We start from the raw sequence: 115,343 nt of genomic DNA, 5'->3' as shown, positions 1-115,343 counted from the left end.
TAGGCATGGAATAGAAGCCAGTTACTATTCGTTCAATATCGTTCATGACTTGATCATAAACTTCTGGATCACTAACTTCCTTCATCATTGTGACGTCTCCGCCTGCACAGAAGCCACCGCCCGCACCCGATAAAACGACGATCTGTGTATCTTCATCATTTTTCACGTTCTCAACGATATCAGCAAATTCCCGCAGCATCTCTACATGTAAAGCATTGTATTTTTCTCCGCGGTCCAGTTTTAAAAAAGTAATGGATTTTTTCTTCTTTACCTTAAAATAATTCATGAGTATCCCCCTCGACAGTAGTGTCCCTATATTAATAGTTCGCCACGACGCTCCAAATCCCTTGCTTTTTTTACAAAAATTTCATAAAAAAAAGCCACCCATTACAGGTGGCTCTTTAAAGGTTGTTTCTTATTGTTGTGGTTCTTCAGGATTACCATAAAGCTCTTCAAGAGGCTTTGTGATAATTTTACTTACGTCATTGATTACAGTGTTGAGACGCTGCTCTTCTTCCATAAGTTTAGAAATTTGAGGGTGCTGCTGAACAAGTTCGACAACTTGACGTGCCTGCTCAACTTCTTCCTCTGAAATCTCTTCACCTTGCATTTGTTTTTGCTGAAGAGTGATTTGGGTCTGACGGAAATCTTCGAACATTTTCTTCGCAGCTTCGTCATTCATTACCGCTTCATAAGCGTCTTTTAAACCGTTGAATTCCTCGCTATTGCGAATTGCTTTTTCTAGTTCATATGCGTGATCATAAATATTAGACATAAATGATTTGAACCTCCTACGTTAATAAGTTTCGAATTCCTTCCTCACTATAACAAACATGTTAAGCCATGTATAGGAATAGGGGGTTATCCGAATAAAAGCACTAGAATTCCTTGAAAAATCCCTATCATCCCACCTAATAATGCCCCTAGATATGTGATCATTTTAAATTCTCTTTTAGAAATTCCAAGCACCATTTCTTCCAGACGGCCAACATTGAATGAATCGACTTCTTCTTGGACAATTTCAGACAAGTGCATCGATTCCATCATCTTTTCGATTCTGGAAGAGATAAGTACAGTGGCTTTAGGAACGAGAAGAGGCACCACGTCAAATATAATCCGAGATTGAAACGATTTTGACCACTCCGCTATTGATGTATTCAGCCACTTTTCAATAGGTAGAGTTCTTGTAACGGCTTGTCCAAGTCCTTTTGTAATCGTATGTTTACCTACCTGGTTCTCAAAATAGCTTAACCGCTGATTTAACGCGGAATATAATTCACTGCGAAGCATAGTTTGCAGCCAGTCCGTCGTTTCTCCTGCTGTAACATATCGAATAATGACAGGATGCACTCGGTCGATGACTCGCTCTGATCCCATAAAAGATTGAATCATATTACCCAGGAATCCTTGTTTATTCAAATAATCATCAATTAAGTCACCTACTTTTTCTTTACCTTCCGGGCTCGCTAAGAAAAGGTGCACTTTCTCTTGAATATAAACAGCGAGTTGGTCAGCTCCGGCCTCTGCCTTGTCCGACCACTTATCAGTAATAAGATCCTTAAGCCTTTGATCACGATATTTTTCCATCAATCCCTCATAGCGATCTTCTATCCAAGTCGAAATGGATTCTTCAACGTGCTGCGTATCTATATTCATTTCTAAATTCTCAAATAAATCCTGGAGGGTCGCCTCATGATTCAATGCTTTTTCAACTTCTCGTTGAGCGAAATTCGTCAGTTGATTCTGAAATTCCTGTCCTTCTATTTTCCGTTTTAATCCTTCTGCCGTCAAAAGGTGCTCGACAACCATTCTCCCTAGCTGCTTCGCTAATTCCGGCTGCCTTTTTGGAATTAATCCAGGCGTAAAAGGAAGCCTATACTTACCTATATATATGGCCTTATAAGGACGAAAGAGCATTTTTATGGCTAACGAATTCGTAACACCGCCAATGGCCGCTCCTATGACCATCATTAAAATAATTAGTACGATTGCATTCATAAATTATTTACCTCTTTTCAAACAATGAACTTCAGTCCAATTATAGAGCAATAATGCTTCACTGGCCAACTAGAGATGACGACCAAAATTCTGAGATTATCTAATTATTTTAAAATAGCGTAAATTAAAACTCAGTATCGATTTTCAAATTCTCTCTCGCATCTAAAAGAGCTGTTCTTTTTGCTGGTGTCCGTGAAAACTGCAACGATCCGCCAGGCCTCCACCCAGTCGTCTTGTTAAAATATAATTAAGATAAGTACCCTATCATTTTATTAAGCACACGTTGTTGTTAATATTCATAAGAGTTATTCAACAATATGTCAGGATAGTGGAAGACTTGGATTCGTGACATTGGGTGATTGGATCAGGGCGGCGGGGAATAGCGATCCGTTTTCTAAAGCCACCTCCTTCTCATTTAAAAGCCTCCAAACTGAGTTTTCAACATAAGAGAGCTTATATGAATATCAACACGGAAATTTAACAGATCCTAAAAATAAAAAGAGTGCGAACCACTTAAAGGTTCCACTCCTGATTATGTTTATTTATAATCTCACTAAGATCTTCTCAAGACGATTTGCACGCTCCATTTCGTCTGTCATTGCGATGAAAAATGGCTGATAGGCATCTGGACTGGGAATCATGTAAAGCATTTCCCTATACATTTCAACTGCTTCAAATGTATTGCGTCTGGCCTTGTCCGCACCTTGTTCAAAAGTAATATATTCAACGAATTTAGGATCAAAAGAGTGATAACAATCTGTAAGTTGGTAATAAAGATGTTGAAACATGTAATAATGTTTTGCTTCATCTTCTTCTGCAAGTTCAATGTCATTCATGCACGATTCGTCTGGTGCATCTTTTTTTAATCTTTGATAAAACTCATTGGCAGCCCACTCATTTTCAATGGCGCGTTCTAGCACCCTCAAAAAGTTCTTTTCCCTCATAGTTATGCCTCCCTTGCTTTTATATTTATGATAGAGGGCAGGTAATATGTTTCTTTACTATTCGGATACGTGAGGATTAAGAGGGAGACAATATAGACACGGAGGTGATGAGTTGGATAAAAGAAGAAGTGAATCCGCTGAAGGAAAAGATCGATTCGAGCTCGATGTCGATCGCATGATCAATGAAGGAATGGCCGGGGGACGGCCTCGATCTTCCTATGGGCATGAGCAAATTGGAGAAGTTCACCCTATTCCTGAAGAAGATGCAAAATAAAGAAAGATGCTGCTCACTTGAGCAGCATCTTCTAATTTTAATGGTTATCGGCTTTTAACAATCATATTAACGGCTTCATTGATCAATTCCTCCGCAGATTCGCCTTCCTCTTCTGCTACCTTGATGCAAGTTTCTAAATTTTTCGCTACAATATAGCCTATAGCACGGTCCATTGCTGACCTGGCAGCCGATAACTGAGTGATGACATCTTTACATTCTTTATCTTCTTCCATCATTTTCAAAACTCCGCGCACTTGGCCCTCGATTCTTTTTAAACGGTTCTTCGTTTCTTGCGGATACTCGTATTTATTTCTTATATCTGTCATATTAATTGCCCCCTACTTAACTTAATTAGAACCAAAATATCGTGTATACTGGCGATAACCGATTATTTTTATCTATATTATCATATTAATAAATTTCATTGTAAAAAGGAAGTTTTCTATGTCACTGACTGATCAATTAAAAGAAGATTATCCATCCTTGATTGAAGTAAAGGATCACACACACATCCCTTCTCATCCTTACAAATTTTTTCGCACCAGCGAAGATAAAATTATAGGTATTGCACAAGAGGAAATGAGCGAACGAGAGGCCAGACTTCTATCGGCATTCATGACCCCTTTTGAATTTCCTGACTTTAAACTCTCTCATCAAGAACGCGTGTGGAAAGAGTATCTTGAAGGTGATACAGAGGAGCTCATTTTACCTAGTAATCCTTATAAAATTCGTTATGTATTCTTTTCTCTAGCTGATCAAAGTTTAGACACTGACGATTTCCAAGAGGCCCTTCAAGCTCTTTTTCCCGAAGAAATGCCCCTAATATGGCAAAACAGTCAGGAAGGCTTCATTATCGAAGAATTCTTTAAAAAAGACCAGGAACCGATTTCTTTTGAAATGGTGATCGACATCTTAATGAGTGATTTTTATACAAAGCTTCAATTTTACATCAGCGATGAGATCTACGATATAAATCAATATCGCAGGGCATTTGAGTGGGCTAACCGTTGTTCTGTGCTTTCAAAAAAATATCAGCCGGCGGAAGTAGTTCACTTCCATGATGTCATCCCCTACTTGTTTATTGACGCAATCCCAGCAGAGGACCTTGCATCTCTTCAGCATTCTATTTTATCTGAAGCGGAAGAGGACATTGAACTGCTTCGGACCATTAGAGTATTTCTCGAGTCTGGTTCCAATACCTCGCTCGCTGCCAAGCTTTTGTTTATGCACCGTAACTCACTGCAATATCGTGTAGATAAATTCATTGATAAAACTGGTGTTGATATCAAGCAATTTGAAAAGGCGGCCATCGTCTACTTATTGCTAATCTACTTGAACCCGTAATCAGAGTGCACAAAAGCCATTTTGGTTCTTTGTGCACTTTGTCCATTTACCAGCCTTCGTAACTTCGCTACACTATAAACATACAAAAGAAAGCGATTTCACATGAGGAGGATTTTAAAATGGCAGAGCTAAAGTTAAATAATATTGAAAAAGTATATGATAAAAAGGTGAAGGCGGTTGATGATTTTAATTTACATATCGGAGACAAAGAATTTGTCGTCTTTGTAGGTCCCTCTGGTTGCGGAAAGTCCACTACCCTTAGAATGATTGCTGGATTGGAAGAAATCTCGGGCGGAGATTTTATGATTGATGAAAAAAGAATGAACGATGTAGCTCCTAAAGACCGTGATATAGCGATGGTTTTCCAGAACTACGCACTATATCCACATATGAATGTCTACGATAATATGGCATTTGGACTAAAGCTGCGCAAAATGGATAAAAAAGAAATTGAACAGCGTGTAAACAATGCAGCGAATATTCTTGGTTTGGAAGCTTTATTAGACCGTAAACCGAAAGCGCTGTCAGGTGGTCAGCGTCAGCGTGTTGCTCTGGGCCGCGCTATCGTTCGTGATGCGAAAGTATTCTTGATGGATGAGCCTCTTTCCAACCTGGATGCCAAACTACGTGTGCAAATGCGTGCTGAAATTCAAAAGCTTCACCAGCGCCTGCAGACAACAACTATTTATGTAACACACGACCAAACTGAAGCGATGACCATGGCGACTCGTCTTGTTGTCATGAAAGATGGACTCATTCAACAAGTTGGCGCTCCAAAAGAGGTTTACGATAAACCCGAGAACGTATTTGTCGGCGGATTCATTGGTTCTCCCGCTATGAACTTCTTTAACGGAACATTAAGTGAAGGACATGTTAACTTAGGTGGAGACGTCAATATCGCTATTCCTGAAGGTAAACTGAAAACACTTCGTGACCAAAATTATATCGGGAAAGAAGTAATTCTTGGAGTGCGCCCAGAAGATATGCATGATGAGCAGTTATTTATTGATGCTAACCCTGACAAGAAAATTAAGGCGGATATAGAAGTTGCTGAATTGATGGGTGCCGAATCCTACCTTTACTCCCGCATCCATGATCAAGAATTTATCGCTCGTGTTGATTCCCGTTCTGATGTGAACGGCGGAGATAAAATTGAGCTTGCCATTGATATGAACAAAGTTCATTTCTTTGATGCAGACAGTGAACTGCGTATCCGATAACATAGTAAATACAAAAGCAGCCTCAAAATGAGGCTGCTTTTTTTATGCACCGACATTATGCACAAATTAACACTAAAGGGTTTGTGCATAACTTACATTTACCTTCCTTACCTTCTAAGCTAAACTTCTAATATACAGAAAATACTGAATATTATCTGGAGGTGGGTTCTTATGGCTCAATTAGTCCTGGATCGAGTGGAAAAGATTTATGACAAAAAATTTAAAGCTGTAAAAGATTTCAATTTACATATTGGAGATGAAGAATTTATAGTGTTTGTCGGTCCTTCTGGATGCGGAAAATCTACAACATTACGCATGATTGCAGGCCTTGAAGTCATTTCAGGAGGGAACTTCTTAATTGACGACATCCGTATGAATGACATTCCACCTAAGGATCGCGACATCGCGATGGTTTTTCAAAATTATGCCCTCTATCCTCATATCAACGTATATAAAAATTTAGCATTCAGTTTAAAAGTAAGGAAAATGGATAAAAAAGAAATTGACCGACGAATCCAGGAAGCTGCTAAAATCCTTGGATTAGAGGCCTTGCTTGACCGTAAACCAAAAGCACTATCCGGTGGTCAAAGACAGCGTGTAGCGTTAGGTAGAGCCATCGTACGTGATGCTAAAGTATTTTTAATGGATGAACCTTTGTCTAACCTTGACGCAAAATTAAGAGCTCAGATGAGAACAGAAATCCAGAAGCTGCACCAACGTCTTAAAACTACTACTATCTATGTAACACATGACCAAACTGAAGCGATGACAATGGCTACCCGGCTAGTCGTAATGAAAGACGGGTTCATTCAGCAAGTCGGAACACCTAAAGAAGTATATGATACACCTGAGAACGTATTCGTCGGCGGCTTTATAGGATCTCCTGCTATGAATTTTTTTAATGGAAAAATTGAAAAAGGTTATTTTAAAATGGAAAAAATCAAACTATCTATTTCGAAAGATAAGCTCCAAGCATTGGAAAAACAAAACTTAATCGGAAAAAATATTATCCTGGGTATTAGACCTGAAGATTTCCAGGATGCAGTTCTAAATAATCATTCGTACAACAAAATAAGCGTGAACGTAGAAGTAGCGGAATTGATGGGATCCGAAACATATGTATATGCAAGTATGGGCGGCCAGGAATTCGTAGCTCGCGTAAAGTCTAGAGATGATATTCATGCAGGAGGCCGGCTTTCCTTAGGTTTAGATTTGGGGAAGGCACACTTTTTTGATGCCATAACCGAACAAAGAATCAAGTTAGAATAAAATTCACTTATAACTTCGAGAAATATAAAAAGAGAAAGGGCGCACCCTTTCTCTTCTTTCAATTTATTTATTTTTGTTGTCCACCGAACTGTTGTTCAGCCATTTGTACAAGACGTTTAGTGATTTCTCCACCTACAGAACCGTTAGCACGGGAAGTAGAATCAGCACCAAGCTGTACTCCGAATTCTTGAGCGATTTCGTATTTCATTTGATCTAAAGCTTGTTGTACTCCAGGTACAACTAGATTGTTTGAGCTGTTGTTAGCCATGTTGTCTCACCTCCTGTGTGTGATAGTAGTATGAGCACTGCCTTTAATTTTTATCACAAATTTTAATTGGTAATAAACGGTATATTAAAAGCTTGAGAACATGGCTAAATAAAATCAATCAAGAATTCGGTTTTGTCATAGCTTTAGGGTCTACGTACTGCTCAAATTGTTCTTCTGACAATAAGTCTAATTCAACAGCCGTCTCTTTAAGTGTTTGATTTTTTTCAAAAGCAGCCTTAGCGATTTTTGCGGCATTTTCATAACCGATGTGTGGATTCAACGCCGTCACAAGCATTAAAGAATCGCGTAAATATTTTTCAATTTGTTCATGATCAGGTTCCAAACCAGTTACACATCTTTCATCGAATGAAACAATACTGTCAGCAAGAAGCTGGGAGGACTGAAGGAAATTGTAAGCGATGACCGGTTTGAAAACGTTCAATTCGAAATTCCCTTGACTAGCGGCAAATCCAATGGTGGCATCATTCCCCATAACTTGGGCAGCTACCATAGTGATAGCTTCGCTTTGTGTTGGATTTACTTTACCCGGCATGATGGAACTGCCTGGTTCGTTTGCCGGAATAGTGATTTCTCCAATTCCGCATCTAGGGCCACTAGCCAACCAGCGCACATCATTGGCAATTTTCATAACATCAGCAGCTAAAGCTTTGACCGCTCCATGTGTGTGAACAAGTTCATCATGGGACGTTAAGGCGTGAAACTTGTTAGGTGCTGAAACAAACGTATTGGACGTTTCTTTATTGATATGTTCGACCACTTTGTTAGAAAAATCGACATGAGCGTTTAAGCCTGTGCCTACTGCTGTACCGCCAATAGCCAATTCTTTTACATATTTTGTACTTTCAATGAGCATATTTTCTGTTTTCTCAAGCATACGGTGCCATCCGCTGATTTCCTGCCCTAATGTCAACGGAGTCGCGTCCTGAAGGTGGGTCCTTCCGATTTTCACAATGTCTTGAAACGCTTCCATTTTTTCTTTTAATGTTTGTTTGAATTGAGTAACTGCTGGAAGTAATACTTCTTCCACTTTACGCACTGCAGCAACATGCATAGCTGTAGGGTACGTATCATTCGAGCTTTGGGATTTATTGACGTCATCATTGGGATGCAGCTTCAAATCGCTGTTCTCCTCAGCCAGCCACTTATTACCTACATAAGCGATGACTTCGTTAACATTCATATTTGACTGGGTGCCGCTGCCCGTCTGCCAGACCACTAATGGAAAATGTTCTTCTAGGTCCCCGCTTATGATAAGGTCAGCTGCATATCCAATAGCCTGCGCTTTTTTCTCTTCTAATAATCCTAATTCAAAATTAGCTTTAGCCGCACTTTTTTTCAAAATCGCAAAGCCTTCAATAACTTCTGTCGGCATTTTCTCTTGGCCAATTGGGAAATTCTCTTTACTGCGCTGTGTTTGAGCTGCCCAATATTTATCGTTTGGGACTTTAATTTCACCTAATGTGTCTTTTTCAATTCGATAATCCATGAAGATCCTCCCTTATTGAACTAAGATTCCACCTATAATTGTATCAATTTTCTAATAAACAATCATTAACAACCCTTTCGATTATGTCGAAATTTAAATAATCAGAGTATTTACATTATTCTAACTTTGTTGTATTATAAATTTAACAAGAAGAAAGGAGGCAGAAACAGAAAGTCCTACATATTTTCCACTAAGGAGGGTTGGAGAGCTTAAGCTGTTTTTGCTTGATCTTTTCAAATGGGTAATGGTTTAGAAAAAGAGCCTGGGTAGGCTCTTTTTTATGTAGTAAACTATAAATGGAGGTGAAATCATGCCAAATATTTGGACACACATTTTATTTGCGGAAGATCTCTGTATGAAATTAGAAAGAGAGGATCTTTTGGCTACTTCAGAACGTTCGCTTTATTTAGGAGCCCAAGGTCCAGATCCATTCTTCTATTATAATTTTTGGCCGAAAGCAAGCGATCATGGTGTCCCTGAAGCAGGCATGCAATTACATACAATGAATTGCGGTGATTTTTTAATCGAAATGATTGAGCGCGGGAAGTCGCGAAAACATAATTCTCAAGCTTATATCCTTGGTTTCGTCAGTCATCATATGTTAGATCGGATCACTCACCCTTATATCCATTATAAATCAGGGTATGAAGGGAATAAGCATCAAGCATTGGAGGTGGCTATTGATACAATTATGATGGAAAAGCACCGCCGGGTCATCACTTGGCTGACACCGGTTCACCCTTATATTAACCTGTCGGATCAAACAGTTGAGGAAATAGAATCATGGCTGAAAGCATGTATCGAGAACCATTATGATCTTGATGTGCCTTCTTCTTTCATCAAAAAATCCTTCAAAGATATAGTGCGGGCCCAACGAGTTTTATTCGATCCATATGGCTATAAAAATAAACTGCTTGGTTCTGCTGTTTCTTCTTTCTCTCATCGTCCTATAGTTGATGACAAGGATTATTTGAATATGGAGCAGCTTATGTGGAGACATTCCGCAACCAACGAAGTGAGAAGAGCTTCATTTGAGCAGCTCTATGCCCAGGCTTTAGAAGAAGCTTGCGCCCTTTATAAAGAAATCCTTCTTTATTGGAGTGAAGATTCAGACGCTCGTATAGAAACAATTAAGAGCATGGTTCAAAATATATCCTACGATACAGGTTTGCCTATATCTTTAAAAGCAGTTAATAAATATGCTTCTCCGATAGTGTAACAAGCAGGCCTTCCTGCTTGTTTTATGTTTTTATGACAGGTTCGAATTCCGGGTTCGTTTGCGCCTCCGCTTCTTCTTTTCCTTTATCTATGTCTACAAATCTCAATAAAACGATGCCTGCAATGAAAAATACGATAAGAGATAATATTCCTAAGCGGCTAGAGCCAGTCAACTGGCCGACTAGTGCAAAAGCGAATGGGCCGAAAATAGCTGAAAACTTAGCAGAAATGCCGTAAAACCCAAAAAATTCACCATGCCGGTCCCCAGGCACCATTTTTCCAAAAATCGAACGGCTTAAGGATTGTGCCCCTCCCTGTACAAGACCGACACAAATCGCAAGTATATAAAAATGAAGAGCTGACGTCATAAAGTACCCTAGGCCTACGATTACTAAATATATATATAGGGAGAGAGTAAGAGCCTTTTTGGCTGAAATTTTGCCAGCCAAAAATCCAAAAAAGAAAGTACAGGGTATACCTACAAATTGAGTAATCAAAAGGGCAATGATGAGGGAGTTACTGTCTATCCCTATATCCCTGCCATAAATGGTAGCCATTTTTATTATGGTGGAAATGCCGTCATTATAGAGCCAGAATGCGATTAAGAATAACAACAGCTGCTTAAATTTCTTTATTTCTTTAAAAGTGTGCGTTACACGTTTGAACCCTATGCTGATAAAGGATTTAGTTCTTTTAGAAGTATGTTTTTTCTCTTCCACGATATTTCTAAATAACGGAATGGAAAAAATAAACCACCATACCCCTACAGAAATAAAAGCCAGCCTTGTGCCAGCAAGCGTGTCAGGAAGTCCGAACCATTCGTATTTCATGATCATAAGCAAGTTAATTGCTAATAGAACTCCTCCACCCATGTAACCGAACGCAAACCCCCAAGAAGAAACCTTATCCATATTGTTTTCTTCAGACACTTCAGGCAAAAAAGCATCGTAGAAAGCATTGCCTCCAGAAAAACCTATAGTTCCGACAATCAATAAAATGGAAGCTAAAAGGTACCCGCCTTCTCCCACAAACGCTAGCATCACACTCGCGATCATCCCCATAAAAGCGAAGAACATCAGGAATTTCTTTTTAGCTGCTGAATAATCACTGATCGCTCCAAGAATTGGTGCTAGAAGAGCGACGATTAAAACGGCTATAGATTGGGAATATCCCCAGTAGCTCGTCGCTAAAGATTCATCTAATCCTTTGGCTGCTACATCATAATAAAATATAGGCAGAACTGCCGCCATGATGGTCGTTGCAAAAGCTGAATTTCCGACATCATACAAGACCCAGCTCAACACAGGTTTCTTTTTCATAAGGCTCTCCCCATCTCCTAATTGTCTTATAATCAGCTTAGCAAAAGATACGTGAAAATAGAGAAAATATTTATATTATAAGGAGTTTTTTTATGAAGATTGCAGTATTCGGTGCAACCGGCCGTGTCGGTTCTAACGTAGTGCAGCTTGCTTTACAGGCAGGCTGGGAAATAAAGGCACTCGTCAGAGATATACCAAAAGCTGAGTCCTTGATTCCAGGTGCTCATTTAATTGAGGGTGACGCAACTATCAGCGAAGATGTAGAAAAAACAATTCAAGGGTGTGACCTCGTCTTCAGTGCGTTGAGTACGGACAAAACGGATACATTATCGAAGACCTTCCCCCTTATTATAGATCATATGATCAGCCATAGAATCGACAGAATCATTACCGTGGGGACCGCAGGTATTTTGAACAGCAGGCTTGAAAAAGGGAAATATAGATATCAGTCCAAGGAGTCTAAACGACGATCTACTTTCGCTGCTGAAGAACATCAGAAGGTTTATCAAAGTCTGGCTAAAAGCAACCTGGACTGGGTCATCCTTTGCCCTACCTACTTACCAGATGGTGAGAACGAAGGAGAGGTGCGCTACGAGGAAAATTTCCTGCCTGAAGGGGGAACCCGTATAACGGTGAAAGATACCGCCCTTTTTGCTTTTAAAGAAATTAAGGAAAATGAATTCCATTATACAAGAGTAGGTTTAAGTTATTGACCAACCAAAAACACAGCATTAGTAGTTTCGTTCCTGAAAACAACGAAACCCATCTCCAAGTGAAATAAGCGAATGTCATCACTACTATTTACAAGGCTTTGTTAAAGTTCCGTGTTGATATTCATATAAGCTCCCTTTAGTGGAAGACTGACTTTCGAGCCATAATGACAATTTAGGGGCCGAGGGAAACGGACCGCTTTCCCTCCGCCCCTCTGCCTAATAAGTATCGAGAAACCGCTTCAAGAAAAAGCAAATATTTCTGTTAGTACGCTGATTCTAGTACCAAGTTTCTAATGTTGCAAAACCTTGCTATAAAACTTTATAATCCGAAAGAACGGAGGGATGAAAGACGCTTCGCTTGAGTGAAAGTAGTTCTTTTTCTCAATTACTTCTAATTGGGGATTGGGGAACTGCGCCGCACCTTTTTTTAAGAGCAAAAGCGCTTCGTTCTTAGCTGCCGGAGATAAAGGGAACACGAAGAACGGAGGGATTCGATGTTTCCTTATCGTACAGAAGTGAAGAGAGTCTCGTTAACCCGCTAAGCGTCGAAGCTCGAATACACGGGTAAGATGAGATCGTGGCATTCGCTTTATATTGAAAGTGGGGTTGGGAAAGGTTGGTGCAAGAGAGTTTTTTGCTTCTCATGTCTTAGTTCCGTCAGTAATATACGTTAGGTGGTTTTAGGAATGGGCGAGACTCCTGTGGGAAGAGAGTGATTGATGAGATCCCGGAAGGCGGCAGCCTGAGGAAGCTCACTGCACTCCCACGGAAAGCGAGTCCATTCCTAAAACCACCTTCCACTATCCTGCCCTATTGTTGAATAACTCACTTATAAACATCAACAACCACCCTTAACATAGCCATTTACAAAAGACTAGGATAGAAAAAAGGCCGGCTATAAAAGTCTACTTCTTAGACTTTTATAGCCGGCCACATATATTATTCGGGATAGAAACCAAAAAATTCTTCTAAAGTTCCCCCACTCTCGTGTATTTCTGCTGATAAATCTTTACCAATGTATCTTAAATGCCATGGTTCATATTCATAACCTGTTATATCAGAAGTGCCTTCCAGGTATCGAATAACAAAACCATGTTCGTGGGCGTGGTCTGCCAGCCATTCTCCTTCTTCAGTGTCAATAAAACTCTGGTCCAATTTAAATTCCATCTCAGGGGACGTTACATCCATCGCAAGACCCGTCTGATGTTCACTCGTACCAGGTCTGGCAGAAAACTTGTCAGCTTCCTCTTGACCTCTCTCCGCCACATTGTTTTCATAAATCGTTTTTTGTCTATCATAAGAACGGTATCCAGAGGTTGCGTATAAATCTAACCCTTGCTCATCAGCCGCATTAAAAAGCTGTTCCAGGGCATCAGCAGCCTCTGGCTGCATATACTTTTTCGGATGATCATCATCAAATGGAAAACGAACGTCTGGCACAACTAATTCATCCGGTTCATAGCCTTCTGGAAGTTTGCGGTTTTTATTTACTACTACCTCTTTAATATCCGGTTCCTGAATAACAGTAAGTCCATCTTCATCTTCTCGTTCATCCAGATTCTCTGCGAAAGCATTCGCATATTCACTTTCATTCTGCAATTCTTCTTCCTCATTTGACGACGCTTCAGCCTCCCCATTTTCTTCTGCCTCGTCATTTGTTTCAGGAGTTTGATCTTCCTGTGGGGCTTCAGGTTCACTTGTGGTGTCTATTACTGAACAAGCAGTCAATAAAAAGCTAAAAGATATTAAAATAACCGTTAATTTTCTTCGCATGATTAAGTACCTTCCTAATTGTAAAATAGTCCTCATAACTATAACATTATTTAAATCTTTCTGTACAAAATAAACAGCTATGTTAAACGTGGGAATGACATGCTTTTCCATCTACACACTCGCTTCTAAGAATAGAAAGCAAAATCATTCTTCCATACTACGCATCTTATGCGAAACGATAAATCAAGTAGGAGTTTTAACAGGTTCATAAAAAAATGCCGCTCACAATGAGCGGCATTCTGTACATCTATTTCAAAGTGTAATATTTATAATTTTGACTTAATCTTTCAAACTCTTCACGATCGTTGTTATCAATTGCTAAATTTATCTTTTCGTCCAATCTTTCTTTATTGAACTGAAAACATAGTTGGTCTAGAAGCAGTTTCGAGGCTAGCTTAATTCCAAAGGACAATTCTCTTTTGGCAGTGATTTCACGATTTCTGAATCCAGGATCACGACGTAGCACATATATTAGCTTTTGCTTTCTCATGAGAATACCCCCTATTGCTTTTTTTCATTATGAAGCATTTCGAAGCATAACGCAATAATATTCTGAATATTTAGTTATATAATTCCCAGGAAAGTTCGAATATAAACCTCTGTAGAGCCATTTACACTCATTTATTTTTTTTAGAACATATTGTATTTGCATACCCCGCTCGATTTTGTTTGCAATCTATGTAAAGTTAACGTTTTTCTCACCCACCTTACCTCCTGACAATCACCGAAACCGTTCTTTCATCTAAGGAACTTATATTAAAAATCCTTAATGATTGAGAAGAGACAAAAAAAGATCCCTTGATACGGGATCTTTGATTTGCATATTAACCGTTTACGATTTTTTTGGCTACTTCCAATGTTCTGTTCACCTGATGACGTACAGCTCCTTCAACATCCTCTTTCATGTTACCTTCCCCATCCACCGTCACACTAGTGCCGTATGGGTTCCCTCCTGCAGAAAAAATAGAATTATCTGAGTATCCAGGAGAAGCGACAATTGCACCCCAGTGGAACATTGTCGTGTACAAATTCAGAAGTGTTGCTTCTTGGCCTCCATGCGGGTTTTGTGCTGAAGTCATGCCGCTGACAACCTTATTCACTAGTTTGCCTTGCGCCCAAAGACCGCCTGCTTGATCAAGAAATTGTTTAGTTTGAGCCGGAAGCGTTCCAAACCTGGTAGGCGAACTGAAAATAAAAGCATCAGCCCAGTCGAGGTCTTCCACTGTAGCTAAAGCCACTTTATCTTTCGTTGCCAAGTAGTGTTCTTTCCATGCCGGATTCTGTTCAATCGCTTCCATTGGCGCCAATTCAGGTACGCGTACTAATTTAACTTCAGCACCTGCGTTCTTTGCAGCATCTTCTGCCCATTGAGCCATCTTGTAGTTCGTTCCGGTTGAACTGTAATAAATGATCGCTAATTTTACATCAGCCATGAACAAATCTCTCCTTTAGTTGGGTTTATGAATCGTTCTCCGGCTTATTGTAACCTCGTCTTTATTCGTAATACACGATACATATACCCAATCTTTTTTTATTCAAAACTAAGAATCTCGAAATTGAGATTATATTGTGCTAATGTCAAGTGGAGGACTTATTGTTAATAAGGCAACACGAGGAAATAGTTTATTATTGTGAACTTTCTCCTGAGGGATATTCTTATGAATAATCCATTTCCCTTATATTTAATCTTACGAAGGGTAACTATATAATTATGAAGCCCTTCCCTGTAATACGTAAGGAGTTGAGCCAGCGCAAATAACCTTACCATCTCCAAGGGATGTGAATCAGGGTAGTTTTTTTTCTCTAGACCCAAATACATCGGGTTTGGTAAGCTTAACCATGCTTTAAAGTTAGAGAGTGGAGGAAAGAAGTATGGGCGAATATGAAAATTTAAAAAGGGGAGAGCGCGGAGCATGGGTTAGTATTATCGCATACCTGATTCTTGCGGTGACAAAATTGTTCGTTGCTTCAATCGGTAACTCTGAAGCCTTACGTGCGGACGGTTTAAATAATACGACAGATATTGTCGCCTCTGTGGCTGTTCTCATCGGCTTGAAAATTTCCAGAAAGCCTCCAGATGAAGATCATCATTACGGGCACTTCAAGGCTGAGACGATCGCCTCATTAATCGCAGCTTTTATTATGGTCACCATAGGATTAGAAGTAATCTTCGGTACGTTCCAGGACATTATTAATCAAGAAGTTTCTGAGCCTTCACTTTTAACAGCATGGACCGCCCTGACTGGAGCTGCAATTATGTTCGGGGTTTATAAATATAATATTAACCTCTCCAGTAAAGTAAATAGCAACGCCCTCTATGCAGCCGCTCAAGATAATAAATCTGACGCGCTCGTAAGTGTCGGTGCGGCGATAGGGATTTTCGGAGCTCAGCTCGGTATTTACTGGCTAGATCCTTTAGCCGGTTTGATCGTGGGAATTATAATATGTAAAACGGCATGGGATATTTTTTATGACGCGAGTCACAGATTAACTGATGGGTTCGATGAACAAGAAATTGAATCGATCCGTAAATTAATTGAAGCCCATCCAGACGTATGGGCTGTAAAAGATGTAAAAGGCAGACTGCAAGGAAACCAGACCCTTGTAGATGCGACAATACACATAAACCCAAGTCTTACTATCGAACAAGGCCATGTGATTACTGATGAAGTAGAAAAAATACTAGAAGAAGAGCTGCACATTTATCATGCTCATATCCATATAGAACCTTATGATTATAAAAATGAATAAAATTTCTGCTTTCTAAAAAAGCTGTCAATCAGAAAAGGTTGACAGCTTTTTTTACAATGAAGGGATCATAATCTGTCTAACAAATCATTAATATCATTCCACCCATATGCCGTTTCTTCATAAGTACCCGATCCGATTGTAACTTCCTCTGCTTCTACCGGTTTGGCTCCTAAAACTTTATAAAAATTAGCAGACGGGTTCCTAGTCAACACCCATACAAGCAAAGACTGATAACCGGCGGCTTTCATGGCCTGTGCAAATGAATTGAGAAGCCAGCTTCCATATCCGATTCTCTGGTACTCATCCAATAAATAAATGGCATAAATTTCCCCATCATAGGTATAATTCTTCGTCCGTTCCTTCCCACCGGAAACAAATCCCACTACTTCCCCTTTATTATTCTCGATCACAAAGGCAACTTGCCCGTTAATAGGCGATTTTAACACCGTTTCCCACAAAGCCATTCTATTCTCTAACGTGATATTACTCATATCTTGCTCGTCTATTAAATCTTTATATGTAGATTTCCAGCTTTTAATGTGGATATTTGCAATTTGTTCAGCATCCTCCAGCTGAGCCACTCTCACGTGTGCCATTATTATCTTCCCCTTTTTCCCCTAGGTCATGATTATATTTTATCAGAAAAAAGGGTATCGCGCTTGTGATACCCTCTGATAAAAGCACTTTAATAAGGTTAACAACTGAAGCTGGCAATACGATTAGAATCGATTCCAAAGTAATCCCAGCGACGGCGATTAGGTCGCCATCGATAGCCTGCGACTGAAGTCCTGCCTATGAAAACAGGGAAGAACCAAAAGCGTTGACCATTGTTTAAACGAATCCACGTATATCGGTACAGGCAGCCATAAAGAGATCCAGGGTCTACTGCGAAAAGTTCCGCTCCCTGAGCTGATGCAGGTGGAGAACTAGGTGGTGGAGGCAGCTGATCCGCTGAAAAAGGCGGGGCTTGAGGTGATCCACCGCCAGGCTGACCTGGGAAGCCGCCTGGACCCCCTTGACCCTGACCATATCCTGGAAAGCCGCCCGGGCCACCTTGACCTGGGCCGTACCCTGGAAAGCCGCCTGGGCCACCTTGACCTGGGCCGTACCCTGGAAAGCCGCCTGGGCCACCTTGGCCGCCGCCCGGGCCAGGTCCAAATCCGGGCAAACCGCCCGGTCCGCCTGGGCCGTACCCTGGAAAGCCATTTTGTCTGTGCATAACAATTCATCCCCTTCGTGAAGTCTCAATATACGTTATGCCAGGACTGGGCGGGCGTGCTAAAAAGTCATTAAAAAGACGGAGGCTATAGCCCCGATGATGACTATTATGATGTTCAAGTTCAGCCATGCAAGTAAAATGCCGACCATACCTGCAATGACACCAATTTGTGGAGCCTCAGGCTTTACGCTCAAGATCCCCGGAAAGATCAATGCCCCGAGTGCTGCATAAGGAATAGCATTCAACCAACGATCCACCCATTTAGGGAAATGAACATAGTCCACTATGAAAGCCGGGAGTATTCTTGGTACTGCAGTCACAACCGCCATACCGATAATTGCCCAAATAATCATATATCTTCCCCCTCATCGTCTAAAATCCAAACACCACTGAGGCCGCCTAAAAGGGTACCGGCTACTATTGACCACCCTTCGCTCATTCCCCACGCTTGTAAGATAAAATTGACTGTCATAGCAATAAGGGCAATAAAGACAATTCGATGATGCTTTTTTACAGAAGGGATAAGAAGTCCAATAAACATAGCATAAAGTGCAACGCCCATGCTTTCGCTCAGTCTGGAAGGGATAACGTCCCCTAATGCCCCTCCAACGAACGAACCTCCGACCCACGAAAGATAAGCAGTTAGTATTAAAGAAGCGTAGAAATAGGCGCCGTACTTTTCCTTTGCTTCTTTTTTGTGTAAAGAAGACATCGTGAATGTTTCGTCTGTTAACCCTAATGACATAGGCAGCTTTGCACGAAATGTGATCTCCTTTAAACGATTCATGAATGACAAGCTCATGACAAAGTGTCTGAAATTCAATACAAATGCAGCAATTATGATTTCAATGGCTCCAGCCCCTGCTGAGATCATACTGACAGCTAAAAATTGAGCAGCACCCGCAAACACTAAAACACTCATTAAAGTAAGTTCTGAAATCGACATCCCTGATTGGCCGGCTAAGACACCATATGTCAGAGCTACGGGCAAATATCCAAGCACAATCGGGAAACCAGCAGCGGCTCCACGCCTGGCCATGTGTAAGCGGCTTTCAGATTTTGGGATATGTATGGATTGAGTATTGTTCAATGTACGTTACTCCTCTCTTTCAATCATAGATTACCTTCGTCTGTAAAGGTGATCTATGTTAAACGATTTATAGATTTATTTAATGATATGACAGGGTTCGCACACGGAAGAAGGTCCGGGAAATTGCGAGACTCCTTTTGTAAAAGCGGAAGCGCTTCGTTCAGCGGCGTATGGACTGGACTGAGCTGGCGGAGATATAGAAAACACGAAGAACGGAGTGATTCGATGTTGACTTATCGGACAGAAGTAAAGGAAGTCTCAGTAGCCGCTAAGCGCTGGAGCTGGATCGTCCCCCATAAGATTTATGAACTGGTTTACGGCTCTAGACTAATTTACGTGTAAGAGATGAGAGAACAGTACAGGGTGAGATCCCGGAGGGCGTTAGCCCGAGGAAGTTCACCGTACGCCCATGGAAAGTGAGCGATTTCCCGGACCTTCAATCTCTATCTTCACTTACGAAAACTTACTAATACTTCGAAACTGAGTATTCAAGATCAGGGATTTAAATACTAACATTTAACATTCAATTAAGGTTGAAAATAAATTGACATTCATCATACCGTGTTTTAATATTACACCTGTCTCTTCACCACATAAAAGCGTTTAAGTGGAAAAATGGAATTCCTGCTAATCGGAAATTTCATGTTTGTAAATTATAACATGTGCCACATCAAGGCACACCGTTTTGCTTCGGCTATGGTTTTACCATTGGCGAAATTCAATATATGTAAAAGGGGTATTAATATGTTTCATCTTAAACCAAAGCAGCTGCCAGGGTTTCTTGAATCCACTGCTATCATATTACTAATCATGACGATCATCGGCTATTTCATCATAGGTTTGGAAAGTGTACCTCATATTCCTCTCCTGCTCAGTATATTTATTATGATCACCTATGGCTTGTTCAAAAAAATGTCATTTCCTAATTTGCAGAATGGAATGGTTCAGGGAGCTCAAACCGGATTAGGGGCTGTACTGCTATTCTTTTTGATTGGTATTTTAATATCGAGCTGGATGGCCAGTGGAACGATCCCCGTTCTTATGAATACTGCTTTCGCACTAACAGGCGGTCCCTGGTTTTATGCCATTGCCTTCGGAATAACAGCTATTATAGGTGTGGCTCTCGGCAGTTCGTTTACTACTGCGGCAACCGTAGGTGTGGCTATAATTGGAGCGGCACAATCTACTGACTTTTCGCTTGCAATAACCGCAGGAGCTGTTGTTTCAGGTGCATTCTTTGGAGATAAGATGTCTCCATTATCGGACACAACCAATTTAGCCTCAACAGTTGTACACGTTGATTTATTCGATCACATTAAAAACATGGCATGGACCACAGTCCCCGCTTTTATCATTAGTTTCATATTATTCGCTATTCTTTCACCTGCAGCACAGATGGGCAGTGGTGAATTGTCCTCCGTGCAAGAAGGCCTGCAAACTACCGGCCTTTTGCATTGGAGTTCATGGATTCCTTTTGCACTACTAGTATTGTTGACGATAAGTAAACAATCTGCTTTCCTCTCATTAGCGGTTACCAGTGTTACAGCTACTCTAATTGCAGGAGTAAGAGGGACGATGTCGTGGAGTGAGTTATGGAATACTTGGTTTGGGGGTTACATTCACGAAACGGGTAATGAAGTCGTAAACGAGTTACTGACGCAAGGCGGAATGAACAATATGTTATTTACGATCGCTCTCGTTCTCTTAGCATTATCTTTAGGCGGGCTATTTTTTGTAACAGGAGTCATTCCTTCCATCTTAGAAAAAGTTCAGCATTCCCTGAATTCAGCGAAGTCCGTTACACTTTCGACAGCTTTGACTGCGATTGGAATTAATATTGCAATTGGGGAGCAGTACCTCTCTATTTTGTTAACAGGAGAAGCTTATCAGGAGCTTTATGAAAAAGTGAAATTAGCGAGGAAAAACCTGTCCCGAACATTAGAAGATGCTGGTACAGTAATCAACCCGCTTGTTCCATGGAGTGTATGCGGTGTTTTTCTATCAGACGTCTTGAGTGTCCCTGTATTAGTCTATCTTCCGTTCGCCTTTTTCTGTCTACTTTCTCCATTGCTGACCATTTTATATGGAATCACTGGAAAAACACTGACTCCATCTTCTAAATAAATGGCTCTGATAAATTTCCAAGTTGATATTCATATAAGCACCCTATAGTGGAAGACTCAGTTTCGAGATGATTGGACTGTTTCCGTTATGTTTAACAGAGGTAAGAGCTCCGGGAAATCACTCGCTTTCCGTGGGAGCGCAGTGAGCCTCCTCGAGCTAACGCTCTCCGGGGTCTCACCAAGCACTCTCTTCCCACAGGAGTCTCGCAATTTCCCGGAGCTCTTTGCGATGATTAGATGGTACGGAAACACCGATTTCAGGATGTCAGATGCTTCGCTGCAGTTATGATAAAAACTTGATATTGAGCTGTTTATCCCTATAAACAAACGCTCACCAAAAAACGAACATGGATAAAGAAGACGCACCTTCTTGCAAAAGGGTTCATTTCTAGCTTACTTTCACGGAAATGAAAAGCCTATTGGATAGTTAGTTTTTCTAAAACAACCGGTTGAATTATTCTGCAAACGTGGGTACAAGAGAGTTTCTGCTTCTCATTTCATAGTTCCGTCCCGTAATATAAGTTAGGGGTTTTAGGAATGTGCGAGGCTCCTACCTTTGAAAGCGAAAGCACTTCGTTCAGCGGCGTATGGACTGGACTGAGCTGGAGGAGATAAAGGAAACAAGAAGAACGAAGAGGTTCGATGATTCCGCACAGAAGTGAAAGAAGTCTCCTCATTCCTGTGTGTTGAGTTGAGAAAGGATTGGAATGTTTCCATTTTCTCATCCACCTTGCATTGGACGGCACGTAAACTAACTTAAAATTGTGGAGTTCAAAACATTTTAACCGTTGCACTGGAGTGTTATTCTCCCTCTTTAATTCAAAGTTTTCTTGTTAAGTGGATTTTGAGAAGCGCAAATATCGTGAGGGGCGGCGGGGAATGGGGAGACTCCTGTGGGAAGAGAGTGCTTGGTGAGATCCCGCAGGACGGGACGTCCGAGGAAGCTCACCGCGCTCCCACGGAAAGCGAGTCATTCCCCGCCGCCCTGATCCACTCATCAAATGTCTCGAAATCAAGTCTTCACCATCCTGCCATATTGTTGAATAACTCACTTATATCAAAATCGACAACCACCTTAAACATAGGTCTTCAAATGTAGTATTCAATAATTCTATTATGAAAAAGAACACATCAATGAAGGCAGGAGGCTATTATGCCCCCTGCACTATAATAAATTCTTTCTCAAAACAGATAAATTTGAGAACATGTAAACGACCATAGGGAGCCTTTCACCCTCTAACGTAATTTCCTCCCTATCATATAACCTGCCTTCCAGCTTTTCATAAAACCTGCCGTATTCATTTTTCTCAAGAACCCATACAATCATATGTTTATAACCCCTGTCGGTCATATTCGATACCAACTCATAGAGTAAGGATTTCCCTATACCTTGCCCTTGTGCATTTTCTAAAATGTAAATGGCATACAGTTCATAAGTCTCGTGCAAGTTTTCCTTTCTTACGGGACCTCCATCACAAAAACCTACTACCTCTCCATTCTCTTTTTGTCCCACATAAGTTTGCGAATCTTGTATTAAAATTCGCTTTTTCCATTTTTCTTATCTTTTTTCATTTGACATATTTTCCAAGTAGGTCGTTGGTACAATACCTTTATACGTCGTTTTCCAGCAATCTACACTTACCTTTGCTATGGCTTCGGCATCCCCTACTACTGCTTCTCCAACCTTCATTTCAACCACTCTTTTCCGGAATTTATTTTGACGATCACGAATAGAACACTCATCCTGCACTCACACTATTTATATATTTATCACCACATAAAGGAGTGTGCGGATCGATGAACCAAGAACCATTTGAAGAGCCAAAAGATGAAATTATCGATATGGAACACGCGGTAGCTGAAGAAATTTTAGCTGATGTAGCTTATTACCGAACTTTGATGGTGAACGTGGCCTTCATAGGTGATCCAGGAACAGAAGACTGGGTGCTTGTGGATTGTGGGATAGGTCATTACGCAAAAAGAATTATTGAAGCGGCAGAAAAAAGGTTTGGAAACATAGCCCCGAAAGCTATCTTACTTACACATGGCCACTTCGATCATGTCGGGTCAGCTAAAAAACTTGCTCAGCATTACGATGCGCGTATATATGCCCATCCCTTTGAAGTGGATTACCTCACAGGTAAAAGGTCATATCCTGTTGGTGATTCAACAGTAGGCGGCGGATTGATGTCCATTCTTTCTCCTTTTTACCCAACAAATCCTGTAGATCTGTCTAAGTGGATACATCCTCTGCCTGACGATGGAACCGTTCCCCACTTAAAACACTGGAGGGCGATTCATACCCCGGGACACACTCCAGGACATGTTTCTTTTTTTCGCCATAAGGATAGGACCCTATTATCAGGAGATGCTTTTATTACCGTAAAGCAAGAATCGAGTATGGCTGTATTTATTCAACACCAGCATGTTCACGGTCCTCCCGCTTATTTCACACCTAATTGGATTGAGGCAGAGAAATCTGTTAAGAAACTAGCCGCTCTTAACCCCAGGACGGCTTTAACCGGACACGGACTTCCTATGGAAGGGGAAATATTTCAAGAACAACTCTTAGAACTCGCAATGAATTTTAAAGAGCTAGCTATACCTAAACATCAAAGTAAATTACACTAAAGGCCGATGCACGGTCTTTTTTTATTGGAGCTCATCAAGAATTTCAGTTAGTTTGCTTAAGCCTTCTAACAAGCGAGGACTTGGACGGCAATATAAAGACTCTTCTAATACGTGAATATGTTCATTCTTAACAGCAGTCATATCGCTCCAACCCGGACGTTTTTTTATGAGTTCAGGATTCATCTTCTCTTCCTTCACTCCTACCCAAACCATACAAATATGTTCAGGGTTCCTCTTCTTAACTTCATCCCAATCTGTTTTTACATTTGCTTCTTTTTCTGTTTGAAAAATGTTGTATGCACCAGCCAGCTCACTTATTTCTGAAAGCCAGTTTGCCCGCCCCGGAGTAAATATAGGCTTCGGCCACCATTCCCAGTAAAGGGAAGGTCTTTCTTCTTTATCTAAAGCTTTCTCACGATACATTTCAATTGCACACCTGAATTCTTCAGATTTTTCTATCCCCAGTTTCTTTTCTCCTATGGCTTCCCCTACTCTGGCTATATCTTCGGCAATTTCTTCAAGTGAATTAGGGTTGAGTATGATGTAGGGAAGGTTATGAGCATCTAAACCTTCTATATTCTTTTCCATCCCTGGGACACTCAGTGACGCCAGCACAAGATCAGGCTGTAACGAAACAATCCTCTCTATATCAATGGATAAATCGGGTCCCAGCTTAGGCAGCTTTTTCACCTCTTCAGGAAAATCAGAATAATTGTCGACACCAATCAACAACTCTGTTTGTTCCAAATACGCTACAATTTCAGTATTGCTTGGGCAAATCGACACAATTCGAATAGGAACACCTCATTTTTCAGAATCCTCTGATGTTTCATTTTCAACCATTATAGCTTATATTTAGAATAAGGAAAAAGATAGAAAGGGTGAACAGTGTGACAGCAACTTTGTACGATACTTCTAAAGGTTTGGTGGAGTATTCTTACGCAGGAATAGGACCTGCTATCCTTTTATTAAAAGGTGGACATTCCAGCAGGGATACAGATTTGTCACACAACAGTTTGATCTATGAAGGATACTCACTGCTAACGATTTCACGCCCTGGATACGATCTTACGGACACTTCCACAGGTCGGACACCAAGGGCTTTTGCTGAGACTATTATTGAAATCTTAGATCACCTTCAAATAGATCGAGTGACGGTCATAGCCATTTCAGCAGCCGGACCGACAGGCATTGCATTAGCCGTAAACCACCCTCATCGCGTTGAGAAGCTCATAATGGAAGCCGCACTTACGACTCCTTGGAATGCGAAGACAAAAAAACAGGCAAGACTATTGTTCGGGAAAGGCGAAAAAGCTGTATGGAAAGGTGTACGCACCCTTTTAAAAGTCTCCCCTAACCTGGCGATGAAGCAGATTATGAGTTCACTTACTACTGATCCTGTAGATGAATACTTGAATAAACTATCACCTAATGACCGTCGTTTTATTTATGATATGCTGCAAACTTCACGTTCCGGTAAAGGATTCGTTATGGATATCGATCACACTGTTTCCGACCTAAGTAAAATTACTGTTCCGGTACTTGGCATGTATACGCAAAAGGATAAAAGCGTGGATTACTCGAACGCAATCCTGCTTCAATCCACTGTACCTACATGTGAAATTTATGAGGTGAAATCAGACAGCCATCTCATATGGATAGGTGAAAACGCTGCACAAGTTTGGAATAAAAGACTAGAATTCATTAGTCAATGAATGAAGGAGGATAAAAGTGGACGCCATCAAGATAACCCATTATAAAGACGAGTTCCTATCTTTTTATCACGATGCTTCCCAGCACTCTTTTAATGAAAATGATCGCTTCTCAGCCTGGAAAAAGTACTATGGTTTCAACCCTTACATGAAAGAAGACCCGAAAGAACAATTAGCCAGAGAAATGCTGGAACAGGCATTCCCTAAGTATGAGCGCGCCTTGCCAACAATTGAAAGTTTCCAGGTGGATGAGGAAGAAATCTTTCAATACATTTCTTTGATACGTGAAAGTCTAAATGCTTTTGAACCTATGCAGCTTTCTATAGTCTTCTTCATTGGAGATTTTGAAACAGATCCTTTCATAGAAAAAGAACCCAACGATGCTTACACATTATATTTTCCTATAGAAATCGAGTGGAAGCCTATCCTTTTAGTCAACGAATTGGCTAAAACCGTATACTTGAATCAATCTAAGCTTAATCCTCGATCACTGAATGATGTCGCTCACGTTGTTTACTTAGAAGGATTAGCTCTTCACACTGCAGATTGGGTTACGCCGAAAGACTATCTCAGCTTGAATATTTACCCATGGTTAAGTAAATGCAGCCGCGAACCTACAAGGATCATGATGAACCTTCTGCCCCACCTGCGACGGTCGGACTATAAAGCTATTTATTCATTTACTAAAGGAACGGGAGCTTCAGGGTACACAAATGAAGCCAGCTTTGTAGGGTGGAGAACCATCAAGCATATGTTGGAAAAAGGAAACAGCTTAGCTAGTCTTCTAAACATTCCGGAGGAGCAGATCCTAAAAATAGTTGAACAAACTCTTTATCAGGTGATGGAGGAAGCGAAATATATTCGATCGAACGAATAAATTTTCTATAGGCATTTGCAATTCTAATATTATCTGCTATAATTAAATTAATTATTGTTGTTCGATAAGATTCATAACAGAGAAGATAGCGTAATAGTGATTCCGTCTTGATTGAATATGATGAGCAAGAATAGTAATACAATGTGGATTCAGATCCACGCAGGAGGTATTGTACATGATTGAAGGTACAGTTAAATGGTTTAATGCAGAAAAAGGTTTCGGTTTCATCGAGGTAGAAGGTCAAGACGACGTATTCGTTCACTTCTCTGCTATCCAAGAAGAAGGTTTCAAATCTCTTGAAGAAGGACAAGTTGTTAACTTCGAAATTCAAGAAGGTCAACGTGGACCACAAGCTGCTAACGTTACAAAAGCGTAAGTAAGCTTCATAAGACTCCCTCTACGGGAGTCTTTTTGATTTTAAGTATTGAATATACTTGAATATTTATAAGAATTTTTCGCTAAACGGTTTCATTTGTTTTGGGAATTTGTTATACTAAACTTAGTTATTGTTGTTCGGATACGAATCAAAGAAAGAAGTTGCTTCAAAGTAATTTTCGTCTTGATTGTGAAGAGCAAGAATAGTAATACAATGTGGATTTAGATCCACGCAGGAGGTATTCTACATGGTAGAAGGTACAGTTAAATGGTTTAACGCAGAAAAAGGTTTCGGATTCATCGAAGTTGAAGGTCAAGACGACGTATTCGTTCACTTCTCTGCAATTCAAGAAGAAGGTTTCAAATCTCTTGAAGAAGGACAAGTTGTTAACTTCGAAATCCAAGAAGGTCAACGCGGACCTCAAGCTGCTAACGTTCAAAAAGCATAATATAAAAAAAGCTCCCTTAATGGGAGCTTTTTTCTTTGGTTTATTCTGTATCCTGCTCTGTTAATATCAATGGTCCGTCTTTAGTTATAGCGACCGTATGCTCATATTGAGCAGATAAGGTACCGTCAAGTGTCCTTGCTGTCCAGTTGTTTTCATCCATTTTATTGGCATACGTACCGATATTGATCATAGGTTCTATAGTTATAACCATACCTTCTTTTAAACGAGCTCCTTTGCCAGCCGCTCCAAAATGCGGAATATATGGATCTTCGTGAATGCTTTCTCCTATGCCATGTCCTGTAAAGTCACGAACTACAGAATAGCCTTTACCCTCTGCATAGGACTGGATTGCATGCCCAAGATCTCCGATACGATTCCCGACCTTTGCTTGTTCAATCGCCTTATAAAGGGACGTTTTAGTTACCTCTAATAATTGTTCCGCTTCCTCGCTTATCTCACCAACAGGGTGAGTCCACGCTGAATCAGCAAGCGCCCCGTTTAAATTGACAACCATGTCGATCGTGACGATATCCCCTTGCTTCAACTTTTCATCTCTAGGAAAACCATGACAAATCTCATCATTTATTGAAGCACATGTAGTGAATTCGTAGCCTTGATAACCTTTTTGTTCTCCAGTCGCCCCATGTTTAGCTAAATAGTTTTCAACAAACCTTTCAACTTCCATAGTGGTTACCCCTGGTTTTATCATTTTTCTTAATTCTTTATGAACATTAGCCAGCAGCTTACCTGCTTCATGCATGAGCTCAATTTCCCTTTTACTTTTTCTTTTGATCATAATGCCGAACCCCCTTGTTCCTTACAAATAAGTTTAAGCCACCTAGTATCATATCGAAAAAACACGCTTACGACCACCCTGCCACCTTATATTTCTTTAATTATTTTAGCTGGGTTCCCTCCAACAAATACATCAGGCGGAACATCTCTTGTCACAACGGCTCCTGCACCAATCACCGCACCCTCTCCAATAGAGACACCGGGGTTTATGACCGCACTTCCTCCCACCCACACATCGTCACCTATTGTAACCGGCCTGCCCGCTTCTAAACCAATTGCACGTTCATTTTTATTCAAAGGATGTGTAGCGGTATAGACTTGTACATTAGGACCGAACAGCACACGATCACCTATTGATATGGGACAAACATCCAATAAAACACAATTGTAATTAGCAAAAAAGCCATCGCCCACTTTGATATTATATCCATAATCACATTGAAAAGAAGGCTCAATGTAAGCTCCCTCTCCTGAATATCCCAGCAGTTCTTGCAAAAGTTGTGCGCGGTAATGTTCTTCGGTAACTTTGGATTGGTTAAAATTGTACAAAATCTGGCTCGCCCTCATCCGCTCATGCACTAATTCTTCATCCCACGCTTTATACAGTTGGCCTGCTAACATTTTTCCTTTTTCAGTCATATGAATGTCACCTATTTTCTCTGAATTTGCCATCTTCCTTTACTTTATCATACTGATTCGCTAACCTTAGTACAATCAGAGGAGGAATTGTGATGGAGATTATACAATTAACAGGAGAGTACGCAAAAGCTTACCGTGAGCTTAGGTTAGAGGCTCTGCTTACTAATCCGGAGGCCTATATTACAACATATGAACAGGAAAAGCAGCGCCCAGACCCGCTGAATTCCACAGCTGAACGACTCGACTCAAGTGAATCAGCGACTTTTGGAGCGTTTGATGGAGATCAACTAATAGGAATCGTTACACTTGTTCAGCAAAGCCATCCGAAGTTTTTACATAAAGGATCCATTGTAGGAATGTATGTTACTTCTTCACATAGAAGAGAAGGGATAGCTAAACTGCTCATCCAAACAATTATCGAGCACGCCCGGACTTCCTCTATCGAAGTGCTTCAGCTTGCCGTAGTAACTGAAAATAAACCCGCCATTAGATTGTATGAGAGTTTGGATTTCACGGTGTATGGCACTGAACATCGCGCAATCAAGGTTCAGAATGGCTACCTAGATGAACATTGGATGACATTATTCCTATCCTCATGAAACTAAACGTCCAATTCAACCGTAAATAATACGCGCAAGTAGAAAGGAGGCCTTCATTTGATAGACATTCAACAAGTTACAAAAGAATTCTCTGGTAAAATAGCAGTTGAAAATCTATCTCTAACAGTTGATGATGGAAAAATCTTTGGGTTTCTAGGTCCAAATGGAGCTGGAAAATCGACAACCATTAAATTGATTACCGGCATTTTACCTATCGAGCAAGGAAAGATCACGATCAACGGATTCGATATCACTGAGCACCCGCTTGAAGCAAAGAAACGCATAGGATATGTTCCTGATCGGTCTGATGTCTTTTTAAGGTTAAAAGGAATAGAATACTTGAACTTCATTGCTGATGTGTATGACGTACCGACAGACATCAGAAAAAAAAGAATTGAATATTACGCGAAAAGCTTCGGTATATACGAGTCCTTGAACGATCATATATTAACTTACTCTCATGGTATGAGACAAAAAATAGTAATCTCAGGAGTTTTGCTGCACGAGCCTGAAGTGTGGATTTTAGACGAGCCACTAACCGGTTTGGATCCTAAATCATCCTATACGTTAAAAGAAATGATGAGAGAACACGCGAACAAAGGAAATATAGTTTTTTTCTCGACCCACGTCTTGGAAGTGGTCGAACAGCTCTGTGATGAGGTAGCCATTATCAATAATGGCCACATTGAATTTCTTGGGAACATGAGTGAAATGAAACAACAGTTTCAGGATGAAGATAATCTGGAAAAGGTATTTCTGGAGCTGACCCAAAATGAATAAAACTTGGAAGCTGATTCGTACGATCGTCAAAATGCAGTTCTCTTTAGCAGGTAAAAGTACAAGTGAACAAATAGGCTATGCTTTTTTATTCATATTTGCCATACCTTTCTCTATTTTTATCTTTTATGCGATTAATGGAATTGTGGGTGGACTTTATACCATACTGGAGCCTGCAGGTAATGAAAGCTTTATTCTGGGACTTCTGTTTATATCAATGTTTGTTGTACTTATTCTCGTAAGTGTAGGATCCATATTAAGTTCATTCTATTTTGCGGAGGATATCGAATCATTTCTTTCCCTTCCCTATCACCCTTTTCAAATAATGCTTGGTAAATCGGCCGTACCATTCATTACCCTTTATGTGACGAATGCGGCAATTCTCGCTCCAGGGTTAATCGTCTTCGGGCTGCATAGCGGATCGGGGGTTCTCTATTATATATACGCACTTATCTTATGGACTGTCACGCCTGTCCTCCCTTTTGTCCTGACTGCTATCATCGTTATGTATGGGATGCGTTTTCTCAACCTCTCGAAAAATAAAGATCGGATGAAAATTTTTGCTGGACTATTCACTTTCATATTTATAATCGGTATCAACATAGTGCTGAGAACGAACAATTCCTCTGCGGATACGGGAGAAGACCTCGCTCGCTTGATCCAAGAGCAAAATGGTTTATTAAACACCATCACTACGTTTTTTCCAACTGCATATTTACATTCAATCAGTTTGACAGATCCTGCGTCAGCACGGGGCTTTCTATTTTTAGTACTGAGTTTACTGATTATAGCTTGTGCTTTTGCCCTCTATTTAACCGCTGGCCAGAAAATCTATTTCAAAGGAGTTTTAGGGCTCTCCGGAGGTTCCAAAAAGAAATTCGATGAAGAAAAAATCACTAAAAGAATAAAACAAAGCAATGTTCTTTTTATTAGTTGGGTCAGGGAGATGCGTACCATCTTTCGCACACCGACTTTCTTCACTCAAATTATTGTGCAGTCTTTAGTTTTTCCTGTTTTATTCATCGTTGTTATCCTGTTTGATTCAAGCGGGGGTGATTTCTCTATAAGTAGTTTGGGGGCTATGGTCGAAGAAATAGAACCAAAGCGCTTTATACTTGCGATGACTGGATTTACCGTCTTTGCTTTAGGCATTAACCCAGCCTCGATCTCTTCTGTTTCTCGTGACGGGAAAAGCTGGTTCAACCATTTATACATGCCGATTAAAGCCGAGACCGTTATCATGAGCAAAGTATGGGCAGCTTTTTGCATCAATTTACTCACATTACTTGTCATTGGTGCCGTAGCTTTTATTTTCGTAAATATCCCGATCGGCATTGGAGTTATTTGGTTCGGGCTGTCTCTTATAATAAACTGGATCACTTCGGTTGCCGGAACGACACTTGATCTTTACACCCCGAATTTACAATGGACCGATGAACGGGAAGTATTCAAAGGAAGACTGATCGGCATACTGGCTCTAATAATTGAGGTCGTCGTATTCGGAAGCATAATTCTATTTTTATGGAATGTTGACTGGCTCGAAGGTTTGTGGATGACTTCTTCTATTCTCACAGCTGCTTTTATCCTTCTTTCTTTTGTCTGCCATTTGATACTAAGAAAAGTTATTCGCACCCAATATTATTCTATACACCAATAATATTTACCATAAAAAATGAACCCTCTCTCCTTTTTCGGAGAGAAGGTTCATTTAATTTGAATTTTTTTATATTCAGCGATCCATTCTTCCGGAGAGCTTTTCACTCTATAGGTATAAACGCCGCGCACTGTGTGTAAATAAAAAAAACTCAATTTACCAGGTAAAGGACGGTAGGAAACATCATGGATTTCTTTTATGGTAAACCGTTCGAAAGGGGTTACGACCTCATCTTTATATAAATCCACCGAAGCCTCTTTCTCAATGTAATGCTGTTGGTTATGCTTAATTTTACGCGTTGTCCAGACGATGGGCTGGGAATATATCAAAACATCCCTCCTCTTTGTTTAAAAGCTTAACGGCGCAAAGCTTATTCGTCAATCTATCCGCTTTATCCTTTTCATCTAAAACGATTTGTATTAGGATAGTAAAGGTGTTTTTGTAAAAGCTATAGATTGATGGAGGACACGAGAATGAGTAATCGAAACAAAGGCATCATTTTACTGCTTATTTCAGCTTTTGGATTTTCAATGATGGCCGCTTTAGTTAAATTATCCGGCGACGTACCGACAGTGCAGAAAACATTATTCCGTAATCTTGTTTCTGCTATTATTGCCTTCGTACTCGTCATTTATCATAAAGAACGCATATTTGGAAAAAAAGAAAACCAAAAATTGTTATTATCACGTTCGGCTCTAGGAACAATAGGTATGGTCTTATTTTTTTATGCCATTGATAACCTCGTTCTTTCTGATGCCGATATGCTGAATAAATTAAGTCCGTTTTTATTGATTATTTTTTCAGCCATATTCCTTAAAGAAAAAGCACAGCCATACCAGGTCATTTCAATAATTATCGCTTTTTTAGGGACTCTTTTTATTATCAAACCTCAATTTTCAGTAGAACTCGTTCCATACTTGGCCGGTTTCTTTTCTGCTGTTTTCGCTGCAGGAGCTTATACGCTTTTACGCGTGTTAGGAGATAAAGAGAAATTTTATACAATCGTTTTCTATTTCTCTTTTTTTACGACAGTTTCTCTAACTCCATTTACGATCGCTTTTTATGAACCTATGACAGTTAAGCAATGGATATATTTGCTTTCCGCCGGTGGATTCGCAACAATCGGCCAGTTCGGGCTAACGATCGCATATAAGTTTGCTCCAGCAAGAGAAATTTCTATTTTCTTTTATTCTACCGTAGTTTATTCGGCTTTGATCAGTATCCTTTTATTCGGACAAGTGCCAGACTGGCTGAGTATTTTAGGGTACATCATTATCTTCAGTGCTTCGTTCTATATGTTCTTGAGGAACAACAAAGAGGCGGCTGCCACATAAGCGATTGTCCTTTTATGGATAATCGCTTATCCTATTTTCACACAATATTACCTACAGCCTGCTCATTTATTAAATCCATGTCTCCTTAAGTACGCGAAGCCAGTTTCCGTGAGTGATTTTATTCAAATCCGATGAAGAAAAGCCGTTCTCCTTAAGGAGCTGCACTAGCTCAGGCATTCCAGTTACACCTTTCATTGCATCGGGTATAGTAGTACCGTCAAAATCCGAGCCTAATGCCACATGATCCACACCAACCAGGTCCGCAATGTATTTAATATGATCGATGATTTTCTGTAAAGAAGTATCCGTGGACATCTTTCCGTCCGAACGCAGCATATTTACACTATACGTAACACCGACTACACCCTTTGACTTTGCGATAGCTGTGATTTGATCATCAGTCAAATTCCTTGATATAGGGGATAGAGCATGTGCATTGGAATGGGTAGCTATAATAGGTGCATTCGATTCATTAACTACGTCCCAAAACCCTTTTTCGTTCAGATGGGATGTATCTATCATGATGCCTAATTCATTGCATTTTCTCACGAGGTCTCTCCCTGCTTCTGTCAAACCCTCTCCAATATCAGGGGTAGAAGGGAAACGATAAGGCACACCAGTTGCAAATGCATTAGGTCGGCTCCACACAAGACCTAAGGACCTCAAACCTTGTTGATAAAATGTTTCGAGGTTTTTTAAATCTCGATCTATAGCCTCTGCCCCTTCAAAGTGTAAAACAGCAGCTATTTGCCCTTGCAGCAGAGACTCTTCTAAGGATGAGGCATCCTTTACTACATTAAACTGCCCATTTGATTCCTTTTCCCAATCATATAAAAGGTCTATCATATCTTGCGTCACTTTGCGGCAGGCTTCAGGATCAGCTTCTGAAGGAAGAGGCACATCATACCCATCCTCTGTCAAGTGATCCTCTGGATCGGGCACCATTAATTCCGCCGTCGGTGGTGGAAAGATGGCAAAGAAACCTCCACTGAACAACGATCTTCTAGCTCTTGGAAAATCCACGTGGCCGTAAATAGACTCCTCAAAAAAAGACCGTTCTTTGCCAAGTTGTTGTTGATAAATGTTCAATAACGTATCATTATGACCGTCAAATACTTTGTAATTCAACTATTACACTCCTCTCATGTGTACATGATTATAAAAGGCTTTGTTAAACTTCCGTGTTGATATTCATATAAGCTCCCTTTAGTGGAAGACTCAGTTTCGAGACATTCTGCCTGTTTCCGTCACAAAAATAGAGCTTGAAGGGCCGGGAAATCACTCGCTTTCCATGGGCGTACGGTGAGCTTCCTCGGGCTAACGCCCTCCGGGATCTCACCATGTACTGTCATCCCATAGGAGTCTCGCAATTTCCCGGCCCTTCTTGCTTTTGTGAGGAGAGCGGAAACAACTGATGCGGCTTTTCACATAAAAAATAACTGCTCTTGAGTGATAACCCGCGAGACTGTGGTATGCAAGAAAATGTTTGGAACTACCTTAAAGTACAGGTGTTATAACTAAAATGCTATAGCCATACCAATGGAGTTTAATGCTCTCCCTATTACTTAGAAGATTCTTTTTTAAACGATTTCGAGAAGCATAACTATAGAGAGGGGCGGCGGGGAATGGGGAGACTCCTGTGGGAAGAGAGTGCTTGGTGAGATCCCGCAGGACGGGACGTCCGAGGAAGCTCACTGCGCTCCCACGGAAAGCGAGTCATTCCCCGCCGCCCTGATCCACTCACCAAATGTCTCGAAATCAAGTCTTCCACAATCCTGCCATATTGTTGAATAACTTACTTCTCAATTTCACCAAACACCTTTAACATAGCCTTATAAAAACCCCCATTTGAGGAGGGGGTTTTTCAGAAAAGGCCGGAAAAGATTCTGCCTTTTTACTCTTCAATTAAATCATATAATTTATAGACTTTCCCATTTTCTATCTCCTGTTGTTCAAGTAATTGCATTAATACTTGGGCTACAGTTTCAGGTGACCGAAGCTGTCCCTTTTCCTTCAATTGTTTGAACTTATCGACATCTGCAAAAGCAGACGAGTCAGCAGACCGAATCTCACCTTGCATATCTGTATCAACTACACCTGGACTGAATGCTATCACAAGGTGCTCCTTACCAGCTTCCTTCTGCTCCAAAGCGGTGGTTTCTGTAAAACGATTGATTGCTGCTTTACCAGTACTGTAAACACTCCAACCGTGTACAGATTTTTCGGCCGCTCCCGATGTAATGTTGATAATCCTGCCTGTCACTCCTTGTTCATCCGCTTCCTTCAAAAACCTGTTCATCATCAATATCGGAGTATTAACGTTTATCTGCATATGTTTATATAGTGTATCTGCCTCAAGGTTTCCTACCGTCTCAATTGGGTCGATGACTCCAGCATTGTTGACCAAATAAACCATTTCAGAGTCTTTTTGAAAAGCTAAGTACATGACCTTATCAATACCTTGTGCCAGATCATCAGTATCGCTAAAATCGCATCGAATATGGGAGTAGTCAGCCTCTTTCTCTTTTGCCAATTGTTCAAGAGAATGGTTATAAGTCCGCGATACCCCAATCACATGGATTCCTTTTTCAATAAACTCTGTCGCGATAGCTTGACCTAAACCTTTTGAATCACCTGTAACGATTGCATATTGCATACTTCTTCCTCCTTTTAACTTTTATTAAAATTCCCCATCCCTTTGCATATAAAACATCAGTGGAGGACTATACCTTTACAATAGAGATTTCAACATATATGATAATGAAAGATTCTTCAAAGATGAAGGAGTCACCTATGAAATATTTATATTTGTTCATTATTTACACAGTGGGATTGGTAGTATCAAGTCTCGGTCTTGCTTTGATTATACGCTCCGGTTTAGGAGTTGGTCCAGGCGACAGTGTCGCTGTCGGTATCTCCATGCACACTCCAATTACAGTGGGAACTGTAATGATCATCGCATTCGTTATTTTATTACTGATCAATGCAAAGCTAGAGCATAAGAGGCCTCAATATGAATCCTTACTTCCGATCATAATTCGCGGGCGGACCCTTGATTTTTTTCTATACGGAATGCTGAATGACGCGAGTTACTCAGCTTGGTATTCTCAGTGGGGGATTTTCACATTAGGTTTGCTTGCTACTGCAGCAGGAATAGCTATTTATCTGCGCACTCCGTTCCCTCGTATACCTCTTGACCATTTTATGATGGTGATGAATCAAAGAACAAAAAAATCAAAAAGTACTATAAGGATTTTTACCGAATCCGGTATGGCTCTTATCGGCTTTTTACTGGGAGCTCCTGTCGGAATAGGTACATTAATTGTCGCGCTCGTACTTGGCCCCTTCATCCAATGGTCTTATCAGTTATCCAGGCCTGTAGGGGAGATGTGGAGCGAGTCCACTATCAGAAGTTAAAAAGGTCTCTTAATCAGAAAACTGCAAAAAAACAATTTAAAAGAAACCGAGTATGATGCCACAAAGGTGTCGTACTCGGTTTCTTTATATATAAGGGTTTAGTTTACGGTGGAATTGCAGCAGCATACCAATCAGCGGACTCCTAATGACCAATATCGGTTAAAGTTATCATTCAAGTTGGTGTTAAAATATAATTTTACTGCTTTGTTAACTAACAATTATCCGGAAGGCTCAATTTCGTTATATTATTTAGTTTCCAATACCCCATTTCTCCAAACAAACATAACAAAAAATCAACGTTCCAGATAAAGGAGCTTATTTTGAATAACTTTTACAAAATAAGTTCAGAGCCATATACCGGCCCCGAACTTATTTTGATGTTACTATTATTTAATTTGTAATATTTTACCTTCTCTACACTAACTGAACTATTCTCCTAAAAAATCAGCAGCTTCGTCTAATAAGGAATTTTCTTTATGATTGTTGAGAAGTCTTAGCAGGTTTCGCTTTGTAAACGGGCACACCGATCATATCTTTTTTTACTAAGAATTGCAGACCAAGCAGGACGACAAATATTGAAAGCCCGATTACATCACTCATTGTACTCGGATAAATGAGTGACAATCCTCCTATAACTGCTGGGACTCTTTCATACCATTCAACTTTACGGAACCAGTAACCTACAAGTCCGGCTCCTATAGCAATCATTCCGGAAATGGCTGTGAACAGGATCCAAATCAATTCAACAGCACTATCAACACCTATCAACAGCAGCTGATTCTCAAGCACAAACATGTACGGAATGATGAATGCAGCTATTGCGAGCTTGGCGGCGTTCAGGCCTGTCCGTATGGGTTCAGATGATGCTACACCAGAGGCAGCAAAAGCAGCAAGTGCTACAGGTGGTGTAATGTCGGCGATAATTCCAAAATAGAACACGAACAAGTGGGCAGCCAAATCAGGTACTCCTAATAAAATCACAGCTGGGGCGGCTATGGTAGAGGTTATTACATAGTTTGCGGTTGTTGGTGACCCCATCCCCAATATTATTGCAGCAATCATAGTAAAGAACAGCGTAAGCAGAACCTGTCCATTAGCTAATGTCACTAGACTATTGGCTAATTTTAGGCCAAGTCCTGTAGTTGTAACTACACCTACGATAATACCTGCTGCTGCAGTGGCAGCCACCACACCAAGAGCGGTACGCGCACCATCCACCAGTGCTTCGATAGATTCTACTAAATTTCCGTCAAATAAATAACTTACTACAATGGTCACCAAAATTGCTGCAATTATTGCTGAAACTAAATTAAATCCGCCAGTGGTAAAACTGTATATTGCGTACCCGGCAAAACCTGCCCCAAAAGCAGCAATATAAACCTTTCTAAACTTCTCTTTACGAAGCAGGCCGACGAGAATAGTTGTTAATATTCCGTATAAGGCTGCACGCATAACACTCATCCCACTACTTAAAAAAAGGATGATAGCTAAGATAGGAAGTAGCAGATACAATTTCTTGAAAACCTCTTTACGATCAGGCATCTCTTCATCGCTCAGTCCGCTAAGTCCTGTTCGTTTAGCTTCGAAGTGAGTCATAATCCAGATTCCTGTAAAATATAAAATAGCAGGAATCAAGGCAGCTTTAGCAATCGTCCAGTAATCCACGCCAATGAATTCAATCATAAGGAATGCAGCAGCACCCATAATCGGCGGCATAAGCTGCCCGCCTGTAGAAGCAGCCGCTTCTACACCACCGGCGAATTCCCTTCGATAACCCAGTTTTTTCATCATCGGGATCGTAAAAGCACCCGAAGTTACAACGTTAGCTACTGAACTACCGCTAATCGTTCCTTGGAGGGCACTTGAAAATATAGCTACTTTAGCTGGTCCTCCAGTGCGTTTACCGGCAAGAGTAACGGCTAGATCGTTGAAATACTGTCCGACCCCTGTCTTGACAAGGAAAGCACCAAAGAGTAGAAATAAGAAAATGAAGGTAGAGGATACGGCTATAGGTGTACCCAGAATCCCTTCGGTTGTAAAGAACATCGATTGCACAAGGTTATCTATGTCCACCCCTCTATGCACGAGAAATCCTGGCATTTGTCGACCCCAGTAAGCATAGACAAGAAAGGCGATAGCAATCACAGTAATCGGAATTCCCACTGCTCTTCGAGTAGCTTCAAGAACAAGAAGAACGGCCAGTGCCCCTACATAGAAGTCGAGAGTCGTTAATGAGCCGGCACTTGAAACAATTTCTTCATAAAAGAACAGCCAATACGTTCCTACCACTATACTTAAAAGGGCAAGCCCTATATCATACCACGCGATTTTACCTTTCGAGCGATTCTTTTTAGTGGCTGGATAAAGTAAAAAGATTAATACCAAACCAAATCCTACGTGCACAGATCTCAAAATCTGGGCAGGTAAGGGGTAAATGGTAGAACTGTAAAGCTGGAATAAGGAAAAGGCCAGTAAGCCGATGAATGCTACTTTCGCTAACCACCCGGTTAATTCTCGCACTCCCCCATCAGGGTCGTATTTTTGCATAATTTCTTTTTGTTTTTCTTCTGAAACTGAATTATTCTCTTCACTCACTAAGTGTCTCTCCCCTCATCAAATTCCAATTGGAAACATGGAGCGGCTTAATAGTAATCACTGAGCCTGCACCAACGTAGTCTTTTAACAAATAGGAACGGTCCACATAGCGTATCGTGTGCTCAGCACGTACAGACCCGACGGACAAGCTGATCGAATCATGGTACCCTTTAATGTTAGAAATATAGTACTTTCCATCTTTCATTTCAAAAGTTTCTCCATCCCCTGCACTTGATGGCATACCTATACCGGTATCTTCATAAATAAGCTGGACGGGATATAATCGCTCGTTCCTGACTTTGTATTCTTCAATAACATCTGATAAATGGACTGAATGAGTGTACTTCATTTGAAAATGTTCTCCTTCAGTGAGAGGCAAATAAATATTTGGTCCTTGCCGATCCATTTTTTCAAAAGAAACAACAGATCGGAAAGGATAAAATATCATTCCTATAAGCGATGTCCCTATAACCAAGCTAGCTATGATGGTGTATACTCTCCGACGCTTCATGCTCATCCTCACCCGCTAAATTATGTTCAAACAGAATTGTCATTCTGAAAAAAAATGTAACATAAAAGATTAAGGACTGCTCCAGGCTTCCATCACGTAAGTGAAAACCCGGGACAGCCCCTTTAACCTATGAAAATTCTTCTTTACTCTTCACTGATACCTTCTTCATCAAAATACTTTTTCGCACCTGGATGAAGGTCTACTCCAACTCCGTCAAGAGCACTTTCAGCGTTGATATCTTCCCCTTTAGCATGAGAAATCTGATCTGTATTCTCAAAAATAGCTTTCGTCATTTCATATACTTGATCCTCACTGAGATCACTGTGAGCTACTAGCATGGCTTGTACCGCTACAGTAGGAACAGCTTCTTCGAGACCGTAAGTGCCCTCAGGTACTTCGTCTACAGAATAATAGCTGTACTCATCCATCAGTTCTTGAGCTTTATCTTCAGAAATAGCGAGGATGTTGACATCAACAGTAGCCGCTAAACTTTCGACCGCTCCAGTCGGAGTACCGGACGTAATAAATGCGGCATCAATAGTTCCATCCTGAATACCCGTAGTAGAATCACCAAAATCAAGGTCACGAGCTTCAATATCCTCGTCAATGTTAATTCCATGTACTTCTAAAATGTTATCAGCATTAGCATTTGTTCCTGAACCAGGAGCCCCTACGGAAACAGTTTTACCTTCCAGGTCCTCCACAGATTCGATTCCACTGTCCATAGTTGTTACAATTTGAATCGTTTCCGGATATAGAGTTCCGATTGCACCGAAATCTTCATTAGCTTCATCAAACATGATTTCACCATTAGCAGCGTAGGAAGCAATGTCAGTTTGAGTAAAAGCAATCTCTCCGTCACCACTGCTTATAGAATTCATATTTTCTACGGAAGCTCCGGTAGAAGTGGCATTCGCTTCTACGTTATCCATGTTATCGTTAAGTACTTGAGCAAATGTACCGCCTAGTGGGTAATAAGTTCCTTCAGTACCGCCTGTCAAGATTTGTACGAACTGTTGACCATCGCCACCTTCCTCACTGTCTCCGCCTTCGTCACCGCCGCCGTCAGAAGTTCCACCGCCGCAAGCGATCAAAACTAAAGATAGCGCTAACAACATTGCAATCGTTAATAAGCCTTTCCTACTAAACATAAAAATTCCTCCCCTTTTAATTTTTATGACAACATTTGATTCGTAAACCGTGTCAAAGTATGTACAGTTTAAAAACCAAATGACCGCCCTCAAATGTAATGAAAGTTTACATAAATGGGACATCATCATTTTACATGATTTTTTCAAAATTTTAAATAGATTTACAAATTTTAGATTTAAAACAGCATACTTTATGTTCAGCAGTTTTAGCTAGTCAGCATTAAATTGTCAACAAATCACAAAGGACGTATGAACTAGTTCATACGTCCTTTCAGGTGCTATTTATTAAAGTCCAGATTTGTGATACCCTGTTCTTCTAACTTTTCCCCTATCTCTTCCTCAAGCTGAAGACGACGTTCAACCATTTCTTCTGATAACGGAGAAGTAAGCTCACCATACTCTTCTTTTAATCGCTTTTCAGATAATTTCTCGATTAACATATCCCAGAAACTGAATTCTTCATACTCGTCTACATACTTAGTAAATAACTCTTTCTCATAATCCATTTGGAGATCATGTATTCCGAAAGCTTCTTGATAATTAATTTTATCTTCCAATTCAGCTTCCTTATATTTTGATAATACAAGTTCCCGAACCTCTTCAAAGTCTTCATCCAATTCCATTTTAGTGGAATTCACCATCCAAGTTCCGAGGAATACAGATTCGACCAGCTTCTTATATTGATTTTCGTTCAATTCAAGGTGTATCTTTTTCATGATAACCCTCCTGCGCATAATGTAAGCAGGGTCATGATAGCATATTTAGGATAAAACGTCTATTTTGCGAAAATTGAAGCTTCTTCCCCAATCTTTGCGTCCTTCTCATATTTTTCCTGGATTTTTCTCGTCACTGGACCAGGTCTGCCTTCTTTCACTTTTTTCCCATCGACTTCAATGATCGGCATCACTTCAGCTGTACTGCTTGATAAGAAAAGTTCATCAGCAAATTGAATATCCTCTACACGGAAAGATTCCTCTATAAAAGGAATGCCTTCCTCTTTGCAAAACTGTTCCACTTTCATCCTTACACACCCGTGAAGTATATTTTTCTTTGCGGGATGGGTGTAGACCTTGCCATCTTTTACTAAATAGGCATTGGAAGAACTGCACTCTGTCACTTCCCCATCTTTATGCAAGATCGCTTCAAAACAGCCGGCTTCGCTCGCTTCCTGTTTCGCTATCACATTTGGCAGCAGGTTCAAACTTTTGATATAGCACCAGTCCCAGCGTACATCTGGCTGAGTAATGGTCGATACGCCTTCTCGCATAAGGTCTTCTTTTCTAGGTAAGTCCTGGACATATGCATATAAGTTCGCTTCTGTACTTAACGGGAAAGCATGATCACGAGGAGCGGATCCTCTCGTAATCTGCAAATATACTTTGGCGTCTGTATCAATTTTATTTTTTTGAAGAAGTTCATCTAACTGGTGATAAAAATCCTGCTTTGTGAAAGGCATTTTGATTTTTACGGCTTCCGCCGAACGAAATAACCTTTCCACATGCTCTTCAATCAAATAATAACGTCCTTTATATACACGGATGACTTCATAAATCCCATCACCGAATTGTAATCCTCTTTCTTCAAATGGGTAATTCAAATCGTTTTTATGAACAAAATCTTTCTGGGTTAACACATATTCATACACACTCATCGCGCGGCCTCCTAAGCTTTTCTGTTTAACGACTAGTTTACCAAAAAATCTGATTTTAATGGATGAATTAGTCAAATCAAATCAATATCATACCATATACCCAGAAAAGGCCATCCATTATGTGGATAGCCTTTTTCAGTAATACTTATAAATACTTTTTCTGAACCCTTTTTCCGCCGTAACTAAACGCTACATCTCTATCTTCTACTCTCGTTTCCATATGCACTGGGCGGCCCCACAGCTGGTATAGATAAGGAAGAGTTTTTTCCAAATAAGTCAAGTCCAATTCTACATCCTCGTAATGATGTTTTAAATAAAGTTCACCACTCTTCATGTAATCTCCATCTTCAACAGTGATATATGGAAAGCCTCCATTCACTCTCATCGTCACAAGCTGTTCACGCACAGCTTCGTGATCTTTATCTGTAATTTTGTATTTTTGCCCTTGTTTTTGGAATAAGTACATATCTTCTTCGCGAACAAGTTCTTTCGTCAAATAGTTTCTTATGAAGCTCTGATCGGACTCTACTTCCCGTACTTCGAACATTTTCTCTCGGCCAGACCCGGGTTTTATACCGTGTCGGATCATCTCCTCTGTTGGGTGATCATAACGTTTTTCTATATCCTCAAATATTTTCAAACCTAGGTAATAGGGGTTCAATTGGGTTTTGGATGGCTGGACGACACTCGCGTTCAACTTAGCAAAATCAATTGACTCTCCACTCGTCAAATCCATTTCTCTGATGATCCTTGCATGCCAAAATGATGCCCAGCCTTCGTTCATAATTTTCGTTTCCAATTGCGGCCAGAAATAAAGCATTTCCTCTCTCATCATCGTTAGAATATCGCATTGCCAGTCATCGAGCTCTCGACTGAATTGTTCGATGAATAAAAGAATATCTTTTTCAGGCTGAGGAGGAAATTTTTTACTTTTCTTAAATGTGGGCTCATCAGGAGATTCGCCTATTTTCCAAATATCATCGTATGGTGTACGCTTCTTCTTCATTTGTTCCTCGGGCTGATCAGGCTGCCACGAAAGCTTAGGACGCACGAGAGATGGGTCTATATGCTCCTGAATAGCTAAAACAGCATCCAAAAAAGATTCCACTTCTTGTTTTCCATGTTTCTTTTCATATGCGGCAATCCTTTCAGCTGTAGCCGCCATGCTCTCCACCATGTCACGCTTCGTATTTTGGAAACGAGCATTATTTTTAAAGAAATCACAATGAGCCAGCACATGAGCTACAATTAACTTGTTCTGTATCAAACTGTTGGAGTTCAATAAAAATGCGTAACAAGGATTAGAGTTGATTACGAGTTCATAAATCTTACTTAAACCCAAGTCGTACTGGAGTTTCATCTTGTAATACTGCTTTCCGAAGCTCCAATGGGAAAAACGTGTAGGCATTCCGTAAGCACCAAATGTATAAATAATGTCATCAGGACAAATTTCATAATGCATAGGATAGAAATCAAGACCAAACCCTATGGCGATTTCCGTAATCTCTTGAATAGCCCGTTCTAAATTCAGTTGTTCTTCCGCTCTCAAAGTGCCCCCTCCTTTAATATACATAGTTATCTATATGACGAAATGCTATATAAATGAACTACATGGAGGCAATTTTCGATAAGTATACAAAAAGTCAGGGTCCTCTAATTTAGAGAATCCTGACTGCTGCTCAGCTATTTTCGTTTGGGAATACCCGATCAACCATTTCTCCGAATTCACGGAAAAAACCTTCCACAGGTTCTCCTTCTTCAACGTCCTCTGCATATTGATTAGAGAGGTCGACAAAATCAGGATTGGTTGTAATATAAACATTCTCAATATCCTGATCTGAGTCTTTCACAATTTTTGTGATTTGTTCTTCAGCTTTATCAGAAACCTCTTCAGAGTCTCCATTTTGATTATTCAAAACTGCCGCAACATAAGCATTATCGCGAGTTTTCAAAACATATGCGTCTTTCACTCCGTCTACGTCTTTTGCTATACGGTCAGCTGCTTTTTCTGCTACATGATAATTAGTGTTATGACGCATACCTCTGTCATTATCATACTGATTGTTGTTGGTGCTTTCACTGTTATCCTGGTCAGCTGTTCTTTCAAATCGTGTATTTTCTACTCCATCATAATTGCCATCATTGGGGCTTGATTCTTGTTCAGCTTGACAAGCTGTTAACGTAAAAGCTGCAAGTAATCCAAACATTACTGCTTTTATTTTCGTTTTCATGTTCATCCCTCCTTCCGTTCTTAACGGTAGTATGTGTAAGGAGAAATGATTTATTCGAAAAGGAATTTACGGCAGTAACTTCTTTTTTAAATTGCTAAAAAAAATTCTGATATAAGTATAGTATTGTTTTTAGTTATCGCCAATACTGAGGAGAAGACGAAAAAACTGCTTAATTACCACTCACTATAAATACCAAAACTAATAACAAAAAAGAACCCTTGGATATTAATAATCAACCCTTTTAAAAAACCACCTGTTAATCTAAAGCTCCCTCAGTTTCAAGATGTTCGGCCTGTTTCCGTTATGATTGACAGCGTTTAGAGCTCCGGGAAATCACTCGCTTTCCGTGGGAGCGCAGTGAGCCTCCTCGAGCTAACGCTCTCCGGGGTCTCACCAAGCACTCTTTTCCCACAGGAGTCTCGCAATTTCCCGGAGCTCTTTACGATGATGAGCAGCTCGGAAACGCCGTTGATATAACATTATCATCTACGAACCGAGAAGAGCTTTTCTCCTTACCTAATAAATCTAAACGCTGGAGGTTATTACCACCCATGTCCAAGTTGTTTACGGCACCGCCTTAGCATGAAAATACGAACATGAATGTTAAATACTGAAGGTGCGTAAAAGAGGTCTCTCGTTAAATAACTTGAAGTGGGACACAATATCTTCATTTCACAGGAATCGGGAAGAAGCTCTTTTTTTATGTGACGGTTCGTTTCTCCCCTTCATCGAATGGGGTTGTTGGGAAGCTGCGAGACTCCCTTTGTAAAAGCGGAAGCGCTTCGTTCAGCGGCGTATGGACTGGACTGAGCTGGCGGAGATAAAGGAAACACGAAGAACGGAGTGATTCGATGTTGACTTATCGTACAGAAATGAAGGAAGTCTCGTTAACCCGCTAAGCGTCGAAACTCGAATACGCGGGTGAGATGAGATCGTGGCAGTCACTTCATAATGATAGGGTGGGTAGGGAACGTTGGTACCAGAGAGTTTTTTGGTTCTCATTTCTTAGTTCCGTCCCTTCATATAAGTTAGGTGGTTTTAGGAATGGGCGAGACTCCTGTGGGGAGAGAGTGATTGGTGAGATCCCGGAAGGCGGCAGCCTGAGGAAGCTCACTGCACTCCCACGGAAAGCGAGTCCATTCCTAAAACCACCTTCCACTCACCATAATGACGGGACAGCAGAGATTCCACAGGAAAGCGAGTAGCTTCCCAACCACCCCTGACTCTCAACACGGCAACGAACCCATACTATCTCGAAATCAAGTCTTCCACTATCCTGCCAGTTAGTTAAAGAACAATCTTTCACTAACACTAGACTTTCTTCATTTTCTAACTATAGTATCAACATCAAATTAAATTATATTTAAGTGCCCGAAACAAAGTTATAAAAAAGCCTCCCGAAGAAGATTTACGATTGAATGGGAAGAACCCACCATATATGTAGAGCAATCATGTATAAAAGCAGAATCGAATGAAAAAATAAGAAAAAAGCAGGAAGTAACTTAAATAGTCCTTCTAAATAATGATAACTGCGTTTTATAAAAAACATTCCAGCAACAATGGTTATATAGAAAGGGAAAAACCAGAGCCCTTTCAAAGTACTCGATGCATTTACTCCCGCTTCATGCCCGATCGCGAAAACAAGCCAAGGCGTCATATAGCTGATAATGGATATAGCTAACCACCTTAAATCTTTTTTTTTGTAAACGATTGCGGCTATTGCAAAACCAAGTGTAGCTAAACCGATGATTTCCGTTAAAACTACAAAAGCTGTGTGACCTCTTGTGATTAAGCTTAAGACAAAAAATAACCCAAATGCAAAAACACCACCTAAATTAATCCAAACCCACTGTCTTGCACTCATGAACCTACGACTCCTTCCATTTTCCTGAAGAATCTAATCAGATGTTCTTTATTCCTTTTTCCTAATTGTCGATATTTCCATTAATGTGAGGAACTCTCTGTTTTCTTGGTACCCTCCATGGAGATAATAAAAACACTCCTTACTTTAAGGAAGTGACCTAATGTACCAAGACGACTATGAAAAAGCTTTGAACTTTATGATCTGGGGTCAATGGGACGACTTACTCGTCCTCATGGTAAGGACCAATGATCATTTTTTAGCCAAAAAGATCGAATCTTTTCTGCACGCTTACCATTACCCCGACTCTGAAGCGTCTCTATATGTAACACATGAAAATTTATTACATTATATAGACCATGCACAAGCTGCGACACAACCGACTCTTTATGTATAAATACGCCACCCCGCCTAAATGAACTGGCCGGGTGGCTTTTCTTACGTTCTTTCTGGTTTGAACTCTGTGTTGACGTTAAATGAAAGGTCGAACAAATCTCTGCGGCGGTCATGGAGCTGCCTTACAGTTCCAGACTTTCTTTGTCTCCTTAATATTTCTAAATCAACGTCTCCCACGACAACAGATTCGACGTTAGCATTGCACTCTCCCACAATACCATCTCTTGCGAATTCAAAATCAGAGGGCGTAAATATGCCGGACTGAGCATACTGAATATCCATGTTTTCGACTTGCGTCATATTACCTACGGTACCAGCAATTACTGTATAGACTTGGTTTTCTATTGCGCGAGCCTGCGCACAGTATCTCACCCGCAAATATCCCTGCCTGTCATCTGTACAGAAAGGTACGAAAATTATATTTGCGCCCTGGTCTACGGCATATCGTGCAAGTTCCGGAAATTGAATATCATAACAAATTTGAATGGCTATTTTTCCACAATCCGTATCAAAAACCTTCACAGCATCTCCTGGCTGAATTCCCCACCAAGTCCGCTCATTTGGCGTGATATGAATTTTATATTGTTTTTCAATAGTGCCGTCTCGTCGAAACAGATAGGATATATTGTAAATCTGATCATTCTCTTCGACGAAATGAGAGCCACCGATAATATTAACATTATATTTCACGGCTAAATGAGTAAACATTTCAATGTACTCTTCTGTATATTCAGATAGTCTCCTCACGGATTTAGAAGGAACTTTCTCTTCTAGAAAGGACATAAGCTGCGTCGTAAAAATTTCCGGAAATACAGCGAAGTCAGAGCCATAATCCGCCGCAACATCCACATAATATTCACACTGACGGCTGAATTCTTCAAAGGAATCAATATTTTTCATCATATATTGAATCACCATGATTCGGACAGGATGACTTGTTTTAAAATGACGTTTCGTACGTGCCCTATAGTCTATATTGTTCCATTCCATCAACGTAGCATATTTAGAAGAAAGTTTGTCATCGGGCAAATAATTTGGATTGATTCTCATTACCGTAAACCCATTCATAATTTGAAAAGTCAGTACAGGGTCATAAATATTCTGATTGCGAACTTCTTCTACGTATTCTCTTGGTGATAATTCATTCTCATGCTTGTGGTAATTCGGAATTCTTCCTCCAATAATCACACTTTTCAAATTGTATTCTCTAGCTAAATCCTTACGTGCTTCATACAATCTTCTTCCAATTTTCATTCCGCGAAAATCAGGGTGAACCATTACTTCAATCCCATAAAGGTTATACCCGTCAGGATCATGATTCGTAATGTAACCTTCATCCGTAATATCATCCCATGTATGCTTATCATCATATTCATCAAAGTTGACGATTAAACTTGAACAGCTACCTATAATATCTCCATCAAACTCCACTACAAACTGTCCTTCAGGGAAAAGGCGCAAATGGCTTTCAATATGCTTTCTTTTCCATGGTTCCATATTAGGAAAACATTTTTTCTGCAACTCAAATAATTGATCAATATCTCCATCCTGCGTATTACGTACGATCATTTTTTTCTCAAATTGAGATAAATCAATCTTAGACATCACGGATTTCCTTTCTAAATCAAAGTGTTCACTCTTCTCTATCCTACTTAATCCACTTAGCTATTGTCTAGCTCTCTATAAGAGTTCATCGGAATTTCTTCACATACCATTTTATGGCGTCGTTCCATTTGCTGTTGAACAGCTTTTCCCGCCAGTATAAGTCCGCTGTCTGAGATACGACGTTGTTTCTCGCAGGGTACGGATGGATGACATTGGATAGAGTCTGAAACTTCTTGTTCAAAGCTTGTAAAGTGCCTATTTCCTGCATCCATTCCCCGGCTCCAGCACCTATCGCATGAGCACCTACTATTTTTCCTTTTTCCGTAGTCATCACTTTTACTAGTCCATCCGTATTCCTCTCTGCCATAAAACGGTCAGCGTCCTTAAGCTTTGTTTTAAAGGTTAACAGCTGATCTCCGTACTTCTCATTTGCCTCCTCTTCAGTTAAACCTAGATGATAAATTTCAGGAGATGTATAAACGACCCAGGGAATTTTATTGTATGATACTTTTCGTGATAACCCTAGCACAGCATTCGAAACAGCGATTTTCCCTTCCATTCCAGCTACATGTGTAAAAGGCATCGACCCGTTGCAGTCCCCGACAGCATAAATATGTGATTGATGAGTTCTTAACGTTTCATCGACCTCAATAGCTCCACTTTTTGCCTGAACTCCTGCTTTATTCAATTCAAGTGTTCCCACATTCGGTTTTCTGCCTACAGCGACAAGTAAGTGAGAACCTTCCACGTGTTCCATACGATATCCTTGTTGATAGTGCACATGAATTTGCTGTCCTGTTTTTTCTACTTTGTTCACCTTGGCTTGAGTTACAAAGTCAATATGTTCTGATAAGATCTGTTGAGCTGATTTAGCAATTTCATGATCTTCTTTTGAAAGAATATACTCAGAGTTCTCGATGACCGTCACTTTCACTCCTAAATGTGCCATCGCATTGGCTAACTCTAAACCAATGATTCCTCCTCCGATAACCACAAGATGCCCTGGTCTCTCCTTTAACGAAAAAATGGATTCATTGGTCAAGTATTCCACATCTTTAATTCCTTCAATAGAAGGTACTGCCGGTGAAGAACCAGTAGCAATTACAATACGTTTCGCAGTAATTGCACGGTCGCCAATTTTCAGGGTATGATTGTCTACAAATTGTGCGGACGCTTCATAAATGTCGACTCCCATATCTATAAATCGTTGTTTTGAATCATGGGACTGAACATCGGCTACAGCCTCTCTAACTTTATTCATTGCTTTTTTAAAGAGGAGATCGTATTGGTTTGAAGTAAGTTCAGTCTGTTCAGAAGCTACCTGCACTTCGGATGCTGCTTGTATTAATGCTTTAGACGGCATACAGCCATAGTGAAGACAGTCTCCGCCGAGCTCATCCTTTCGCTCAATTAGAGCAACGGAAGCCCCGAAACTTGCCGCACCTGCTGCGACAGTAAGTCCGCCGGATCCCCCGCCTATAACGGCTATTTGATAATCATATTTCATTAATTCTTCTCCTCTTCAATCCAATTGTGGTAGTGCTCAGAAAAATCTTCCATCCTTTTACGATTAACTCCCAGGTCTGAATAACCTGTTCTTGAAGCCGATCGAAAATGAATCAAGCCTGAGGAATCATCTAAATAGAACTCCACATCATCTTTAAATTTCAACAATTTAGAAGTGAAAACTACATGAATATAGTCATCTGTTTCATCTTTAATCGCTGATCTTCCCATCTTGGCTATAATTGATTTAATGGCCGTCTTGGTCGTATCTTTTGATTGAACAAACGGCAGTGGTTCCATTAATTTATCCCGTTGATCTGTATTTGTAGATACACAATTAGGGGACTTTGGACACGGGGCTAATTCCCCTTCTTTTACTCCTAAGTAATTCTTATTCATAATCAGTTCCTCCTTCATTCTTCCCTAGTATATTCACTATTTTCTTCAATAAAAAACACTTCCATAGGTTTGGAAGTGTCATTCTTTGAATAAAGTCCATTATTTCTTTTTTTCGTTGCCGTTATTATTACCATTGTTGTTGTTTTTATATTTCTTCTGCTTTTCATTTCCTGGACCTTTATCTTTTTTGTCGTTGTCTTCGTTTTTGTCTTTCTCTTTGGTTGTACCTTTATCCTTAACTTTGCTTTTATCTTTGTTCTTGTCCTGATCTTTATCAGCTTTGCTTTTATCTTTGTCCTTGTCCTGATCTTTATCAGCTTTACTTTTATCTTTGTCCTTGTCTTGATCTTTATCAGCTTTACTTTTATCTTTGTCCTTGTCTTGATCTTTATCAGCTTTACTTTTATCTTTGTCCTTGTCTTGATCTTTATCAGCTTTGCCTTTTTCATTGTTCTTTGTATATGGCTTGTCTGTTTTATTTTCATCCTTCTTTGAAGGGGGATTATTTTTCTTTTCAGATTGTTTTTCTACTGTATCCGTTCGGCTTTTTGCTTTCTTTTCAGGTTTGTGGTTACCTTTATCTTCACTATTACTATTGGACAAAGGACGCTTTTTTGACTGCTTATCATTATCGGGGGTTTTTTCTTTCCCTGCCGTCCCCGGAGTTGCCTGATCTTTATCTGGCTTATCTGGGAGATTCGTTTCAGAGTATTTCACCTGAGCAGAAGGCTGGGGAACTGAATGTGGATGTTGATCAGGAGCACCTTTATAATCGTTAACTGGAATTTGTGATGATTCGTCCGAGTCTAGTTTTTGACTATCGTCTGACCCTTTTTCTTTTTCAGGATGTAGTGAATTATTGTAAAAAGCTTGAATTATTGCGCGATCCTCATTTTCAATGACCCCTGAATCGAGGTGAAATTTGTCGTTCTCGCCGTCGAGGGATTCTGCCATTAATTTATTAACTGAAGTGTTTTCCTGTTCAGCCATTTGGTGAATGGTATTAGGCACATTATAAGAAGCTAGCATCAATCCCTCTAATTCATTGTTCAAGAAAACTTCTATTTCATTAGAAAAATCAAAGTCGCCTTCATTAATATAACTTACCCCAATCAATACTTCTCGACCAAGCTTTAAATATCCCTCATTCTGACTAATAGAAATCATCTCAAGCGCTATTTCAGGTACTGGTTTTTTTTTCCACCCACCAAGTTTCGAGACTAATTTTTCTGCATCTTCGTTTAACGCTTGAATGTCTAATACTTCCATGTCATCGTTTACTTCCAGTTCCACGCTTGGGTTTATATCAACACTTACGTAAGCGAAGGCTTTATTATCCTCAAACCAATAAAGTGTAGGAAATAACGTAAGAAGGAGAGCCATAGTGACAACAGCAAATCTTGTTCTATGGAGAAAAAAGGTTTGCTTGATTTTAGACGCATGAAGTGGCTGAAAATGAACTTCCATTCCAACTTCTGCACGTTGTAAACGTTTTGCTTTATGAAAAAAACCATCGTGAGTCATAATGATGGTGTATTTCTTGCTTTGCTCCATGACAATACCTTTTCTCACATACCCACCCCCTTCAAATATTCTTTTAGATAAATGTAGTCCCCGTCTAGGATGAGTACCATGGCGATAATGAATTTACGATTACGTTCCAGCGTCTTTTTACTGACCTCTACCTTCTGAATCAATTCCTTCATAGGCAGACGCCCTTTCAAAAGCACGGTTTCCTTTAGATTTTCATCATTGAAAACGATGCGGGCGACTTGGATCGCAGATTCCCTAGCGTCCACATGTTTTGGAGAGGATATGGTCAATTCTTCAAACGTCAAATTATACTTTTGAAGCTGAGACTGAAATTCCTTAATTTCCTCTCTCCTGTACCACGATTCAGTTTCCAGCACATAGCGATCTTTGGCTGCTTGGATTTCAGATGGATTCTCCATATGTTCATCATCTATATATTCTTCATCCAAGGATACGACTTTTGGTTTCTTCTGCTCGTTACGGATATAGTCGATGACTTTGCGCTTGATCACCAACTTGGCAAAAGATAAAAAAGAACATCCTTTCTCACAAGAATATGCATGGATCGCCTCATTAAAGGCGGATAAACCGATACTGAATTCATCATCTCTATCAGGGTCTATATATCGTTTGCATACTTCAGATACACTTTTGGCGATAAAAGGTTGATACTGTATCAGAATTTCATTTTTTGCTTCTTCGTCTCCCTCTTTAGCCGCAGTAACTCTTTCATCAAGGGAGGCATCATCACTTCTTAACAGGCGTTTAATCAACCTTTATCACCTCCGGCCACTCATATATTTTCGGGTTTCTCTTTTATTCTTTGGGTGTTTTTTCAAAAAAGTTTCATTTTAGTTACAAATGTGTATCAACCGATGCAACTGAAGTACTCTTATCTAATTGTATAAGGAGAATGAGTATGGGTAATTTATCGAGCAAACCAATTTTACTTAATAACTACCTATAATTCCACCACACTCTATTTACATTTTGTTAAATAATCATTTCAAAACACAGGACTTATAACCTACATATTTCTTAATAGGCTTTTTATCCTTAACTAACCAATTGTAACTAGTCATTTGTGCTCATAAAAAGCAATAAAGTTTATTTCATGACTATTTAGGTTAAACCTCCACTGATTAATCAATTTCCAGGAGGTGAAAATTATGAAAGCCTTATTGTTGAACTGCAGTCTTGAAAAAGGTCATAACGAAACTGAAACTGAAACATTATTGAATAAATCAGCATTGGTCTTCCAAAAAGAAAAAGTAGATATCGAAAGGGTCCATTTACGTGATTTCCAAATTACTTTTGGCATTACCAGTAATCTGGACGGCAATGATGACTGGCCTTTTATTTTCGAAAAAATATGCGAAGCAGATATCATCTTGTTCGCAACACCGATCACACTTGGTGAGAAAAGCAGTATAGCTACTTTAATCATTGAACGATTACAAGGTTATCATGATATGAAAAATAAGAAAGGACAGCAGTTATTCTACAACAAAGTAGGAGGAGTCATTGCTGTCGAACAAGGTGAGGGCGGAGCCAGGTTAGCTGTTCAATCAATCATTTACAGCTTATCAATGCTAGGGTTTACCATTCCCCCTCATTCCAGCACGATTTGCAGCGATCCTTATGATACAGACTCAGCTGCACAAACAGGACAAAAGGTGTTTCGCATGTGTTCAAATTTAATTAACTTCGCGGAGATTTTTGACTTCAGCCCCATCCCTTTGATCGAAGATACCTCAGAAGTTTAAATCCTGATCCTTCTCCATTCCTTTATATCCAGTCAGTAAGAAGCTGGAGGCCGCCTGGTTAAATCAGGAGGCCTCCAGCTTTTCATAATAGTAATCAATCGGGACAGCTAAGCCCACTCTTCCATGTTCATCCTCACGTAATGTCGCGAACACAACAGCGATGACTTCTCCTTCTTCATTAATTACCGGACTGCCTGAGTTCCCTCTGTAAATTGGAGCATCAAGCATAAGAACCGGCTCTTCCCAATCTTCCAATTCAATATAATCTATAATCGTCCCCTCGTTAGCCACACCTGTAAAACTCAAGGGGTTCCCTATGAATGAAAAAGGTTCGGACTCCTCAAAAGATGTTTCATCCGCCAAATCTAGTGAAGGAAATCCACCTCCCTCAACCTGCAGGATGGCCAGATCAATATCCGGGAAAGATTCTACAACTTCAGCTTGATATAAACCTTCTTCCTGAAAGCCTACTGAGATTCTTCTTTCTCCTTCAATTACATGGTGATTGGTAAGTATTTTCCCGTCATCGCTTATGGAAAAGCCAGTTCCTTTACTCTCTCCCGCATCAACGACTACGATAGATCTCTTAAATTCTTTTATATCGTCATCTGTCGAAAGTTTAGCAGAGGTTATGAGAAAATCAACCGCTGGAATGGAAAAAGTGTTAGGCAGAACAGCTACTATGTTCATGACCATCATAAAGGCGATAAGGTAAAATATCCACTTAGGAAAAGGCCTTTTTTCTTTCGGACCTTGCTTTTCTCTTCTAGCTTTTTCTAACGCTTCTCTTCTTTCAGCCTGAACGAGCTCATACATTTCTTCCTCATCAATTTCTTCATACAAATCGTCATCAATGATATCTTTTCGTTCATCATCATACTTGCTCATGTTTACACCTCTAAAATTCTGAAGATCAAGAAACCACTATATCGCTGGCTGTTTCTTAGCGCCTTGCTGCATCTTATACATCTGATGATATTTGCCGCCTGATTCGATAAGTGAAGTATGTGTTCCTTGTTCAATCATTGTACCATGGTCAAGTACAAATATTTGATCGGCTTGTTGGATTGTTGATAGTCTATGAGCAATAATAAGCGTGGTTCTTCCCTCTTTTAATACGTCTAATGCATTCTGAATTAATTGTTCAGTTTCCGTATCAATATTCGCCGTCGCCTCATCCAAAATCAGTATAGCAGGGTCAAAAGCTAAAGCACGGGCGAATGATATCAACTGTCTCTCTCCCATAGATAAGGATGCGCCATTTTCCTTCAAAACCGTGTCATATTGATCGGGCAGTTTTTCAATAAAGCGGTCGGCACCTACTGCTTGCAACGACTTGATCGCCATTTCCCGGGAAATCATTTCATCGTTCATTGTCACATTCGACAGAATGCTGCCAGAAAAGATAAAGGGATCTTGCAAGACAATCCCCATGTGACTTCTCAACTGCTGTCTTGACCAATCACTGATCGGCCGGTCATCAATCTTGATCATTCCCTTTTCGTGATCATAGAAACGAAATAACAAGTTCATGATGGAGCTTTTCCCTGAACCTGTATGGCCTACAAATGCAGCAGTTTCTCCCGGCTGCACTTCAAAATTAATATTTTTTAACACGTACTCTCCTTTCTTATAAGCGAATGACACGCCTTCAAATTTAATGTGGCCATTATATCTTGAGAGAGCTTCCGTTTTTACTTCTTCTCCATTCTCGCTCATCAATTCAAATACTCTGCCGGCAGCTACACGCGCCTGTTCTAATAGCGGCAGTTGGTTGACAAGGTCAGTAACGGGCTGGAATAGACGGTTTAAATAATCTACAAAGGCATATAACACGCCTACTGTTACAAGCCCTTCAGCTCCAAGCGCTCCTGATCCGAAGTACCAAATAAATAATACAAATGCTAAGTTTCTTATGACATTCACTAAATTAAAAGAGGTTAAAGCGCTTAGTCTGACGAGCTTTCTTTGATACGTAAAATGAGTTGAGTTCAGCTTTTCGAAATCCTGTGATGTGTGCTTCTCCTGTTGAAACGCCTGGATGATCGGCATTCCTTGAATGGACTCGTTTATGCTGCCATTCATATCGCTTACAGTAGAGCGGACCACAGTATTGTACTTGCCACCGTAATGTTTATATACTCTCATCCACAGAAAGATGATAGGGACGACCAATAAACAATATAAGGCCAGCTGTACATCTAAGAGAAAGAGAGCAATATAAATTCCAGCCATGTAAAAAAAGCTTGTTACAAATGTTGCTAATACTTTTACATACAGCTCTCTTATCGCTTCAGTATCGTTAGTGATTCTTGCCACGATTTTTCCTGCTGGCTGGTCCACAAAATAGTTTATAGGAAGCCTCTGAATATGATGGAATAAGTCATCTCGCATCTTACGGATGATTCGATTCGACGTTTTCTGTAAAACATACGTGTAAACGAATTGGAAACCTGCTGCCACCAATAATATAGCTACATAAATAGCAAGCAGCCAATATATTGAGGTCTGTTCAGGCTGGAAGAAGCGATACAGTTCATTCAATGATAGTTTACGGACTTCGGCAGTAGTCGTTTCATCACTGGTTTCGATGACTACATTTCCACCTTCAATCGAACGAGTGCCCGTAAACTGTATTTCTTCCTCAGTAAAATAATAGCTGCGTCCCACTTGTATAATTGCAGCAGTTCCCAGTATGTCTTCTCCGCTGTTCATTCTATCTTCTCTTTTATATAGGTTATCATTATAAGAGACGGTATAACTGTCCTGTACTTCTACTTCGTGCCACTGATCCTCTATCCCCACGATGTGCTCATCAATCAATCGTTTAGCGATGAAAGGTCCTGTCAGTTCTAGGGCGACGGCGATAATCAAACATATAAGCCCAATTAAAATGTTATTTTTATATGTTAAGGCGTAATTAAGCAGTTTCCTTTCAGTCGATGGGTTTTTCATCAATCACCCACCCCCTTATTCTCCAATTGCTGGTGCATATACTGAGTGCGATACCAGCCATTTTGTTTCATTAAGTTTTCATGTGTTCCTTCTTCAATGATTCTCCCCTCGTCAAGCACAATGATATGATCAGCATGTGTAACAGCTGACAATCGGTGGGCAGCAATCCACGTAGTTTTTCCATAACGCTCTTTACGAAGGTTTTCGATGATATTCGCTTCTGTTTTTCCATCTACCGCTGACATCGAATCGTCAAGAAGTAGAATTTCAGGATTCATAATAAAGGCTCGAGCTATAGAAACCCTTTGTTTCTGTCCGCCGGACAGCGTAACTCCGCTTTCACCCACCGTTGTATCCAGACCTCTTGGCAGTGCTTTAATATCCTCTAGAAAATAAGCAAGTTCCATCACTTTGTAAATCTCTTCATCGGTTGCATCCACTTTTCCGAACTGAATATTTTCACGAATCGTTTTTGAGAATAAGACTTGGTCCTGGGGAACATACCCGATCCATGAGCGACTAACTTCAAGGTCAATATCTTCTAACTTTACATCATTGATTGTCAGGGATCCTTGTAAACCGGAGTATTCTCTTAAAAGCTGTCTCAGCAAGGTCGTTTTCCCGGCGCCTGTTTTACCGACGATACCGAGTGTCTGCCCTTGTTTTACGGTTAAATGAATACCTTTTAAAGCACAGGTTTCTGACCCGGGGTATTGGAAATCAACATTGCTAAACTTAATGACCTCTGGTTTATTTACTTGGACAGGGGTCTCAGGAGATTTCACATCAGGTTTTTGGTCCAAAGTTTCGGTGACTCGATCCAAAGAAGCGTTCCCTCGCTGCATTACATTGATCAATTCTCCTACCGCAAACATAGGCCAGATCAACATGCCTAAATAAACATTAAAGGATACCATTTCGCCTAGTGTAATCACATTCTGAAATACGAGGGAAGAGCCGTAACCGAGCCCGATCGTGTATGAGAATCCTACTAATACCGTAATCGTCGGTTCAAATAAAGCATCTACTTTAGCCACCTGAACATTTTTCTTGTAAACTCCGTCCGTCATTTGGTTGAAGGAGCGCTCGTCGTTCTCTTCTTGAACAAAGGCTCGAATGACTCTTACCCCGCGAACAGACTCTAGTACATTATTGTTCAAATCACCAAATGCCTCTTGAGCCTCCATGAATCGCATATGAATGACCTTTCCATATTTATTCATAATATAGGCCATGATCGGCAAGGGTAATAATGCTGCCAACGTCAATTTAAAGCTGATTGTAAACCCCATCATGGCAATAATCAGAATCATGAAGATGGTCGAGTCAACTAGAGTCAGCACACCAAACCCTGCCGTCATTGTCAGGGCTTTTAGGTCATTGGTACATCGAGCCATCAAATCCCCTGTCTTATTGTTTTGAAAAAAACTCGGAGTCATTTTCAAAAAATGGTCCATCAGATTTGAACGCATCCGTCTTTCAAGCGTAGCCGCTCCACTGAATAACGTGTAATCCCACAAATAGGAAAGCGTATAGCTTACTATGATAATTGAGCCATATATCAATAAAATTTCTGTCAGCCTATCCCACGTAAGAGTATTGAACTGCATTTCATCTATGGCCATCCCTACGAGTTTAGGCGGAATTAAGTCAATCGCACTTACAACAATGAGTGCGGAAATCGCAAACGTATATCTTTTCCAGTATTCCTTAAAAAACCATCCCAGCTTGAATAACACACTAAACATTTCTCATCACCCTTCCCGAAACAGCTCCCGCTAGCCGCTTTCTTTCCAATCATCATTCTTTGCTCCAGTAATTTGTAAATGTTCCATATCAACATACCTCCCATGTTTTTTCTAATCTTAATGAAGCTATATTTAAAGCGGTTTCACCCGCGAAAACACAAAAAAGCATACGTGCGTGACGTATGCTTCAAAACAAACATATTACGGCCACGGACATACGTGACCCTTTTCACCTTACATTGAGTACTTAAATTAAGGCCGCCCGGTCACGAGTGCTATGAAATTCAGGTTGATTGATACGTCTTTCTTCTTCATGCTCGTGACCTCCTTTTCTTAATGATTATTAATTATATAGTTTTCGGAAAATTATTGCAACGGGATTTTTGTATATTACAAATTAAATGTGCCTTCACTTATAAAAATAAGCAAAGCCAGCACAACGACGATCACGCTTACAAATAGTATAGATAGAGGTCTGGAAACATTGGCTCTTTGGACCTCCCTCCACTGTACAGGTCTGATTCCACTAATCGAAAAAATAATGACCGCCGCTAACAGAATAGACATGATATTGACCGTAACCAATAAGAATGCTCCATAAGCAAGGTCCCATTCCATACTGCCTATTGAAATTCCTAAAGCAACGCTTGGAGGCAGTAAAGCTACAGCGACCATCACCCCTACTAAATTTCCTGACAGGCGGTTTATGAAAGCTAGTGCTCCGGCCGCTCCAGAAGCAACGCCGAGAATAATATCTATTGGAGTGACTACCGTCCGGCTCAAATATTGATTTGTAGTCAATTCAAGACTAGAAAATAATACGAACAGTATGGATATCGCGACAACAATAACTACTCCTAACAGAGAGGTTATCAGAGATTTCGTCAGTACTTTGTAATCACCTAATACGGAAGAAAATGCAACAGCAATTACAGGACCGATCATGGGCGCAATCACCATTGCCCCGATGACCACAGCCTCACTGTCTTTAAGGAATCCGACAGTCGCTACTATTGCCGATAGGATAATAAGTAATAAATAGTTCCATGTCGTTTTACTGTTCTTTTTTATAGAAGCTAAAAGCTCATGTCGGCTAAGTCTTTGAAGCTTTACGTTCTGTTCTTCTTTTTTCTCAGCTTTAATAGTTTCATTAGAAAAATAAGCCCTTACCGGAAACAAAACCGTTTCAAACCCTTTTACACTTTGTGAAATCCCTTCTAAATCATTTAGAATGTCTTCCACATTTCCCTTTTTTGAAAGTATCCTGAATAACGATCTTCCATCTGTCTGTATTTCCACCCAGCACGATTCATAGGTGTAAGAGTTCAATTGATCACGGAAAAATTCAAGGTGGGTTGGAGGAACATGAACTTCAACTAATTGTAAACTCATGGCATTTGCTCTATTCTATGTGTATTATGCGGAGAATACCCTTGTCCTTTTGGATTGATTCGTTGAACAGCTTGAATCCTTTTAGCTTCTCTCTCTATAAGGAAATACCCATGCCCGTTATTTCCAAATCCACGTTCACTTCTACAGGTACTTCAGGATACTGCTCTTCCCATGCTTGTTTGTCAAAATTTCTCATTCGATTCTTATACAAACTACCTAACCCTATAGGATCCGTCTCATTCTCTTTAAACAGTTCGATCATTTCTTCTGCTTTCGACTTATAATATGCGGAGAATTCTTCTTCTAAATGATCTATTCGAGCAGAACTTCTCTGACTTTCTACTCCTGTCTCCTTCATTTCATTTATGAACCCTTTGATTGTCATATTTACGATGAACCTGGGGGAGTCCCCGCTTTTCTTCACTTGATAGGAAGTATTTGAATCTGTAATTTCCATCCCTATAACCCCTTCATCCGATTGGATCGTCTGGCTCCCTTTTTCTACTTTTTCCTTCAAAAGCTTCAAGATAAGGGTATCTTCAGCAGGTATGACGGTAACTTGGGAAGCTTCTTTAAAAATAGAAATACCAGAAACTTCAATATGACTGTTTACCTTTTTTAAATAAGGCAGGAATCCATCAAGACCATCAGCATAATAAGCATATAAGAAATAATGCAGATTCGTCTTAGGAAGATTCTGATCTATATTATTTTCAATAATACCTTTTAGATATTTTGCTGTCGTTTCATTTTGATTATAATCCCCTTCAATCAACTTCTGTGTATCACCGTCAACGATTCCTAAATAGATATTTCTCCCGATTCGAGGATCGCGACTTAAGATGTCCATAAAGTCCGTAATTCCTCGGCTCGCTAAATCTTCATTATATAGATTCACTTCAAGTTTCCCCATCGAAAGTGGTTTGGAAGACTCGTTTTGAATTTGAATGTCAAATTCCTTCAATGATTCGGTCTCTACCGTCAAATTTAATTCCTCTACCGTTCTTGCTGATTCCTCCCCGTACTGGGGTATCCCTACTGTACCCTTGATACGACCCTCATCGACGTAATCATAGCCTGATATTTGTATAATGGCCCTGTCCTCGACACTATCTATATTGTTACAACCAGCTGCGAACATTAAGCAAATTACACTTAGAAGTTTACCTCTCATGACGTGTCCTCACTTTATACATAATCTTCGACAGTAAGAAAATCACCGGAATATACAAAAGCACATAAAAACCTACTTCATTTGCAAAAACATTCAATTGCTCAACGCGTTGTCTGTCATCAAATAATAAAATAAGAATATACAGTGCTAAACAAAACAATCCGATGGTGATTTTTTGATTAATATTGAATAACCGTCTCGGAATTCGGCTGGCCCCCCATAAAGCCAGACAAACGTTAGGTACGATTACGTACATCCATAATGCAATACCTATATATTCAAATCGTTCAATAAAAGGAAATTCGACAATTTTCCATAAAGAAATCGTTCCCCACGTCACGTACTTAAGCTGCTCTTCACTGAAATATAGAAAAGCTGTTAGAGCTGTAGCTAAATAAATTAAGACTGTGTAAAAAACGCCAAAATGAGCCCATTTCTTTGAAGCTTGTGGATTTTTGATGAACGGATAGAATATCAACAGTAATTCAATCCCTAGAAAGCTTAAAATTCCGTCTTTTGTCGATCTTATCAAATCGAATATACTGTGATCGATTGCCGGATATAAATAATTAAAGTTCCCGACCATAATCGGGAAGAATTTGAGCAGGAGTAACGGAATCGTCATGATAACACTAATCATGCAAAACCCGGTAACAAGCCGGAAGCCTCCTATGACAAGATAGAAAATAAGAAGCAGAAACACTAGTGAGAAGATTTTTAAGTTGAGGCTCGGAAACATCCATACTTGGATGACTTCAATAAATGTACGTAAAACTGTCAAAGCCAGAAGAAAGAAATAGACACATATCACAAGGCTGAGAATTCCTCCAAAATATTTACCGAAACACTGACGGTGAATCGCAACAATATCACCTCCGCCCGTTTGAAGGGCTTGATAAACCATCCATAGTAAAATGTGGATAAATACGCCGGCTATCACTATCGATATCCAAGAGTCAAACCCTGAATGCTTTGAAATATAGCCCTCAAATCCTAAAATCCCCACCCCTACTTGCATAGAATGGATAATGAAGAACACGAACATCGGAGTGATCAAAAATTTCTCAGGAACATAAACACTTGTGATGTTATCAATCTTATTCATCTATATCCCTTCTCTCCGATACATGCTTCTTATTAAATCGCCTGGGTGCCTCAGGGCGGTTCTGCAGTGGACGATCCGTCTGTTTACTAAATGGCAGACGAATGAATGCATCTCTGAGGTCAAGAAACCTCAAGGGGTATAAAGGCGCGAAAAAAGGCCTTCCTATCGAAGTAAGTTTAATCAAATGACCTATATAAAACATCATGACCATGGCTACGCCGACTAACCCCCACATTTGAGCTCCAATAAGGAAAGGAAAGCGGATCAACCGAATAGTGTTACCAATTTGGTAGACTGGTGTAGTAAAGGACGCTAGCGCAGCGAGGGCTACGATGATTAGAAGCACGTTACTTGTAAGACCCGCATCTACTGCAGCTGTACCAATTACAATTCCTCCTACAATACCGATCGTCTGACCGATTTTGGTAGGCAGCCTTGCCCCCGCTTCACGCAATAGCTCAATGGTCAATTCTAAGATGATAACTTCAAGTATTGGTGGAAAAGGGATGTCTGCTCTTGAAGCCACAATGGTAGACATGAGTTCTTCTGGAATCATTTCATGGTGGTAAGTCAAAATCGCTACATACAACGGAGTACTGAGCACCGAAAAAAACACAGCGAATAAACGGATCAGTCGAAAGGCAGTAGCAAGATGCCACGGAAGAAAATAGTCATCGGAAGCTGAAAAGAATTCTACAATGGTCGTTGGACATGTAAGTACATGGGGCGATCCATCTACTACAATTGCGATTTTACCTTCCACCAGCACCTCGACTACCCTGTCAGGCCTTTCAGTATCCAATAATTGAGGGAAAGGTGAAGTAGAGTTGTCCGATATCATTTGAGAAATGAAAGAACTATCAATGATTTGATCATAATCAATATTCTTTAATCTCTGTAATACCGTTTGTATATTATCTTCATCGGCAATTCCATCAATATATACAACACCGACTCGAGTTTGAGTGATACTCCCCATTTTCAATTCCCTGAGTGTAAGCTGAGAAATTGGCAGCCGCTTTCTCATAAGACTCATATTTGTGTCTATGGATTCTACAAATGCTTCTTTTGGACCGACCACACTGAATTCTACTTCCGGAATAGAAACTTTTCTGCCTTCATTATTCGATGCAGGTATGCAAAGTACCTTTTGATCTGCACTCTTTTCCTGCACGATAATATGACCTGCCATCACATTTTCTTCGATTTTCTTTGTATCCTCTGTCACTCGGATGTTATCCACTAGGAGCTTCTCTTTCATATCTTCAAGTGATTGAACTTCATTCTTCTTTAAAACAGGAAGGAGTGCATTATTTATTATTTTGTCATCGCACATTGTCGACACATACGAAATTACCCAGCCACTGGCACCCACTTTATAACGCTTAAAATCGTTAGAATGCTCTAATCTGTCAAATAACGTTTGCACCGTTTGTCCGGACGATAATGCCTGAAAACGATCTATGGTCTTCTCTTGTTCCTTTTTCTTCGGTCTCCACATGAGAAAACTCCTTCACCCAGCAAGTGTTCTTAAAAGATTAGCGGGAGTTTATTTGTTTAATATTGTTAACAAAACGCTGTATTTTATTCGATTTTTGGAGAGGATAGGAGCTAAGGAGGTTGGCTAATTGATACTCGCTTACATTGTTCCTATCGTGCTGATAGCATGCTTCTTTCTATCTATACTTTTTCTTATGGAGGGGGTGGCTAAGCTATTTTTGATGCTCTTTCTTGTATTGATCTTGTTTCTTCCTTTCATACTGATTTATAAAGAAGAAACGGAATGACCTACCCAAAAAAAGCAAATAAAAAACCGTCCAGCATAAATGCTGAAACGGCTTGGCCTGTATATATTAATAATTGAAGTGATCTGGATGGGATCCAACCCTTTCATTAGCATGAAGCTCATTAATTTGCTCCATATCCTTCTCTGTCAGTTCAAAATCGAAGATGTCCGCGTTCTCTATCTGACGCTCTTTTTTAGTAGATTTCGGGATGGTTACGATCCCATGCTGAACATCCCATCGTAATATAATCTGCGCTGTACTTTTACCGTATTTGCCTGCTATTTCTTCAAGCTCTGGATCCTTTAAGTAGGATCCTCTCGCTAAAGGAGACCAGGCCTCTAATTGAATGTTGTTCTCGTTACAATATTCCATAAGTTCCTTTTGAAAAAGCTTAGGGTGGAATTCCACTTGGTTGACCATAGGCACGGTTTTTGCATTTAAAAGCAGCTCACTAAGATGGGAGATGGTGAAATTGCTGACTCCAATAGCTTTCACTTTTCCCTCCTGATAGAGTTTCTCAAAGGCTTTCCAAGTCTCTTTAAATAAATTTGGAACTGGCCAATGGATAAGGTAAAGATCAACATAGTCAACGCCTAACCTTTCCAAACTTCGTTCAAACGCTTGCAACGTCTCTTCATATCCTTGCTCATCATTCCATACCTTTGTCGTCAAAAATATGTCTTCTCGAGGAATCCCGCTGTCTTGTATTGCTTTACCTACGCCGGTCTCATTATCATAAAATGAAGCCGTATCGATATGACGGTAACCTGCAGCAAGTGCTGTCTTTACCGTCTCATAGACTTCCCCGCCTCCATCAACTTTATAAACTCCTAGACCGATCAAGGGCATTTCTACACCGTTTGAAAGAAGAACCTTACTAGTTATATCCATTGATATGAGCCTCCTTATTCTCTTAGAAATATCCCCTTTGATTATCTCAAGTAAACGTAAAAGAGCCTGCTTGTATAGCAGACTCCTCTAATAGTGGCGTTTATTTTCGATGAACTTTGGCAGACGACTCTCTATCCATACAAAAGAAATTATTCGCAAGACAACCGGGTATAAAGCGATCAACCCAATTAGATCCCCGACATATCCTAATGTATCTGTCGCAAACATCCACACGGATAAAGCAAGCATCAATATTACGGAAATTAAGGAAGCCTGGCTATTAATGGGCTTCCATGTGCCGGCAAGTGTAGACGTTTCCTGTTCAACTAAATCAAAACACCGGTAGTGAAAAGGGCGTATTCTGAACCAATTAGATGCGGTGATCAATTCGTCTCGATCACGGATTTGCTTATAACAATAGCGGCATACTTGAGTACGCATGACATCTTCTCCTAATGATTTTTTTAAACTACGTTTAGAGGTGATACATCATTTCTGTATCAAATTTATTCAACAATATGGCAGGATAGTGGAGGACTTGGATTCGAAACATTTGATGAGAGGGTCATTCCCCGCTGCCCCTCGTGATGTAAAAGTTTTCGCAATCACTCCAATTTAATCATATATAGAAGAAAACACCAATCAAACTACTATGGAGAGCTTTATCCACAATGCGCCCTTTACGATGTGATGGTTTCGTTCCTCACATCATGGTATTGGGGTCTTGGAAATGGTGAGACTCCTGCGGGAATGGATGGACTAGCTAGACCCCGGAGAGCTCTAGCTCGAGGAGGCTGGCCGTCATCCCCGCGGAAAGCGAGCCATATCCAAGACCCCCTTTCTCCAATTTAACACAACGAAACCCTAACGAAGTATGCGCTTTCCTAAACAAAAGATCGAAGCTGTAAAGTTCCTAATCGAATTGATATCTATTTCTATTATAACTCAGACAGGCTATTATGTGGAACATGTATCATGAAGGCCGTTCACTCTTGTCCGTAAATTGTTGTTTGAACTGTTTGCATAAGTTTCTCCAGTTCAGTTTACGCCATTTTCTTCGAATTATATAAAAGGACCATGCACAATTTTAATGCATGGTCCTAATTATCATTTTTCAGATTGCTGGATAAGATCAATGACTTCCTGTTTTGTCTTTTTATTTTCATAGGTGTTCATATTGTTCAGTAGTTCAGGTTTTCTTTCCATCAGTCGATTAAATTCTTGTAAAAGACGATCGGCATTCAATTCTTCTTCTTCAAGTTTTAAAGCATACCCTTGTTTTACAAAAGAATCGGCATTCAGTATTTGGTCGCCTCGACTCGCCTGCCTTGATAATGGAATGAGCAGCATCGGTTTTCTTAAAGCTAAAAATTCGAATATAGCGTTAGACCCAGCTCTTGAAATAATATAATCACATGCAGCGAACAGGTCCTTCAGTTCTTCATTCACATACTCGAATTGAACGTACCCTTTCCTGTGAATCGATTCATCCATTTGTCCTTTTCCGCAAAGGTGCACGATTTGGACGTTTTGTAATAATTCATCAATATTTTCACGTATCGAATCGTTGATTTTTTTTGAGCCTGTACTTCCGCCCATGACTAGCACAACAGGCTTCGAATTGGTAAATCCGCAAAAAGCCAACCCTTTTTGCCTGTTTCCTTCAAAAAGCTCTTCTCTGACTACAGCACCAATATATTTCCCTTTGGCCTCAGGTAAGTATTTCATCGTTTCCGGGAATGTCGCCAACACCTTTTGCGCAAATGGAAATGATAACTTATTGGCCAGGCCAGGTGTATAATCAGACTCATGGATAATGGCGGGGACTTTTTTCAATTTTGCCGCTGCTACAACTGGTACAGAAACAAAACCACCTTTCGAAAAAATCACCTTCGGCTTGGTCTTACTTATGATTCTAAGTGATTGATACAAACCTTTTAAAACTTTGAATGGATCTTTGAAATTCTCTTTAGACATGTACCTTCTTAATTTACCAGTCGAAATGGCATGATAAGTTACACCCTCCAAGGTTTCAATTAAATTTCTTTCAATACCCTCGTACGATCCTATATAATCGATCTCATATCCTTTTTTTTGAAATTCGGGGATAAGGGCAAGATTAACGATAACGTGCCCGGCGGTTCCGCCTCCTGTAAATAAAATACGTTTATTAGTCAAAATCTTCAACGTCCTTTCTTCATTTGCGCAGCTAGGCTTCTACACATTTGTGTGCTATAATCCTCGTGGCCTAAAGGAATTGTATCAAAAAGGAGAACATTTATGTACGAAACAAAAACATTGTCCGAAAAATTCAAGTTATTCATGGTCATTTTACTTCCTATTTTAATCACTCAAATCGGCATGTATGCTATGAACTTTTTTGATACGATCATGTCTGGTCAAGCCGGCGCTGAGGATTTGGCTGGTGTCGCTATCGGTTCGAACATCTGGCTGCCCGTTTTCACAGGCCTTAATGGGATCATGATGGCGATCTCTCCTATCATTGCTCAATTGAATGGTGCAAAAAAAGAAAAAGAAATACCAGAATCCGTCAAGCAAGGGGTATATTTAGCAATCGTGCTTGCCCTTTTGATTGGTTTTATTGGCTTCTTTTTACTAGATCCTATTCTTTCATTATTCAGTATTGAAGAAGAAGTCCGCTACATAGCTAAGTATTATTTGATTACACTGGGGCTTGGTATTGTACCATTGTTTGTCTTCAATATTCTTCGGTCATTCATCGATGCCCTGGGCCAGACAAAAATTTCAATGGGTATCATTCTACTCACACTGCCGATCAATATAGTATTCAATTACGTATTGATTTTCGGTAAGGCAGGGCTTCCGGCGTTAGGCGGAATAGGTGCGGGATTGGCTTCTGCACTTACATATTGGGTGGCATGCGGTATAGTAGTAGCTGTCATTCATAAAACTTATCCGCTTCGCCGTTACGGAATCTTCAGTAAATGGGTGAAGCCATCCTTGAAGAGCTGGGCAGAACAGCTGCGAATCGGAATTCCCATAGGATTCGCTATCTTCTTTGAGACGAGTATTTTTGCCGCCGTCACTTTCTTTATGACCGTTTACGATACTTATACGATTGCCGCTCATCAGGCAGCGATTAACTTTGCCTCACTCGTATATATGATGCCTCTCAGCATAGCTTTCACACTGACCATTGCTGTCGGATTCGAAGTAGGAGCCAAGCGTTACGAAGAGGCAAAAACTTATTCCTATATGGGGATAAGCCTGGCTGTAGCCATGTCGGTAGCAGCTGGACTCATTTTGTATATTTTCGATGATTCTGTAGCCAGATTGTACAGTTCAAATGAAGAAGTGATCGCTTTGACGAAAAGTTTTATATTTTACGCCATCTTCTTTCAGTTATCCGATGGTTTTGGAGCTCCGTTACAGGGAATATTACGTGGATATAAAGATGTGAATATTACTTTAGTAATGGCTTTTGTATCTTATTGGGTCATCGGCTTACCGAGTGGCTACCTGCTTGCCAATTATACAGATCTCGGACCTTTCGGTTACTGGATGAGCCTGATCATTGGGTTGACAGCAGGGGCTATCACTCTCTTATTCAGGATGCTACAGCTGCAGCGCAGAAATATACAGAATCAAGCAAACGCATAACGCCCTGAATTTCAAGTCCACTGTTTACAAAAAACCAATGGCTTGGCTGTGTAAATCAACTATAAGTGAATGATTAAAATACTAATTCAACGTTCGGAAGCTTTAACTGAGTAAACCTCATACTCAAGTTAAGCCCAGATCCTTAATAGGAATTCTGGGCTTTTTTAGTGTTAATCACTGTTCTTATCAATCTGTGAGTTGAAAAGTTTTTGTTTTCTCTTCAATAAGATAGTGTGTAATCACGTAAACTTTTTATTGATTTAAATTCATAACAACTAAGCGCTCTTCCGTCATTTCTTCGATTGAATATTTCGGACCTTCTTTCCCCCAGCCGCTGCCTTTCACACCACCATACGGCATAAGATCTACACGGTATTGGGAGGCATCATTGATCATAAAACCACCGACTTGTACTTTTTTTGCAGCGTAGAAGGCTGTATCGATGTTTTGAGTGAAAATCCCGCCCTGTAAACCGTAAGGGGACTGGTTTACTTCTTCGATACAATCTTTGATGTCGCTGAATGGTATTAAAGTAACAACAGGTGCAAAAACTTCCTCGCACACGACTTTCATGTCATGTGTAACATCTGTAAGGACTGTAGGCTGCAGTAAAGCTTCTTTTCTCGTACCGCCATGCAAAATTTTAGCCCCAGCCTGTTTAGCTTCTTCAATCCATTCTTCCGCCCGCTTCGCTTCATCCTCGCCAATCATAGGTCCGACATCGGTTTCTGGATCGTTCGGATCTCCAATTTTAAGATCTTTAATAGCTTCTAAAAATGCTTGTTGAAACTCTTCTTGAACTTCTTCGTGCACGTAGAGTCTTTGAACAGAAATGCACACCTGACCGGCGAAAGCAAAGCTTTTAGCGGCTGTATTTTTAGCCGCAGCAGCAACATCAGCCTCTTTATCAATAATAACCGGTGAATTGTTTCCAAGCTCCAATATCAATTTATTCATCCCTGTTTCTTGTTTAAGCTTTAAGCCGACTTCGGCACTGCCCGTAAACGTGTAGAGACTTATTCTGGAGTCTTTCATCATCTGGTTTCCGACAGTGGAACCTGAACCGACCACTACATTAAAAAAACCTTTAGGCAAGCCGGCTTTATGAAACAGCTCAGCTAATTTAATCGCTGAAACAGGTGTTTTACTCGCAGGCTTCAATACAACCGCATTACCGGAAGCTATGGCAGGACCTATTTTGTGAGCCACTAAATTCATTGGAAAGTTAAAAGGACTGATCGCACCTACTACACCAACAGGAACTCTGATAGTAAATGCCATTCGATTCTCTGAACCAGGAGCTGCTTCGACAGGAACCCCTTCTCCGTGGATGCGCTTAGCCTCTTCCGCTGAGACTTCAAAGGTAAGAGCTGCACGTTCAATTTCCGTGCGCGCCTGCTTAAGCGGCTTTCCTGCTTCCATCGTGATGACCTGTGCGAGCGTTTCTTTGTTTTCTACCAATAATTCACTCACTCTTTTTAATATTTCAAAACGCTCATATGGAGACATTGCATTGTTTTTGTAAGCTTGTTCCGCAGCTGTAACCGCCTGATCCACTTCAGTTTCTGATGCTTTTGACACTTTGGCATAAGTATCTTGTGTATATTTATTAAGTACTTCAATTTGTTCAGCAGTACTCACCCATTCTCCATCAATATATAATTGATATTCCTCAGCCATAGACATGCCCTCTCCTTTATTTGGAATCTATAGACACTATTTCCTTTCCAAGTGTTACTTAAACTACAGGGAGCGTAGTCCAACTTCCCTCTCGCTCCATATCCACAGCGTTTCTGCCAACTTCCGGTCACTGGCTGCCTTTGAACGAGGGGAGACTTGCTTATTATAAAAATATTTCCCACTTACACCGCGTATGTTTTCATCAGTTGCTAAATAAACCGCCGTCTCCGCTCCTTGTTCCGGAGTTTTGAAATATGGCTCTAACGTTTTCATTATGGATGTTCCAAAACCCGACTGCCGATTCACACCTAAATTAGTTGCTACAGCTCCGGGGTGCAGAGAATTTACAGAGATATTATCGTCTTTTGTTTTATCGGCTAATGCGTTCGCAAACAATATGTTAGCCAATTTGGACTGACCATACCCTTTCATAACATTGTACCCTTTCCTTAAATGAGGATCGCGAAAGTGGATTTTCCCCCATTTATGAGCACCTGAAGATACAACTACCACTCGAGCGTCTTTGGATTTCTTCAACTCGTAGAGCAGCAGGTTCGTCAATAAGAAATGCCCAAGATGATTTATGCCCATTTGAGATTCAAACCCATCACCAGTGAGCTCTCTTTTTAACGAAACGACGCCGGCATTGTTGATCAGAATATCTAAGCGATCAAACTTCAATTTGAAATGACTGACGAACTCCTTAATACTTGTCAGGCTTCCTAAATCACATTTCAACATTTCTATGTGGTCTTTTTTGGTCACGCTCTTTGCTTCTGAAAGAGCTTCTTTACTCCTTTCCTTGTTTCTACAAGCCATGATTACATGAATACCTTTGTTAGCTAATTCAATCGTTGTTGCTAACCCCATACCAGAATTAGCACCTGTGACAATCGCAATTTTTCTTTCCACAGTATCACCTCACTTACTTCAAATCATAATACTCTTCTCCCCATTGATAAAGCATTATGATGTTTAATTACTTTTTCTTCTGGGAAACTTCTGTTCTACAGACATATAGAAGTCTGGTTTCTTTATTTTAAAAGTTATGTTAAATATCGTTGTTGATTTTTCATAAGTGAGTTATTGATTGATACAGCGGGTTGTAGGAGGCTCATCCCCAGAAAATGGGTTAGGTACCGTATGCAAGTGTAGGTTGGTTTAGGAAACAACTCGCTTTCTAAGCGGGAGTCTCGTCGTTTCCCAACCACCATCTCGGCCAGTCAAAAGGCTCAAAAGGAACATTTAAGAAAAGGGAATATATATGAATTTCACACGGAAATTTAACAGAGCTAATTTGAAAGGATGAGTATTCATGTCAAACGTAGAAAATAAAGTAGTTATACTAACAGGTGCTTCCAGCGGAATCGGAGAAGAAACTGCTAAAGAGCTTACGAAATATGGTGCAAAACTCGTACTGGCTGCAAGAAGAGAAGAAAGGCTAAAGGATTTGCAAAAGAAATTAAACGATGAAGGAGGCGACGCCGTCTATAAAGTGACGGATGTGACCTCATCGGAAGAAATGGATGAACTGGCCAAGTATGCTCACGACACCTATGGACAAATCGATGTCATTGTAAACAATGCCGGCCTAATGCCGCTATCACTTCTTCATAAAAGAAAATATGATGAGTGGGATACAATGATTGATGTGAATATTAAAGGTGTACTATATGGAATCGGTGCTGTTCTTCCGTATATGCAGGAACGAAAACAAGGACATGTCATCAACATTTCTTCAGTTGCCGGTCATTCTGTCGCTCCTGGGAGTGCGGTATACAGCGGAACTAAATTTGCTGTTCGTGCCATTACTGAGGGACTTCGTCAGGAGGAATCTCCGAATAGCAATATAAGAGCTACGATTATCTCACCTGGTGCTGTCTCTACTGAGCTTACAGAGTCTATCACAGACGAAGATGTCAAATCAGGAATCGAAGACGTATACAAAGAAGCAATTGACGCGGATAGTATTGCAAGAACCATCCGGTTTGCTGTAGAAGAACCTTCCGAGGTAGCTATTAACGAAATTCTTGTTCGACCAACCAATCAGGGCTGGTAATAAAAAGTCTGCGCAAGTCATAAAAAAACCGCCTGGAGAAAATGATTCTCCAGGCGGTTCATTATTTTATAAGAACAGGCCAGCCATTGTAGCTGAAAGCATAGATCCAAGAGTAGCACCAATCAATAGTTTCATACCGAATCCAGATACACGAGCACCTTTATCAGCATCGATCCCTTGAACAGTACCAGCTATAATACCGATAGAAGAGAAGTTAGCGAAACTGGTCAGGAATACTGTAACGATGCCGACAGTTTTCTCAGAAACTGCATCCATCATACCTTGGAATTCAAGCATTGCAACAAATTCATTGGTTACAATTTTCGTACCCATTATGGCACCAGCGTCAAGAACTTCACCTGTAGGTATTCCCATAAGAATTCCGATAGGCGCAATAATATAACCTAATACTTCTTGAAGAGTCAAGCCGCCGAAAATACCAGCGAACATGGCATTGACAAGTTCAAGTGAAGCGATGAAGGCGATTAGCATTGCAGCAACGATCAAGGCAATTTTACCACCATCGAGTGCTCCATTACCCATAGCTTCAAAAAAGCTCTTCGCATTGGAAACATCTTGAACGTCAACATGGTCCTCTTCTTTAGGGACACGTACTGGAGCAATTAGTGAAGCTACAATCAGCGCACTGAACATATTCAATGGAAGTGCGACTAATACATAATCTGCAGGAAGAATCCCGATGTAAGCACCAACAATAGATGCAGATACAGAACCCATAGCGGAAGCACTGACGATATATAAACGGTTATCACTTAATTGCTTGAATTGTGATTTAATCGCAATGATAGCTTCAGACTGCCCGAAGAAAATACTGTTTACAGCGTTGAAAGATTCAACTTTCGGTAAACGGGTAATATATGATAGTGCTTGTCCTAAATATTTAATAATGAATGGCAGAATCTTTAAGTACGTAAGAACAGATAAAATAGTAGCAAAGAAAATGATAAGAAGCAGCACATTAAAGAAGAATACAGTTGTACCTTCTTCAACAACGATGTTACCAAGTACAAACATGACACCTTCTGTACCGAACTCAATCAGTTTATTGAAACCTTTTGATATTTGATCAATAATCCAGGCTCCTACCTCTGTCTGAAACATGACAAAAGTAGTGATAACTTGGGCTAACAACATAACACCAATACCAAAATAATTAATGTTCTTCTTGTCATTAGACATTAAAAAAGCTATACCTAAAATAACACCAATGGCCAAAATTCCTAAAATAATATCCACGCTTTGGTTCCCCCTCAAATAGTTATAAAGTCGTCTTTGTTACACGCGTCATGAAAATGCTTACATTCGATCTTTCTACTACGGATTTTAACAGGTTGTCAGACGTCTTGCAAGACAATTTATAAAGACTGAATTTTCATACGAAATGACTACAATGCTTCATTTCCTTTTAACATAAGGTTCAACCCATTCCAAAATGGGTGAAATTTCGACTAATTTTTTTACCATATTACATTTTCAACGCTGGATACGATAAATGCAAGGGAATTGAAACATTTTCTATCAAAAGATTTCACAACAAAAAGGCACCCTCCGGTGGTCAGACGGAGGGTGCTATACCTTAGGGGAGGTATATTGTTTGAAAAATGCAGCCGATTCTACGGATGCCAGCTTTCTCATAGGAGGCTAAGCTTAGCCAAACTGGTTATTCAATAATGCTTTAAAGCGCTCCTATACTATAGACGATACGAACATTACAAAGGTTTCAATTTCTTATAAAAGATTCGCTAATTAATAATCCCATGGTTTTGAATCGTTACGTTCACTTTAGGATTAAAGGTTACATCTTTGTAGTCCTCCGCCCAATCCATCTCCTTCCAAACTTCAGGATGGTAAGCTTTCAGCATGCGGCCGATTGAAAATACATCACTGTTTCCTTCTTTCGTAATGTTGAAAACTTCACTTGCTTCCTCAGTCAGAACATTCGATAGATCTTTATTTAATTTTTCAATAATTTTCTCATCTACTAAGTGATCATGGGGATACTCGGTAACGGTTACATTTAAATTCAAGGTCATATCCACATTCACTTCATCTCCCTCTGGTCTTATTTTCAATTTTCGATCGAAATCCATCACTTGAAACGTAATATATTCAAGGATAGGAGTTGGTTGGTCATCTCTCACCTTTCTCGTCATACGAGCCACGTTCCCTTTATTACCTTGCATCAGCAATAATAGTGTAGATTGTTCTGGGGGTATTTTAATTCCAGTATAATAATCTTCATGCATCAACCCTAAGCCATCGAATTTAATTACATTGCTTTCTTCATCCACCTTAAGAAGAGGTAATGCAAAGTCTTCCCCTTCTTCAATCATTTCCCCCCAAAGCATTTGCATGTTGTGACCGTGTGCATGAGTGGAAGAGGTAGCAGCTTTCAATAAACCACCGATGTATTCACTTATTTTCGTATCACCTGTGCTTCTGAAATTAATCGCTTCTTTAGCTGTCCCTTCCACAATGGCCAACTGCGCATTAAGGTTGCTGCTTGGGTTACGATAGAAATTGTCAAGAAGTGGGTATATATCACTTTTAGCTAATTCCTCACCAATGAGAACTACTTCTACTTTTGACGGATTAAAGGATTGAGAAATCATCTGATCAATTTTATCCCTGGCATCTAACGGAGTACGGGCATCCGAAGATAGAACCTGGACAGTCTCTTCAACTACACCTTCAGACCCTTTGACAGTAGGAATCGATACCGTCTCATAAATTTTTCCTTCTTCAGCTTTATCATATCCAATCGTTAGAGTGAGTTTGATATTTTTGAATTGGTTCTGGTCCCAGCACCCCGTTAAGATAACCAAAGTGCAGAGAATACAAATAATAAACCTTTTCATGAGGACGTCCCCTCTTTAGCAGATGATTTCCTGAAAAAACTGAATATAAGCACCATGAGTGGCAGTCCAATAGAAAAAATATAGCCACCCTTTTTAACGTATGTGTTGAAATTATTCAACTTACTAATATCGTAACCCATATAAGAGGCCGTGATGAAAATGATCACTGCTACTCCTATAGTCGCCCATTTAGTAGGAAGAGATTGGAAAATATTTGTCAAACCGAGTGCAGACATGAGTAAGTATGTCGATAATGAGGTCGCCACAAAGACAATCCAAGTAGATATAAAAAACAAATCAATCCTCGCTACAATCGGAAATTCATACGATTTCAACATATACAAGACTGGTTCAGGTACGAGCGCCATTTCCTGCGTGCTGAAGAAAGTGAAGGTCACTAATACGATGGCTAAGTAAAATGTGAAAACAAAAGCTTGCGCCACCTGAATTGTCACCAATTTTTCCTTAGCCGTTCCCTCCGTCTTGGAATAAAGTACTAAGGCAACGATAAATCCGAGAAAAGAGAGAATTCCCATATCTATTCCTGCAATAATATTAGTCAACCCTGCTTCTCCTATCGGAAATATATACATAAACTTACTATCTTTAGCTGAATAAAAAATAAAAATGACCATTATAATCAACAGGGCGGCAAACATTGTATATAGTCTTGCAATGACGAGCAGACTGCAGCAAACCATATATAAACATATAAATACCATCATAAACGCCAACACCCAAAAAGGGGTATTTGGGAGCACCCAGATACTAATCAAACGACCGTAAATAAGGACGATCAGTATGCCCACTGAACAGAAATATAGAACGTATAAGAAAGAAGTAACTTTTCCAAGCCATCGTGACAACACATACTCTTGAATTTGAAAATAATCTTTCGATGGAAATCTTTTAGCCAGCCACCATAGGAGGAATAAAAGCAGCTGGATCACTACTCCTGCAATCAAAAGAGAAATCCACCCGTCTTGCTTCACTTTATCATGCAAATCAAAAGGCAGAGCTAAAATCCCTACCCCGATTTGAGTTTGGATGATCACGAAGAAAAATTGCCGTCTACTTATTTTTTGATTGGTTTGACCGCTCATCTTTCTTCCACTCCCTTGCTCCCTCTTCTACAGCTGTTGTGCTGACGGGCTGCGGACCTTTAGGTCTTTGCTTCATTGTGAATATGGGGAGCCTTATAAATGTGTCTTTTAAATCTTTTATTCTTAATGGAGCTACAGGCGAGAAGTAAGGAGTTCCAAACGACTCTAGTTTAGTCAAATGTACAGCGATCAGTAAAAATCCGAAAATCAGTCCTACAAAGCCCAACGTTCCTGCAAGAAATATCAATGGAAACGTAAGCATACGCAAAGTCATACTCAATTCATTAGAAGGCACAACGAAAGAGGCGATCGCGGTAAGAGCTACCACGATGACCATAATGTTGGATACTAATCCCGCTCTGACAACAGCGTCTCCGATGACCAAACCTCCAACGATACCGATTGTTTGGCCAACGGGCGAAGGAAGTCTTATCCCCGCTTCACGTATAAGTTCAATAATGACCACCATTATCAAAGCTTCCAATATCGGGGGATAAGCAATTTCATTAATAGAACTCTTAATAGGAGTAACTAAGTCATGTGGTATGACTTCGAAGTGAAAACTAACTACAGAAATATAAAAAGCCGGCAAACCGACAGCAATTAAAAAACTGGCAAACCTGATCAGTCTGATGAACGTTCCTGCATACCATCTAGTATTATAGTCATCCGGTGATTGATAGAACATAAAAAATGTAGAGGGCGCTATAATCGCAGTCGGACTACCTTCTGTAAACAGTGCGACACGTCCTTCCATAATGCTGGCTACTATCCGGTCGGGACGCTCACTGTTTAACATTTGCGGAAAGGGAGATATGGGAGAATCTTCAATGAACTCCTCCATAAAACCCGGGCTCTGAACTTTATCCGTATGAACCGCTTGAATCCTTTTTTCAACCTTTTGGACAAGCTCAGGATTTACAATCCCATCCATAAAGAGAATCGCCACATTCGTATTTGTTTTTTTACCTACTTTAAAAAATTTCACGGTCAAATCTCGATGTTCAATTCTTTTTCTTACAAGGTTAATATTGATCATAAGGTTCTCTACAAATCCGTCATGAGCCCCTCTGACTACTTTTTCATTCGCAGGTTCTTCTACAGATCTATTGAAAACTGAAGTCACATTGAACATCGTGACTCGTTCATGTCCATCTTCCATATAGATGGCGTGACCTCTTAATAAAGACCGGATACATTCTTCAAGGTTTGTCGTTTCCTTAGCGTTGGGAATATCATAAATATGATCGACTTTCCCGATCTCGAGGGGATTGAAGATCATTTGCTGTACCTTTTCCTGATCGGTCATTGCTTCAAAATAGAGCAGCGCTGCATCGCCTTTTTTCAGCACGCGGATTTTCAAATCATCCGTGTATTTAAATTCGTTTAACAAATAATCAATATTGCGGGAAAGATTTTTTGTGCTTGGTTGTTGCGGTTCTTGTTGATCATCAGCTATTTTGCGATCCTGTAATTGTTCACCTTGAAAAAATTTCCTGAAAAATCCCATATGCATCACCTGAAATTAGCATGCCTTAAACTATGTGTTCCTATTCATGGAAAGGAGCGAAAATAAAGTCAGTCTGTGAATAAAAGTTTTGCTATACAACGTCAATAAGGTCATTAAATTGTAAAATTCAACACTGGGAAAACGAACAATTATAAATGTATCCTCTCCCCCAGTTTGGTGGTAGAACTAAGTCCGTGATTCATATCGAAAATAAAAAGCTCTGATAAATTTCCATGTGTTGATAGACATATAATCTGCCTTCCCCAACAGACTTAGCTTCGAGATGGATGCTGTTTCTAAGAATGGAGCTGAAAGGTCGAGGAAGTTACTCTCGTACTAAAGCGCTGCTCGACCTCACTATGTACTGTAATCCCCTTTCGGAAGGGGGTTTGGAAAACGACGCGACTCCTTATGTGAAAGTGTAATCGCTTCGTGCAGTGGAGTATGGATGGAAGGATAAAAAATAACCACTGCTTCTGCAGTGGTTATACAATCTAATGACCTGGAAAGAAAATCATTTGAATGATAAAAATAAAGCCAAACAAATACAAAATCCAGTGAACGTCTTTTCCTTTTCCACTAAATAATTTCAATAAGGGATAAGTAATGAAACCAATAGCTATTCCTGATGCGATACTAGAAGTAAGCGGCATTGTCAAAATAATGATAAAAGCTGGAAAAGCTTCATCAAACTTTTTCCAGTCCACTTTAGCCAATCCCTCCATCATAAAGCAGCCTACAATAATAAGGACAGGAGCTGTAATAGCAGGCAATCCCGAGACTGCCCCTACAATAGGAGAGAAGAAAATGGACAGTAGGAATAAACCAGCTACTACAATCGTCGTCAAACCTGTGCGCCCGCCGACGGCAACTCCTGAAGAAGATTCTATATAAGCAGAAGATGGGCTCGTTCCGAACATCGCTCCAGCCGTAGTCGCTGTAGCATCTGCCATTAATGCTGCTCTAGCTCTTGGCAGACTTCCATCTTTCCTCATAAATCCAGCTTGTTCTGCTACTCCAATCATCGTTCCTGTAGTGTCAAAAATAGTCACTAGTAAAAATGCGAAAATCACAGTATAAAGTCCGTTACTAAAAACACCGGCAAGGTCCATATCCCAGAATACAGGAGCCGGCGGAGCGGAGACATAACCATCCACAAACGATAACTGGCCTGTAAACATTCCGATTACAGCTGTGACTAACATACCAATGAATAGAGCACCTGTCACACGTCTTGCAATCAAGGCTAACGTAACAAACAAACCGACAATAGTAAGTAGTGTACCTGGGGCAGTCAGGTCACCTAACGTTACCAGCGTTGATTCACTCGCTACAATAACTCCAGACATTCTTAGTCCTAAAAATGCAATAAATAATCCAATACCTGATGTGATGCCATACTTTAATGAAGGGGGGATCGCTGTGATCAATACCTCCCGTAAACTCGTCATGCTTAAGATGACAAATAGTACACCAGCTAAAAATACTGTACCTAATATAACCGAGTAACTCACATCCTGTTGCACAACTTCAGTTACAAAATATGCATTCATCCCCATACCAGGGGCAATAGCAATTGGATAATTAGCAGCCAGGGCCATAATTAATGTACCTATAATTGCAGCGATTACAGTAGCCATGAATACTTGTTCAAATGGCAGACCTGCTTCCGAAAGGATCGCTGGGTTCACAACTACAATATAGACCATAGTGAGGAATGTCGTAAATCCTGCCAGCAACTCAGTTCGTACATTCGTATTATTTTCTTCTAAACGAAACATGTTAAACACAAAAAACACCTTACTTTCCAAGTGAAATGACCAACATTTAATATACTATTCTTTTCCCGAACAAATTTCAACCATTACTTTACATTGTTCGTGTTTAGGACAAAAATAACGGTTCCCTCTCAATCGAGGGAACCGTTATTATAAGAATCGTTGTAGCGATACCATGACATGACAATATCCGTATCTTTTTCTTCTAAATACCATAAACGGGCGCTTGCCCCGCCAGCACCAGATTTTAATGTAGCTTCTATAGAAGCCAAACGAGCTCTTTTTTGAAAAATCGTCTGGTCTTTAGTGACAGCTTGAATACGGCGCTTCTTCATAACATAAGTTTGTTTAACTAATATCCGTCTAATCAATGTAAGCTGGTTATCATTTATATTCCACCCTGCATCTTTAAAGGACAAATACCCGAATAAGGATGCTGCCGGGACTAGTATCCAGGCAAGAAGACCAAATGGAAATAAATAATAGCTTACAACTCCTGCTATGATTGCAGGCAGCCAGATAAACCTTAGAATATACCGAAATAATGAACGTTTAGGCACTCGGTTTGCAGGAAGATCCAATTCATAGTCGTCGATGATTCTCCGTAACACGTCCGTAATTTGATTCCGCTTAATCAAAGGAAGGATTGTCAACGTTTGATCGCTATCATTAACACTCCCTCCAGCACTAATAATAGTAACCGTAGCATACCCAAGAGGCTGGCGTATCGGGTTTTCATCAACTCGAACGCCCTGGATACGATTCAAAGGAATTGTAACTTGCTTCTTTTCCAGTAAACCTCTAGTCATTACGATATCCCCATTATCGATATAAACAGAGAAATTACTATATCGAAAGATAGTAAGAATGACTGAGATACCATAGGCAATAAACAGAACAAATACTATAGCTGCAGCGAAGACTAGCAGCCCTACCTGCAGCCAGCTGATTACTTCATCATATATGGCATCGACCGGTAAAAACTCCATCCCTTGAGATAAAAAAACGAGTACACCTGAAATAACAACGCCTGCACCGCCAGATGTGAGTGCCATAATAATAATGTCTTTCAATTCCATTTGGTAAACTAACTTACGATCCACTTCTTCGTATTCATTCTCAGAGAACTTTTCCTTCTTTCGTTCATCGATGACGAGCTGAATTTGATCGGCTTCCTTTTTGTGAATAGCTGTTAATTCGGCTTCAGCCTCCAATGCATCAGAGGATCCAGCGGTTTCCACCTTCACTTTGACGAGTTGAAAAGGACGATGAAATATACCTTCAGAAAAATCTAAGCTCTGTATACGATCAATCGGGATGTATCGTTTCTTTTTCACAAATAAACCGTGTTCTATCCTCAACTCCCCTTCTTCAATCCAATAACTGAAACGGAGCCATTTAATAATCCCCGCCGTTAATATAATTAATAAAAGAGAACCAGAAATAAGTAAAGGAATCGAACCAAGCCAACCGTCCTGCTGGTTATTGTTCAGAAAAAGAACAGCAATCAGCGGAAGGATCGCATCTTTCAATCCTTTAATAAAATTAATAAGTGCAGAAATCGGGTGTAATCTTTTCGGCTCAAACATCTTCTTCCGCCACCCTCGCCAATGAAGAAATAGAGTGTCTAAGCTCTTCAGCTTCCACTTCGTCTAAAGCAGGCACCTTATGAGTGGTAGCGGCGGTAGAAATGCTGATCGTAGCTAAACGGTACTTTCTCAGTAAAGGTCCTTGTTCGGTATCAACGTGCTGTACACGAACCATTGGAACGAGCGTACGCTTAATAATGAACAATCCGTATTGCAGTTCGATTTCCTGCTCCCTTACTTCATATCGCCATCTTTTCCATCTGAGTGTAGGAATAACGAAAATATAGAAAATGATCTCTAAAGCTAAGATGATGCTGATGATGATAAACGGCCACATCGACCACTCAAAAAAATATGTAAGTAACCCTATGCCAATAGCAGCAAGCGCCACAACGGCTGCATTTATTACCCCGTGGATCCGCCACAGAGTAAGAGCCCTGATGGAAATTCGCTGTGTAGGTTCATTCAATTCTAAAACCTCCCTCATCTTACTCTATACGTATATATGTCGTTTAGGTTTCATTATAAAATCCAGACTTAACAGCCTGGATTTTATAGTGGTCACTTATTACCTCCGGATAATTGTTTAGCACGGGCTGTACAAGCATTCATCGCCTGGATGATCGAATTGCGCAGGCCAGTTTCTTCTAATTTGGTCACACCTTCAATAGTCGTACCGCCTGGAGTACAAACCGTATCTTTTAATTCACCAGGATGTCTGCCCGTTTCCAGAACCATTTTAGCTGCACCTTGAACAGACTGAGCAGCGAGTTTATACGCTTTATCCCTTGGAAACCCTTGCTGTACTGCAGCGTCAGCCATTGCCTCTATAAACATATATACAAAAGCCGGTGAGGAACCGCTTACGGCAGGTACCGCATCCATCAGCTTCTCTTCAATGACCTCGGCCTCTCCGAAGCTTTCAAAAATCTCCTTCACACTAGCCAGATCTTCTTCTGTCACAAAATCATTCGGACAGAGTACACTCATACCTGCGCCGACTAAAGAAGGGGTATTCGGCATTGATCGTACGACTTTTACATTAAAGTCAAATGCATCATTAATTTTAGCGAGAGTAATCCCTGCAGCAACAGTTACAATAATGGTGTCTTCCGGTACAGAATCTCTTATTTCTTGAAGCACACCTTCATATATATAAGGTTTGACCGCTAAAAATAGAATATCACTTGAAGCAGCCAACTCTTTATTGTCATTTGAAATATAAATTCCATATTCATCTGACACAAAATCAATGGTCTCATCTGTTACAGCTGTAGCAGAAATCTGTTTTGCTTCTACCACCTTTGAATCGATCATTCCCTGTATCATAGCTTGTCCCATTTGTCCGCATCCTAAAAAACCAATCTTTTTACTCACAATACCAGCCCCTCTCTTTCGTGTCTTCAATTGTATATGATTAGACCCAACACGACAACGTTTCGACAATAATCCATTGACTAAATTTTTGAAAAATTCAGAGGCCTCTCTAGTAAAAAATACATGTTTTATCTTTAAAGCCTTTACAAATCAAGGCAGCTTATCTATAATTAACAGTGTATTCTTCATATCATAACGATTGACCACAAATATCATAGCTGCTACGAAAAAAGCCGAGCTACCTTCAAGCTCGGTTTTTTTCGTTATAATTTTTCTCCTCTTTGACCTCTTCAACCTCTTCTTCCGCAACAGCTTCCAACATTTCTTTTACTTCTTTTTTAACCTTTTTCGTAACCATGATATACAACGTGTCCCCTGCTTTAATGGTCGTCTGTCCATAAGGAGTAATGACTTCTCCATCCCTGATAATAGCATTAATTAAAGCTTTGTTAGGAAGTTCCATAGTTTCCAATGTCTGACCCACCACTAAATTCTTTTCGTTCACATCATATTCCATAAGTTCTACGTTCGCTTTTCCGATCGATATTAATTCCAAAGAGTGGATGGGATTCGTTTTACTTTCAGACACGAGCTTGAACTTTTCAGCCACCCATGTGATCGTAGAACCTTGAAGCAGAGTAGAAATGATGACAATAAAAAATACGACATTGAACATCAGCTGACTGTTCTCTACATCAGTTAACAAGGGGAAAATTGCCAGTACAATCGGTACTGCTCCCCGTAAGCCCGCCCATGATAGGAACAGCTTTTCCTTTATATTAAACTTGAAGAAAATGAGACTCAGGAAAGTAGCGGCGGGACGGGCGATGAATATGAGTACTAAAGCAATAAACAACCCATCGACGATGACGTCCCACGTAAATATCTCTGAAGGATAAACAAACAGTCCCAGTAGTATGAACATGAGAATCTGGGCCATCCAGCCGAATCCTTCATGGAATCTTAAAATTGAATAACGATAGGCTAAGTCTGAATTTCCAATCAATACAGCGGCTACATAAACAGACAGCAATCCGCTTGCTTGAATAAGTGAGCTGGCTCCATATGTAAGGAAAGCAAACCCTAAAGCGAAAATAGGATATAATCCGCTGGAGTCCAAATTAATCCGATTCAAAGCAAAGCTGGCTACATAACCGATTAACAGGCCAATCGCTAATCCTCCACCCATTTGCCAGAAAAAGGACCCCACCATTCCCCATACATTTGTTTCATCCATTGTAAGAACTTGAATAAAACTGATGGTAAGAAACACAGCCATTGGATCATTAGTGCCTGACTCCGCTTCTAAAGTAGCCTCCAGCTTGTTGCGGATATTTTTCCCCTTTAACACCGCGAATACTGCAGCTGCATCTGTAGAACCTACTATGGAACCTAAAAGAAAAGCCTCTAGCCACGAAATGCCGAGTACATACTTAGCTGCGACCCCAACAATCGTACTAGTCAAAATAACGCCCAACGTTGCTAAAGTAACCGAGGGAGCGATAACAGGCTTAATAGCTTTCCACTGAGTCTGCATTCCCCCTTCGAACAAAATGACGATTAAGGCGAAAATACCCACCAATTGAGCGATTTCAGCATTGTCGAAGTAAATATAACCAAGACCATCACTTCCCACGAGCATTCCTACAGCGATGAACAACACAAGAGAAGGGACACCCAGGCGGGAAGAAAACTTAGTTACGACTACACTCATAATGAGCAGTAAAGCGACGAGCATGATAAATTGATTAGACTCTAATATTTCATGAATCATTATTCGGAACTCCTTTTATGTATCTTAATACAATTATAACAACAACCCCCTTCAAAATAGGAGTAATTCAGCTTATACCCTCTTTCTGTATGCTTTAATACCTATTGATATAGATTTTTTCATTTTATCCAGAAGATCGGTTTCGTTGTTCTGCTTGGAAAATGGAGTCTTGGAAATGACTCCACGGCGATGACGCCGACCTCCTAGAGCCACCTCTCTGCTGGGTATAGCAAGTCTCACCATCTCCATCCAAGAACCCATTACCATACACTAGTCGTTCCCAAACACCCCTTCTCCCACTCTATCTCTCTGAACCTTATCTATCTAATTACAGTAATATCATTGATACATTCTCACATAAAAAATAAACAATCACATTTAACATGGCTTTTTAAGAAAAGTACAGACAAACATATTCCACACAAAAAAATAAGCCAAGGAATTTAATCCTCAGCTCATTCTGTCCATGCCATTTCTTCATTCACTTCTTCATTAAAGAAATGCTTCATTGAATAGAATACGTCAGCTTTTTTCTTTAAAATATGATAGCGGAACTTAGGATGACTAATTGATTTATATGCCTGCATTAAGCTTGATGAACGGTTATATTGATTGACTTCACCATATCCGAACATCTGGGATACTTCAATTAAATCGTGAATCAGCGAGACACAGCGTTTATTATCAGATGTCAGATTATCCCCATCAGAGAAATGGAATGGATAAATATTATATCTCTCAGGCGGATATTTTTGATCAATCAACTCTAATGCTTTTCTATAAGCAGAAGAACAAATCGTCCCCCCACTTTCTCCTTTAGAGAAAAAGTCATTCTCACTCACAATTTTAGCCTGCGTATGGTGGGCAATGAACTCTACATCAACCGTTTCATAATTTTTATTCAAGAATCGGTTCATCCAGAAGAAAAAGCTCCTGGCCATATATTTCTCCCACTGGCCCATAGACCCGGAAGTATCCATCATAGCGATGACGACAGCTTTTGACTCAGGCTTATCTTGGTCTGTCCATGCTTTAAATCTAATATCTTCAGGATAAATCGGAGCAAAGGAGGAATCCCCCCCGAGAGCGTTTCTCTTGAACGCCTCAAGCATCGTCCTTTTCTTATCGATATTGCCTACAAGTCCCGTTTTTCTAATGTCTGTAAACTCAATTTCCTCATGCATGATCGTGTCTTTTTCTTTTTCAGCTAAATTAGGAAGTGTAAGCTCCTTGAAAAAGGCCTCTTCCAACTCAGCTAAGCTGACTTCTGCTTCATAATAATCCTCACCAGCTTTGTCTCCAGCACCTTCTCCTTGCCCGGGTTTTTTCTGAGCCTCTTGAGACTGGCCAACTACATCACCTACTTGACTATCTCCATCTCCTTGACCTGCATGCTTGTTTTTGTCGTAATTATACCGAATCTTATATTCATCAAGTGACCGAATGGGTATCTTCACAACACGTTTTCCATTTGACATCACAATATTTTCTTCCGTAATTAAATCTGGTAACTGTTTGTTCATTGCATCTTTAACCTTTTCCTGGTGTCTCCTCTGGTCATCATAGCCTTTTCGATGGAGGGACCAGTCGTCTTCAGCAATGACAAAGTTCTTCTTATCATTCAACACATTTTTCCCCCTCCTCTTTGTGGATTACTCTATCATATGCAGGACAAGTTCAATGGATGAAGCGAAATCAGATATGATCGGTTTTTTATTAAGATTTATTTATAATTATGAGGAAGAAGTGCAAACTTAAGTGTTTTTGAACGTACGCTTATGTAAAATATCCGCATTCAAAAGCTGTTCCTTTTAATTAGAAGGTTATGTTAAAGTTCCGCGTTGATATACCTTTTTGTGGAAGACACAGTTTCGATACTTTTGTGTGAGAAGATGGTGGCTTTAGAAAACGAGTCCATTCCTAAAACCACCTTCCGCTCATCATGGTGACGGAACAGCAGAGATTCCACAGCCCGAGGAGGCTCAACGCGCTCCCGTGTAAGGCAAGTCATTCCCCGCCATACTGACTCCTCACCAATGTCTCAAAATCAAGCCTTCCACTATTCTGCCCTATAAAAAAGCCCCCGCTGAGCAGCGAGGGCTTCATTATTATCCTTCTAAAAGCAGGTCATAAGGATCTTCTATCATTTCCTTGATTCGGCGCAAGAATTGTACAGCTTCTTTTCCATCTACGATTCTGTGATCGTAGGATAAAGCAATATACATCATCGGACGAGCTTGTATCGTATCATCCGGCATGACTTTAGGACGTTTCTCAATATTATGCAGCCCTAGTATTCCGACTTGAGGTGAATTCAGAATCGGTGTAGAGAGCATAGAACCGAAGATTCCGCCATTTGTGATCGTGAAAGAACCTCCTTGAAGATCATCAAGTTGCAGTTCTTTATCACGAGCTTTTTTGGCCATATCCATAATCCCTTTTTCAATTCCTGCAAAATCTAAGCGATCTGCGTCACGCACGACCGGCACGACGAGGCCTTCATCTGTTGAAACGGCCATACCGATATCATAGAATTTCTTCTGGATGATTTCATTGCCCTGGATTTCAGCATTGATGTTAGGGAATTCCTTAAGTGCTCCTACTGCAGCTTTAGTAAAGAATGACATAAATCCTAGTTTCACATCATGCTTTTTCTGGAATGACTCTTTACGGTCACTGCGCAGCTTCATCACATTCGTCATATCTACTTCATTAAATGTCGTCAGCATCGCTGAACTTTGCTGGGCTTCAACTAGACGCTTAGCAATCGTTTGACGGCGGCGGGACATTTTAATACGTTCAACAGGCTTTTCAAATTCTGTCTTTTCACTGGATTCCTGCTTGCTTTCTTTTTTCTTTTCTTTTTTAGGAGCTTCTTTCTTCTCCTCTTTCTTGCTTTCTCCTTGAGCAGCCGCATCAACATCTTCAGGACGAATACGACCTAAAGGATCTTTAGCACTGATCTCACTGAGGTTGATACCGAGCTCACGTGCGCGCTTACGAGCAGCCGGCGTGGCTACGACATCATTTTTTGATACTTTTTCATCAGAAGAAGTTTCTTTTGCAGGTTCTTCTTCTTGATCATCGGAAGACTCTTCTTTTTGAGCCGTCTCTTTTGTATTTTCTTCTTTATCACCAGTATCTTCTTGTTCCTCGGTGCTTTCTTCTTCTTCTTCGGAAGAGCCTCCAGCTTCTCCGTTTTCATCTACTTTAGCGATGACGTCTCCAACTTCAACGTCATCTCCTTCTTCTTTCAAGATTTCAGCTAAAACACCGCTTGCATCTGCATTAACCTCTACGTTAACTTTGTCTGTCTCAAGCTCAAGGATGGCGTCTCCCTTCTCAACTTGATCACCTTTTTTTACGAGCCACTCGGCAATCGTACCTTCTGTGATTGATTCAGCTAATTCAGGGACCTTAATTTCCTTCATTTGTATTTCCTCCTTTAGACAACTGTAACGCTTCTCTGATTATACGATTTTGTTCTGTTTTGTGGATATTCGGTTCACCGACTGACGGAGAAGCACGGTGCGGCCTTCCTACATATCGGTGGATTTGTCCTTTACTCAGCAGTTTGTGCAAAATTCCTTCAACAAAATACCAGCTTCCCATATTTTGAGGTTCTTCCTGCACCCAGACGAGCTCTTCTAAATTAGGATATTCTCCTAATATTTCTTGTAAACGCCTGGTCGGGAATGGATAAATTTGTTCAACACGAACAGCATCTATAGTCTCAAAGGAGGTTTCTTCAAGTTTTTCAACATAATCCTCAATTTCAACCATTATTTTCCCACTGCCTAACAATAACGATTTCACTTTTCCTTTATCTTTTTTCGTATCCTTAGTCAGCCCCGGCTGTCTTAAAATGGGCTGGAAGTTAAGCTTGCTGAACTTGCTGCCTTCATCAGCTACGCGCTGATTTCTAAGCAGGCTTTTAGGTGACATGAGGACTAATGGGCGTGCTTCTTCCTCATTGCTGATAGCCGCCTGTCGTCTAAGGAGATGGAAATATTGAGCAGACGATGTAACATTAGCCACGGTCCAGTTATTCTCAGCCGCTAATTGCAAGAAACGTTCAAGCCTCGCACTCGAGTGTTCAGGGCCTTGACCTTCATAGCCATGAGGAAGTAAGAATACGATATTGGATTTCTCACCCCATTTGGCGCGGCCTGCTGCAACAAACTGATCGAAAATAACTTGGCCGGCATTGGCAAAATCACCAAACTGTGCCTCCCATATTACGAGAGCTTCAGGTGCTTGTACACTATATCCATACTCGAATCCTAGTACACCTGCTTCTGACAGTGGGCTATTGAAAATATCAAAAGAAGCATCAGCTTGTTCAATTCCATGAAGCGGGCAATAGGTTTCGTCCGTTTCCACATCGTGAAGAACCAGGTGACGATGAGCAAATGTTCCTCGCTCCGTATCCTGACCCGTTATGCGAATCGGTTTGCCGTCTTCAATAATGGAAGCAAAAGCTAGAGCTTCTGCTGTAGCCCAATCGACTTTATTGCCGTCTTCCAGCATATTGCTGCGTTTCTGCAGGATCTTCTCAAGCTTTTTGAACCCATTAAAGCCTTCTGGGCGCTTGAGCAGTTCCTTGTTCAGTTTTTTCAAACGGTCTAGATTTATGGCGGTAACGATCTCATCCAGAGGCTTTTCAACCCCGCCTGGACGATCTTTGACATCCGCTTCCGCTGTTTCATTTTCTTTCATGTTGTTATAAGTATCACGCAAATTGCTTTCTACTTCTTCGAACATCGCTTTTAGCGTGCCTTCTTCCACCACATTTTCTTCAATTAATTGTTTTTCGAAAATGTGAGGTACTGTAAGGTGATCATCTATTTCTTTGTAAAGTTTAGGCTGAGTAGATCTTGGCTCATCGATTTCGTTATGTCCGTATCGGCGATAACCGATCAAGTCGATGACAAAATCCTTTTTGAACTTTTTACGGTATTCATAGGCAAAAGAGATCGCTGATAAACAAGCTACTGGGTCATCCGCATTCACGTGAAGAATCGGAATTTCAAAACCTTTGGCCAAATCACTAGCGTAGCGGGTAGACCGGCCATCCTTACGATTGGTCGTGAAACCAACTAAGTTGTTTGCGATCACGTGAATAGTACCCCCTGTACGGTAACCAGGTAAATCTTTCATATTCAGTGATTCTGCTACAACTCCTTCACCTATAAAAGCAGCATCCCCATGAATTAGAATACCAAAAGCTTCTTCTTCATCGAGTTGAGAATACCCTGGTTTCGTCCGGTCATCCTGCGCAGCCCGTGTAAAACCTTGTACTACTGGATTCACATATTCTAAGTGTGAAGGGTTATGGCTCATCGTCACTTGGGTGGTGGACTGCTGCCCATTGCCGATTTCACGGTGAGCACCAAAGTGATATTTCACATCTCCGGTCCAGCCATAGTTGATTCCAGTCGATCCTTCGGAAGGAACAAGTTCTTTATCCGGAGAATGATGGAATTCAGAAAAGATACGGTCATAAGGTTTCCCGAGGACGTGGGCTAGAACATTTAATCTGCCGCGGTGTGCCATCCCCATCATGATATTGCTGATTCTATCGGAGGAAGCAGCCTGGACGATATGATCCAGCATAGGAACCATTACATCAAGACCTTCAATAGAAAAGCGCTTCTGTGCGACGAACGTCCTCGCTAAAAAGTGTTCAAATCCCTCTACATCAACTAACCTCTTAAGCAGCTGTTTTTTCTCTTCATTATTTAAGTTCACTTTAAATGAAGCTGAATCAATCTGATTCTGCAGCCATTGTCTTTCATTCTCATGACTGACATGGTCATATTCAAAAGCAGTCGTTCCTGCATATCTTTCTTTTAAAGTTTTGACGACTTGTAAAGCATTTTCTAATTTGACCGGTGAATCCTGCCACACCCATTCAGCAGGAATATTTTCAAGATCTTCTTCACTCAGTCCATACCTTGATATCTCTAACATGTTTGTAGGTGCCCTATCATTACTGCCCACAGCATAAATATTTGCATCAAGATGGCCATGACGTCTAATAGCCTCAACCAATTTATGGGCTGAGGTTACCTTGTTTATATCTACAGAAGAGGCTTTAGCTTCTCCATTTGCAGAAGTAGAAACTGAAGCACTCATCCAATCCGGCGCTCCGTGTTCATCAAATAATTGTTTTAAAGTTGCATCAACTGACTGTGGATCTTTTTCATACGATTCGTATTGTTCTTCAATGTAGCCCATATTCGGACCATGAAACCCTTCCCAAAATCTTTCATTGGCACCTTGATTAGCCACGTCAAATACCTCCAAGTAGTTGTTGTCTAATGCTGGAACGTAAACGTTTGCAAACACACTTACTATTATAGGGTTCAAACGTTTGTGAATTCAACATTTATCTCTTTTTTTCTTTATTCTGAATCATCTACATTATAACAAGAAAGACGCACCGGTTGGTACGCCTTTTTCACTTTTGCCGAAACAAATTGAAGTTTTCACTCTTCATCCTCTAAAACGTTGTAAGCCGATTCGAATAACTTCATCTGACTGTTTATCTCTTCTTCATCTTTTGATGAATCGACATAATGATATTTCCCATATCGATCCTGCTCTCTTGCCTTAACATTATCGGCGAGCATAAGGTTCAAAATTTTAATCAGACGATTCTTGATGCGAACTTCATAAATAGGAAAAAGTAACTCCACACGCTTCACCATGTTCCTTGTCATCAAATCGGCGGAAGATAAGTAGACGTTATCTTCACCGTTGTGATGAAAATAGAAAATCCTGCTATGCTCTAAAAACCTTCCAACAACACTGATGACCCTGATGTTTTCACTTACTCCTGGAATACCAGGTTTTAAGCAGCAAATCCCTCTTACGATCAGATGTACGCTTACACCTGCTTGGGAAGCCTCGTATAGTTTCCTAATAATAGGTTTATCGGTCAGCGAGTTCATCTTTGCAATGATTTTACCATTACCATATTGCTGATGGTATTCAATTTCTTTGTCAATCTTATCGAGGAAACCTGTGCGGATATCAAAAGGCGACATGGCTATGTGATAAAACTGAGGCTTATCCGTATACCCGCTTAAATAATTGAAGAAATTGGTCGCATCTGTTCCAAATTCTTCTTCAGTCGTTATAATTCCCATATCTGTATAAATCTTAGCTGTTTGGTCATTATAGTTCCCTGTTCCTAGATGAACGAAACGCTCAATCTTATCTTTTCTTTTTCTTACAATAAGTGTAATCTTACTATGGGTTTTCAAATAAGTCATACCGTATATGACATGACAGCCTGCTTTTTCAAGTTCTCTTGCCCATTGCACATTGTTTTCTTCATCAAATCTAGCTTTTAACTCAACGAGGACTGTCACCTGTTTACCATTCTCCGCGGCTCTTTTCAAACCATCAATGATTGGTGAATCACCGCTCACTCTGTAAAGTGTCTGTTTTATAGCGAGTACGTTCGGATCATCTGCTGCATCAGAGATGAAGTCGACGACCGGTTCAAATGACTCGTACGGATGATGAAGGAAAATATCACGAGACAGTGAAGCCTCAAACAAATCTTCACCAACTTCTAAGTCCTTTAGCGGCTGTGGGATCAATTGTTCGTAAACCAAATGCTCCTTTGTTTCAGAAATAGATTTATAGAAATTAAACAAGTAGGTCAAATCTAACGGCCCATTTGTAACATATAAATCGTTATGGTGAATTTCCAATACATTCAGCAGAAATCTCACAACTTTTTCATCATATTTTCCTTTTCGAACTTCAAGTCTTACAGCGGCTCCCCATTTTCTTTTCTTCAACTCTTTTTCTATCTCTTTCAATAAGTCTCTTGCGCCTTCTTCATGAATCGTCATATCAGCATTTCTTGTGATTCTGAATTCAGTTATCGACTGAACCTTATACCCTTTGAATAATTCATCTATGAAATAGCTGATAACCTCTTCTAAAAGGATGAATTGTTGTTTGGATGGATGGTATACCTCAACAAACCTGGGCATCACTGAGGGGACTTGAACGATGGCATTTTTCTCCGTTTCATCACTAAGGTCCACATTATCCTTTAAAACTATAGCCAAGTTAACCGATTTACTCAGCAAGATAGGAAAAGGACGGTAAGCATCTACTGCCATCGGTGTTAACACAGGAAAAATTTCTTCATTAAAATATCTTTCCAACCCTTTCAACTGGGTGTTGGAAAGCTCCTCAATCGAAGTCAGTGAAACCTTTTCTTCTTCGAGCTCGGGCTTTATTTTTTGGTATGTTTCGTACTGCATTTCTACAAGCTCGTGATTTATAGAAGCTATTTCACTAAGCTGCTGTTTTGGAGTTAAGCCAGCTTTATTCTCAGGCTTGTTATAACCGGCTTTCACCTGATCTTTCAACCCGGCTACCCTGACCATGAAAAACTCATCTAGATTCGAAGAAAAAATCGCTAAAAACTTAAGCCTTTCCAACAGTGGATTGCTTGAATCTTTAGCTTCTTCAAGCACCCTTTCATTAAAAGCGAGCCAGCTCAATTCACGATTATTATAATAACTGGGATGATCTAAGTTGTTATTGCTATCTTTGTTAGACATAGGACACTCCCTTTGTTCCGACAATGTATTTCACAACAACCTTACTAGAACTCTATTGGTCAATTGTAAGAGTCATGTAATTTTCCAGTAAATTTTCACCGGAGTTACTCTTAGCTTTCTACTTCCTCGAAGTTTAACTCGATCTTTTTCTTTAATGATTTTTCTAAATGTTTTTTCTGCTTTTCGGTTTGGTATTCTTCAGGCATATAGTCCTTCGTGCAATAGAGCGTGATTTTTAAATCATCTTTTTCTGTTTCCACTTTCAAGTCCTGCACAGCCCCTCGTCTTGTACTATCGAGACAATAACAAAACTTCAGAAAGGCGCCTAGTTTACGAATTCGGTGCTGCTCATCCTTTAAAAACCATTTCTTATATGGATGGATGAACTGTTTAAATACAGTCTTGTTCTTAAAAGAAGCCATTAAGGCCAGCTTCAGTCGATCAATATGCATTAAACCGTCAATCGTCCGGTTCGCCAGTAAATAAAAGGTGTGTTGAGCGCTGGCTTCATCATCAATATATTGACCAAGGTTAAAAACATAACTCGCCATTTTAAGCTCTTTCCAATCTTCCTTTGAAAAAGAACCTACCCCTTTTTCGTGGAACTGATCGAACAATTCTTTCGCTAAATGCTGTACATGATGAATTTGTTTTATATTCAGATCATAATCATTGATTAATTCTTGAATGCTTTCCTCGAGCACACTGGGAAATAGATTCGTCCCCATCCCCTGCGTCAGCAATTCATAAAAGACTCCGTCCCTCAGTCCTTTTCGGCTAAGAATAAACCCTTCTGCTTGCACAGTCTCATACAACGTATGAAAGACTTCAGTAGCTGGTAAAATAATATCCGCTCGATCTTTTGAAAGACCTTCTACTTTTTGCAGTTTCTTCATTGAAAGTGTGAACAGGTAATTTTTAATAAATGATAGGTCGCTGTCGTTCATCTTATATTGATGCAGTCCCGCGAGTGGATACTCCTTCAAATTTTGATCGATTTGTACGACGTTCCTTGCCCCACCGCCGATTCCAATCAGTGGAACTTTCCCATCACGCAGCCAAGATAAAGTTGCAAAACTGTTCTTCAAAAATTGACGCAAGTCTGCGAATTCATCTTCTGTAGGTAAATCATTTTTAAAGAATCTCTGCTTAAGAGTAATAGCTCCAAAAGGAAAACTATGAGAGTGGATGAGTTTCCGATCTTTGAAGTATGTAACCTCAGTGCTTCCTCCCCCAATATCCACGGTATATCCTTCAGAAATTGAAGTAGAATTGACGACCGCTAGATACCCGTAAAACGCTTCTTCTTTTTCTGATATTATTCTCATATCCACTCCAGTCTTCCTGGAAACATTGTCTATGATTTCTTCCTGGTTGACTGATTGGCGGATAGCTGCCGTCGCCACACAAATAGATTCTTCTAATTGATACGTCTCTAATACTTCATTAAAGCTGTTCAGTGTGCTGATCAACTTATTAATTCCGTCTTTTGAAAGTTTTCCATCATCATGTAAGAAGGTGCTGAGCCGCGCTACAGACTTTACGTTTTCCACTTCGCGCAAGCGGCCGCTCTTGTCTCTTAGATAAATGACAAGACGTACCGTGTTGGAACCGACATCGATTATGGCATAATATTGTTTAGACATTCGTTCCACCTTCCTTACCTTTTATTTCTGCACATTATATCACAAAAAGGTCCCAGCATATGGCTGGGACCTTTCTTAAATACTATCTATTGAGTAGACTTCCTACATATTTCAATAGGTCATTAGCGGAGGTGGAATTATATCCATGCTCATCCACTAAAGTCGCTACAACTTCATTGATTTTCTTAAGTTGCTGTTCATCCGGCGTTTTCGTCGAGGTGGTGATCTTAACAATATCTTTTAGGTCTGCAAACAGTTTCTTCTGAATCGCTTCTCTTAAACGCTCATGGGACTGGTAATCGAACTTCTTGTTTTTTCTGGCATAAGCTGAAATCCGAATTAAAATTTCTTCTCGGAAAGCCTTCTTCGCATTTTCCGATACACCAATTTGCTCTTCAATGGAACGCATGAGGCGCTCATCAGGGTTCATTTCCTCACCGGTCAGAGGATCACGAAGTTTCGCTTTATTACAATATGCCTCCACATTGTCCAAATAATTATCCATAAGCGTGTGGGCAGACTCTTCATAAGAGTAGACAAAAGCTTTTTGCACTTCTTTTTTAGCTAAATCATCATATTGCTTCCTCGCTAATGAAATGAACTCAAGATATTTCTCTTTATCCTCCTTAGATATCGACGCATGACTATCCAGACCATCCTTTAAGGATCGCAATACGTCTAGAGCATTGATCGACGTCATTTCTTTTTTGATAATCGTAGAAGAAATGCGGTTGATGACATATCGTGGATCAATGCCACTCATTCCCTCATCGGAGAATTCCCTTTTTAGATCCTCTACATCTACATCACTGAAGCCTTCCACTTCTTCCCCATCATATAGGTACATTTTTTTCAGTACATCGATAGAAGCTTTCTTCGATTCTTTCAGTCTCGTGAGTATAGTGAACATAGCCGCCACTTTAAGGGTGTGCGGTGCAATATGAACATCGCGGATATCACTGTCACGAATCATCTTATGATAAATCTTCTCTTCCTCTGTAACTTTCAAATTATATGGAATCGGCATAACAATCATACGGGAATGCAGCGCCTCATTCTTTTTATTGGAGATGAACGAGCGGTATTCTGCTTCGTTCGTATGGGCTATGATCAATTCATCAGCAGAAATTAAAGCAAAACGCCCAGCCTTGAAGTTTCCTTCCTGTGTTAACGACAATAAGTGCCATAGGAATTTCTCATCACATTTAAGAATTTCCTGGAATTCCATGATTCCTCTATTGGCTTTATTGAGTTCTCCATCAAATCGGTAAGCACGGGGATCTGATTCAGAACCGAACTGAGCGATTGTTGAAAAGTCGATAGACCCGGTCAAATCAGCAATATCCTGAGATTTAGGATCCGAAGGACTGAACGTTCCGATACCCGTTCGTCTGTCTTCAGAGAAGAAAACCCTTTCGACTAGAACATCTTCAATTCTTCCGCCATACTCCTGTTCCAGGCGCATCGTATTGAGTGGAGACAGGCTTCCTTCAATGCGGACATTATATTCTTCCCTGAACTCATCCCGCAGATGATGCGGAATCATATGAAGTGGATCTTCGTGCATTGGACAGCCTTTGATGGCAAATACCGCCCCATTGTCAGTATAAGAATATTTCTCTAATCCGCGTTTCAACAAGTTGACGAGCGTCGATTTACCTCCACTTACAGGACCCATCAATAACAGAATCCTCTTTCTTACATCCAAACGACGAGCTGCCGGGTGAAAGTATTCTTCCACAAGTCTTTCCATTGCTTCGTCAAGGCCATAAATATCTTCTTCAAAGAAAGAATATTTTTTATGTGCGCTCCCTTGTTCGATCCCTGCTTCAGTGATCATATTATACACGCGAGAATGTGCCGACTGGGCTAAGAAAGGTTTCTCTCTCAACAACTCTAAATAATCCCTGAACGTTCCTTCCCATTTCAACTCTTCTTCATGCTCTCTATGATCTTGTATTCTTTTAATAATATCCACTCAACGACCTCCCTCGTCGTAACTAGCAAATTTAATATATCCTATGCTGCGAAAAGCTGAATCATTCATCGATGTACAAGCTATGTTTCCCGTTTGTACTTCCCTCCCTTTTGCCCCCCTCACTCTTTTCTATGCTCGATTTATTGGGCTAAGACCTTCAAAGACTGAAGCAGACATGTCCCTCTTTCTATCTCAAATAACAAAATTTCACTTTGTCTAATCCTATTCCATTCCCTTTATCAAAATGCCAATTTGCGTCATCCCGCAAACCTCCGCAATAATTATAAAATTCACGCAAAAACGGGCTTACCCGTTTTGACACTAGGAACCTCCATTGTTAGAATTATCTTGAACATTTTAATAGAATAAAGGATTTTCTGAGAAAGAAGGCCAAAATGATGGAAACTTGGTACTTTGTTGATTCAGGACATCTTACTCCATCTCTGAATATGGCGATGGACGAGAAACTTATGAATTGGCATAGGAAAGGGCTGATCCCTCCTGTCCTTCGTTTTTATGGATGGAAACCGGCCGGTCTATCGGTTGGATATTTTCAAAAAGTAAAAGGCAGGATTGACCTTGAGGGTATTGAAAAAAATGGATTCGAATTAGTCAGAAGGCAGACGGGAGGACGAGCTGTACTACATGATGATGAGCTCACGTACAGTGTAATCGTCTCTGAAGAACATCCCCGAATGCCCGCCTCTGTTAAAGATGCCTACCTTGTCTTATCTCAAGGATTACTAGAAGGGTTCAGAGAGCTTCATATATCCGCGGATTTTGCAATTCCTAAAGAGAAGCTGAATACTACGGGCTCAGCGGTTTGCTTTGAGGAACCTTCGTGGTATGAACTCATTGTCGATGGCAAGAAAGCTGCCGGAAGCGCTCAAACTAGAAAGAAGGGTGTTATTTTACAACACGGTTCAATACCGATTGAGGTCGATGAAACGAAACTTTTTGATATGTTTATTTATAAAAATGAACGACTGAAAGAAAGAGCGCGCCATGCATTTGGCGACAAAGCGGTGTCTATCAATGACATCTTGGACACACCCGTCAGCTTCGAAGAGACTTGCGATGCATTCAAAAAAGGGTTTGAAAAAGGGCTGGATATTGAATTGAAGCCTTTTGAGTTAAATAAGGAACAATGGGAAGAAGTCCAGGAGCTTGCTAAAGAAAAATATAGTTCGGATGACTGGAATTATGCACGTTAAAAAAGGAGTGATTGAACTTGGCTAAAAAAGACGAATACATACGTAAACCGGATTGGCTGAAAATTAAAATCAACACGAACAAATCTTATACCGGTTTAAAAAAGCTGATGCGTGATAAGAAACTCAATACGGTATGTGAAGAAGCACGGTGTCCGAACATCCACGAATGCTGGAGTGAACGAAAAACAGCTACTTTTATGATTCTTGGGGATACTTGTACGAGAGGCTGCCGCTTCTGCGCCGTGAAAACGGGGCTGCCAAACGAGCTTGATCTTGGAGAGCCGGAACGTGTAGCGGAATCAGTTGAAATCATGGGGCTTAAACACGTCGTAGTAACAGCCGTAGCGCGTGATGACTTGAACGATGGCGGTGCTGCCGTATTTGGCGAAACAGTTAAAGCGATCCGCCGCCGGGTTCCAGGATGTACGGTTGAAATCCTTCCTTCCGACATGAAAGGGGATTACGATAGCCTTCATACACTTATGGGCGGAGAACCTGATATTTTCAACCATAATATCGAAACTGTCCGCCGTCTGACGAAAAAAGTCCGGGCTCGTGCCATGTATGATCGATCGTTAGAACTTCTTCGCCGTGTAAAAGAAATCCGTCCGAATACACCAACGAAGTCAAGCATTATGGTAGGACTAGGCGAAACTAAGGAAGAAATTATCCAGGCAATGGACGACCTTCTGGCACATAACGTCGATATCATGACGATCGGCCAATACTTACAGCCTACGAAAAAGCATTTGAACGTAGAAAGATACTATCACCCCGATGAGTTTGAAGAACTGAAACAAATTGCTATGGAAAAAGGCTTCCAGCATTGTGAAGCAGGCCCAATGGTGCGTTCTTCTTACCATGCAGATGAACAAGTAAACGAAACCTCAGCTCAGCGCCGCATAAAATATATGCAGGGATATGAATCTCAAGGAGAAACTTTAAACAAAACTACATTCTAAGAAACGAAAAAAGATCGCCGCAAAAAGGCGATCTTTTTTTATGATTCTTCTCCATCTTTATTCTCTTCTCCATCTTTATTCTCTTCTCCATCTTTATTCTCTTCTTCATCCTCATTTTCTTCACTAGCATCATTTGAATCGTCTTTTTCAGAACTCTCTTCATATGAATCTTCGCTCTCATCTGTCGAATCTTCTTCCATTTCTTCCTCTTCATCTACCTTGGAAGCTTCAGTTTCTGTTGCGCTTTCCTCTTTTTCTTCGTCTTCCCCTATTTCTTTCTCTTCGTCTTTCTTTTCTTCTTTTTCTTCTTCTTTCTCTTTCTCTTTCTCTTTGTCTTTCTCTTCATCTTTTTCTTTTTCTTCGACTTTCTCACTTTCTTCTTCTTTTTCTTCTTCCACGTCTTCTTTGCTGGATGATTCGTCGTTCACTTTCTCTTTTTCAGCTGGTTTTTCAGACTTATGTTTTGAAGGAGTATCATTAGATGAATTATTACTCGGACTTGTCGGCTGCTCAGGCTCATTCACTTCCGGAGTTGATACAGCTTCTGATGGCTGGGAAGACTTTTTTTCATATGTATTCGTTTCAGTCGTTTCGGAACTGTCATTGGTGGTACGTCCCACTTCGGAAACTTCTTGCGGAGCAACTTCCTCCACTTCTTCCTCTAGAACTTCTTGCTCCTCCTGCTCTACAGGAGTTTCATCATCTAACGTTACTTTCACAGGTGGGGAAATTTCCCCTACTTCATTTTCAGGAATATTTTCCTCAATTTCTTTTTGAACCAGTTCTTCATTTTCCTTCTCTTCTTCGAGCTCAATTTCTTTTAATGTTAATTTTGCGGGTTCTTTTTCGCTCGCTTTGCTAGAACCGCATGCCGCTAACAGCAGCACCATACCGCAAATTATTATAACTGAACCTATTTTCCTCATCCACGTACCGCTCCCTTTATCATAGGTTTATGTAAATACTTGTCGAACTTTTGAGTTGATTATACCACATTATGACATAGAAAAAGACCGCTTTTTAAACGGTCTTCCTTCTACCAGTAATAACTATATGGGGAATACGGTCCTGGCGGGCCTTGAGGGCCATAAAATTGTGGTCCATAATAACCGCCATACCCTCCTCCATAGCCTCCACCGAAGCCTCCATAAATCAATGGGGGAAGTGCGCTTCCAATAAACCCTCCGAGCAGACCTCCGACAAAAGGTCCACCGAAAAAGAATCTTTCATCCTCTTCATAATGAGGATTACGGTATTCATCATTCATTCCATAAAAAGAATCGTAATTATACGGTTCAGGTAACATTTCATCCCTCCTGTGTAACTGATTGGGGTATTCACCTACATTTCACCATATGTATAAGGAGCACTCTTTGTATGGGCGAACGAGTTGAATTTTCAATTAATATCTCTTTAAACAATTCACAGAAAATGATAAATGGGGTATAATAACAATCAAAGTGCTTGTCTGTTGAGAGATTAAAGGAGGACATGTTAGATGAAGCTGACATTAATTATTCTCGTATGTGTAACGTACTTAGTATCCATCTTTTCTGCTGGCTATGATACGAAAGCCGGCCGACCGAAAAAATAGAACATAACCCTAACAGTGGCTGTCCTAAAAGTTTAATTCTTAGACTTTTAGGACAGCCTTTATTTTCATCTGCCCTGAAAAATTTCAGAGTTGATAGTCATATAAGCTACCTATTCTTGAAAGTGTCATCCCGTCTCTTACACGTAAATTAGTCTAGGGCCGTAAACCAGTTCATAAATCTTATGGGGGACTCACTTAGCGGCTACTGAGACTTCCTTCACTTCTGTACGATAAGTCAACATCGAATCACTTTTGAGTGAATATCGTATCAAGTCCTAAAGAAGTGAAACAGGGATCCCATCTAAAGATACAAAAAAGAGTCTTCAATAATACCCCATTTAATTAAACAATACCCTCACCTGAAATCATAATGAGATAACAAAAAATCGCCCAGTACATTTAGTGTAAGCAGCTAAGCTTAACAAAAAATGAAAAAGAGCGATTTTTGTAAGGAAATACTTTCACCTTATTAAATTAGGGAAACCTTGCTGCTTAAGCGCATCAAATAAAATAATGGATGCCGTATTCGCCAAATTCAAAGATCTGACTTTATCCGTCATCGGGATACGCAGACAACGATCTTCAAGACCTTCTAAAAGATGTTTAGGAATGCCATCCGTTTCCCTGCCAAATACGAAAAACCAATCTTTATTTGAATCACTAAAGTCAAAATCCACATATGATTTCGTACCAAAGTTCTCTATATAATAATATTCCCCGTTCTTGTTCTTTTCATAAAGTTCTTCCAATGAATCATAGTAATGGATGGTAACATCATGCCAATAATCGAGTCCAGCTCTTCGCAGCATTTTATCATCAGTGGAAAACCCAAGCGGACGAATCAAATGGAGCTGTGAATTCGTCGCTAAGCAAGTACGTGCAATATTTCCTGTGTTGGCAGGGATTTCTGGTTGAAAAAGTACAATATGATTTGCCATGTTATTCACCTCAATCTCAACATCATCAACTAAATTATTATACCACACCCTTCAACCCCCAATGTGAAAAAACTTGTACTTGATATCAGAAGTATAGGCTGTAGAATCTGTATAGGTCCAGTAGCGTTGACGGCTGTTAGTTGTGTGAGCGTTGACGAGAGGCTCTCCGTGACTATCTTTACTCACGATAATGGTCGTATGATCAAAACGTCCATCTCCTTGAAAGTCATAGCAAATAACATCACCAACAGACAAATCACTGGCCTCAGATACTTCATGGGCAACTAACCCCTGGCGTGCACCGCTCAAATACCAGCGAAAGGAATGAGCGACCGACCAGCTGTAGCTCCAATTACCAGATCCATACCACCATCCTTTACTTCGATTGGGCTGCCCCCACATCCTCCCTCCGCCGGCATGGAGACATTGAGAAATATAGTTCGTACAATCAACTTCAAAATGTTTGTAAGCAGGATTGTAGCTGTCCCACCATCTTTCTGCATATCGAACGGCTTCTCTTCTGTCGTACGTAAAAGGGTCTCTAGCCTCCGACTCTTTCTCAATAAAAGGGCTGAGGAACGCTTTTTCCTTCGGGAGGATCTTCTCCGTATTGACGGAATGTTCCTGGAGAGCTTTCCCGCTAGTTTTTGCTTTGCAAGGATAAATGCCTTCTTCCACATAAGGTTTCTTCCCGTCTTTAATAAAGAAGCGAACCTTTAATAAATATTGAATTTCTTCAACTTCCTCATATGTAACTCGATGATACGGAAGAATGTTGAATGTTCCTCTTTCTACTTTCTGTCCTCTATCTTTGTACCCTTGGACTTTCCTCTGAAGCCAGGGCTCCGATTCCTGTTCATAAAGACCTGTTAAAATTCCATCCCAGTATAACTTTATGGTTTCCATAAAGAATCCCCCTTTCTCCAACTATATGAAAGGGGGATTCAAACCATACGATAACACCATCATTCAGATGTTATAAATGGGATTCTATTAAATGCTCACTTGATTCAAGTTCTAACAATTTCCTTTTGCGATCTAATCCACCTGCATAACCTACAAGTTTTCCATTTGTTCCTATGACTCTATGACAAGGAACCACAATGGAAAAAGGGTTCTTATTAATCGCTCCTCCTACAGCCCTCACCGATTGGGAAGCCTTTAGAGCGATCGCGATCTCTTTATAAGACCTCGTTTCCCCTATCGGTATGCTATCCACCAATGTTTTCCATACACTTCTTTGGAAAGGTGTGCCATAGCATAGGAGAGGCAGTGAAAAAGTCGTGCGCTCTTTAGCGAAATATTCTTTAATTTCTTGAACTGCCTGTTTAACATAATGGTGGTCAGGTTGATGTTCAAAGGAGCTTCTCATTAGATGTTTTTTTGTCCATGTTTGGTAAAATGATATAAGAGATTCGTAGTGACCATAATCCACACGTAATATTCCCTCATCTGCTGCCAAAATGGTTAATGATCCAACGGGAGAATCCATCACTCCATAATAGATCTTAGAATGGTTGCTCATAATTTACCCCTCTTAATGACCAGTTTTTTCTATTATACAAAACCTATTATATTCTGAAAAGGGAGAACCGTTTAAACTTTTTGGAACTTTAATCCCTTTTTCATTTCAGCCTTCACTTCGTCATCGGTTTCATTCGCCATAGCTTCATTAATCGCTTCGTAACAAGCATCTGTCCCGATTTTCCCCAGGGAATAGGCTGCTGTTCCTCTAATTACCGGACGAGGATCCTGCTTCATTAATCGGATGAGTTCATCAACGGCCGCTTCTTCTTTATAGAGACCTAATGCTAGAATCGCGTTACGCTGAATAGGCTTTTTTCCTCTCCAAGAACCAGAAAGCGGTCCGAACTTTTCTTTGAATTCACGATTGGAAACTGACAATAAAGGAAGCAGCCTTGGCTTTACGATCTCTGGATCCGGTTCAAATTCTTCATGATTGTGAAAATCCATCTTTTTATTTTTCGGACAAACGGTCTGACATGTATCACATCCATACACCCGATTCCCGATCTTCGTACGAAATTCATCGGCCAAGAAATCTTTCGTCTGTGTAAGAAAAGCGATACATCGCTGAGCGTTCAGCTGTCCTCCTTGTACGAGTGCCCCAGTTGGGCAAGTATCCACACAAATGTTACAATCTCCGCACCCATCCTCCACAGGTTCATCAGGTTCAAATGGAATGTTCGTTAACATCTCCCCTAGATACACATATGATCCGAATTCAGGCGTTATGATACAGCTGTTTTTAGCACTGAACCCGATACCTGCACGCTCTGCTACTGCTCTGTCAGACAGTTCCCCGGTATCAACCATCGATTTCATCTCTACATCCGGCATTCGCTCTTTTAAAAAGGCACCAAGTTTATGCAGACGGTCTCTCAACACGTCATGATAATCCTGGCCCCAGGAAGCACGAGCAAAAACTCCGCGCCTGTCGCCCCTTTTATTCTTTGGTGCATCCTTCAGCTTAGACGGGTACGCTAAAGCAATGGCTATAATGGATTGGGCTTCAGGCATCAACAGCTTAGGCTCTGATCGTTCATCAGGACTTCCCTTTTCAAATCCAGAGTGGTAGCCAAGGGCCTCGTGACGTTTCAATCTTCCTTTTAATTCCTCGAAAACGTCCACTGAAGCGAAACCGATCTTATCGATACCGATCTCCTTACTATAAGCGACCACTTCTTCTTTCAGCTTATGAACATCCATCTTGGCTACCCTCCTTTCATCTATCTCAAATCATTAACTTTAGCTGTCCGCAGACGGTTTAATGTGGCAGCTATTTCAAAACGACGCGGCCGAGCCAATTCACCGGGGTGCTGATCTTGAAATGGGGCAAACGACGATAGCCCTTTTTGATCGAACTGTTCTTCAATTTGATCAAGCAGCTGGTGAAGCGTCTGTTCTTTTTTCAGCGTCCCTTTTTTATAAACATGCATTAGAATGTCGGCAATCATACGTGTTTGGGAAGAATCCACCAGCTGTTCCACACCATCTAAGGTAATTTCTGTAGAACCCATAAGGATCAACGTTCTTCCTTTTGCCTGGACTTTCTCTTTCTTGCCTTTACGAGCCTGAATAGATTGCGAAAGGAAGTGACGAGAAGGCAACGAGCCGAACTTTGCATGATTTGTCTCCCGGCCACTTGGATGCTGCTCCGCTATTTCTTTAGCTCGATCGGTTACGTTGTAAGGCAGATACTCATCCATCATAATGACCTGATCAGATTCACTGAAGTACTCGCCAGAACCACCCATAACTAGAATCGTCGACACTTCTAATTCATCCCTCAGACTTTTTATTTTATCGATGAACGGAGTGATTGGTTCCTTTTCAGGCGCGACCAGTTGCTGCATCCGTTCATCCCGGATCATAAAGTTCGTCGCACTCGTATCCTCATCAATTAGCAGCGTTTGGGCACCTGCTTCAATCGCTTCAACCACGTTCGCCGCCTGGGAAGTACTGCCGCTGGCATTTTCCGTAGAAAATCTTGACGTATCTACGTTTCCAGGCAAGTTTTTAATAAACGGAGAAATATCAACGTTCGTAACCTGACGTCCATCTTCCGCTCTTACTTTCACAGCGTCCGGGTCTGTCAATACGAACTCTCGGCCATCCCCTTTAATGTGAGGATACACCCCACGCTCCATCGCATTCAACAGGGTACTTTTTCCATGATACCCTCCCCCTACAATAAGGACAATACCTTCTCGTATTCCCATACCAGTCAGCGGTTCATTTCGATGAGGCACTTCAATAGTGATCCGATTCTGCTCAGGACTCTCAAAAGGCACCGCATTCTTCATAGGGCGATCACTCACGCCGCTTGCTCTCGGTAAAATAGAATCATCCGCAATGAAAGAAATGAGCTTCTCTTCTCTCATTCTTTCCAATATCGCATCATGCTGATCAGCTAATTCTACAAAAGGAGTGATTTCCTCTTCCTTAATCGCAAGTACAGAATCCTTAATTAAATTCGGCAGGATCGTAAAAAACAGCTTGTCCGCTTCCTTGCCATTGATTCTGCGTCCATTCGCCGGCAGTCCGACCGTAAGACATACCGTCGTTTGGTCTCCTTCTATACTAACAGCCGTCCGCTCTAATATCTCCTGCTTCGGCTGATCAATGGATACCATACCGCTTTTACCAGACCCTTTGACGTTCGGTTTATTTTTATCGAGGACTTCCGCTACTTTACGCGCGATTACATCCTCCGTATAAATACGACGCTTTTTCGTACGCTTCCATTCAGGGCGAATCGATTTAATGTGATCCGCGACCTGAATTCTTATTTTTGAAGGAGCGGCAAACGGATCCCCTTGCACATAATCGACCTTCAGTTTGTAATTAGAAAAAGAGTAACTGCCTTGTATTTGTTTGTATCCTTTATAACTTTTACCATCAATCTGTTGTAGTAGTTTCTTTAATTGGTTCATTGCTTCGTTCTCCTTTCCTCTATTATATATAGGTTTATAACCTTCTATCTTCAATAAAAAACGCAATGCTTCGTTATTTTAACGAAACACTGCGTTGTACACGTAGTAAAAATATGATTGCAATTAAAAATGGAGCGGGTGAAGGGAATCGAACCCTCATCATCAGCTTGGAAGGCTGAGGTTTTACCACTAAACTACACCCGCATACAATAAAGTTTCATTAGCTTTGTTTTTCCATGCTTCTTTCTCTTTGTTAAAGTGATAGTTTACATTATAACAATCCAATATACCACTGACAACCTATTCAAGATATTTTTTTATATTTGTGACTTCCTGTTTTCTTTGAGCCAAGTAAACTCATAGAGTATAAAAGCCTGCTGCGTTTGCTCAATTCGCAGCAGGCTTTTGTATACATTTCTAACTAGAATGATTAACTCACCTTTTTCTTCTTTACTTCTTCAAAATCAAGATCTCCCCACGTTTCTGTTCCACTAATGCCGAGCTTGCTCGGCTCAAATACAGGATCTTTGTTCGCTTTTCTTTGCTCCAAGTAATCGGAAAGGACGACAAACGTAATTTTACTAAGCCTTAAGACTGCGTACATATTAATAACTGTCATTAATCCCATAAATACATCCGCCAGGGCCCACACCAGGTCAAGGCTGGCTACCGCTCCGAACATAACCATTCCAAGAGTGGCAAAGCGATAAACCATAATCGCCTTTGGACTTTCTTTAATGAATTCAATGTTCTTTTCCCCATAATAATAGCTGCCTGCAATCGAACTGAAAGCAAAAAGGAAAATAGCAATGGATACGAAAATACTTGCCCATCCACCTATCTGAGTAGCCAGAGAATCCTGAAGCAATGTAATTCCTGCCTCCGTACCATATTCAGCTTGATCAGAAACTAAAATGATAAACGCCGTAGCCGAACATACAACAAGCGTATCCAGAAAAACACCGGCAGCCTGGATAAATCCTTGTTTAGCAGGGTGAGAAACATGAGAGGAAGCTGCAGCGTTAGGCGCACTTCCCATACCCGCTTCGTTAGAGAATAAGCCTCGGTTAACACCCTGCATAATCGCAGCACCGAATCCACCGCCAATGACCTGTTCAAAACCAAATGCATTAGAAAGAATAAAACCAAAAATCTCAGGAACTGCTGTAATATTCATCGCCACGACTACGAATGCAATTAAAATATAAATAACAGCCATAATCGGAACAACAATACTTGAGAAATTCGCAATACGGTGAACACCGCCAAAAATAACAATACCTGAAAGTACGACTAAACCAATTCCAACAGCAGCCGTAGGGATGTTGAATGAAGCATTAAAAGATGCGGCTATCGTATTACTCTGCACAGAATTAAATATAAGACCAAACGTTACCGCTATAAATAATGCAAAAGCAATACCTACCCAGCGCTGTTTAAGACCCTTCTCAATATAGTAAGCTGGACCACCTTTAAAAGCATCTTCACCATCACGTACCTTGTAGACTTGCGCAAGCGTACTTTCAAAAAAGGCGGTAGCACCACCAACAAGCGCCACAATCCACATCCAAAAAATTGCACCAGGTCCACCCACAGTGATAGCGACAGCCACACCCGCTAAATTCCCTGTACCAATACGTGTGGCTGATCCTATACAAAATGACTTAAAAGCAGAAATCTCTTTCCCATTATTCCCTGGAGTTTTCTCAAAAATGACTCTCAGCGTCTCTTTTAAGTACCTGAACTGAACAAACCTAGAAAATACAGTAAAAAATAGTCCTGCTCCTAATAAAACTGGAATCGTCAAATATGTAGACAGGAACCCACTAATCTGTCCAATAATCTCCATGATAATTTCCACTACATTTTCCACTCCTTGGTAAATATTATTAGATAATTCTGAATAGTACTTCAAAAGGTTATCACTGGTCCCTCTTTAAAGCAACAAAGTTGTTAGATTATCTAACACTAATGACCATAGAAAGTTAAAATTCATCTAAATTCTCATCAACAAAATAAAGAAACCGTTCTCAAAAGCGGCAGAACAGTTTCTTTATTCGTTGTATTATCTATAAATGAAGTCATCCTGTTAATATAAAACTTACATACGTTTTAGTATTGAGCATTCCATCCAAAGTTGACTAACCTTCCAATTTTCGATATTCTCTATGTAGGCATAGGTGCATATCGCTGACATGTGGCAAGTCCATATGTTTAGCGGTTGTGCCTTTTTTCTTTTTCTAGGGGTTTTAGCCTTTTAAAGGTGAGAAGTTTTTATGTCGATCTGATCCTTTGCTAATAAATAATCGTATGAAAACTAAAACATTTCACGTTGCATTAAACGTAAAAAAGACGGCATCTAGTCGTCGCTAGACACCGTCTTTATGTGTTATTTAGTACCGGAGGCCGGGTTCAAAACGGGACTCCATGAGGAACACGATTTTGAGTCGGCTTCACGAGCCTTTTTCATATTCAAAAACTTTGACGGTTGTTATAACGCCTTTCTTCAAAGGGTTGTAGTGCGTAATATTCGTAACGGTTCGTACACTACTCGATTACTTTCGAGGAATATTCGACAATGGTAAAATATACCTCGAGCGAATAAAAGAGGAGGTTTTGTCATGCGAAAAAGAAGAGTATGCATATTAGCTGGTAACGGACTAACCATAGACCTACTAAACCATTTAGACTTAGATATAGATACCTCTTCACCTTTAAAATCATTTGGAAATCCTGAAATATATTTAGAACCTTATCTAGGTAACCTAAGTACAATAAAAGATGTATTGCTACCACTGTCTGAAAGGCAGAGTGATTTTGATTCTATGAATGAGTTCCTAAATTACGGTGAGTTTGATTTAAGTGATAAGGACTTTTCCAAAAGAGAATCAGACCTTAGAAGATTCTTGGCATTAGCTTATTCTAAATTACAATCAAGAATCGATAATGCTAACCTTGTAAAATGGTCCTGGAGTCAGTGGATGAAAAAAAACCGAAAAGATATTGTTGGGGTTGTGTCATTTAATTACGATCTAGTCTTAGAAAAATCCTTTAGATTAGCTTCTCCAAATAAAGGTTACTTCATGGTTGGAACTGACAATCCTGTAAAGGGAGTACCTTTCTTTAAGCCCCATGGTTCAATTAATTTCGAAATTCCTAACAATCTTATACACTTTGAAGATGAACAATCCGCATGGGGTAGTGTTTTAGGTAGAAATCAAGTTTTTGACTCATATGGAAATGGCTATATTACAACAGTTCCTTATGAAGAAAACACAAGAGTTCCAAAACAACCTGACATCATACCACCTACACAGGAAAACTATCATGAGAATTTAGGGTGGGTTCAGAACCTCTTTAAAACGTACACTGATTTTACTAAACATTTTCAAGTAAACCATTTCGTTATAGTAGGGCATTCATATTCAAAAGTAGATAGGAAAGAGATTGATTTTTTCATTTCCCAATTACAAGAAAGATGTTCGTTTTATATTGTAAATCCATCACATGAATCAGAGTCTATCAATCAACTTTGGTCGTTTATTGAATCAAAAGGTCATATTGTCAATGAAGTTAAAAAGTTTGGACCTCCAACATTGATTTAGACTTTTCTACAAGAGAACAAGCAAAGCACACCCTAAACAGGCTTTAATCTGAGTGGGTGTTGCTTCATTAGTCCATTAGTTAACTATCATTTATGGTCATGTTTTGTGAAATACTCCTCGGACTGATCGATCATGCTCGAGGTCATCACGCTTACTTCTCGTAAAGCATTTCTGACTGCCGCTCCTACTAAACTGGAGCTCATAATAATACTCGAGCTTCCAGATCGTCTGCTTGCTGCGAGAATAGCTTTCGCTTTTTTTCATTTACACTCGGTAGCTTCGAAGTAAGAACCTTCTGAGCTTCCTTTTTAGCATCAGATGCTAGATCGTTCCGCTCCTGCTTAAGCTGATTCGCAAGCTTCACCGATTTCTTCTCGTACTCCTTTGATAGACGTTGAAGCGCTTTTTCTTTTCCTGCTGCCGATAGCTCGGTATTTCGATTTACTTCGTATTTCTGATCTCTATATTCATTGATTACTTCCTTGAAAAGCATCGTATTACCTTGCATAAGCTCTTGAGCTTTTTGTAGTTTGTCTCTCATTATTAATTGTCTCTCCCTTTGTTTTTATTTGTAGACACTTTCGAACGGCTATTTCGGCTTTCAGAGTGTTTTATTGTAAAGCACCTAAGCCCTGCCATAGAGCGATTTACCGACCCCTATACTGTCTACATATTACTCGCTTTATCTCGGTACTTTCGCATTCTCTCTGCTTTCGCTTTGCGTTTAGCGTTGCGTTGGCAATCGTTACATCGAGTTTGCCGATTGCTCTTAGGCATGAACTCCTCGGAACAATCCAAGCAAATGCGAATGTTCTTCGACTATTCCAGATTGTCTTGATAGTTTATACCGTGAGCTTTCTTGTATCTTGCTTCGAGAACTTCGTCATTCGGCAGGACGCTCTTCTCGAAATAATCGCATGATATTGCATGACCATAGCGGCTCTCATAGTCGCATTGTGTATCGTAAATTAGACATCTAACATTCGAGTAGTTTGCGCAACTACGTTTGACTAGTCGTTTTACATTTGCGTGAGTAGTTCGATCTAGCATCATCATTCCTCCTCTTCAGCTATCTCGATCTTCCTTTGATACTTTTCTAAACGCTCCTTATCGGTGTTACTTTTTCTTTTCGATTTCGCTACGGTCGCTTCCCGTTTACTTGACGCAATAGGGAATGCTCTTTTAAACCCTTCTTCGTCTAACGGATAATAAGGAAGATACAGATTCCGCTGCCCTTTTTCCCCGATCTTTCCAACCAGATTTACCCCGACTAGCTTCTTAATGGCTTTCGATACTGTTACCGAAGACATGTTCAACTCTCTAAGGAAGTAATTGTAACTTGGAAATGCTACTCCCTCATTCGTGTTGAAGAGATAGACGATCTCGTTATACACGCAAAGTGTAGTCTTCGAGAATCTATCTATGAATAGATACTTGTTTAATTCACGTAATTGCGGAGTAAACGTAGCTCCATTTCTTAGAGCCTGTTTGTTTACTACATTAGAATGATCGTTTTTTGCATTGATTGACAAATTGTTTCTATACTCCTTTCTACCTTTCGATTACTTTTGAATGAGCTTTTAGGTCTTGGATTCTTCTGCTTGTTAAATCGCATCTTGCCATAATTTTCGTCTCGACGTTTTCACTGACGCCTCTACTTCCGATTTCAAGCTTTTCGAGATACGAAGTCAATATTCCTAAGCGTTTAGCGAACATCATTTGAGTTTCTCCGTAATGAGATCGAATGAGCTTGATCGTGTATCTATTCAAGCTTTAACGCCTCCCTTTTCATATTTAGTGATTTACCGCACATACTTCGCAAAAAGAAAAGTAGCCACAAAAAATCGTAGCTCCAACAGTATGTCGGACGACCAGAACCTCGCCCCAATCTACTACGCTTCGTGCTTGGACTATCGCCCAACCAATTATATTCGCCCTAATAACATGGATTGTGGTAGCTTTAGCTGTCACAATCCATGTTATAGGGACGTGAGTTAATAGCTACTTATCATTTATACTTTTTTAATTCTTTCTTTTAAGGAAATGTCTTAAAAACCCTTAAATATCAACGTTTATAGCGTTTCTTTATACCTTTTTTGAATAGAGAATTTCAACCAACTATCTCCGTTTCACTTATAGGCTATTACTTAGATATTCTTCTAGTAATGACCTCATTCTTTTGCTAGGAATATAAACATAGATAGACTCACCTTTTCTTATCCTACTTCTAAATATCCATTGCAGTAATTCAGATAAAGCAAATAAATCCTCATCAATTTTAACGCCTTTATTATTAAAGAATTTCTTCGTTATTGGATTCATATATCGATTTGCAAAGTAAATACAGGTAGATTTATTTGCATAGTCGTTTGTAGCCCTTGCTGTTACTCCAACAAATTGTTTCTTTAAATTTTAGGGCACAGCCTTCTCTCTAAATATTTATATGTCGTCCGCATCACTTCATGGCTGGGCACGTTAGCTTTATTGTGATAAAAATTAAATCTGTTATTTCTTAAGAGTGTTTGCTGTTTAGAATTGCTAACCAGGTTGTTTAAGTGAGTTACGCTAAAAGCGGAATTTTTTTCTCCCACCTTATTTAGATTTGTTCTATCTGTAGGTGCAGAATAATAAATTTTAATCAGTTCTCTTAGATGTCGTTTATCTTCTTTGTGTATAGGAATATAGGCAACTAATTTATAATGACCATCTTTGTTAGCTACAGAATAATAATCGTAATCCACTTCAAACAGCTCATAATAACAACTCTGAATTTGTCTCTTAAACATATAGGTAAGTACATAGACTTCCTCAAACCCTTTAAATGCTGAGACTGGAAATAGCCAATACATAGCTATATTCTCGAAAATCATTAGATTATTAGCTTTAGCAAGGTTACGGATTTGTTCGAAATTCCCAGTTATATAGTCTTCACTGGTCCAATGAACAAAACCTTTTTCATCAATAGTTATCACTGGGTCTGCCTTTGTCGTTTTAGCATTGGTAAGTAATTTCAGATCATCCCTAGATATTTTCACCTGATCAATAACATTCATGACTTAATCTAATATTAAGGTGTATCCTTGCATTTCTATTAGTTCAATCAATTCATTGTCTATACGTTTGAATAGTGCATGAGTGGAAACAATATCCTTACCCTTTACAATTAAATCCTTTAAATTGTTTAGCTTTGTACCGTCCTTTTCATTTGTCCTTACAAAAATGTACTGGCGGATAAGTTGGATAATAGGACATATAAAATCCTCTTTTTCTGTCCATATATATAGGCACAACCAACCGATCCGCTTCCACATTTAATCACTAGCAGCAGTGAAGTATTTTAGGACACAAAAAAAGCCCATAGAGTAAAAAACTCTAAAGGCTTAAGAATGTTCATTATGATAGTCAATGTAATACTTTTAGTGGAGAAAACTTTTTATGACTCTCTCTAACATCATTACCAAACAGGTTCACATATATTTTAACTACTTCCATACTGGTATGCCCTAATATAGTTTGTAACTCAAATATGTTTGCCCCTTGCTGGACACTTAGCTTTGCAAATGTGTGGCTAAATGTATGACAGCTGCATCTTACATCTTTTATCTTTGTCACTTCACCATATTTGATAACCCTTTGTTGAATGCCCCTTTTCGTTAGCCTAGTACCGTCCACTGTTATAAATATAGCTTCAGACTCTACATAACCACGTATTGCACTATATTTTTTTAACTGTTTTTTCATTTCATTTTGAATAGGTACTAATCGTTCACGGTAACTTTTAGCGTTCCTAATGCAAATCAGGTCATCTTCCCACCTTATATCGTTCAGCGAAAGACCTGCTAATTCATTTACACGTATACCAGTTTCAAGCATTAACATCATTATGGTATAGTCCCTAATCCCAGTAAATGTTCTTAAATCTGGCTGTTTAAAAAGCTTCTTTAACTGTTCTCTAGTAAAGGTGGCTATAACAGTTTTCCTATCTTTTAATAGTTTAATATTCTCAAAAGGATTCTTAGGGATATGCTTTTGCTTAGAAAGGAAGTTAAACAAAGCACGTAAAGCCCTTAATCGAGTATTGATAGTAACTATCCTGTTCCCTTTATAATTCTTCATGTACAGTATTACATTTTCATTTGCGTGTTCCTCAGTAAAGTTGTACGGCTTTAATAGCTGAGTATCTATCTCCTGATCTCTTAAGTTATTCAGAAAAGCACTAAATTCATTCGTGTAATATTTTACAGTGTGTGGTCTTAAATTACGCAACTCACAATCCTGAACAAATAAATTTATTGCCTCCTGGAATGATTCTACATATGACTTTGTTTCACTCTCTAGGATAGCCAATTCCTTTTCGTCTAAGGTGTTTTTACGTCTAGCCATTTTGACAATTCCCCTTTCACTGTGAACACGATTAGTGCACACGATTTGAAGTGATATTGTCGTGTGAATAAAAGCCATTAAAACAAGAAAAAACGCCTTCCTACATTACTGTAGAAAGACGTTAAAAACGTTGATATTACTTAATTCTTCTGTAAATGACGTTTTATAAAGTTAGTACCGGTGGCCGGGTTCGAACCGGCACTCCGTGAGGAACACGATTTTGAGTCGTGCGCGTCTGCCAATTCCGCCACACCGGCATTTCATGGAGGCGGCAACCGGAATCGAACCGGTGATAAAGGAGTTGCAGTCCTCTGCCTTACCGCTTGGCTATGCCGCCATTGAAATCACGTTTAAATAATTATATTCATCATTTAATGACTTATGAAAGTTTCTGGAGCGGGAGACGGGATTCGAACCCGCGACCCCCACCTTGGCAAGGTGGTGTTCTACCACTGAACTACTCCCGCGCCTTATTTTTAAATAGATGGCTGGGCCAGCTGGATTCGAACCAGCGCATGACGGTACCAAAAACCGTTGCCTTACCGCTTGGCTATGGCCCAACATTTTTCTATAAAAAAATGGGGCGGCTGATGGGAATCGAACCCACGAATGCCGGAACCACAATCCGGTGCGTTAACCACTTCGCCACAACCGCCACAAATAAAAGCAGGGGTAGTAGGAATCGAACCCACATTGACGGTTTTGGAGACCGTAGTTTTACCATTAAACTATACCCCTATTTGTAATATGAAAATAAATGGTGGAGGGAGTAGGACTCGAACCTACGAACCCGATGGGAGCGGATTTACAGTCCGCCGCGTTTGGCCAACTTCGCTATCCCTCCATATAAGAAAGACACACATGGTGCCGGCCAGAGGACTTGAACCCCCAACCTACTGATTACAAGTCAGTTGCTCTACCAGTTGAGCTAGGCCGGCTAGTCAAAAAAATGGTGGCTCGGGACGGAATCGAACCGCCGACACACGGATTTTCAGTCCGTTGCTCTACCGACTGAGCTACCGAGCCAAACAAATGAGAAGTTCTCATTATTAACTATGATCTAGCTTATGTAAAGAAGTAATCAGTGGCGGTCCGGACGGGACTCGAACCCGCGACCTCCTGCGTGACAGGCAGGCATTCTAACCAACTGAACTACCGGACCGTTATAAAATTAATTGGTTGCGGGGGCAGGATTTGAACCTGCGACCTCCGGGTTATGAGCCCGACGAGCTACCGAACTGCTCTACCCCGCGATAATGTGGGTGACTTTTAATAAGTTCCCATTAGATTTTACTCTTACAGAGTCAAAATGGTGGAGGATGCAGGGCTCGAACCTGCGACCCCTTGCTTGTAAGGCAAGTGCTCTCCCAGCTGAGCTAATCCTCCATTGAGTGGTGACCCGTACGGGATTCGAACCCGTGATACCGCCGTGAAAGGGCGGTGTCTTAACCACTTGACCAACGGGCCAGTCGGAAATTTCAAAGATGGCGGAGAGCGAGGGATTCGAACCCTCGAAACCGCGAAAACGGTTTACACGAATTCCAATCGTGCTCCTTCGGCCAGCTCGGACAGCTCTCCGTAATGGCTCCACCGGTAGGATTCGAACCTACGACCGATCGGTTAACAGCCGATTGCTCTACCACTGAGCTACGGTGGATTAGTATAAAACCTGGCAGCGTCCTACTCTCACGGGGGTAAACCCGACTACCATCGGCGCTGAAGAGCTTAACTTCTGTGTTCGGCATGGGAACAGGTGTGACCTCTTCGCTTTCGCCACCAGATCTTTTTTAGGGACAAGATATATTATATGACCCATTCACTAAAAAATCAAGAGTTTTTTTGAAAACCCTCAAAACTGGATAAGACATCGGACATGTTCACAAACGTAACCTTTTCACGAAGGTTGATATATAGTTAAGTCCTCGATTGATTAGTATCCGTCAGCTGCACGTGTCACCACGCTTCCACCTCGGACCTATTGACCTCATCGTCTCTGAGGAATCTTACTTACTTGGCGTAAGGGGAAATTTCATCT

The 115,343-nt window shown here is 40.3% G+C and carries 101 protein-coding genes, 16 tRNA genes, 2 rRNA genes and 2 pseudogenes (1 of these 121 running past the window's edge); 25 read left to right on the top strand and 96 right to left on the bottom strand.

The window, feature by feature from the left end; all coding sequences use genetic code 11:
- The 4 genes from O2Q26_RS15835 to O2Q26_RS15820 form a co-directional block, all read right to left on the bottom strand.
- On the bottom strand, positions 1-286 hold the 5' portion of the coding sequence (locus O2Q26_RS15835) for an enoyl-CoA hydratase (protein ID WP_289216812.1). The gene continues 488 nt to the left of window position 1, outside the view; only the first 286 of its 774 coding nucleotides appear in the window; its start codon is at positions 284-286; its stop codon lies beyond the left edge, outside the window.
- Positions 287-415: 129 nt separating this feature from the next.
- Positions 416-775 (bottom strand): YlbF/YmcA family competence regulator, encoded by a 360-nt coding sequence (locus O2Q26_RS15830; RefSeq protein ID WP_253937242.1) that lies wholly within the window; start codon positions 773-775, stop codon positions 416-418.
- An 86-nt stretch (positions 776-861) separates the two neighbouring features.
- Positions 862-1,998 (bottom strand): DUF445 domain-containing protein, encoded by a 1,137-nt coding sequence (locus O2Q26_RS15825; RefSeq protein ID WP_289216811.1) that lies wholly within the window; start codon positions 1,996-1,998, stop codon positions 862-864.
- A gap of 542 nt (positions 1,999-2,540) precedes the next feature.
- On the bottom strand, positions 2,541-2,942 hold the full coding sequence (locus tag O2Q26_RS15820; protein ID WP_289216810.1) for a ferritin-like domain-containing protein: 402 nt from the start codon (positions 2,940-2,942) through the stop codon (positions 2,541-2,543).
- A 112-nt stretch (positions 2,943-3,054) separates the two neighbouring features.
- On the opposite strand from O2Q26_RS15820, the gene O2Q26_RS15815 reads away from it, so the two are divergent.
- Positions 3,055-3,216, top strand: a complete 162-nt coding sequence (locus O2Q26_RS15815; protein WP_289216809.1) for a hypothetical protein — start codon at positions 3,055-3,057, stop codon at positions 3,214-3,216.
- A gap of 44 nt (positions 3,217-3,260) precedes the next feature.
- Here the strand turns inward: O2Q26_RS15815 and O2Q26_RS15810 are convergent, their stop codons facing one another.
- A complete protein-coding gene (locus O2Q26_RS15810; protein ID WP_289216808.1) occupies positions 3,261-3,542 on the bottom strand; it encodes a metal-sensitive transcriptional regulator in 282 nt (93 codons plus the stop codon).
- Positions 3,543-3,660: 118 nt separating this feature from the next.
- Here O2Q26_RS15810 and O2Q26_RS15805 point away from each other — a divergent pair, with 118 nt between their 5' ends.
- The 3 genes from O2Q26_RS15805 (at position 3,661) to O2Q26_RS15795 (ending at position 7,049) form a co-directional block, all read left to right on the top strand.
- Entirely contained in the window at positions 3,661-4,560 is a 900-nt protein-coding gene (locus O2Q26_RS15805) for a PucR family transcriptional regulator (RefSeq protein WP_289216807.1), read from the top strand.
- A 119-nt stretch (positions 4,561-4,679) separates the two neighbouring features.
- The gene (locus tag O2Q26_RS15800) at positions 4,680-5,780 is read left to right on the top strand and encodes an ABC transporter ATP-binding protein (RefSeq protein WP_289216806.1); all 1,101 of its coding nucleotides are present in this window, start codon (positions 4,680-4,682) and stop codon (positions 5,778-5,780) included.
- Positions 5,781-5,951: 171 nt separating this feature from the next.
- Positions 5,952-7,049, top strand: a complete 1,098-nt coding sequence (locus O2Q26_RS15795) for an ABC transporter ATP-binding protein (RefSeq protein ID WP_289216805.1) — start codon at positions 5,952-5,954, stop codon at positions 7,047-7,049.
- Between the two features lie 67 nt (positions 7,050-7,116).
- On the opposite strand, the gene O2Q26_RS15790 is transcribed toward O2Q26_RS15795, so the two are convergent.
- Both O2Q26_RS15790 and fumC read right to left on the bottom strand, forming a co-directional pair.
- A complete protein-coding gene (locus O2Q26_RS15790) occupies positions 7,117-7,317 on the bottom strand; it encodes an alpha/beta-type small acid-soluble spore protein (protein WP_253936448.1) in 201 nt (66 codons plus the stop codon).
- 118 nt (positions 7,318-7,435) lie between these two features.
- Complete coding sequence (gene fumC / locus O2Q26_RS15785) at positions 7,436-8,824, bottom strand: class II fumarate hydratase (protein WP_289216804.1); 1,389 nt, start codon at positions 8,822-8,824, stop codon at positions 7,436-7,438.
- A gap of 310 nt (positions 8,825-9,134) precedes the next feature.
- On the opposite strand from fumC, the gene O2Q26_RS15780 reads away from it, so the two are divergent.
- Positions 9,135-10,043, top strand: coding sequence for a zinc dependent phospholipase C family protein (locus tag O2Q26_RS15780; protein ID WP_289216803.1), 909 nt, complete (start codon positions 9,135-9,137; stop codon positions 10,041-10,043).
- Positions 10,044-10,065: 22 nt separating this feature from the next.
- Here the strand turns inward: O2Q26_RS15780 and O2Q26_RS15775 are convergent, their stop codons facing one another.
- A complete protein-coding gene (locus O2Q26_RS15775) occupies positions 10,066-11,361 on the bottom strand; it encodes an MFS transporter (RefSeq protein WP_289216802.1) in 1,296 nt (431 codons plus the stop codon).
- Between the two features lie 92 nt (positions 11,362-11,453).
- Here O2Q26_RS15775 and O2Q26_RS15770 point away from each other — a divergent pair, with 92 nt between their 5' ends.
- On the top strand, positions 11,454-12,074 hold the full coding sequence (locus O2Q26_RS15770; RefSeq protein WP_289216801.1) for an NAD(P)-dependent oxidoreductase: 621 nt from the start codon (positions 11,454-11,456) through the stop codon (positions 12,072-12,074).
- 939 nt (positions 12,075-13,013) lie between these two features.
- On the opposite strand, the gene O2Q26_RS15765 is transcribed toward O2Q26_RS15770, so the two are convergent.
- The 3 genes from O2Q26_RS15765 to wrbA all read right to left on the bottom strand — a co-directional run bounded on the left by O2Q26_RS15765 (position 13,014) and on the right by wrbA (position 15,280).
- Positions 13,014-13,847 carry a M15 family metallopeptidase gene (locus tag O2Q26_RS15765; protein WP_289216800.1) on the bottom strand — a complete coding sequence of 278 codons (834 nt, stop codon included), beginning with the start codon at positions 13,845-13,847 and terminating at the stop codon, positions 13,014-13,016.
- Positions 13,848-14,094: 247 nt separating this feature from the next.
- Positions 14,095-14,337 carry an IDEAL domain-containing protein gene (locus O2Q26_RS15760; RefSeq protein ID WP_253936442.1) on the bottom strand — a complete coding sequence of 81 codons (243 nt, stop codon included), beginning with the start codon at positions 14,335-14,337 and terminating at the stop codon, positions 14,095-14,097.
- A gap of 334 nt (positions 14,338-14,671) precedes the next feature.
- On the bottom strand, positions 14,672-15,280 hold the full coding sequence (gene wrbA / locus O2Q26_RS15755) for an NAD(P)H:quinone oxidoreductase (RefSeq protein WP_289216799.1): 609 nt from the start codon (positions 15,278-15,280) through the stop codon (positions 14,672-14,674).
- A gap of 439 nt (positions 15,281-15,719) precedes the next feature.
- On the opposite strand from wrbA, the gene O2Q26_RS15750 reads away from it, so the two are divergent.
- Positions 15,720-16,598: a cation diffusion facilitator family transporter gene (locus O2Q26_RS15750; RefSeq protein ID WP_289216798.1), complete on the top strand. Its 879-nt coding sequence runs from the start codon at positions 15,720-15,722 to the stop codon at positions 16,596-16,598.
- Between the two features lie 65 nt (positions 16,599-16,663).
- Here the strand turns inward: O2Q26_RS15750 and O2Q26_RS15745 are convergent, their stop codons facing one another.
- The 4 genes from O2Q26_RS15745 to O2Q26_RS15730 form a co-directional block, all read right to left on the bottom strand.
- Entirely contained in the window at positions 16,664-17,194 is a 531-nt protein-coding gene (locus tag O2Q26_RS15745; RefSeq protein ID WP_289216797.1) for a GNAT family N-acetyltransferase, read from the bottom strand.
- Between the two features lie 98 nt (positions 17,195-17,292).
- Positions 17,293-17,817 carry a hypothetical protein gene (locus O2Q26_RS15740; RefSeq protein ID WP_289216796.1) on the bottom strand — a complete coding sequence of 175 codons (525 nt, stop codon included), beginning with the start codon at positions 17,815-17,817 and terminating at the stop codon, positions 17,293-17,295.
- A 59-nt stretch (positions 17,818-17,876) separates the two neighbouring features.
- Positions 17,877-18,170, bottom strand: a complete 294-nt coding sequence (locus O2Q26_RS15735) for an AzlD domain-containing protein (protein ID WP_289216795.1) — start codon at positions 18,168-18,170, stop codon at positions 17,877-17,879.
- The gene (locus tag O2Q26_RS15730; RefSeq protein ID WP_289216832.1) at positions 18,167-18,856 is read right to left on the bottom strand and encodes an AzlC family ABC transporter permease; all 690 of its coding nucleotides are present in this window, start codon (positions 18,854-18,856) and stop codon (positions 18,167-18,169) included. Before O2Q26_RS15730 ends, O2Q26_RS15735 begins: the two co-directional genes overlap by 4 nt.
- 795 nt (positions 18,857-19,651) lie before the next feature.
- On the opposite strand from O2Q26_RS15730, the gene nhaC reads away from it, so the two are divergent.
- The gene (nhaC, locus tag O2Q26_RS15725) at positions 19,652-21,031 is read left to right on the top strand and encodes a Na+/H+ antiporter NhaC (protein WP_289216794.1); all 1,380 of its coding nucleotides are present in this window, start codon (positions 19,652-19,654) and stop codon (positions 21,029-21,031) included.
- A gap of 1,164 nt (positions 21,032-22,195) precedes the next feature.
- On the opposite strand, the pseudogene O2Q26_RS15720 reads toward nhaC, so the two are convergent.
- Both O2Q26_RS15720 and O2Q26_RS15715 read right to left on the bottom strand, forming a co-directional pair.
- A pseudogene (locus O2Q26_RS15720) lies at positions 22,196-22,573 on the bottom strand (GNAT family N-acetyltransferase); the annotation flags it as partial.
- A 15-nt stretch (positions 22,574-22,588) separates the two neighbouring features.
- Complete coding sequence (locus tag O2Q26_RS15715) at positions 22,589-22,720, bottom strand: hypothetical protein (RefSeq protein WP_289216793.1); 132 nt, start codon at positions 22,718-22,720, stop codon at positions 22,589-22,591.
- Between the two features lie 107 nt (positions 22,721-22,827).
- Here O2Q26_RS15715 and O2Q26_RS15710 point away from each other — a divergent pair, with 107 nt between their 5' ends.
- Positions 22,828-23,661: an MBL fold metallo-hydrolase gene (locus O2Q26_RS15710; protein ID WP_289216792.1), complete on the top strand. Its 834-nt coding sequence runs from the start codon at positions 22,828-22,830 to the stop codon at positions 23,659-23,661.
- A gap of 21 nt (positions 23,662-23,682) precedes the next feature.
- Here O2Q26_RS15710 and O2Q26_RS15705 read toward each other — a convergent pair whose 3' ends face one another.
- A complete protein-coding gene (locus O2Q26_RS15705; protein ID WP_289216831.1) occupies positions 23,683-24,456 on the bottom strand; it encodes a cobalamin-binding protein in 774 nt (257 codons plus the stop codon).
- Positions 24,457-24,551: 95 nt separating this feature from the next.
- On the opposite strand from O2Q26_RS15705, the gene O2Q26_RS15700 reads away from it, so the two are divergent.
- From O2Q26_RS15700 to O2Q26_RS15685, 4 genes are all read left to right on the top strand, one after another.
- Complete coding sequence (locus O2Q26_RS15700; RefSeq protein WP_289216791.1) at positions 24,552-25,376, top strand: alpha/beta fold hydrolase; 825 nt, start codon at positions 24,552-24,554, stop codon at positions 25,374-25,376.
- A 16-nt stretch (positions 25,377-25,392) separates the two neighbouring features.
- Positions 25,393-26,250, top strand: coding sequence for a hypothetical protein (locus O2Q26_RS15695; RefSeq protein WP_289216790.1), 858 nt, complete (start codon positions 25,393-25,395; stop codon positions 26,248-26,250).
- Positions 26,251-26,425: 175 nt separating this feature from the next.
- Positions 26,426-26,626 carry a cold-shock protein gene (locus O2Q26_RS15690; RefSeq protein ID WP_253936431.1) on the top strand — a complete coding sequence of 67 codons (201 nt, stop codon included), beginning with the start codon at positions 26,426-26,428 and terminating at the stop codon, positions 26,624-26,626.
- 247 nt (positions 26,627-26,873) lie between these two features.
- On the top strand, positions 26,874-27,074 hold the full coding sequence (locus O2Q26_RS15685) for a cold-shock protein (protein WP_079529279.1): 201 nt from the start codon (positions 26,874-26,876) through the stop codon (positions 27,072-27,074).
- A gap of 40 nt (positions 27,075-27,114) precedes the next feature.
- Here the strand turns inward: O2Q26_RS15685 and map are convergent, their stop codons facing one another.
- Positions 27,115-27,870: a type I methionyl aminopeptidase gene (gene map, locus O2Q26_RS15680; protein ID WP_289216789.1), complete on the bottom strand. Its 756-nt coding sequence runs from the start codon at positions 27,868-27,870 to the stop codon at positions 27,115-27,117.
- 86 nt (positions 27,871-27,956) lie between these two features.
- On the bottom strand, positions 27,957-28,508 hold the full coding sequence (locus tag O2Q26_RS15675; RefSeq protein WP_289216788.1) for a sugar O-acetyltransferase: 552 nt from the start codon (positions 28,506-28,508) through the stop codon (positions 27,957-27,959).
- Positions 28,509-28,600: 92 nt separating this feature from the next.
- Here O2Q26_RS15675 and O2Q26_RS15670 point away from each other — a divergent pair, with 92 nt between their 5' ends.
- From O2Q26_RS15670 to O2Q26_RS15660, 3 genes are read left to right on the top strand one after another with little or no spacing between them, the layout of a single operon-like run.
- The gene (locus tag O2Q26_RS15670; RefSeq protein WP_289216787.1) at positions 28,601-29,107 is read left to right on the top strand and encodes a GNAT family N-acetyltransferase; all 507 of its coding nucleotides are present in this window, start codon (positions 28,601-28,603) and stop codon (positions 29,105-29,107) included.
- Between the two features lie 57 nt (positions 29,108-29,164).
- Positions 29,165-29,887, top strand: coding sequence for an ABC transporter ATP-binding protein (locus O2Q26_RS15665; protein WP_289216786.1), 723 nt, complete (start codon positions 29,165-29,167; stop codon positions 29,885-29,887).
- Entirely contained in the window at positions 29,880-31,541 is a 1,662-nt protein-coding gene (locus O2Q26_RS15660; protein WP_289216785.1) for a putative ABC transporter permease subunit, read from the top strand. Before O2Q26_RS15665 ends, O2Q26_RS15660 begins: the two co-directional genes overlap by 8 nt.
- A 47-nt stretch (positions 31,542-31,588) precedes the next feature.
- Here O2Q26_RS15660 and O2Q26_RS15655 read toward each other — a convergent pair whose 3' ends face one another.
- Complete coding sequence (locus O2Q26_RS15655) at positions 31,589-31,867, bottom strand: hypothetical protein (protein WP_289216784.1); 279 nt, start codon at positions 31,865-31,867, stop codon at positions 31,589-31,591.
- A gap of 144 nt (positions 31,868-32,011) precedes the next feature.
- On the opposite strand from O2Q26_RS15655, the gene O2Q26_RS15650 reads away from it, so the two are divergent.
- Positions 32,012-32,872 carry a DMT family transporter gene (locus tag O2Q26_RS15650; RefSeq protein WP_289216783.1) on the top strand — a complete coding sequence of 287 codons (861 nt, stop codon included), beginning with the start codon at positions 32,012-32,014 and terminating at the stop codon, positions 32,870-32,872.
- Positions 32,873-32,941: 69 nt separating this feature from the next.
- Here O2Q26_RS15650 and O2Q26_RS15645 read toward each other — a convergent pair whose 3' ends face one another.
- Positions 32,942-34,000 (bottom strand): dipeptidase, encoded by a 1,059-nt coding sequence (locus O2Q26_RS15645; RefSeq protein ID WP_289216782.1) that lies wholly within the window; start codon positions 33,998-34,000, stop codon positions 32,942-32,944.
- Between the two features lie 766 nt (positions 34,001-34,766).
- Entirely contained in the window at positions 34,767-35,528 is a 762-nt protein-coding gene (locus tag O2Q26_RS15640) for a (S)-benzoin forming benzil reductase (RefSeq protein ID WP_289216781.1), read from the bottom strand.
- A gap of 137 nt (positions 35,529-35,665) precedes the next feature.
- Here O2Q26_RS15640 and O2Q26_RS15635 point away from each other — a divergent pair, with 137 nt between their 5' ends.
- Positions 35,666-36,289 carry a YczE/YyaS/YitT family protein gene (locus tag O2Q26_RS15635; RefSeq protein ID WP_390216255.1) on the top strand — a complete coding sequence of 208 codons (624 nt, stop codon included), beginning with the start codon at positions 35,666-35,668 and terminating at the stop codon, positions 36,287-36,289.
- Positions 36,290-36,763: 474 nt separating this feature from the next.
- Here the strand turns inward: O2Q26_RS15635 and O2Q26_RS15630 are convergent, their stop codons facing one another.
- From O2Q26_RS15630 to O2Q26_RS15595, 8 genes are all read right to left on the bottom strand, one after another.
- Positions 36,764-38,884: a TRAP transporter permease gene (locus O2Q26_RS15630; RefSeq protein WP_390216254.1), complete on the bottom strand. Its 2,121-nt coding sequence runs from the start codon at positions 38,882-38,884 to the stop codon at positions 36,764-36,766.
- On the bottom strand, positions 38,877-39,395 hold the full coding sequence (locus O2Q26_RS15625) for a DUF1850 domain-containing protein (protein WP_289216779.1): 519 nt from the start codon (positions 39,393-39,395) through the stop codon (positions 38,877-38,879). The genes O2Q26_RS15630 and O2Q26_RS15625 overlap by 8 nt, the downstream gene beginning before the upstream one ends.
- A gap of 143 nt (positions 39,396-39,538) precedes the next feature.
- Positions 39,539-40,546, bottom strand: coding sequence for a TAXI family TRAP transporter solute-binding subunit (locus O2Q26_RS15620; RefSeq protein WP_289216778.1), 1,008 nt, complete (start codon positions 40,544-40,546; stop codon positions 39,539-39,541).
- A gap of 278 nt (positions 40,547-40,824) precedes the next feature.
- The gene (locus O2Q26_RS15615) at positions 40,825-41,262 is read right to left on the bottom strand and encodes a hypothetical protein (RefSeq protein ID WP_289216777.1); all 438 of its coding nucleotides are present in this window, start codon (positions 41,260-41,262) and stop codon (positions 40,825-40,827) included.
- A 59-nt stretch (positions 41,263-41,321) separates the two neighbouring features.
- Positions 41,322-42,197: a D-amino-acid transaminase gene (gene dat, locus O2Q26_RS15610; protein ID WP_289216776.1), complete on the bottom strand. Its 876-nt coding sequence runs from the start codon at positions 42,195-42,197 to the stop codon at positions 41,322-41,324.
- Positions 42,198-42,342: 145 nt separating this feature from the next.
- Positions 42,343-43,746, bottom strand: a complete 1,404-nt coding sequence (locus O2Q26_RS15605; RefSeq protein ID WP_289216775.1) for a SpoVR family protein — start codon at positions 43,744-43,746, stop codon at positions 42,343-42,345.
- 130 nt (positions 43,747-43,876) lie between these two features.
- The gene (locus O2Q26_RS15600; protein WP_289216774.1) at positions 43,877-44,428 is read right to left on the bottom strand and encodes a YhcN/YlaJ family sporulation lipoprotein; all 552 of its coding nucleotides are present in this window, start codon (positions 44,426-44,428) and stop codon (positions 43,877-43,879) included.
- A 1,408-nt stretch (positions 44,429-45,836) separates the two neighbouring features.
- Entirely contained in the window at positions 45,837-46,292 is a 456-nt protein-coding gene (locus O2Q26_RS15595) for a hypothetical protein (RefSeq protein ID WP_289216773.1), read from the bottom strand.
- Between the two features lie 160 nt (positions 46,293-46,452).
- On the opposite strand from O2Q26_RS15595, the gene O2Q26_RS15590 reads away from it, so the two are divergent.
- Positions 46,453-46,686: a YhdB family protein gene (locus O2Q26_RS15590; protein ID WP_253936413.1), complete on the top strand. Its 234-nt coding sequence runs from the start codon at positions 46,453-46,455 to the stop codon at positions 46,684-46,686.
- Positions 46,687-46,727: 41 nt separating this feature from the next.
- On the opposite strand, the gene O2Q26_RS15585 is transcribed toward O2Q26_RS15590, so the two are convergent.
- The 5 genes from O2Q26_RS15585 to sigI all read right to left on the bottom strand — a co-directional run bounded on the left by O2Q26_RS15585 (position 46,728) and on the right by sigI (position 52,501).
- Positions 46,728-48,290, bottom strand: a complete 1,563-nt coding sequence (locus tag O2Q26_RS15585) for a bifunctional GNAT family N-acetyltransferase/carbon-nitrogen hydrolase family protein (RefSeq protein ID WP_289216772.1) — start codon at positions 48,288-48,290, stop codon at positions 46,728-46,730.
- 85 nt (positions 48,291-48,375) lie between these two features.
- Complete coding sequence (locus O2Q26_RS15580) at positions 48,376-49,797, bottom strand: dihydrolipoyl dehydrogenase family protein (RefSeq protein ID WP_289216771.1); 1,422 nt, start codon at positions 49,795-49,797, stop codon at positions 48,376-48,378.
- A complete protein-coding gene (locus O2Q26_RS15575) occupies positions 49,797-50,195 on the bottom strand; it encodes a DUF1499 domain-containing protein (RefSeq protein ID WP_289216770.1) in 399 nt (132 codons plus the stop codon). Before O2Q26_RS15575 ends, O2Q26_RS15580 begins: the two co-directional genes overlap by 1 nt.
- A gap of 99 nt (positions 50,196-50,294) precedes the next feature.
- Entirely contained in the window at positions 50,295-51,767 is a 1,473-nt protein-coding gene (locus O2Q26_RS15570) for an anti-sigma factor domain-containing protein (RefSeq protein WP_289216769.1), read from the bottom strand.
- Complete coding sequence (sigI, locus tag O2Q26_RS15565; protein ID WP_289216768.1) at positions 51,764-52,501, bottom strand: RNA polymerase sigma-I factor; 738 nt, start codon at positions 52,499-52,501, stop codon at positions 51,764-51,766. Before sigI ends, O2Q26_RS15570 begins: the two co-directional genes overlap by 4 nt.
- Before the next feature lie 396 nt (positions 52,502-52,897).
- Between sigI and O2Q26_RS15560 the strand changes: the two genes are divergently transcribed.
- Positions 52,898-53,494 carry a flavodoxin family protein gene (locus O2Q26_RS15560; protein ID WP_289216767.1) on the top strand — a complete coding sequence of 199 codons (597 nt, stop codon included), beginning with the start codon at positions 52,898-52,900 and terminating at the stop codon, positions 53,492-53,494.
- A 63-nt stretch (positions 53,495-53,557) separates the two neighbouring features.
- Here the strand turns inward: O2Q26_RS15560 and O2Q26_RS15555 are convergent, their stop codons facing one another.
- From O2Q26_RS15555 to murG, 10 genes are all read right to left on the bottom strand, one after another.
- Positions 53,558-54,382 (bottom strand): S1C family serine protease, encoded by an 825-nt coding sequence (locus O2Q26_RS15555; protein WP_289216766.1) that lies wholly within the window; start codon positions 54,380-54,382, stop codon positions 53,558-53,560.
- Between the two features lie 36 nt (positions 54,383-54,418).
- Positions 54,419-56,449: an ABC transporter ATP-binding protein gene (locus tag O2Q26_RS15550; protein ID WP_289216829.1), complete on the bottom strand. Its 2,031-nt coding sequence runs from the start codon at positions 56,447-56,449 to the stop codon at positions 54,419-54,421.
- Positions 56,449-58,197, bottom strand: coding sequence for an ABC transporter ATP-binding protein (locus O2Q26_RS15545; RefSeq protein ID WP_289216765.1), 1,749 nt, complete (start codon positions 58,195-58,197; stop codon positions 56,449-56,451). The genes O2Q26_RS15550 and O2Q26_RS15545 overlap by 1 nt, the downstream gene beginning before the upstream one ends.
- A gap of 390 nt (positions 58,198-58,587) precedes the next feature.
- Positions 58,588-59,589 (bottom strand): TIGR00341 family protein, encoded by a 1,002-nt coding sequence (locus tag O2Q26_RS15540; protein WP_289216764.1) that lies wholly within the window; start codon positions 59,587-59,589, stop codon positions 58,588-58,590.
- Between the two features lie 94 nt (positions 59,590-59,683).
- Positions 59,684-60,763, bottom strand: coding sequence for a Ger(x)C family spore germination protein (locus O2Q26_RS15535; RefSeq protein ID WP_289216763.1), 1,080 nt, complete (start codon positions 60,761-60,763; stop codon positions 59,684-59,686).
- Complete coding sequence (locus O2Q26_RS15530) at positions 60,753-61,868, bottom strand: GerAB/ArcD/ProY family transporter (protein WP_289216762.1); 1,116 nt, start codon at positions 61,866-61,868, stop codon at positions 60,753-60,755. Before O2Q26_RS15530 ends, O2Q26_RS15535 begins: the two co-directional genes overlap by 11 nt.
- Positions 61,861-63,369, bottom strand: a complete 1,509-nt coding sequence (locus tag O2Q26_RS15525) for a spore germination protein (RefSeq protein WP_289216761.1) — start codon at positions 63,367-63,369, stop codon at positions 61,861-61,863. The genes O2Q26_RS15530 and O2Q26_RS15525 overlap by 8 nt, the downstream gene beginning before the upstream one ends.
- Positions 63,370-63,721: 352 nt before the next feature.
- On the bottom strand, positions 63,722-64,546 hold the full coding sequence (locus O2Q26_RS15520) for an aldo/keto reductase (protein WP_289216760.1): 825 nt from the start codon (positions 64,544-64,546) through the stop codon (positions 63,722-63,724).
- A gap of 87 nt (positions 64,547-64,633) precedes the next feature.
- Positions 64,634-64,987, bottom strand: coding sequence for a hypothetical protein (locus O2Q26_RS15515; RefSeq protein ID WP_289216759.1), 354 nt, complete (start codon positions 64,985-64,987; stop codon positions 64,634-64,636).
- A gap of 666 nt (positions 64,988-65,653) precedes the next feature.
- Complete coding sequence (gene murG / locus O2Q26_RS15510) at positions 65,654-66,724, bottom strand: undecaprenyldiphospho-muramoylpentapeptide beta-N-acetylglucosaminyltransferase (protein ID WP_289216758.1); 1,071 nt, start codon at positions 66,722-66,724, stop codon at positions 65,654-65,656.
- Between the two features lie 102 nt (positions 66,725-66,826).
- Here murG and O2Q26_RS15505 point away from each other — a divergent pair, with 102 nt between their 5' ends.
- Positions 66,827-68,188, top strand: a complete 1,362-nt coding sequence (locus tag O2Q26_RS15505; protein ID WP_289216757.1) for an MATE family efflux transporter — start codon at positions 66,827-66,829, stop codon at positions 68,186-68,188.
- 252 nt (positions 68,189-68,440) lie between these two features.
- Here O2Q26_RS15505 and O2Q26_RS15500 read toward each other — a convergent pair whose 3' ends face one another.
- A complete protein-coding gene (locus O2Q26_RS15500; RefSeq protein WP_289216756.1) occupies positions 68,441-69,868 on the bottom strand; it encodes an aldehyde dehydrogenase family protein in 1,428 nt (475 codons plus the stop codon).
- Between the two features lie 63 nt (positions 69,869-69,931).
- A complete protein-coding gene (locus tag O2Q26_RS15495) occupies positions 69,932-70,780 on the bottom strand; it encodes an SDR family oxidoreductase (RefSeq protein WP_289216755.1) in 849 nt (282 codons plus the stop codon).
- Between the two features lie 403 nt (positions 70,781-71,183).
- Between O2Q26_RS15495 and O2Q26_RS15490 the strand changes: the two genes are divergently transcribed.
- A complete protein-coding gene (locus O2Q26_RS15490) occupies positions 71,184-71,927 on the top strand; it encodes an SDR family oxidoreductase (RefSeq protein ID WP_289216754.1) in 744 nt (247 codons plus the stop codon).
- A gap of 66 nt (positions 71,928-71,993) precedes the next feature.
- Here O2Q26_RS15490 and O2Q26_RS15485 read toward each other — a convergent pair whose 3' ends face one another.
- From O2Q26_RS15485 to O2Q26_RS15415, 15 genes are all read right to left on the bottom strand, one after another.
- The gene (locus tag O2Q26_RS15485; RefSeq protein ID WP_289216753.1) at positions 71,994-73,184 is read right to left on the bottom strand and encodes a NupC/NupG family nucleoside CNT transporter; all 1,191 of its coding nucleotides are present in this window, start codon (positions 73,182-73,184) and stop codon (positions 71,994-71,996) included.
- A 506-nt stretch (positions 73,185-73,690) separates the two neighbouring features.
- On the bottom strand, positions 73,691-74,806 hold the full coding sequence (locus tag O2Q26_RS15480) for a Ger(x)C family spore germination protein (protein ID WP_289216752.1): 1,116 nt from the start codon (positions 74,804-74,806) through the stop codon (positions 73,691-73,693).
- Positions 74,803-75,909 carry a GerAB/ArcD/ProY family transporter gene (locus O2Q26_RS15475; RefSeq protein ID WP_289216751.1) on the bottom strand — a complete coding sequence of 369 codons (1,107 nt, stop codon included), beginning with the start codon at positions 75,907-75,909 and terminating at the stop codon, positions 74,803-74,805. Before O2Q26_RS15475 ends, O2Q26_RS15480 begins: the two co-directional genes overlap by 4 nt.
- A complete protein-coding gene (locus O2Q26_RS15470; RefSeq protein WP_289216750.1) occupies positions 75,878-77,419 on the bottom strand; it encodes a spore germination protein in 1,542 nt (513 codons plus the stop codon). Before O2Q26_RS15470 ends, O2Q26_RS15475 begins: the two co-directional genes overlap by 32 nt.
- 494 nt (positions 77,420-77,913) lie before the next feature.
- On the bottom strand, positions 77,914-79,200 hold the full coding sequence (locus tag O2Q26_RS15465) for an NCS2 family permease (RefSeq protein ID WP_289216828.1): 1,287 nt from the start codon (positions 79,198-79,200) through the stop codon (positions 77,914-77,916).
- Between the two features lie 128 nt (positions 79,201-79,328).
- Positions 79,329-80,786 carry a PH domain-containing protein gene (locus O2Q26_RS15460; RefSeq protein ID WP_289216749.1) on the bottom strand — a complete coding sequence of 486 codons (1,458 nt, stop codon included), beginning with the start codon at positions 80,784-80,786 and terminating at the stop codon, positions 79,329-79,331.
- The gene (locus tag O2Q26_RS15455; protein ID WP_289216748.1) at positions 80,779-81,273 is read right to left on the bottom strand and encodes a PH domain-containing protein; all 495 of its coding nucleotides are present in this window, start codon (positions 81,271-81,273) and stop codon (positions 80,779-80,781) included. The genes O2Q26_RS15460 and O2Q26_RS15455 overlap by 8 nt, the downstream gene beginning before the upstream one ends.
- A gap of 74 nt (positions 81,274-81,347) precedes the next feature.
- Positions 81,348-82,163 (bottom strand): pyrroline-5-carboxylate reductase, encoded by an 816-nt coding sequence (gene proC / locus O2Q26_RS15450; protein WP_289216747.1) that lies wholly within the window; start codon positions 82,161-82,163, stop codon positions 81,348-81,350.
- A gap of 244 nt (positions 82,164-82,407) precedes the next feature.
- Positions 82,408-83,937 carry a potassium/proton antiporter gene (locus O2Q26_RS15445; protein WP_289216746.1) on the bottom strand — a complete coding sequence of 510 codons (1,530 nt, stop codon included), beginning with the start codon at positions 83,935-83,937 and terminating at the stop codon, positions 82,408-82,410.
- Between the two features lie 455 nt (positions 83,938-84,392).
- Positions 84,393-85,565, bottom strand: a complete 1,173-nt coding sequence (gene yhbH, locus O2Q26_RS15440; protein WP_390216237.1) for a sporulation protein YhbH — start codon at positions 85,563-85,565, stop codon at positions 84,393-84,395.
- A gap of 480 nt (positions 85,566-86,045) precedes the next feature.
- Positions 86,046-87,368, bottom strand: coding sequence for a 2-oxoglutarate dehydrogenase complex dihydrolipoyllysine-residue succinyltransferase (gene odhB, locus O2Q26_RS15435; RefSeq protein ID WP_289216745.1), 1,323 nt, complete (start codon positions 87,366-87,368; stop codon positions 86,046-86,048).
- A complete protein-coding gene (locus O2Q26_RS15430; RefSeq protein ID WP_390216273.1) occupies positions 87,355-90,177 on the bottom strand; it encodes a 2-oxoglutarate dehydrogenase E1 component in 2,823 nt (940 codons plus the stop codon). The genes odhB and O2Q26_RS15430 overlap by 14 nt, the downstream gene beginning before the upstream one ends.
- Positions 90,178-90,428: 251 nt before the next feature.
- Positions 90,429-92,531: an RNA degradosome polyphosphate kinase gene (locus O2Q26_RS15425; RefSeq protein ID WP_289216743.1), complete on the bottom strand. Its 2,103-nt coding sequence runs from the start codon at positions 92,529-92,531 to the stop codon at positions 90,429-90,431.
- 110 nt (positions 92,532-92,641) lie between these two features.
- Entirely contained in the window at positions 92,642-94,177 is a 1,536-nt protein-coding gene (locus O2Q26_RS15420; RefSeq protein ID WP_289216742.1) for a Ppx/GppA family phosphatase, read from the bottom strand.
- 82 nt (positions 94,178-94,259) lie between these two features.
- On the bottom strand, positions 94,260-96,155 hold the full coding sequence (locus tag O2Q26_RS15415) for a PrkA family serine protein kinase (RefSeq protein WP_289216741.1): 1,896 nt from the start codon (positions 96,153-96,155) through the stop codon (positions 94,260-94,262).
- Between the two features lie 398 nt (positions 96,156-96,553).
- Here O2Q26_RS15415 and O2Q26_RS15410 point away from each other — a divergent pair, with 398 nt between their 5' ends.
- Together O2Q26_RS15410 and lipA are read left to right on the top strand one after the other, a co-directional pair.
- Positions 96,554-97,369 (top strand): lipoate--protein ligase family protein, encoded by an 816-nt coding sequence (locus O2Q26_RS15410; protein WP_289216740.1) that lies wholly within the window; start codon positions 96,554-96,556, stop codon positions 97,367-97,369.
- A 17-nt stretch (positions 97,370-97,386) separates the two neighbouring features.
- Complete coding sequence (gene lipA, locus O2Q26_RS15405; RefSeq protein WP_289216739.1) at positions 97,387-98,331, top strand: lipoyl synthase; 945 nt, start codon at positions 97,387-97,389, stop codon at positions 98,329-98,331.
- Positions 98,332-98,369: 38 nt separating this feature from the next.
- Here the strand turns inward: lipA and O2Q26_RS15400 are convergent, their stop codons facing one another.
- The 9 genes from O2Q26_RS15400 to O2Q26_RS15360 form a co-directional block, all read right to left on the bottom strand.
- On the bottom strand, positions 98,370-99,257 hold the full coding sequence (locus O2Q26_RS15400; protein ID WP_289216738.1) for a hypothetical protein: 888 nt from the start codon (positions 99,255-99,257) through the stop codon (positions 98,370-98,372).
- A 110-nt stretch (positions 99,258-99,367) separates the two neighbouring features.
- Positions 99,368-99,637, bottom strand: a complete 270-nt coding sequence (locus O2Q26_RS15395) for a hypothetical protein (protein ID WP_289216737.1) — start codon at positions 99,635-99,637, stop codon at positions 99,368-99,370.
- 749 nt (positions 99,638-100,386) lie between these two features.
- Positions 100,387-100,863, bottom strand: a complete 477-nt coding sequence (trmL, locus tag O2Q26_RS15390; protein WP_289216826.1) for a tRNA (uridine(34)/cytosine(34)/5-carboxymethylaminomethyluridine(34)-2'-O)-methyltransferase TrmL — start codon at positions 100,861-100,863, stop codon at positions 100,387-100,389.
- A gap of 51 nt (positions 100,864-100,914) precedes the next feature.
- Entirely contained in the window at positions 100,915-101,769 is an 855-nt protein-coding gene (locus O2Q26_RS15385) for an amidase domain-containing protein (protein ID WP_289216736.1), read from the bottom strand.
- 70 nt (positions 101,770-101,839) lie between these two features.
- A complete protein-coding gene (locus O2Q26_RS15380) occupies positions 101,840-102,388 on the bottom strand; it encodes a methylated-DNA--[protein]-cysteine S-methyltransferase (RefSeq protein WP_253936374.1) in 549 nt (182 codons plus the stop codon).
- A 71-nt stretch (positions 102,389-102,459) separates the two neighbouring features.
- A complete protein-coding gene (gene queG, locus O2Q26_RS15375; protein WP_289216735.1) occupies positions 102,460-103,593 on the bottom strand; it encodes a tRNA epoxyqueuosine(34) reductase QueG in 1,134 nt (377 codons plus the stop codon).
- Positions 103,594-103,613: 20 nt separating this feature from the next.
- Positions 103,614-105,320 carry an ABC-ATPase domain-containing protein gene (locus O2Q26_RS15370; protein WP_289216734.1) on the bottom strand — a complete coding sequence of 569 codons (1,707 nt, stop codon included), beginning with the start codon at positions 105,318-105,320 and terminating at the stop codon, positions 103,614-103,616.
- Positions 105,321-105,450: 130 nt separating this feature from the next.
- Positions 105,451-105,524: transfer RNA gene (locus O2Q26_RS15365), tRNA-Gly, on the bottom strand.
- Positions 105,525-105,750: 226 nt separating this feature from the next.
- Positions 105,751-107,169: an alanine/glycine:cation symporter family protein gene (locus O2Q26_RS15360; protein WP_289216825.1), complete on the bottom strand. Its 1,419-nt coding sequence runs from the start codon at positions 107,167-107,169 to the stop codon at positions 105,751-105,753.
- A 772-nt stretch (positions 107,170-107,941) separates the two neighbouring features.
- Here O2Q26_RS15360 and O2Q26_RS15355 point away from each other — a divergent pair.
- Entirely contained in the window at positions 107,942-108,925 is a 984-nt protein-coding gene (locus O2Q26_RS15355; protein WP_289216733.1) for a hypothetical protein, read from the top strand.
- 199 nt (positions 108,926-109,124) lie between these two features.
- Here the strand turns inward: O2Q26_RS15355 and O2Q26_RS15350 are convergent, their stop codons facing one another.
- From O2Q26_RS15350 to O2Q26_RS15245, 24 genes and pseudogenes are all read right to left on the bottom strand, one after another.
- Positions 109,125-109,466, bottom strand: a complete 342-nt coding sequence (locus tag O2Q26_RS15350) for a hypothetical protein (protein ID WP_289216732.1) — start codon at positions 109,464-109,466, stop codon at positions 109,125-109,127.
- Between the two features lie 278 nt (positions 109,467-109,744).
- Entirely contained in the window at positions 109,745-109,975 is a 231-nt protein-coding gene (locus O2Q26_RS19095; protein ID WP_352232258.1) for a cysteine-rich VLP protein, read from the bottom strand.
- A gap of 2 nt (positions 109,976-109,977) precedes the next feature.
- The gene (locus tag O2Q26_RS15345) at positions 109,978-110,457 is read right to left on the bottom strand and encodes a hypothetical protein (RefSeq protein ID WP_289216731.1); all 480 of its coding nucleotides are present in this window, start codon (positions 110,455-110,457) and stop codon (positions 109,978-109,980) included.
- 19 nt (positions 110,458-110,476) lie between these two features.
- Positions 110,477-110,695, bottom strand: coding sequence for a hypothetical protein (locus O2Q26_RS15340; protein ID WP_289216730.1), 219 nt, complete (start codon positions 110,693-110,695; stop codon positions 110,477-110,479).
- Between the two features lie 363 nt (positions 110,696-111,058).
- Positions 111,059-111,274, bottom strand: a pseudogene (locus O2Q26_RS19170) (YonV C-terminus-related protein); the annotation flags it as partial.
- Positions 111,275-111,330: 56 nt separating this feature from the next.
- Positions 111,331-111,978, bottom strand: coding sequence for a YonV family putative phage-derived protein (locus tag O2Q26_RS15335; protein ID WP_289216729.1), 648 nt, complete (start codon positions 111,976-111,978; stop codon positions 111,331-111,333).
- Between the two features lie 349 nt (positions 111,979-112,327).
- On the bottom strand, positions 112,328-113,308 hold the full coding sequence (locus O2Q26_RS15330; protein WP_289216728.1) for a tyrosine-type recombinase/integrase: 981 nt from the start codon (positions 113,306-113,308) through the stop codon (positions 112,328-112,330).
- 175 nt (positions 113,309-113,483) lie between these two features.
- A tRNA-Leu gene (locus O2Q26_RS15325) sits at positions 113,484-113,565 on the bottom strand.
- Positions 113,566-113,571: 6 nt separating this feature from the next.
- Positions 113,572-113,645, bottom strand: a tRNA-Cys gene (locus O2Q26_RS15320).
- Between the two features lie 55 nt (positions 113,646-113,700).
- Positions 113,701-113,775: transfer RNA gene (locus O2Q26_RS15315), tRNA-Gly, on the bottom strand.
- Positions 113,776-113,793: 18 nt separating this feature from the next.
- A tRNA-Gln gene (locus O2Q26_RS15310) sits at positions 113,794-113,868 on the bottom strand.
- A gap of 19 nt (positions 113,869-113,887) precedes the next feature.
- Positions 113,888-113,963, bottom strand: a tRNA-His gene (locus O2Q26_RS15305).
- A 12-nt stretch (positions 113,964-113,975) separates the two neighbouring features.
- A tRNA-Trp gene (locus O2Q26_RS15300) sits at positions 113,976-114,046 on the bottom strand.
- A gap of 20 nt (positions 114,047-114,066) precedes the next feature.
- Positions 114,067-114,152 (bottom strand) — tRNA-Tyr (locus tag O2Q26_RS15295).
- Between the two features lie 18 nt (positions 114,153-114,170).
- Positions 114,171-114,246, bottom strand: a tRNA-Thr gene (locus O2Q26_RS15290).
- A gap of 12 nt (positions 114,247-114,258) precedes the next feature.
- Positions 114,259-114,334 (bottom strand) — tRNA-Phe (locus O2Q26_RS15285).
- A gap of 59 nt (positions 114,335-114,393) precedes the next feature.
- A tRNA-Asp gene (locus O2Q26_RS15280) sits at positions 114,394-114,470 on the bottom strand.
- 14 nt (positions 114,471-114,484) lie between these two features.
- Positions 114,485-114,561, bottom strand: a tRNA-Met gene (locus O2Q26_RS15275).
- A gap of 57 nt (positions 114,562-114,618) precedes the next feature.
- Positions 114,619-114,694, bottom strand: a tRNA-Val gene (locus O2Q26_RS15270).
- A gap of 6 nt (positions 114,695-114,700) precedes the next feature.
- Positions 114,701-114,775 (bottom strand) — tRNA-Glu (locus O2Q26_RS15265).
- An 18-nt stretch (positions 114,776-114,793) separates the two neighbouring features.
- Positions 114,794-114,886, bottom strand: a tRNA-Ser gene (locus O2Q26_RS15260).
- Positions 114,887-114,890: 4 nt separating this feature from the next.
- Positions 114,891-114,965 (bottom strand) — tRNA-Asn (locus tag O2Q26_RS15255).
- Positions 114,966-114,975: 10 nt separating this feature from the next.
- Positions 114,976-115,089: ribosomal RNA gene (rrf, locus tag O2Q26_RS15250) — 5S ribosomal RNA — on the bottom strand.
- A gap of 129 nt (positions 115,090-115,218) precedes the next feature.
- A 23S ribosomal RNA gene (locus O2Q26_RS15245) occupies positions 115,219-115,343 on the bottom strand; the annotation flags it as partial.

The sequence above is a fragment of the Halobacillus campisalis genome, assembly GCF_030345335.1.
Taxonomy (GTDB): domain Bacteria; phylum Bacillota; class Bacilli; order Bacillales; family Halobacillaceae; genus Halobacillus_A; species Halobacillus_A campisalis.
The sequence above is the reverse complement of the archived record's forward strand: the minus strand, read 5'-3'. Positions and strand labels throughout refer to the sequence as shown.

Coding starts and splice junctions, on each gene's coding strand:
- O2Q26_RS15635 (WP_390216255.1), top strand. CDS start 35,666: ATGAAATATTTATATTTGTTCATTATTTACACAGTGGGATTGGTAGTA.
- odhB (WP_289216745.1), bottom strand. CDS start 87,368: ATGAAGGAAATTAAGGTCCCTGAATTAGCTGAATCAATCACAGAAGGT.
- O2Q26_RS15780 (WP_289216803.1), top strand. CDS start 9,135: ATGCCAAATATTTGGACACACATTTTATTTGCGGAAGATCTCTGTATG.
- O2Q26_RS15465 (WP_289216828.1), bottom strand. CDS start 79,200: ATGTTTCGTTTAGAAGAAAATAATACGAATGTACGAACTGAGTTGCTG.
- O2Q26_RS15430 (WP_390216273.1), bottom strand. CDS start 90,177: ATGGGCTACATTGAAGAACAATACGAATCGTATGAAAAAGATCCACAG.
- O2Q26_RS15715 (WP_289216793.1), bottom strand. CDS start 22,720: ATGAAGGTTGGAGAAGCAGTAGTAGGGGATGCCGAAGCCATAGCAAAG.
- dat (WP_289216776.1), bottom strand. CDS start 42,197: ATGAGTGTGTATGAATATGTGTTAACCCAGAAAGATTTTGTTCATAAA.
- O2Q26_RS15400 (WP_289216738.1), bottom strand. CDS start 99,257: ATGAGGAAAATAGGTTCAGTTATAATAATTTGCGGTATGGTGCTGCTG.
- O2Q26_RS15675 (WP_289216788.1), bottom strand. CDS start 28,508: ATGACTGAAAAAGGAAAAATGTTAGCAGGCCAACTGTATAAAGCGTGG.
- O2Q26_RS15350 (WP_289216732.1), bottom strand. CDS start 109,466: ATGAGAGACAAACTACAAAAAGCTCAAGAGCTTATGCAAGGTAATACG.
- O2Q26_RS15805 (WP_289216807.1), top strand. CDS start 3,661: ATGTCACTGACTGATCAATTAAAAGAAGATTATCCATCCTTGATTGAA.
- O2Q26_RS15380 (WP_253936374.1), bottom strand. CDS start 102,388: ATGAGCAACCATTCTAAGATCTATTATGGAGTGATGGATTCTCCCGTT.
- O2Q26_RS15615 (WP_289216777.1), bottom strand. CDS start 41,262: ATGAAAAAGATACACCTTGAATTGAACGAAAATCAATATAAGAAGCTG.
- O2Q26_RS15730 (WP_289216832.1), bottom strand. CDS start 18,856: ATGGCCAGGCGTGGAGCCGCTGCTGGTTTCCCGATTGTGCTTGGATAT.
- O2Q26_RS15455 (WP_289216748.1), bottom strand. CDS start 81,273: ATGAGGGAGGTTTTAGAATTGAATGAACCTACACAGCGAATTTCCATC.
- O2Q26_RS15425 (WP_289216743.1), bottom strand. CDS start 92,531: ATGTCTAACAAAGATAGCAATAACAACTTAGATCATCCCAGTTATTAT.
- O2Q26_RS15685 (WP_079529279.1), top strand. CDS start 26,874: ATGGTAGAAGGTACAGTTAAATGGTTTAACGCAGAAAAAGGTTTCGGA.
- nhaC (WP_289216794.1), top strand. CDS start 19,652: ATGTTTCATCTTAAACCAAAGCAGCTGCCAGGGTTTCTTGAATCCACT.
- O2Q26_RS15540 (WP_289216764.1), bottom strand. CDS start 59,589: ATGAGTTTACAATTAGTTGAAGTTCATGTTCCTCCAACCCACCTTGAA.
- O2Q26_RS15330 (WP_289216728.1), bottom strand. CDS start 113,308: ATGGCTAGACGTAAAAACACCTTAGACGAAAAGGAATTGGCTATCCTA.
- O2Q26_RS15650 (WP_289216783.1), top strand. CDS start 32,012: ATGAGTAATCGAAACAAAGGCATCATTTTACTGCTTATTTCAGCTTTT.
- O2Q26_RS15760 (WP_253936442.1), bottom strand. CDS start 14,337: ATGAGAAAGCAAAAGCTAATATATGTGCTACGTCGTGATCCTGGATTC.
- O2Q26_RS15735 (WP_289216795.1), bottom strand. CDS start 18,170: ATGATTATTTGGGCAATTATCGGTATGGCGGTTGTGACTGCAGTACCA.
- O2Q26_RS15585 (WP_289216772.1), bottom strand. CDS start 48,290: ATGTCTAAGATTGATTTATCTCAATTTGAGAAAAAAATGATCGTACGT.
- O2Q26_RS15475 (WP_289216751.1), bottom strand. CDS start 75,909: ATGAGCGGTCAAACCAATCAAAAAATAAGTAGACGGCAATTTTTCTTC.
- O2Q26_RS15360 (WP_289216825.1), bottom strand. CDS start 107,169: ATGGAGATTATTGGACAGATTAGTGGGTTCCTGTCTACATATTTGACG.
- O2Q26_RS15625 (WP_289216779.1), bottom strand. CDS start 39,395: ATGAAGCGTCGGAGAGTATACACCATCATAGCTAGCTTGGTTATAGGG.
- O2Q26_RS15575 (WP_289216770.1), bottom strand. CDS start 50,195: ATGAATAAGAATTACTTAGGAGTAAAAGAAGGGGAATTAGCCCCGTGT.
- O2Q26_RS15410 (WP_289216740.1), top strand. CDS start 96,554: ATGGAAACTTGGTACTTTGTTGATTCAGGACATCTTACTCCATCTCTG.
- O2Q26_RS15745 (WP_289216797.1), bottom strand. CDS start 17,194: ATGGCACACGTGAGAGTGGCTCAGCTGGAGGATGCTGAACAAATTGCA.
- O2Q26_RS15670 (WP_289216787.1), top strand. CDS start 28,601: ATGGAGATTATACAATTAACAGGAGAGTACGCAAAAGCTTACCGTGAG.
- O2Q26_RS15595 (WP_289216773.1), bottom strand. CDS start 46,292: ATGAGTGCAAGACAGTGGGTTTGGATTAATTTAGGTGGTGTTTTTGCA.
- O2Q26_RS15355 (WP_289216733.1), top strand. CDS start 107,942: ATGCGAAAAAGAAGAGTATGCATATTAGCTGGTAACGGACTAACCATA.
- trmL (WP_289216826.1), bottom strand. CDS start 100,863: ATGGCAAATCATATTGTACTTTTTCAACCAGAAATCCCTGCCAACACA.
- O2Q26_RS15750 (WP_289216798.1), top strand. CDS start 15,720: ATGGGCGAATATGAAAATTTAAAAAGGGGAGAGCGCGGAGCATGGGTT.
- O2Q26_RS15470 (WP_289216750.1), bottom strand. CDS start 77,419: ATGGGATTTTTCAGGAAATTTTTTCAAGGTGAACAATTACAGGATCGC.
- map (WP_289216789.1), bottom strand. CDS start 27,870: ATGATCAAAAGAAAAAGTAAAAGGGAAATTGAGCTCATGCATGAAGCA.
- O2Q26_RS15600 (WP_289216774.1), bottom strand. CDS start 44,428: ATGAAAACGAAAATAAAAGCAGTAATGTTTGGATTACTTGCAGCTTTT.
- O2Q26_RS15710 (WP_289216792.1), top strand. CDS start 22,828: ATGAACCAAGAACCATTTGAAGAGCCAAAAGATGAAATTATCGATATG.
- O2Q26_RS15795 (WP_289216805.1), top strand. CDS start 5,952: ATGGCTCAATTAGTCCTGGATCGAGTGGAAAAGATTTATGACAAAAAA.
- O2Q26_RS15500 (WP_289216756.1), bottom strand. CDS start 69,868: ATGGCTGAGGAATATCAATTATATATTGATGGAGAATGGGTGAGTACT.
- O2Q26_RS19095 (WP_352232258.1), bottom strand. CDS start 109,975: ATGCTAGATCGAACTACTCACGCAAATGTAAAACGACTAGTCAAACGT.
- O2Q26_RS15370 (WP_289216734.1), bottom strand. CDS start 105,320: ATGAACCAATTAAAGAAACTACTACAACAGATTGATGGTAAAAGTTAT.
- O2Q26_RS15385 (WP_289216736.1), bottom strand. CDS start 101,769: ATGGAAACCATAAAGTTATACTGGGATGGAATTTTAACAGGTCTTTAT.
- O2Q26_RS15505 (WP_289216757.1), top strand. CDS start 66,827: ATGTACGAAACAAAAACATTGTCCGAAAAATTCAAGTTATTCATGGTC.
- O2Q26_RS15420 (WP_289216742.1), bottom strand. CDS start 94,177: ATGTCTAAACAATATTATGCCATAATCGATGTCGGTTCCAACACGGTA.
- O2Q26_RS15825 (WP_289216811.1), bottom strand. CDS start 1,998: ATGAATGCAATCGTACTAATTATTTTAATGATGGTCATAGGAGCGGCC.
- O2Q26_RS15830 (WP_253937242.1), bottom strand. CDS start 775: ATGTCTAATATTTATGATCACGCATATGAACTAGAAAAAGCAATTCGC.
- O2Q26_RS15560 (WP_289216767.1), top strand. CDS start 52,898: ATGAAAGCCTTATTGTTGAACTGCAGTCTTGAAAAAGGTCATAACGAA.
- O2Q26_RS15545 (WP_289216765.1), bottom strand. CDS start 58,197: ATGTTTAGTGTGTTATTCAAGCTGGGATGGTTTTTTAAGGAATACTGG.
- O2Q26_RS15445 (WP_289216746.1), bottom strand. CDS start 83,937: ATGATTCATGAAATATTAGAGTCTAATCAATTTATCATGCTCGTCGCT.
- O2Q26_RS15480 (WP_289216752.1), bottom strand. CDS start 74,806: ATGAAAAGGTTTATTATTTGTATTCTCTGCACTTTGGTTATCTTAACG.
- O2Q26_RS15550 (WP_289216829.1), bottom strand. CDS start 56,449: ATGAAAAACCCATCGACTGAAAGGAAACTGCTTAATTACGCCTTAACA.
- wrbA (WP_289216799.1), bottom strand. CDS start 15,280: ATGGCTGATGTAAAATTAGCGATCATTTATTACAGTTCAACCGGAACG.
- O2Q26_RS15530 (WP_289216762.1), bottom strand. CDS start 61,868: ATGAATAAGATTGATAACATCACAAGTGTTTATGTTCCTGAGAAATTT.
- O2Q26_RS15765 (WP_289216800.1), bottom strand. CDS start 13,847: ATGCGAAGAAAATTAACGGTTATTTTAATATCTTTTAGCTTTTTATTG.
- O2Q26_RS15520 (WP_289216760.1), bottom strand. CDS start 64,546: ATGGATATAACTAGTAAGGTTCTTCTTTCAAACGGTGTAGAAATGCCC.
- O2Q26_RS15740 (WP_289216796.1), bottom strand. CDS start 17,817: ATGCACAGACAAAATGGCTTTCCAGGGTACGGCCCAGGCGGACCGGGC.
- O2Q26_RS15770 (WP_289216801.1), top strand. CDS start 11,454: ATGAAGATTGCAGTATTCGGTGCAACCGGCCGTGTCGGTTCTAACGTA.
- O2Q26_RS15690 (WP_253936431.1), top strand. CDS start 26,426: ATGATTGAAGGTACAGTTAAATGGTTTAATGCAGAAAAAGGTTTCGGT.
- O2Q26_RS15800 (WP_289216806.1), top strand. CDS start 4,680: ATGGCAGAGCTAAAGTTAAATAATATTGAAAAAGTATATGATAAAAAG.
- O2Q26_RS15555 (WP_289216766.1), bottom strand. CDS start 54,382: ATGAGCAAGTATGATGATGAACGAAAAGATATCATTGATGACGATTTG.
- O2Q26_RS15640 (WP_289216781.1), bottom strand. CDS start 35,528: ATGCAATATGCAATCGTTACAGGTGATTCAAAAGGTTTAGGTCAAGCT.
- O2Q26_RS15490 (WP_289216754.1), top strand. CDS start 71,184: ATGTCAAACGTAGAAAATAAAGTAGTTATACTAACAGGTGCTTCCAGC.
- O2Q26_RS15335 (WP_289216729.1), bottom strand. CDS start 111,978: ATGAATGTTATTGATCAGGTGAAAATATCTAGGGATGATCTGAAATTA.
- O2Q26_RS15515 (WP_289216759.1), bottom strand. CDS start 64,987: ATGCGTACTCAAGTATGCCGCTATTGTTATAAGCAAATCCGTGATCGA.
- O2Q26_RS15790 (WP_253936448.1), bottom strand. CDS start 7,317: ATGGCTAACAACAGCTCAAACAATCTAGTTGTACCTGGAGTACAACAA.
- O2Q26_RS15810 (WP_289216808.1), bottom strand. CDS start 3,542: ATGACAGATATAAGAAATAAATACGAGTATCCGCAAGAAACGAAGAAC.
- O2Q26_RS15395 (WP_289216737.1), bottom strand. CDS start 99,637: ATGTTACCTGAACCGTATAATTACGATTCTTTTTATGGAATGAATGAT.
- O2Q26_RS15820 (WP_289216810.1), bottom strand. CDS start 2,942: ATGAGGGAAAAGAACTTTTTGAGGGTGCTAGAACGCGCCATTGAAAAT.
- O2Q26_RS15580 (WP_289216771.1), bottom strand. CDS start 49,797: ATGAAATATGATTATCAAATAGCCGTTATAGGCGGGGGATCCGGCGGA.
- O2Q26_RS15525 (WP_289216761.1), bottom strand. CDS start 63,369: ATGTGGAGACCGAAGAAAAAGGAACAAGAGAAGACCATAGATCGTTTT.
- O2Q26_RS15660 (WP_289216785.1), top strand. CDS start 29,880: ATGAATAAAACTTGGAAGCTGATTCGTACGATCGTCAAAATGCAGTTC.
- O2Q26_RS15590 (WP_253936413.1), top strand. CDS start 46,453: ATGTACCAAGACGACTATGAAAAAGCTTTGAACTTTATGATCTGGGGT.
- O2Q26_RS15620 (WP_289216778.1), bottom strand. CDS start 40,546: ATGTTTAGTAGGAAAGGCTTATTAACGATTGCAATGTTGTTAGCGCTA.
- queG (WP_289216735.1), bottom strand. CDS start 103,593: ATGGATGTTCATAAGCTGAAAGAAGAAGTGGTCGCTTATAGTAAGGAG.
- O2Q26_RS15460 (WP_289216749.1), bottom strand. CDS start 80,786: ATGTTTGAGCCGAAAAGATTACACCCGATTTCTGCACTTATTAATTTT.
- fumC (WP_289216804.1), bottom strand. CDS start 8,824: ATGGATTATCGAATTGAAAAAGACACATTAGGTGAAATTAAAGTCCCA.
- O2Q26_RS15775 (WP_289216802.1), bottom strand. CDS start 11,361: ATGAAAAAGAAACCTGTGTTGAGCTGGGTCTTGTATGATGTCGGAAAT.
- O2Q26_RS15535 (WP_289216763.1), bottom strand. CDS start 60,763: ATGAGAGGTAAACTTCTAAGTGTAATTTGCTTAATGTTCGCAGCTGGT.